This window comes from Bacteroides sp. AF25-5LB (genome assembly GCF_003602965.1).
GTDB lineage: Bacteria > Bacteroidota > Bacteroidia > Bacteroidales > Bacteroidaceae > Bacteroides > Bacteroides uniformis.
Genome location: NZ_QTMC01000008.1, coordinates 115,343 through 196,877 on the forward strand (window position 1 = coordinate 115,343; position 81,535 = coordinate 196,877).

The window sequence follows — 81,535 nt, forward strand, 5'->3', positions numbered from 1 at the left end:
TTTCCACGTGACATCAAGGTCTATCAGCAGGCTTTGCTGCATAAATCCATCTCCATGCGCTCCGAAAAAGGACGTCCCATCAACAACGAACGGCTGGAATTCTTGGGCGATGCTATCCTCGACGCCATCGTAGGAGACATTGTCTACCGCCATTTCGAAGGACGCCGCGAAGGTTTCCTCACCAACACCCGTTCCAAAATTGTACAGCGGGAAACACTCAACAAACTGGCCGTGGAAATCGGACTGGACAAACTGGTGAAATACTCCACCCGCTCCTCGTCCCACAACAGCTATATGTACGGCAATGCATTCGAAGCCTTCATTGGAGCCATTTATCTGGACCAGGGCTACGACCGCTGCAAGCAGTTCATGGAAGAGAAGATTTTCAAAAACTATATCGACCTCGACAAGATGTCTCGCAAAGAGGTCAACTTCAAGTCAAAACTCATCGAATGGAGCCAGAAGAACAAAATGGAAGTGTCATTCGAGCTTATCGAACAGTTTCTCGACGAAGAATACAATCCGATGTTCCACACCGAAGTCCGCATCGAAGGGATATCGGCAGGCACCGGCACCGGTTATTCCAAGAAGGAGTCGCAACAAAATGCGGCACAAATGGCATTGAAAAAAATTAAGGATGCCGCTTTCAAGGAGGAAGTCCAGGCAGCCAAAGAGCGAAACCATTCAACAGAAACCGCCACAGAAGATAATCCCATGGCAGAAGCTGTTGAAAAATCCTCACAAGAAAGATTAGCCGAAACAGATTCCCATCCGACGTCCTTGGACAACTAAGTCATTGTCTTCCGTCACCAGCTTTAACTTACCCGCAATCTCCTCCAGCGGTGCAGAAGCTATTTCATTTCCCTTTAAGGTAATCATCCGCCCGAACTGCCCGTTGGCAATCAATTCCGTGGCATGTCCGCCCATACGTGTGGAAAGATTACGGTCGAAAGGTGTGGGTGAGCCGCCACGCTGGATATATCCCAACACAGTCTCGCGGGTCTCAATACCCGTCTCATACTCTATCTCTTGAGCGATGTACTCGGCTGCACGTTTCCGCCCGTCCGTCTGTATGCCTTCGGCCACCACCACGATGGAGTAAGGCTTTCCTTTCTTCAGCCGATTCAGAATCGTCTCTCCGATACGGTGGATATTATAGGGAATCTCCGGAATCAGAATCACGTCACCACCGCCCGCCATACCGGAGTATAAGGCTATCCAACCTGCCTTGTGCCCCATCACCTCAATCACCATCACCCGTTTGTGCGAGCTGGCCGTGCTGTGCAGCCGGTCGATGGCATCCGTAGCAATACTGACGGCAGAATCGAATCCGAAGGAAAAATCGGTTCCCCAAATGTCATTGTCTATTGTTTTTGGCACGGATACGATGTTCAGCCCCATAGCGGAGAGTTTGGCGGCTGTCTTCTGCGTACCGTTTCCACCGATGCAGACCACACAATCAAGTCCCATCTCTTTGATATTCCGCACTATCAGTGCCGGTTTGTCCACGTCGGACATCACGCCGTTCTTCTTAAAGGGCTTCTCACGCGAAGTACCGAGCATCGTACCTCCCAAGTTCAGCAAACCGGATAAGGACTTTTCGGTAAACGACTCCACATCCTTGGTCAGCAGCCCCTGAAAACCGCTGTGAATGCCAATTACTTCCATTCCATAATGGTTGATAGCTGTTTTGCATACACCGCGAATGGTAGCGTTGATGCCAGGACAGTCGCCCCCTGAAGTCAAAATACCTATTCTCATGATATTTTTGTTTGAATTATTGTTCTATAGGTCCGTAAAGATAGAAAAAAAAGAGAAAAAAGATAGAGATGCCGATAAATAAGATTACTTTTGCGGTTTAAAATAAGATTTCACAAAGAACGATGAATATTACAAAGTTTCTGAATAAGGTATATTTTGCTCCCCGTCTGAAAGAAATCGAACAATACACCAGCCATGCAGGTGAATTGCAACAGCTTGTATTGCAGCGTCTCATCCGGACAGCGGCAAATACGGAATGGGGAAAGAAGTATGACTATACCTCTATCCGTACTTATGAAGATTTCAAGAAGCGCCTTCCCATACAAACTTACGAAGAAGTAAAGCCTTATGTAACCCGCCTGCGTGCCGGTGAGCAGAATCTGCTTTGGCCTTCGGAAATACGTTGGTTTGCCAAATCATCGGGTACCACCAACGACAAGAGCAAGTTCCTGCCCGTCAGCCGGGAGTCCTTGCACGACACGCATTACAAGGGAGGCCGGGATGCCGTTGCCATCTATCTGGGACAGAATCCCGAAAGTCGTTTCTTTTCCGGTAAAGGGCTTATCCTTGGAGGTAGCCACGCTCCCAACCTGAACACCAACCACAGTCTTGTAGGCGACCTCTCCGCCATCCTCATAGAAAATATCAACCCGCTGGTAAACTTTGTCCGCGTACCCAGCAAGCAGACGGCCCTAATGGAGCACTTCGAGCCCAAAATGGAGGCCATCGCCCGCGAAACCATCCATGCAAACGTCAGCAACCTTTCCGGTGTACCGTCCTGGATGCTTGTACTCATCAAACATATATTGGAAAAGACAGAAAAGCAGAGCCTTGAGGAGATATGGCCCAATCTGGAGGTGTTCTTCCACGGCGGCGTTGCCTTCACTCCTTACCGCGAGCAATACAAAGACGTGGTCCGCAGCAGCAAGATGCATTATGTAGAGACTTACAATGCATCCGAAGGCTACTTCGGAACTCAGAACGACCCTACCGATCCTGCCATGTTACTGATGATTGACTACGGTATATTTTACGAGTTCATCCCGCTGGAAGATGTAGGCAAGGAGAATCCGCGTACCTTCTGCCTCGAAGAGGTGGAACTGAACAAGAACTACGCCATGGTAATCTCCACTTCTGCCGGTTTATGGCGATATATGATTGGGGATACAGTGAAGTTTACATCGAAGAATCCCTATAAGTTCGTCATCACCGGACGTACCAAGCACTTTATCAACGCATTCGGCGAGGAGCTGATTGTGGACAATGCGGAAAGAGGACTTGCCAGAGCATGTGCCGAAACCGATGCACGGGTCATAGATTATTCTGCCGCCCCAGTCTTTATGGACCGGAATGCTAAATGCCGCCACCAGTGGCTGATAGAATTTGCACAAATGCCGGACAGCCTGGAGAAGTTCGCCAAAGTATTGGACGACACCCTGAAAGAGGTAAACTCCGACTATGAAGCTAAAAGACAGAATAACCTGGCACTGCAACCACTGGAAATCATCGTCGCCCGTCCCAACCTCTTCCACGATTGGCTGGATAGCAAGGGGAAACTCGGTGGACAACATAAAGTACCCCGACTCAGCAACACAAGGGAATACATAGAAGAAATGCTGAAGCTTAATAAATAACAAAATATAAAAGCAGATTTTATCACAAAATAATTCCACCGCCCAGCAGCAGACCGCTTTCATCATAAAAAGCCGCTGCCTGCCCTGGCGCAATAGATTCGAGCGGCTCTATCAAGCGGACATGCAGTAGTCCCTCCACTGTAAGACTTACCTTGCAGTGGTTTGCCTGCTTACGGTAGCGTATCTTCACGATAACCTCGTCTGCACCCAGCACGCGGCTGTTCTCCACCAGGTTCCACTCTCCCAGCCACATTTCCTGCTTGTAGAGGGAAGATAGTGGAGCAAGAACAACTTCATTGCTTTCCACTCTTGTCTCTTTCACAAAAACAGCCTTGTTCAGATGGATACCTAAGCCCCTACGTTGCCCTACGGTATAAAACGGATAGCCCTCATGCCATCCCAAGAAATCCCCCTTTTCATCGACGAATCTACCTTTACCGGGTAATAGTGTTTCAGGAACCTCACGCTTCAAAAAGGAACGGTAATCCAAAGGGCAAAAGCACACCCCCATACTGTCTTTCTTTGCAGCCACTTGCTCGAAACCACGCTCCGCCGCATACGAGCGCGCCTCATTTTTCGTAATATCTCCCATCGGAAGCAACATACGCTGCAGGATGTCCTGCTTCAACCCCCATAGAAAGAAAGTCTGGTCTTTGTCCTTATCCGCGGCAGGAGCTATATAATACTTTGCTCCGGACAAGACCTTGCGCACATAATGTCCGGTAGAAATCCAATAAATTCCCTTTTCATCGGCTATTTTAGCCAACAGCACCCACTTCAGCTCATTATTGCAGACCGTGCAAGGAACGGGAGTGCGCCCCATTAGATACTCTTCCACAAAATAGCGGATAATACGCGAACGGAAAAGCTCGCGTGCATCATAGGTAATGTGTTTCATCCCCAGCTTCAGGGCCAGAGCCCGTGCATCTTCCAGATACCCGGTCTCATCTCCTGCCTCATAGAAACGGAAAGTCACGCCAGTCACCTCATAACCGGCTTCCTGCAACCTCATGGCGGCCACGGAGCTATCCGTGCCGCCACTCATGCCAAGCAATACACGTTTATCTGACTTCATGGATACAAAAGTAATAAACGAAGGTGAAATCCGTTGCATTTACTCTTATAAAACAGAATATCATTATAGATTTTCACAGATTTATTATACCTTTGTACTCCTAAAAGAACTAATAATCAACTGTTATGGAACATCAACTGACCATTTACAACACTTTAAATAGAAAAAAAGAGCTGTTCGTACCGCTGCATGCACCGCATGTAGGCATGTATGTCTGCGGACCGACCGTGTACGGTGACCCGCACTTGGGACATGCACGCCCTGCCATCACTTTCGACCTGCTGTTCCGCTACCTGACGCACATCGGCTACAAGGTGCGCTATGTCCGCAACATTACCGACGTGGGCCATCTGGAGCACGATGCCGACGAAGGTGAAGACAAGATTGCGAAAAAAGCCCGTCTGGAACAACTGGAACCAATGGAAGTGGCACAGTACTACATCAACCGCTATCATAAGGCGATGGATGCATTGAATGTGCTGTCTCCCAGTATCGAGCCACATGCCAGCGGCCACATCATCGAACAGATAGAACTTGTAAAGGAGATATTGAAGAACGGATATGCCTATGAAAGTGAAGGTTCCGTTTATTTCGATGTAGAAAAATACAACAAGGACCATCACTACGGCAAGCTCTCCGGACGCAACCTGGATGATGTTCTCAACACCACCCGCGAACTGGATGGACAGAGCGAGAAGCACAATCCCGCAGACTTTGCTCTCTGGAAATGTGCGCAACCGGAACACATCATGCGTTGGCCTTCCCCGTGGAGCGACGGCTTCCCCGGCTGGCACGCCGAATGTACAGCCATGGGAAAGAAATACTTGGGCGAGCACTTCGACATTCATGGTGGCGGTATGGACCTTATCTTCCCGCATCACGAATGCGAGATTGCACAATCCGTAGCTTCCCAAGGAGAAGATATGGTACATTATTGGATGCACAACAACATGCTGACCGTGAACGGACAGAAAATGGGTAAGTCTTACGGTAACTTCATCACATTGGAAGAGCTCTTCAAAGGCACGCACCCCATGCTGGAGCAAGCCTACAGCCCAATGACCATCCGATTCTTCACCCTGCAAGCCCACTACCGCAGTACGGTAGACTTCAGCAACGAAGCGCTGCAAGCCGCCGAAAAGGGATTGGCAAGGCTGATGGATGCTGTACATGGACTGGACAAGATTACCCCTGCTGCAACCTCCACCATAGATGTGAAATCCCTGCGTGCCAAGTGTTACGAAGCCATGAATGATGACTTGAACTCACCGATTGTCATCGCCCACCTCTTCGACGGCGCCAAGATGGTAAACAATATCCTGGCTGGAAACGATTCCATCACAGCCGAAGACCTGAAAGAATTGAAGGAAACCTTCCACCTCTTCTGCTTCGACATCTTAGGATTACAAGAAGACAACGCCTCCAACGAAGAGCGTGAAGCCGCCTTCGGCAAAGTAGTGGACATGCTATTGGAAGAGCGTTCAAAGGCAAAAGCCAACAAAGATTGGGCCACATCCGACAAAATCCGTAATGAACTCACCGCACTCGGTTTCGAGATTAAAGACGGTAAGGACGGAAGCGAATGGAAGCTGAATAAATAATGAAAGTATCATAACTCACCGCAGAATCATACAGATTGGGCTAAGTTTTAGGCAGAAGAACAAAAGAATATATTTTTCTCTTGTTCTTCTGTTCTTTTGTCTGAAAATAAAATCCATGTAATATTTTGATATATCCTCGTTAGAATACGAATCCGAACCCAGCATACCACCCTAGTTTCTTCGTCTGATTAGACCAGTTCAACTGTATCTCCACTGGTCCCAGAAAACTCTTGTACATATAGCCGATGCCTACCCCTGCCATATCAGCCGATTCGGAAGAGTCAAGAATCTGATGAAACTTCCCGGAGTTTCGCCCATAACTGCCCATCACTGATATATACTGGTTTTTCAAGATACGCTGTCTGAGGTTCAGCCCTGCAACCAGCAGTGCGGCTTGTGACAGTTCCGCACGGTTGATGCCCGTAAACGGTATTTGCTGTGGCATATAGCGCCCCGGTATGGTTCCCCCCACCATATTAATGATGGCAAAAGGATAATTACCGCTTCCGGACAATACGCGTCCATAAAACGAAGGAGTGACAGTGAGCTTACTCGACGGAGAGAAACATCCCTGCCAACGGGCATCGAAAACAGAAATAGGATTGTTGTCCTTATACTGGAAGAGGTTATCCGTATAGAGATGGTAGGATACCGCCCACGACATCCCTTTTGTAGGGGCGCTCCTCTCATTCAAGTTGTTGAACACAAGTCCGGCAAAGTAACTGAATAAGGACGAATTCTCAAACAGTGCCGAAGCTAACGGGTCGAGCGACAGCAAATCATGATAGTGGTAGTAATCAAAGTCAATGCCCAGACTGACCTGGATATTGTTCCAGTCCTTCGCCGCCCCCATACGGACCAGTTGATGTGTAAAAGTCAAATCCAGCGCCCGTTTGCCTTCATTGTAAATATTCATATCTTTATAGTCGAACTGATAGGCAAGTCCCGCCTGCCATCCACCGTCCCACTGGTAACTATATCCGAGTCGTGCCAGTGTACGCTTGCCCAGACGGGCAGTAAGGCTGACCAGCGACTCGCGCTGCCGGCCGAAATAGAAGTCCGTATTTGCCTGCAACGCCGCCAGTTCTTCTGTATCAAAGCGAAAACCGACATTCAGCTTGTTCTCCCGCACAGCAGGGGCGGCTATTTGGGAATCAACGGGAATCTCCCTATCAACAGCCACGCCGGGTAAGCGGAAAGGTCCCGGACGGCGAGGCTGATAATCGCCTGCAAGCCCCAGCTTCTGTTTTAGGGCAAGCAGTCCGTCCCAACTGTCCATGGCAGCACGTTCTCCCCGCACCATCAGAGTGTCGATGGCCTCTTTGGTAAAACTTGCAGCCGAATAGCCGGAGACATCCACCTTTATCAGTACGTCGGTATTACGCAGATTCTCACGATATTTCTTCTCTCCTTGCAGATTGATGATTTGTCCGAAGATGTCTTTCACCGATTTCAGCTCGGAAGCCTTAAGCAGCGGACTCTGCACATCCACCCCGATAATGTAGTCGGCCCCCATGGCAAGCGCCACATCTACCGGATAGTTATTCACCATTCCACCGTCCACCAACACCATTCCATCCAGGTCTACCGGAGCAAACACACCGGGAATGGACATGCTGGAACGCATGGCAGTGGCCAGTATTCCCTCACGGAACACGACTTCACTACCATTCACCAGATTTTCCGACACGCAGGCAAACGGAATAGGAAGACGGCTAAAATCCACGGAATCCTGGTAACCTTCTGTCAACGTGGAGAACAAACGTGCCAGGTTCTTCCCTTTTATGATACCCGCATCCGAAACAGCGGCAGATTTCAAAGAAAATGGAATAGAGAGTACATAGCGCTCCGACTTCAACCGGTCGTCCAGCAACACATCCTTAGGATTGGGTGCATCCGAGAGTAGGAATTTCCAGTTCTGGGCATTCACCATACTGTCCAATTGCTGCGGGGTATATCCGATAGAATACAAACCTCCCACAATGGCCCCCATACTGGTACCTACCACATAATCTATAGGGATACCCGCTTCTTCAATTACTTTCAGAGCACCGATATGCGCCGTCCCTTTGGCGCCACCCCCACTGAGTACGACAGCCACTTTCGGACGCCCGGACGCCCAAAGAACCATCGGCAAAAACAACAGACAAGCCCATAGTCTATACTTCATCTCCATCATTTACTTAAATACGTATTGGTAAATTTATTCTATTCTGAATCAAACAACCCGCTCCGACAAATAGTTCACTATCAGTCGAAGCGGGTCGCAAAAAACGTTCAAACAATTTATGGAGGATTATCTATAACCCATTTCCAATCAATAAGGTATCATATCCTTCAAGATGCCTTCCTTATACCAAGGGTCATCAATCTCTTTCAATACTTTGCCCATCTCTGCGCAAAGGTCTTTTACGACTTCTTGGTTTTCTTCCAAAGAAAGGTTATTCATCTGATACGGATCCTTTTCATCGTCAAACAACAAGCTTTTGACCAGCGTATGGTTTTCGCGATCAATGTAGAGCGCCAGCGTATAGCGCGCCGATTTAAAGCCGCGCGATGAAGGGAAATAAGAACGGACCATACCTTCCGCATCCTTCTCACCATCCAAGTTCTGGATGTAAAGAGCACCGGTAGGACGTACAATATCTGCCTTTTCATCGAAGAAAAGCGGTGCATAGTTGCGTCCCTGCACCTCAGCCGGAATAGAGTCGGCAAGGCCGGCAAGGCCCAACAAGGTAGGCATGATGTCCGGCGAGGAAAGCATCAAGTCGTCCACGCGGGGTTTAATCTTATTGGGGAAACGCACCAGGAAAGGAACGTTCATGGACTCGGAGTACGGGGAATTCTTCGGGTCTTCCGTATGCTGGCTACACATGGTCTCTCCATGGTCGGAGGCAAACACGACAATGGTATTCTTGTCCAGCCCGAGTTCCTTCAAGGCATCAAGTATCTGACCGAAAGCACGGTCGACACCCGTCACAGAAGCAAAGTAGTAGCGTGCACTCTCTGCCTTGAGCATCTTGGAGTCGGCATTCGGACGGACGAGCAGGCTGTCCAGAGGCTGGTCTTTATAGAGACTGAAATCTTCCTCCATACAGTCGTCCAAAGAACGGTACGGACTATGGGGAGGATTCATGCCTACCATAATGAAGAAAGGTTTCTTCGGATCGCGTACATTCCCCTCGTTCTTCAGATAAGACACCACCTTGCCCGATTCGTGTAACGGTGACCACTCGCGCGGGTCGTGGCGACGGCCTTCCGTATCCCAGTAATGCGGATTCTTGTGTTCGTCGAAGGTACCGTAAGAATACCAGTAATTGAACCCATGACGACGTTCTTTCGGCGTATAGGCATCCCATGCAGGTACGCGGTCTTCCACATACTGTCCGGGACGTTCGGGGTCGTTGGGGGTAGGAAAGTCGGCATGCAGTTTGCCAAAGTAGGCGCAGTCATATCCGGCATTGCAGAAAACATCACTCACACACACAGCATCCTCACGCAGGGAGCTGATGGGACGGCTCGAATTGCAATTCAATGGAATACCACTCTTATTAGGATACATTCCCGTCAACAGAGAACCACGGTGGGGACTGCTCAACGGGCAGTTGCTCATGGCAGATGTCAATACCACCGACTCCCGGGCAAAATCATTCAAGCGTGGGGTATGCACCGGGTCATTCCGAAAGTTCACTTTCTCCCGAAAACCTTCCTGGCCCCAGAACTCCATCGCCTGGTTACGGTATTGGTCGGGAAAAACGTAAATGACATTCGGCCGGACGGATTGTTCTGCCTGCGGGGCTTTACAGCCCTGCAAGGCGAACAAACCTAAACCACCTAACAAAATATTTAATTGAGTTTTCATTTTTCCAAGTCTCTTTTACGCATCAATCCTTCCAGGAAGTAATAGTCGGCATAGTTCAACGGTACATCAATCTCCGCACCGTGAGGAATACTGCCCACAGAGTGCATCAGGATGAAGTTGCCGTTGGTACCCACCTTAGCACGATAAGAAGGAGAAGCGAGGCTTTCCATAATCCGGTCAGCGGTTTCCTTGTATCCCTTATCCGGCAGATAAGTGCTCAGCTCGTAAAGGGCGGACGCCGTGCAGGCAGCTGCCGAAGCATCGCGAGGTTCATTCGGGATATTGGGGGCATCGAAATCCCAGTAGGGAACCAAGTCTTCCGGAAGATTCTTGTTGTTGAAGATAAAGTTGTAGACCTTTTCAGCCTGTTCCAGGTATTTGGCATCGTGTGTATAGCGATAGCACATGGTATAGCCATACAAGGCCCACGCTTGTCCACGTGCCCAAGCAGACTCGTCGGCATAGCCTTGTGCAGTCTGTCTCTTACGGACTTCACCGGTTTCGGGGTCATAATCCACCACATGATAGCAGCTGTTGTCCTCACGGAAATGGTTAGCCATAGTCGTATCGGCGTGCTTCCGGGCTATGTTGTAGAAAGTGGAGTCGCCGGACAGCCTGGAAGCTTCGAACAGCAGTTCGAGGTTCATCATATTATCAATGATAACGGGACATTTCCAGCCACGTTCAGCCTGCCATCCCTTATCTGCATCCCATGATTGAAGTACGCCTGCTGCAGGGCGGAAACGGGTAGACAACGATTTGGCCGTCTGTATGATGACCGGCTTGTACTCTTCCTTACCCGCAAAACGGTATCCGTTCAGGTAACTGCAGCCAATCATAAATCCCACATCATGGTGCCAGGTAAGGTATTGTATCGAATCCAAATCCTCGGTATACTTCTCTGCCAGCGGCAGCCACTTCTGGTCACCGGTCAGCTCGTACATATGCCAGATATTACCGGGGAAGAAACCGGAACACCAATCGTCGATAGGTACATAGACAATGTTCCCATCCTTATCAATGGTGCGGGGATTAAGGATTTTACCAGATTTCTCGATAATGTCTGTCTGAATTGTCTCCTGAGCCACAGCATTATCAATGTTTTCTTGGATAAAGTTGCTTTCAGCCTGCTTTTGCCCTGCGCAACCTGCCAATACAAGGAGGGAGATTCCCAATGTAGTGAGGACTGTTTTCATAATAAGGGATTTATTTATTAAGAGTTTATGATTTTTCCTGCTGCAAAAGTAGGGCAAGCGTACAGATTTGACCCGCCTAAATAATTCAATTAATGGCTAAAATCGTTACTTTTGCGTCCGGAAGCACATATTTTCCACCCATTAATCACTAATCACTAAACATTAATCATTACCCCTCATGACCGCACAAGAGTTTTTCAAGAACGACCGCTTCGCCACGAATGCAGGCGTAGAACTGATAGAAATAAAGGAAGGATACAGCAAGGCACGCCTGGTTATCACGGCAGAGCATCTCAATGCGGGAGGCCGTACGCAAGGGGGTGCCATCTTCACCCTTGCCGACCTGGCACTGGCAGCAGCAGCCAACTCCCACGGAACATTGGCCTTCTCTCTTTCGTCCAATATCACCTTCCTGCGCAGCAGCGGACCGGGCGATGTGCTGTATGCCGAAGCGCGCGAACGCTACATCGGCCGCACCACCGGATATTACCAGATCGACGTCACCAACCAGGAGGGAAAACTGATTGCCACTTTCGAATCCAGTGTATTTAGAAAAGGGGATAACATCACTTTTTCCTTACCACAGACGTCATCGGATAGCGGTTGCCCCGGACACTCTTGAAGAATGCCTTGGCCGAACCGAAATTCAAATACATGTCCAGGCGAATGGGAAGGTGGTTCTTATCATCGGATACGAAGAAGGTGATGACCTCCTTCTCCTTACCTTTCTTGTACTCTACAAAAGAGAATACCAAGCAGCGGTAAATGGTGTCGTTATTCGCCTTGACCTCCTCCTTGCCGCGGTAAATCAACGTCTGCTCTTCTACCCTGCGCCCCGTGGCCATGGGAAAGAGTATCTTCTGCCCTACCTTGTAGTCTTTAGGGTCATAGGAGCGTGCCTGCGCCAAAATGCTCAACATATCGAAGATGCAGCGACTATCACTGTATTCCATCTCCTGAGCCTCACGCACGGGATTGTGCCAAGTGCGTCTCTGCTTTACATTCGCCAGTCCGTCCGAGTAGGAGAACCAGGCCTCGTCCACCGTATGGCGGCTTCCCTCCTCTGCCGCTTTGCGGAAATAGAGTGGCTCCAACTTGTCGCTGACATAACAAGTCAGCGTATCGCGCATCTTGAAAAAAAAATCGGTCTTTTTACTGCCTACACAAAGCAAGTTAAAGCGGAATGCAGGCTCGGAATGGTAAGTCGTGGCATTGGTAGTGAGGCTTGCCAGCCCCACCTTCTTCCAAATGAACTTCCAATTGAAATATAAATCGTACATGACGTGCTCGCCCGACTGAAAAGCTTCATTCTTTGCAGCACATTGGGCCTGAACAGACTGGGAGGCTCCCAAACAGACTGCTCCCACCATCAATAGAACGAACAATTGCTTCCGCCTAATAGCTATAGCCCCTACCACTATTGCGGCTGCTATTGCCACTGCGGTTATTTTTGTTCCTGTTTTGCTTTTTCTTGTCTTCATCTGGCTTTTGTTTTTTTAGTTCGTCCGGTTTCTGCCTATCCAGAGACTTGGCCTTAATATTCCATTCCTGCGTCAAATCAAAGTTTGCCTTAAGCTCCAAAACCATCGGATAATAGTAAACCATTTCAGGCTGGCGCTTCTCGGCATAATTCCCTGTGTCCCAGACGCCATTCCCATTCGTATCATTTATCAGCCGCGCTCCATATTTGCCCGGATTGAGAAAATAGAAATCGGCTTTCCCATCCACCACCGGCACCGTGCGCAGCACTTTGTCTTGACCGTCCAGCAGTTCCACAAAAGCCAGAGAGTCTGCTCCATGCACATTAAAGAATATCTGCCCGTACTCTTCCAGCTTCTTGGCCTTGAAGTCCTTCTTTATCTTATCGGAAAACAACCCGTACAACCCACGTATGGCAGCAGAATCCACTTCAAATGTATAGCTTCCACCGGGTACCCATTCGGCAAACAGATTATAACGCTTCAAGTCCAAAGAGTCGCGCATAAAGTCGAACGGGATATCCTGCCACAACGAGTCCACTTTCTGTTTCAGATGGAAAGCGGCGGTATCTATGCTTGCCACCGGTTCCGTAAACGACAGAGTAAGATAATCATATACATCAATTGCAGAAGGGGCATACACATCTACAGCCAGGAATTCCGTCGGCTCGGGCTCTTCCACCTCACCTTCTTTCAACTTCTTCTTTTTCTTCTCATGCTCTTTCTGTTCCTTTTCCTTCGCTTCCTGCTTCTGTTTCTGCTGCTTGTCGTATGTCAACTTCGCCAACACATTCAAAGTATCGGTACGGGGCACCAGTTGTTTCAGGCTATCCGTATACAAATAGGTGATACTCATTTTCAGGGAATCCTGCTTATAGAGCAGGGAATCCTTTATCCAATAATGAATCGTATCGTTCCGGCCGGTAGGCTGTTCTATAACAAACGCATCTTCCTCATTAAAGTTCAATCCTTTCAATAAAGGCAACGTGTCTGCCGGAGCAGTGAAATAGAGCGAAAACTTCTCCGGAGTCAACCGTTCGGCCTTCAAGAAACGCTGCGAGAAGGAAAGCTCCTTGAAAGCACGCAACAGGATATCGTCTGGCAGGTAGTGGGTATATTGACGTTCTACAACCGTATCTACTGTCAGCGAGTCTATCCAGGTCGTATCCTGGCGCATGCGTTCTTCCATGGAAGGAATGATGATGGAATCATTGAAAGCTATCACTTCCGTCGGCTGAGAATAGGTAAAATTCTGGTCGGCATCCTGCAAGGCATAGATGCGATACTTGCCGGGAGCCACTCCACGGATAGAAAAGCGTCCGCGACTGTCCGTGCGCCCCACCCGCTCAAAAGGAAGTTTGGTAAAAGCAGAGTCGGTCAGATTGGCATGCAGGCCGACCAGCATCCCTTTCACCGGTTCAAGATTAGCCGCATTCAGCACTGTGCCGGCCACAGCCATAGAGTCGAGGCGGTCGCCCGTAGAGAAAGAATAGAAAAAATTCTCTAAGGGATTCCCCTCATTATTGTCCTGGATGGCATCACCAAAATCGAATGTATAAGTGGTATTGGGTTTCAATGTATCCTGCAGGGTGATGACCACCTTCTTCCCATTAGACTTAACTTCGGGCTGCTGCACCTGCGGAGGGGATATTACAATCTTCTCATTCGGCTTGTCAAGCTTGATAAATTCATCGAACTCAATGGAAAGTTTATTTTTATTGTGATGGAGTGCACCGGGCGTGGGAGTACCGGAAATAAAACGCGGAGGAGTCTCATCATAAGGTCCTCCTTCAATACGGCCCACACTGGCACAAGAATACAGTGCGGCAGCTATGGCAACACCCCCCAACAACCTGCGGAAAAGCGGCCTCATTTTAGTATGGCGTTTACGTTCTAACATGCTGCAAAAATAAAGGTTATCTGCCAATTAGCGGTATGCTTTACAGTATTTTAATCAAAAAATGTCCTTTTGTTCTCATCTATGTATGAAACATAGTTAAAAAAGGAACTGTTTCACACCTTATATACTAAGAAAAGAATATTTTTGCAGACGAAAAACTGAATAGGAGTATTCAGTTTTCTTTTTCCTGCCTTATTTCTAAATTATGAATTGCACACCAAAACGCCTTTCAAGAATCGAAAAAAGAAGAATATAAAATTATACAGAGAACAAAAAGAGTATGAAGAGTAGATTAGTATTATTGGCATGTTGCCTGGCACTGCTCAGCAGTTGCGGACAAGGCGACAAAGGAACGGGTAAAGCTCCCGAATTTGCAGTGATTGAGGCAAAAACCACCACTGCCAACTTGACAAACAGCTACCCTGCTACTATCAAGGGTAAACAAGATGTAGAAATTCGCCCGATGGTGAGCGGTTTCATCACAAAATTGCACGTCGACGAAGGCGCAACAGTACGCAAAGGACAAGTGTTGTTCAGCATCGATCCCGTACAGTATCAGGCAGCCGTAAATTCGGCCAAAGCTGCTGTTGAAACAGCCAAAGCTGCCGTAAACACACAAGAACTGACTGTAAACAACAAACGTGAACTGAACAAGAAAAACATCATCAGTGACTACGATTTGCAAATGGCCGAAAACCAACTGGCACAGACAAAGGCGCAACTAGCACAAGCCAATGCCCAATTGGTCAATGCCAAGAACAACTTGTCATACACTAGTGTAACCAGCCCCAGTGACGGTGTAGTAGGTAGCATTCCCTACCGCGTAGGTAGCCTAGTTAGTCCTTCCGTAGCCAGCCCGCTGACTACCGTTGCCGACATCTCCGAAATGTACGCCTATTTCTCCATGACCGAACGCCAACTTTTGTCACAAATTCGTGAAGGCGGCAGCATCAAGGAAATTCTGGAAAAGATGCCGGATGTACAGTTGCAGCTCATCGACGGAACCATGTATGCCGACAGTGGCCGCGTGGAGACAATCAGCGGAGTCATTGACCAAACTACCGGTTCGGTAACCATGCGTGCCCTCTTCCCCAACAAGCACAACGTGTTGCGTAGCGGAAGCACCGGCAATGTGGTATTCCCCAACCCTTTGCATGATGTCATCATGATTCCACAGGCCGCCACTACCGAAATCCAGGACAAGCAGTTCGTTTTCGTTCTGCAACCGGACAATACGTTGAAAAATACCGAAGTCAAAGTGTTCAGCTTAGACGATGGCAAGTATTATTACGTGACGGAAGGTTTGAAAGCAGGCGATAAAATCGTTATCGAAGGGGTACAGAACCTGAAGGACGGACAATCCATCACACCTATTACGCCTGCTGAAAAGGAAGCCGAATACCAGAAGGCCTTGAAAGACCAGAAAGAAGGTAACATTCAAACGGCATTCAATTAATGTTTAACGGTTAGTGATTAATGATAAGCGGCTGCGCCATTATATCACACGAGCTTATCACTAATCACTAACCCCTAATCACTAAATAAAATGAAACTAGATAGATTTATTAACCGTCCGGTACTATCAACGGTAATTTCCATCCTGATAGTAATCTTAGGAGTTATTGGTCTGGCGACCTTGCCTATCACCCAATACCCGGACATTGCCCCCCCTACCGTATCGGTAAGTGCAACTTACCAAGGTGCCAATGCCCAAACGGTGCTGAACTCCGTTATCGCTCCGTTGGAGGACCAGATTAACGGTGTGGAAAATATGATGTACATGAGTTCGAGCGCCACCAACAGCGGTTCGGGCGACATCTCCATCTACTTCAAGCAAGGTACCGACCCCGATATGGCAGCGGTGAACGTGCAGAACCGCGTTTCCATGGCACAAGGCTTGCTGCCTGCCGAAGTTACCAAAATCGGTGTAACCACCCGTAAACGCCAGACTTCCATGTTGATGGTATTCTCCATCTATGATGAAAAAGACCAGTACAACATCGAGTTCCTGGAAAACTACGCCAACATCAACCTTATCCCTGAGGTGAAACGTGTCAACGGTGTGGGTGATGCCATGGTATTGGGACAGGACTACTCCATGCGTATCTGGCTGAAACCTGATGTAATGGCCCAATACAAACTTATCCCCAACGATGTGGTTGCCGCCTTGAGCGAACAGAACATCGAAGCGGCTCCCGGCCAGTTGGGTGAGCGCGGTAACCAAACTTACCAATATACCCTGCGCTATAAAGGACGTCTGCAACAGACTACAGAGTTCGAGAACATTGTCATCAAAGCTTTGGAAAACGGTGAAATACTCCGTCTGAAGGATGTAGCAAATGTGGAACTGGGTCGTCTGTCATATGGATTCAACAATATGGTTAACGGACATAAAGCCGTATGTTGCATCATTTTCCAGATGGCAGGCAGTAATGCCACACAAACCATCTCGGATATCGAGGCCCTGCTGGACGACTATTCCAGCAAACTGCCTGCCGGCTTGAAGATAAACATTGCACAGAGTGCCAACGACTTCCTCTTCGCCTCTATCCATGAGGTAATCAAGACATTGATCGAAGCCTTTATCCTGGTGTTCATCGTGGTGTATATCTTCCTGCAGGATATGCGTTCTACGTTGATTCCCGCCATCGCCATTCCCGTGGCATTGATTGCCACCTTCTTCGTATTGAAGCTGATCGGTTTCAGTATCAACTTGCTGACCCTTTCGGCCATGGTACTTGCCATTGCGATTGTGGTCGATGATGCCATCGTCGTCGTCGAGGGCGTCCATGCCAAGCTGGACCAGGGTTACAAATCAGCCCGTACAGCTTCCATTGACGCCATGAGTGAGTTGGGCGGCGCTATCGTCTCCATTACGCTGGTCATGATGTCCGTATTCGTCCCTGTGAGCTTCATGGGAGGTACAGCAGGTACTTTCTACCGTCAGTTCGGTTTGACCATGGCTATTGCTATCGGTTTCTCGGCTTTGAACGCCTTGACCCTGAGTCCTGCTCTGTGTGCTATCTTCTTGAAACCTCATAATGGAGGACACGAAAGTCTGAAAGAGCGTGTAGGCGTTGCCGCCAAGGAAGCGCGCAAGATTATGCTTGCTCGTTATGTCGACTCTCTCGGTCGGTTGATGCGCCCAGGTATCACGTTGCTCTTCGTGACGGTAGCTATTCTGGGCATGATTTTCGGTCTGTTCAGCTTCAGCGAACACCCCATTCTGTGCAGCTTGATGATTATCATCAGTGTGCTGGCGTTGGCAGGCATGACTACCGACAAGTTCAAACACTCCTTCAATGACTCATACAACGGTATCTTGGGCAAGTATAAGAAACAAGTGCTGTTCTTCATCCAAAAACGATGGCTATCGGCAGGATTGGTTATCGGTTCCATCGTATTGCTGGGTGTTTTCATGCAGATTACTCCTACCGGTATGGTGCCCAACGAAGATACCGGTACCATTATGGGTGCCGTTACTTTGCCTCCCGGCACTTCACAAGAACGTGCTCAAGAGGTTCTGAATCGCGTAGACAGTCTGGTTGCTGCCGACCCTGCAGTAGAATCGCGTACCGTCATTTCCGGTTATAGTTTTCTGGGTGGACAAGGTCCTTCCTATGGTTCTATCATCATCAAGCTGAAGAACTGGGAAGAACGCTCCACCATGCAGAACTCTACCATTGTCTATGCCACATTATACATGCGTGCCCAGAAGATTATCAAGGAAGCGCAGGTATTGTTCTTCGCTCCACCTATGATTCCGGGTTACTCGGCTTCAAGTGACATCGAGTTGAACATGCAGGACAAGACGGGTGGTGATTTGAACCACTTCTTCGACGTGGTGAACAACTATACCGCAGCCCTGGAAGCACGCCCTGAAATCAACTCTGCCAAGACATCCTTCAACCCCCACTTCCCGCAATACCAGCTGGACATTGATGCTGCCGCTTGTAAGAAAGCAGGCATCAGCCCCAATGACATCTTGACTACCTTGCAGGGATATTACGGTGGTTTGTATGCTTCCAACTTCAATAGCTTCGGTAAGATGTACCGCGTAATGGTACAAGCCGAACCTGACGCTACCAAGAATATGGAAACACTACAGAGCATCAAGGTGCGCAACGGCAACGAAATGGCACCTATCACGCAATTCATCTCCATCAAGAAAGTATATGGTCCTGACGTCATCAGCCGTTTCAACCTTTACACCTCCATGAAAGTGATGGTGGCTCCCGCATCAGGCTACACTTCCGGTCAAGCTCTGCAAGCCATTGCCGAAGTGGCGCAGGAAAACCTGCCTGCCGGTTTCGGTTACGAGCTGGGAGGTATGGCGCGTGAAGAGGCCGAAACGAGTGGAAGCACTACGGGACTCATCTTCATATTGTGCTTCGTATTCGTTTATCTGTTGCTGAGTGCCCAGTACGAAAGTTACATCCTACCTTTATCCGTATTGCTGTCCGTGCCGTTCGGTCTGCTGGGTAGCTTCCTTTTTGTAAGCGGTATAGGTACATTGGGCAGTATCCCGGCACTGAAGATGATTCTGGGCACGATGTCCAATGACATCTATATGCAGATTGCCCTCATCATGTTGATGGGTCTGTTGGCCAAGAATGCCATCTTGATTGTAGAGTTTGCCCTCGAACGCCGCAGAATGGGTATGAGTATCACCTGGGCAGCCGTATTGGGTGCTGCAGCCCGTCTGCGTCCTATCTTGATGACGTCATTGGCAATGATTGTCGGCCTGCTTCCGCTGATGTTTGCTTCCGGTGCGGGTGCCAACGGTAACCGTACGCTGGGTACGTCTGCCATCGGCGGTATGTTAATCGGTATGATTCTGCAAATCTTCATAGTGCCCGCACTGTTCGTGGCATTCCAGTACTTGCAGGAGAAATTCAAACCGATGGAATGGGAAGATGTGGACAACTCGGATGCAGAACCTGAGATTGAACAATATACAAAATAGTGATTAACGATTAGCGATTATGAAGAAAATAATATGCCTGATGTGCGCAACTGCTTTATTGAGCAGTTGCCACATCTACAAATCATACGACAGACCCGAAGACATAACAACTGCCGGACTGTATCGCGACACGGCGTCCGTGAACGATACATTAGCCGCAGATACAGCCAACTTCGGTAATCTGCCTTGGAGAGAAGTGTTCACAGACCCGCAGCTGCAGACACTTATCGAGCAAGCACTCACCAACAACGGTGACCTGCGCAGTGCCGCCTTGAACGTGAAACAAGCACAAGCCGCACTGATGTCTGCCCGTCTTGCCTATGCTCCAACGCTTGCCTTGTCTCCGCAAGGAACCGTCAGCAGCTGGGACAAGGGAAAGGCTACACAAATCTACTCCCTGCCCGTTACCGCAAGCTGGCAAATCGACCTCTTCGGTCAATTGCTGAACCCGAAGCGACAAGCAAAGGTTAGCTTGAAGCAGACGCAATTCTACGAACAAGCCGTTCAGACGCAAGTCATCGCCGGTGTAGCCAACATGTACTACACCCTGCTGATGCTGGACCGCCAACTGCAAATCACCGAAGGCACCGTCGAGATTCTGAAAAAGAACTTGGAGACCGTGCAAGCCATGAAAGATGCAGGCATCTACGGAACCACTTCTGCTGCCGTAGAGCAGAGCCGCACCGCCTACGCTCAAGTCATGGCATCACTGCCCGACATACGCCAGAGCATACGCGAAACCGAAAACGCTCTCTGCCTGATGTTGCACCAACCGGCACAGAGCATCGCACGCGGTGTACTGGAAGATCAACAGCTTCCTACGGAATTTTCAGTAGGTATCCCCTTGCAGTTGCTATCCAACCGTCCGGACGTGAAAGCTGCCGAGATGTCACTGGCTGCCAACTACTATAACACCAATAGCGCCCGTGCCGCCTTCTACCCGCAGATTACATTGAGCGGTTCGGGAGGCTGGACCAATAACTCCGGTGCAGGTATCGTCAACCCGGGCAAACTGCTGGCTTCTGCCATCGGTTCGCTGACGCAACCCTTGTTCTATCGCGGTGCCAACATTGCCCGTCTGAAACAAGCCAAGGCACAAGAGGAGCAGGCTAAGATTCAGTTCCAAACCGCCCTACTGAATGCCGGAAATGAAGTGAGCAACGCCCTGCACCTGTATCAAATGGAGAAGAACAAAGCCGTTTCACGCACTATTCAAGTAAATTCTGCTCGCCAAGCTGCCTCAGATACAAAAGAATTGTTTAACTTAGGCACGTCGACCTATCTGGAAGTCTTGTCTGCCGAGCAGTCTTACCTCAGCGCACAGCTTGCAGAAGTATCCGACACCTTCAGCAGCATGCAGGCAGTCATCAGCCTGTATCAAGCGCTTGGAGGAGGAAGAGAATAAAATGAGCGATAAGTGATTAGTGATTAGCGATTAATGAAATAGTAAATCCTAATCACTGACCATTTATCACTAATCATTAATCATTAATCGCTAATTACTATGATAAGTCCGTTAGCTTATGTAGATTCTGCCGCAAAAATCGGCAAGAATGTAACCATCCAGCCCTTTGCATTTATCGAAGGGAACGTGGAAATCGGTGATGACTGTATTATTATGTCGGGTGCAAAAATTCTGCACGGTACCCGCATGGGAAAAGGGAACAAGGTACATCACAATGCCGTTCTGGGTGCCGAACCGCAAGACTTCCATTATACGGGAGAGAACAGCATGCTGATTATCGGTGATAATAACGACATCCGCGAGAACGTGGTTGTCAGCCGTGCCACCCATGCAGAAAGCGCTACCCGCATCGGCAATGAAAACTACCTGATGGATGGTGTACACCTCTGCCACGACGTGCAGATAGGCAACCATTGTGTACTGGGTATCAAGACTACCGTAGCCGGAGAATGTCAGATAGACGACTGCACCATTCTGAGCAGCAACGTCATTCTGCACCAATACTGCCACATTGGAAGTTGGGTACTGATTCAAGCTGGCTGCCGCATATCAAAGGATGTGCCGCCCTATATCATCATGAACGGTAATCCAGCAGAATACCACGGTATCAACGCTGCTGTGCTTCAACACAAACACCAGGTGAGTGAACGTGTATTGCGCCATATCGTAAATGCCTACCGTCTGGTATACCAGGGAAACTTCAGCGTGCAGGATGCCTTGCAGAAGATTGAAGACCAAGTACCGATGAGTGACGAGATACACAATATCATCAACTTCATCAAGAATTCCAAAGGAATCGTGAAGTAAACACCCTTCTTCGGGCACGAATCACGCAGACAATCATGGATGGACAGATTCTTTTCTGCAAGTCTGCGTAGTTCGTGCCATTTTCTATATACCTCTACAATAGTTCCTGCATAGTCTTTATCCTTTTTTAATGCACACTCATTCCAAGCAGTATGCTAAGTAAAACAAACTGTTTCCTTTAACTAAACATTTTGTTTCCTTATAGAGAACACTTTGTTTCCCTTAACAAAACAGTTCGTTCCATTATATGAAAACAAAGTGTTTTTCTATACTGAAACAAAGTGTTCTCTATGCTGGAACAAAGTGTTCAGTGTTGTGAACTAACGGATTAAGTATATAAAGGGTATTTATTATACTGTTTCTGTAGACAATGGTTTGTCTTGTCCTATAAAAGACGGGGAAAGAAGCAGGAAGCAACCGGGTACGCCCGGAAGGGTGAGGGTAAAATTTGCCCTCACCCTTTTTATTTGCCCTCACTCACCCCTGGAAGGGCGACGAATAGGGAGTTTCAGGAAAACAGTGATAGTGGTGAGGGCAGGTTGAGTAACTTTTTGTTCTACTACTACTCGAAATGCAGGGTGCCGAAAAACTCCGGACAATGGAAGTTCGGCTTCTCCAGACCTATCGGATTCCATGAAAGGAAATGGGGAGTCTGGAGCTTATCGCCGCATTTATAAAAATTGGCACGGAGCGTCTTTCCATCCAACGAAGTGATGTCATGCAGGAAGAAAGCGGAATAAGGGATGACCAGAGCCACTTCCCAGGCACACTCACCTACTCTTTCGTCGAAAGCCTCACGTCCCAAAGAAGCCCAACGCTGTACTTTATCGAGCACCTCTTGCGGGGCATGCTGGCGGTTTCCACGTCCGGCACCTGCCCCGATAAGCAGCGTTCCGGCACAATTACACTCCATATTGTAGTACACTCCGTCACCGGCAGGCACAGAGAAGAACTCTACACACGCATCTTCCCAGACCGGACCGTTATCGTGTCCTGCCACTGCGCGTACACTCGCTTCCCTTACCTTGAAATGCAGCAGAATGGCATCTTCCGTATGCGCTATGCGGAACTCCACACTGGGAGCATAAGGAAAAGCAGCCCAATTCACTGTATTTACGGGCTGAAACGCCACTTTCTCTTCATCCAGAAGAGCCGGAACCGACTCTACCGGTATATTGGCCACACTTACTTTCTTTACATTCAATTCTTTCATTTTACTATTTTGGGGATTAATTGCAGACAACGGCAGCATGCAAAGAGCTGCTGCTATCGTCATCAGATACTTTTTCAGATACATGAGTCAATGAACTTTTTCATCTCCGGTGTATGTTCCTCCACGCTCTGCAACAGTTTGAACTGAGCCTTGGTACGAACAAGATTGTGCTCCGGATACTGGATTTTATAATAAGTATCACCGTTGATATAATCTGCCAGGAAGCGTACGCACTGCATGTATGGGAACAAGGCAGCCGCATAAGGCAGATTCTCAATCTCTATCGGCAACAAGAAGGATTTGCCCGATTCCAGATAACCCTTGGTAAATGCCTGGAATATTTCCATATTGAAGTTCACATTATCCAGATTCTTGTCATCTTCCAACCCCGTGTTGGCACCTGAGCGAAGGAAATCGCCATAATCGGAGAAGATGAAGCTGGGCATCACCGTATCCAGGTCGATGACACAAAGCACCGTACCGTCTTCGTCGAACATCATGTTGTTTACTTTCGTATCACAGTGGCATACCCGTTTGGGCAGTTTGCCTTCACGGTACAAGCGTTCTGCCTTACACATTTCATCAGCACGTTTTTCTATCTCATCCAGAAAATACTGCACCTCCTGCACACGTCCCGCCGCATCGGCAGCCACAGCGTCACGGAGTTGCTTCAAGCGGAACTCCATGTTGTGGAAATCGGGAATTGTCTCGCCCAATGTATCTGGAATGTCGGCAAGCATAGCCTGGAAATTACCGAAGGCAGCTCCCGCATAATAGGAATATTCCGGATTTACCGTCTCGTAAGTCTTGGCACGAGGAATAAAAGTCATGATACGCCAGTAGTTCTCACCGTCATACCAATAGGTTTTCCCTTCGGCCGTGGGGATGAAATGAAGTACTTTACGCTCGACATCGGCCTCTCTTTTCTCTTCCAGTTTCTTACGGATATGCCTGGTCACAGCCTCGATATTGGACTGTAACATCTCTACATTCTGAAAAATGGCATGATTGATACGTTGCAGAACATAGTCCGGCGCACCGGCCTCAGCAGTGGTCACTTTGTACGTATCGTTAATCAGGCCTAAGCCTAAAGGCTTGATTTCACGAACTGTACCCTGCATTTGAAAATGAGATACAATAGATAAAAGGTCTTTCATGATAATAAATGAATTAATTTGTTTACAAAGATACGCTGATTGCCTTATACCAAAAGGCAAGTATCGTTCGGCGCGCTTCCAAAATTATACATTTATCCAAACATAACCGCAAAAACCGCCTAATAAATAAGAAGTCTTGTACAAAATATACCTATATTTGTAACTGAAACCTTAAAAACTACCCGAAAAGTGCGAACGTTTATCATCCGGCTGCTTCTTGTTTCAGTAAGCATGATTGCTGCAACCCTGCAGGCGCAGAACATCACCTTCAACCATCTGACGACCGACGACGGTCTGTCACAATTCTCCGTGAACAGTCTTTACATCGATGAAAACGGTGTTTTATGGATTGGAACCCGAGAAGGCTTGAACCGTTATGACGGAGAAGACATACAAACTTACAAGCTGCAGAAGAACAACCCTTACAGCCTTTTCTGCAACACCGTGCTACGCATGGTCGGCAACCGTAACGGAAAAATCTACCTGCTCTGTACGGAAGGAGTAGCCGAGTTCAATTTCGCCACCCAAAGATTCACCACCCTGCTGCAAGGAAATGTGCACAGCATATATTACAAAGAGGCCCTTTTCATCGGAAAACAGAATGAAATCTACCGCTATAACGAGCAGACCGGAAACTTTGACCTTTATTACCAGCTTCCCGGAAAAAGTCTGGAAATCTGCTGTATGCATCTGGACAAAGGACAAATGTGGATTGGAACGACCACCAACGGAGCATACCGCCTGCAACTGGACAAGAACGAGCTGACCCACCCCATCCTGAAAGGCAACATCACCAGCATATACCAAGACAGCGAAGGCGAGTTATGGATTGGCAGCTGGAAAGAAGGGCTGCACCATGTAAAGACCGACGGAACCATCGAAATCTTTGAATACGACGCAAAGAACCCTTACAGCATCTCTTCCAACTTCGTGCGAGCCTGCTGTGAAGACAATCTGGGAAACATCTGGATTGGAACCTTCAACGGTCTGAACCGGTATGACAAAAGTACGGGACTCTTCCAGAACCACACTGCCAGTGATGCCCAGAGCGACGGACTGACACACTCTTCCATCTGGTGCATCGTAAAGGACAACCAAGGAACGCTGTGGCTGGGAACCTACTTTGGCGGCGTCAACTATTTCAACCCCGAGTACGAGATATACAGCCGCTATATGTATTCGCCCATCGAAAAGAAAGGACTGAGCAATCCGGTTGTAGGCCGCACCATCGAAGACAAGAACGGCAATCTGTGGATTGGCACCGAAGGGGGCGGACTGAACTATTACAACCGCCGTACCCGTGAATTCAAATGGTTCCGCCCGGGAAGCGGTCCCAACAGCATTTCCCATAACAACATCAAGGCTCTCTATTATGATGCCTCCAAAGACATCATCTGGATAGGAACCCATCTGGGCGGACTGAACAGACTGGACATACACTCAGGCCGATTCACACACTACCGCATGGAAGCAGACAATCCGGAAACCCTGCCTTCCGACATCATCCGCGACATCGTGCCTTATCAGCACCAGCTGGTAGTGGCCACCCAAAACGGAATCTGCCTCTTCGACCCTGCCAACGGGAAATGCCAACAACTGTTCCAGGACAGCAAAGAAGGCAAAAGAATCAAGATGGTGGCAGACATCACTTTCGACAGCAACGGTACGCTCTGGATTGCAGCCACGGGCGAAGGTGTGTTCAGCTACCGTTTCGATACCGGCAAACTGACCAACTACCGCCATGATACTGCCAACCCACACAGCATCAGCAACAACAATGTAAACAACATTACCCAAGACAGCAAAGGCAATCTGTGGTTCGCCACTTCGGGCAGCGGACTGGACTTATACCGCCCTGCCAGCAACGACTTCGAGAACTTTGACCAAGCGAAGAACGGTCTTTCCAGCAACTGCATCTACGAGACGCAAGAATCCCCCACCAGCGGCAAACTGCTGCTCATCACCAACGAAGGCTTCTCCATCTTCGACTACCGACAGAAGGCATTCCTGAACTACAGTGCCGAAAACGGTTTCCCAATGACTGCCGTCAATGAGAATGCCCTTTGCGTGACCCGTGACGGAGAAATATTCCTGGGAGGCACGCAGGGAATGATTTCCTTCCATGAAATGGAGTTGAACTTCACGCCGAAACCCTACAAAATCATCCTCTCCCGCCTCATTGTGAACGGAACGGAAATACAAGTGGGAGATGAGACCGGTATCCTGCAGCAAGCCTTGTACTGCACCCCCGAGATTACGCTCAACGCTGACCAGTCCATGTTCAGCATAGAGTTCGCCACTTCAAACTATGTAGCCGCCAACAAAGACGACATCATCTATAAACTGGAAGGCTTCTCCAACGATTGGAACAGCACTCGTGGACTACACAACATCACTTATACCAACCTAAACGCCGGAACCTATAACTTGATTATAAAGCCCAACGGAAAAGACGAGAGCCTTTGTCCGCAAGTCCACCTGACCATACACGTGTTGCCTCCCTACTACAAGACTCCCCTTGCCTATCTTATCTACTTGATAGTGACGGGAATCCTGCTCTGGTATCTGGTGCGTACCTACAAGTCAAGAATCAAGTTGCGTGAATCACTGAAGTACGAACAGAAGCACATCCGTGACGTAGAGGCCCTAAACCAGTCAAAGCTACGTTTCTTCACCAACATTTCCCATGAATTCCGCACCCCGCTGACGCTCATCGTGGCACAAGTGGAAACGCTGATGCAACTCCAGAACTTCACGCCTGCCATATATAACAAGGTGTTGGGCATCTACAAGAACAGCATACAGCTACGGGAACTCATCACCGAGCTGCTCGACTTCCGCAAGCAGGAACAAGGGCACATGAAGATAAAGGTAAGCCCACACAACATCGTGAACTTCCTATACGAAAACTATCTGCTTTTCCTGGAATATGCCAGCGCCAAACAAATCAGCCTCTACTTCGAAAAGGAAACAGACAGCCTCGAAGTGTGGTATGACCAAAAACAGATGCAGAAAGTGATAAACAACCTGCTGTCCAACGCCGTCAAGCATACCAAGGCGGAAGACAGCATCACCCTCAGCATCAAGACCGAAGGCAGCAATGCCGTCATCCGTGTGACCGATACCGGCAGCGGCATAGATGCCCGGGAAGTGGACAAGATATTCGACCGCTTCTACCAGATAGACCCAATGGACTCTACGGATGCAAGCAAGACGGGTACGGGTATCGGCCTGGCATTGACAAAGGGTATCGTGGAGCTCCATCACGGCACCATCCGTGTGGAAAGCGAACTGGGCAAAGGCAGCAGCTTCATCGTAAACCTGCAATTGGGGAACGCACAGTTTGACGAAGAGCAAATAAATAAGAATGCAGACAGTGTGCAACAAATAGAAATTCCCAAACCGGAAAACGATGCCTTGCTCAAGGCAGAGCTGGAAGAGAATGCTCCCATCAAACGGCTCCCGGATGCAAAAATCCTGATAGTGGAAGACAACGACTCCATCCGCGACATGCTGGCAGGTATCTTCAAGCCGTTCTACGAAGTACTGACTGCGGCCGACGGAGCGGAAGGACTTACACTGGTGCGTAGCGAAATGCCCAATATCGTAGTCAGTGATGTAGTGATGCCCAACATGTCGGGAACGGAACTGTGCAAACAGATAAAGAGTGACTTCAACACCTGCCACATTCCCGTGGTACTGCTCACGGCACGTACTGCCATCGAACAGAATATCGAGGGACTGCGCATCGGTGCGGACGACTATATCACCAAGCCATTCAACACCAATCTATTGATTTCTCGTTGCAACAACCTCGTAAACTCGCGCATCCTTCTGCAGGAGAAATTCAGCAAGCAACCGCAAGCCTTTGTACAGATGCTTGCCACCAACCCCATAGACAAAGAGATTCTGGACCGCGCCATGACAGTCATCGAGCAACATCTGGACGATACGGAGTTCAACGTCAACGTCTTTGCCCGTGAAATGGCAATGGCACGCACCAATCTGTTCACCAAGCTGAAGGCTATCACCGGACAGACTCCGAATGACTTTATCCTGACCATCCGCCTGAAGAAAGGCGCTCTGATGCTGCGCAACAATCCGGAACTGAATATCACTGAAATTGCGGACCGGATAGGTTTCAGTTCTTCACGCTATTTCTCCAAATGCTTCAAGGACATTTACCATGTCAGCCCGCTGGCCTACCGCAAAGGAGGGAATGGAGGAGAGGAAAGTACGGAAGACAGTGAAGAGACATCTTAATATTGTACATCAAGCCATCGCATGATACGGTTTGTACTTTTTCTCCCTTCCCTTGTACTTCCTCATACACCCGATTCCACAAAACCTCTTACCTTTGACCTCAGAATTACAATCTAAAGTCAAAGAACTATGAAGCATTTTTCCCCCTTGTGGTCTCTGATTCCCGGTGCAGCCCTGATAGCGGGATGCGGAAGCCAACCTAAAGACAAGACTTCGGAGCACTCGCCGCAGAAGCCCAATGTAGTATATCTGATCGCTGATGACCTGGGTATCGGCGACCTGAGCTGTTACGGTGCCACCAAAGTAAGCACTCCCAACATTGACCGCCTTGCCGGACAAGGCATGCAGTTTACCAACGCTTATGCCACTTCTTCCACCAGCACCCCTTCCCGCTTCGGCCTGCTGACAGGCATGTATCCCTGGCGACAGAAGAATACCGGCATTGCTCCGGGCAATTCCGAACTCATCATCGATACCGCCTGCGTCACTATGGCCGATATGTTCAAGGAAGAAGGCTACGCCACTGCAGCAGTGGGCAAGTGGCACCTCGGCCTGGGTCCTAAAGGCGGTACAGACTTCAACCACTCCATCAAACCGAACACCCAAGACATCGGCTTTGACTATGAATACATCATCCCCGCTACCGTCGACCGCGTTCCCTGCGTCTTTGTAGAGAACGGACATGTAGTGGGCCTCGACCCCAACGACCCTATCACGGTGAGCTACGACCACAAGGTCGGTGACTGGCCCACCGGTCTCGAAAACCCCGAACTCGTCAAGATGAAACCCAGCCAGGGGCACAATAACACCATCATCAACGGCATCCCCCGCATCGGCTGGATGACCGGTGGTAAATCCGCCCTTTGGACAGACGAAGACATTGCCGACGTGATTACAGACAAGGCCAAGAACTTCATCACAGCCCATAAAGACGAACCTTTCTTCCTTTATATGGGTACGCAAGATGTACATGTTCCCCGCGTGCCACATCCGCGTTTCGCCGGCAAGAGTGGTTTGGGCGTACGTGGTGACGTCATCCTCCAGCTGGACTGGACCGTGGGTGAAATCATGCACACCCTGGACAGCCTCGGCATTGCCGACAACACTATTTTTGTATTCTGCAGTGACAACGGTCCCGTCATAGACGACGGCTATCAGGACCAGGCACACGAACTGCTGAATGGCCATACTCCCATGAAGCACTACCGCGGTGGGAAGTACAGCGCTTTCGATGCCGGTACCCGCATTCCCTTCATTGTACGCTGGCCCAATGGCATCAAGCCCGGCAAACAACAAGCCCTCTTCTCCATGATTGATGTATACGCTTCACTCGCCGCCCTGCTGGACCATCCGCTGGAAGCAGGCATCGCTCCCGACAGCCGCGACCAGCTCAACAACTTCCTGGGAACCGATACTGCCGGATGTGACTATATTGTACAACAGAATCTGGACAATACACTCTCCATTATCCAGGGAGACTGGAAATACATAGAGCCCAGCGACAAGCCGGCACTGGAGTACTGGACGAAAACAGAAATGGGAAACGCCCCACAGCCCCAACTGTACAATCTTTCCATCGATCCGTCCGAAAAAGACAATGTGGCAGAAGCTCATCCGGACAAGGTAAAAGCCCTCTCCATCCTACTGAAAGAGGTGAAGGAAGCAAAGAATCAAAGCGAAAGGAGATAAAAGTACAAGAGTGTGGTTGCTCGCAAGTTTTGTACGAATTCGTACTTTTTGCGAACTATTAACTAAGGCATTTGTATATTCCATCTCCTACATTTGCGATGTGATTCAACTCTAAAGTGAGTACAAAACGAAGAAACAGCCTTTATTAATAACTAATTAAATTAATATTTATGAAACAGAAAGTAACCTTTATGCTACTTGCAATGCTCTTTTGCTGTGTACTCGGTATACACGCACAGACTGGAGGCCAAGTAAGCGGTAAAGTTGTTGACGCCATGGGAGAATTACCCGGTGTCAGCGTTGTTGTGAAAGGAACCACCAACGGAACTACTACTGACCTGGAAGGAAAGTTCACATTGGGTAACGTAAAATCCTCCGATATCCTTCAATTTTCTTTTATTGGATACAAGACCCAAGACATCAAAGTAGGTGAGCAGCGGACATTCAATATCACATTGGAAGAAGATGCCCAGGCATTGGATGAGGTGGTTGTTGTGGGATACCAGGAAGTTCGTAAGAAAGACTTGACCGGTTCTGTATCCAAAGTCAACATGAGCGACTTGCTCAAGACTCCTTCTGCGTCTTTCGACCAGACATTGGGCGGCCGTATCGCTGGTGTAAACGTAAGCTCAGGTGAAGGTATGCCTGGCGGTACGATGACCATCACCATCCGCGGTAACAACTCGCTAACACAAGACAATACCCCACTTTATATCATCGATGGTTTCCCAGTGGAAGATGCACGCGTAGCAGCTGCTATCAACCCAAACGACATCGAATCGACTGATGTATTGAAAGATGCATCGGCCACAGCCATCTATGGTGCGCGTGGTGCCAACGGTGTCATTATCATCACCACCAAGCAAGGAAAAGTAGGTAAACCACAACTCAGCTATGACGGCAGCTTCGGTATCTCCACCGTTACTAAAAAGCTGGACATGATGGATGCTTATGATTACGTGAAACTACAACTCGAAGTAGATCCTACCCGTGCCACTGAAAAATACCTTCCGCTATACGAGGGACATCAATGGACGCTGGATGACTACCAAGGCATTGCCCAAAACAACTATCAAGACGAAATTTTCCGCACTGCATGGCAGCAAAACCATAATGTTCGTCTGTCCGGCGGTTCGGAAGGTATACGCTACAATGCATCCCTTTCTTATTACGACCAAGATGGTATCCTGCTCAACTCCAATTACGAGCGTCTGCAAAGCCGTCTGAATACTTTGGTAAAACGCGGTAAGCTGACCATAAACTTCAATTCCAACTTCTCTCGTTCCATCCAGAGTGGCTCATCTCCTTCTTCAAGTTCTTACTCCGGCATGAATAACCTCTTCTATAGTGTATGGGGGTATCGTCCGGTTAACTACCCCGGTAAGTCTCTTGACTCTCTGCTGAATGATCTTGTGGACGATGACATAGATGCATCGAACGACTACCGTTTCAACCCCATCGCCGACCTGAAGAACGCTTACCGCAAGTACTACGTCAACAATCTTCAGCTAAATGGCTACGTAGAATATGAGTTTATCAAGGGGCTGAAACTGAAAGTGTCCGGTGGATGGACTTATGACAACCGCCATTCAGATACCTTCAACAATTCCAAGACCCGTTACGGTGGTCCTACATCTACCGACAAAGTGAATGCAGAAGTAGTGCGCCAGCAACGTTTGACGTGGTTGAATGAAAACATCCTGACCTATCAGACTAACTTCAAAAGCAAGCACTTCCTGAATGCATTGCTCGGTGTGACATTACAGAACTCTGACTATGAATATTACTCATTACGCATGAAGCAGATTCCCAACGAATCACTAGGTATGGCAGGCATGAGCCAAGGTACTTTTGACAAGAGTACTTCCACGTTGTCTTCCTGGTCTATGCTGTCTTATCTGGGACGTGTGAACTACAACTATAAATCCAAATATTATGCCACTGCTTCATTCCGTGCCGACGGTTCCTCTAAATTCAGTAAGAAAAACCGTTACGGCTACTTCCCCTCAGGCTCACTGGCATGGAGCTTCTCCGAAGAAGAATTCATGAAGGACTACAAGAAATGGCTTTCAAGTGGTAAGCTTCGCCTGAGCTGGGGGCTTACGGGTAACAACCGTATCGGTGAATACGACTACCTTGCCTTGCTGGACATGATTAAAAGCCATGCCACTACCAGCATGAATAACACAGTATATCCTTTTGACGGCAATAACGCCAACGTCGGTGTAGCCCCCATCTCTCTACCCAATGAGGACTTAAAATGGGAAACCACCGAACAGTGGAACTTGGGTCTTGACCTGGGATTCTTTGACGAACGTATCAGCTTTACTGCCGACCTCTATCGCAAAACTACGCGCGACTTGTTGCTGGATGCCACTCTTCCTTACTCTTCGGGTTATCTGACAGCCATGAAAAACATCGGTAAGGTGCGCAATGACGGTATTGAATTGACTTTGAACACAGTGAATATAGACAATAAAGACTTCAAATGGAGCAGCAACTTCAATATCTCCTTTAACAAGAACAAAGTGTTGGAACTCGCTGAAAACCAAACCAGTTTATTGAGCACTGCCACTTTTGACCAGAACTTTAACAGCCAGCCCAACTACATTGCCAAGATAGGCCAACCGATGGGTATGATTTACGGCTATATCTACGAAGGCACTTACAAGTACGATGACTTTGACAAAAGCGGTAGCAGTTATACGCTGAAAGGTAACATTCCCCACTACGTGAGCGAAAGCAATACACAGCCCGGTATGCCAAAGTACAAAGACTTGAACGGTGACGGCATCATCGACACTAACGACCGTACCATGATAGGACGCGGTCTGCCCATCCATACCGGAGGTTTCACCAACAACTTCGAATATAAAGGCTTTGACTTAAGCGTATTTTTCCAATGGAGCTATGGCAATGACGTTCTGAATGCCAACCGTCTGTTCTTCGATAGCGGTTTCCAAAAGAAACGTGAGCTGAACCAATATGCCAGCTATACCAACCGCTGGACACCGGAAAACCCGAACAGTGATATTCCGGCAGCCACCAACTCAAGTTCTAACCTCGTGATTTCTTCACGTGTAGTAGAAGATGCCTCATTCCTGCGACTGAAAACTGTAACATTGGGCTATACCGTACCAAAAACTTTCCTGAAGAAGTATAAGATTGATAATGCACGCCTTTATGTAGCTGCACAAAATCTTTGGACCATCACCGGATACTCCGGGTACGACCCTGAAGTATCTATCCGTAGCGGAGGTCTGACTCCGGGACTCGACTTCTCGTCTTACCCACGTGCACTCTCCGTAAGTTTCGGTATCAATTTAGGTTTCTAATCCCATTAAAGCACTGAAATATAATATGAAAACAATAAAAACAATAATACTATCTTTGACTTGTCTGGCTATGGTCTCCTGCGATTTTCTGGACAAAGAACCTACTAAGCTGACTCCCGACAATTACTTTAATAATGCGGATGAAGCTCTCTCATTCCTGACCTCTGTATACGCCCCACTGACCTCACAGAACTTCTACGGAAACGAATACATGTTCATGACGGGTGCTGATGACTTGTCCCATTATGGTGGTGGTCGCAATCCGCAAACCAGCGGTGCGATTGCCTGTAACAATGCCAATTCAAGTTCACCGCAATTCAGCAATCTTTGGCAAACACTCTATACGGGTATCGACCGTGCCAATACGTTTCTTGAGAATATTGACAAAAGCAAAGACATATCCGACAAATTGCTCCTACAGTACACAGCAGAAGCACGTTTCATGCGCGCTTACTACTACTTCACACTGGTACAAGGCTGGGGAGACGTTCCCTTCAAGACAACTTCCACCAGTAGTGTAACGGGACTTGACATTCCCCGTACAGACAAGCAGACTATCTATGATTTCATCACCACCGAAATGTCTGAATGCGCTGAAGGTCTTGCTACAGCCGCAGAACTAGGCTACAAGCCGGGACATGTTTCACGCTCTGCAGCATGGGGTATTCTGGCACGTGTCTATTTATTCCGTGCCGGCGAGCATTTCCGAGACAATGCCAACGGAGACGCTACAGCCATTCAAAATTATTTCAAGCAAGCAAGCACCTATGCCCAAAAAGTAATGGGCGAAGGACATGGCTTAGCAGCCAACTACTGGGATGTATTCATCGACCTTTGTTCTAACCAATACAATACTACAGCCAATGAAAGTATCTGGGAGGCAGAGTTTGCCGGAGACTATACTTCCGAAGTCAGAGCAGAAGGACGTATCGGAAACCTGATAGGCATCAAATGTCCTGACGAATCCAACGATCAATCTTTAATAGACGCTAAAGATCCCGGATTTTGCTACGCATACTTCTGGTCAACTCCGAAACTATATGAACTCTACAAGGATAATGGAGACATCAACCGTATGAACTGGAATATTGCGCCATTCGAATACGTGGAGGCCGTAAGCAAGAAAGGTGTTACAGGACGCCAATTCGAGTACGGTAAGCTGGAAGAAGTGAAAAACCAATATTGGGATGTGTCTTACAGCTATGGCGAAGGTGATTCTTCCAAGAAAACGGGAGATTACGAGAAAACCGAAGCCGACTCAGAAAAGAACTACTCACGTGCTTGCGGAAAATACCGCAGAGAATATGAGGCATACGGCACCAAAAAGAACAAGAACTACACTTCACTCAACTTCCCATTGTTACGCTATTCGGACGTATTACTGATGGTGGCCGAAGCAGAGAATGAAATTAGCTCCTCTCCCACTACACTGGCTTACAAATGTTTGAACGACGTGCGTAATCGTGCCGGCATCGCTCCCTATGAAGAAGGAAGCCTCAGCAAAGAAGCCTTCCGTCAGGCAGTGAAAGATGAGCGTGCCATGGAACTCTGCTTTGAACATACCCGCCGCTACGACCTTATCCGCTGGGGTGAATATGTGAAAAACATGAATGAATTAGCTCCCCGTGCCCTTCAAGGTGCCAATGCCAACTGGGCTACGGGACCTAACTACAGCGTCTATACCTTCTTCCAGATAACAGACGCTTACAATTACTTCCCCATACCGGACAGTGAAATGTCAGTAAACAAAGCCATCACCCAGAATAATCCTGGTTGGTAATCGAATGAGTAAAACAAAGATAATCGTTCCAAATAAATAAATCATATCATGAAACTAAATAAACTATTGATAGCTATCAGCATTGCAAGTTTCACTTTTGCCTCCTGCGAGAGCGAATTCACTAAAGATGCAGAACTGGATGTAAATGTGGCAACCGGAAACGGTGTCAGTTTCGACGGTCAGACCATCACCGTAAAAAGCGGAACTCCGGTGGAGTTTCATTTCAAGGGTGACCCAGACTTCCTCACTTTTTACAGCGGTGAAGCCGGAAAAGAATATAAATACAGAGAACGTACTACAGTAGACGAAAGTGAGGTGGAAACTTCAACTTTGAAATTCAAGCTGACCCCACAATATGGAAATCCAGCAAACATACTCACCATGTATGTATCCTCCGACTTTCCCGGCATAGAAAAAGGGAACTTTGAAGCCGACTCCGTACTGGTGGAGCAACACGCTTGGGAAACATTGATCCCGGCTTCCGATTTCCCTACTGCAACCAAAGCACAAGACTTTGCCATAGACATGAAGCCCTATTTGGGCAAACGTATTGCCATAGCCATCTGCTATCGCGGTCAAACCAACAGTGTGGCACAAACGAGATTTACTTTTAGCAACATGCAGATATTGAACCAAATGTCCAAGGGACAAGAGACGACTTTCACCGCCGGATCTTTCGGCTTCACCCCCATCAACATGTTACACCGTCATAACTTGAGCGACCAGAAGAGTATGACTTCCAACCGTGCCTATGGCACAGTCACCAACAACACTTCCGGTATCTGGAACTTCAAGGACATGAACGCTTTCTTCATTCATAGTTCCAACGCCAATACTGAATTAAAATATAGCTGGCTGGTTTCCAATCTGTTTGTTGTCAACGCATGTTCCCCCGACGCAGGCACCGGATTGAAGAACGTTACCCAGAGTCTTGACTCTTATCAATATACCTACAAGACTCCCGGTACCTACACAGCCACCTTTGTAGCCACCAATGGAAACTACAAACAAGAATCTTCCGTGGTACGTGAATATAAAGTGATGGTAACCGAATAATGAAATAAAAACGTTCTATCAACACAAAACTTCTAACCTTAAGTATTTTTATAGACCTTAATCAATTAACTTTGTCAGGGAGGAACCGCGAGGCTCTTCCCTGATTCATAAATCCCCTAATATAACAAAGAATATCAACATGAAAACCCATAACATCAAACTCATTGCAGCAATTGCCTTGTGCATTACATTGACAGGTATTCGTGCCCATGCCTCCGACTTCAAGACCATCTACAACCGGATGTACGAAAAGTACCTCGACCGGAACCCATCGAAAGAAACTATTGGCGGACTGATGAAATCCCTCTCACCAGAAGGAGCATTCGTCACCCTCAACTATCGCGCTACCGACGGTTCCCCACGCAAGCATGTACAAAACCTCATCACCCTGGCCTGCGCCTACCAACATCCAGAGAACACATTCTACCATGACAAAACGCTGAAAGAGTCTTATCTTAAAGCGCTCCGCTTCTGGATAGACACCAACCATCAAGCCAAAAACTGGTGGTATCGTTACATCCCCTATCCCAAAGAACTATCTACCAGCGTAGTGCTGATGAGCCGCGAAATCAATGAAAATCCAGAACTTTTTGACAAGACCATCAAATACCTACGCTGGAGCTACGAGAATGCCGCCCCCTCACACATGACAGGAGCCAACGGCGCCGACATCATCATGGGGTCATTTGCCGCCAGCATCCTGACCGAGAACGAAAGCCAGATGGAAGACTTCAAAGAACGGATGACGCAACTGCTCACCATACAACCCTCCGAAGGCATACAACCCGACTATCTCTTCGGGCAACATTGCGGTCATGGACGGCAACTTTACTTCACCAGCTACGGCAAAGAATTCGTGAACTCCACCCTCGCTTATCTGGAACTCTGCAAGGATACCCGTTTCCAAAGCCCCGGACTGGAATTATTGCAACGCCTCTTCACCGACGGCGTACAATGGATATTCTACAACAAGCAGCATGACCCCAACAATGCAGGACGCTTTATCAGCAGCAACCAATACTCCTCTGCCATAAAAGTTCTGGCCGAAAGAATCTGCAAGTTGAGCAACTCCGATGCACGCAACAACATGAAGCAAGCACTGCAACACATCGGTGGAGACAACAGCCTGACGGGTAACCGCATGTTCTGGCGTTTCGACTACATGGTACACCGCCGCAACAATTATATGACCAGTTCACGCATGACCTCCACCCGTACCGTAGGCAACGAGGCCGGCAACGGTGATGGTGAGTTCAACTATTATGCCTCCAACGGAGTAAACTATCTTTTTGTCACCGGACACGAGTATGACGGCAATTTCTTTAAGATATTCAACAACCGCCAATATCCCGGCATTACTGCCGAACAAGACAATGCCCCCCTTCCCATTCCCGATTGGGGTGAAGGCGGCAATAACGGAAACTGTTTTGCCGGAGGTGTCAGCGACAGTCTTTATGGAACCTGCGGCATGATTTTAGACCGCCGCGGATTACAAGCCCACAAAGCCTGGTTCTATTTCGATGAAGAATTTGTATGCCTTGGGGCAGGCATCTGCAACGCCAAAGGAAAAGCCGAAGTATTCACCACTCTCAACCAATGTAACCGCGACGGGAAGGTACAGTACATGACAAATGGGAAAAAACAGACTCTGAAGAACGGCTCCATACAGACCGTTGCAGACTGGATACTCCACGGACAGACCGCCTACTTCAATCTGCTGCCCCAAACCGAGTACAAAATAACTTGTGATACGGCACTGTTCAGTTTGAACGCCAATCACGGCATCCGTCCGCAGCAAGGGAAATACGCCTACGTGGTACACCCAAGCATCCCTACCACGTCCGCTGCCGCAAAATATGCTGCAAAGCTGCCGATAAAAGTACTTGCCAATACGGAAAAAATACAAGCTGTACGTCATGAAAAATTAAGAATAACAGAAATCATCTTCTATCAACCAGGGGAACTGAAACTTGAAAATGGTGACATCCTTGCGACAGATACCCCTTGTGCCCTTTTGTGGAAGGAAAAAGAAAAAAGAATACATATCGCAAATCCACGTTGTGAATCGGAAAATCCTGAAAAAGCAACAATAACACTGATTCAAAACGGACAAACCAAACAAATATTGCTTGAAATGCCGCAAAAAGAAGAAGCCGGAAAAAGTTACACAGCTTCCTACTAGAAAGAAAAATATGTATCTTTGCAGCCATGAACGAGAACATATTACCCATCCACTTCGCTCCGCTGCAAGGCTACACCGATGCCGTCTACCGGCGAGCGCATGCACGCATCTTCGGCGGCATAGAGACCTATTACTCTCCTTTCGTACGCATGGAGCACGGAGAAATCCGGCGGAAAGATGCCCGTGACATTGAACCGGACCATAACCCGGACCTGCACCTCATCCCCCAGCTCATTGCTCCGGATGCGGACAAACTGGAGCACATAATGTCCCTTTTCATCGAAAAAGGATACCGGGAAGCGGACATCAATTTGGGTTGTCCTTTTCCGATGCTGGCCCGGCGCCACAATGGCTCCGGCATGCTGCCCTATCCCGAAGAAGTGAAAGCGCTGCTCTCCGAAGCCATCGACCGGCATCCCGACATCCGTTTCTCCGTGAAGCTGCGTCTGGGTTGGGAGCAGGCGGAGGAGTGTCTTGCCCTGCTACCGCTATTCAACGAACTCCCCCTCGCACACATCATCCTGCACCCGCGTCTGGGCAAGCAGCAATACAAAGGAGAGGTAGACCTGAAGGGATTTGAAGCTTTCTACAAAGAGTGCACCCGCCCTCTGTTCTACAACGGCGACCTGCATACCGTGGAAGATATCCGTTCTATCACCACACGGTTCCCCCGATTGGCAGGTATCGTCATCGGCCGCGGGCTGCTAGCCAATCCTGCTCTGGCGCTGGAATACAAGCAAGGAACCCCGATTTCTTCCGATGAAATGGCGAAAAAGGTGGGGCAACTGCACACCGAGGTCTTCAACGCCTATCAAGAGCTACTACAAGGCGGTGAGGCACAGTTATTAATGAAAATGAAAAGTTTCTGGGAGTATCTGTTACCGGACGGAGACCGCAAAGCGAGAAAGACCATTCATAAGACCAGTAAACTGGCAAACTATCAGTCAGCAGTAAGCAATCTGCTCGGAACATATTAAACAACCGTTTCCAGTATCTTTCTCTATAGGAGAGAAAGGCTAAGACTCCTATACCGAATACCCACAACACCCGGATGTATTCACCCAAAACATGGGGATGTATTACCCCAAAACATCCCCATGTTTTCAATAGAAAAACATCCGGGTGTTGTGGGTATTCAGTATCAATGTCTAACCTATACTCTCCCTACCTCTTTAACTCTACCTCTAAGCTTGCAGCATCCCGGCAAGTAAAGCGCAACACTGTCTGCTTCTTGTCTGCCGACACCACCTTGCAATAGGGCGTCTCGGCAACCTTCCACTGTCCCTTCAAAGTAACGGTTACGGGAATCTCCTGACTCTCATTGTCAGTCCACGGGCGTGAATAGATACTGCGCTCAATACGTTTTCCGTCTTTGTCGAAAGCCTCGTCACTCGGACCGCGATACAAGGCCAGGTCGGGCTGGGAGACAGTCAGAAGAAGCTTGTCCTTATATTCGCGTATCATGACAAGGCACGATGTATCGGCTTTCTGCAACAATCCACCGTCGGGCAGAGTCTGCGGCGTCTCGAACAAGACGTAAGAAGTAAGACCGTCTGCCGGAGAGCGTACAATATGGGCGTTGCAGTCTTGCCGGAGAATCTTGTAAGTGGGTTTCTTGGCGAATGCCTTCAAAGCGGCAGCATCCGTGTGGGGCAGCACTGCATATTCGTAGGAAGCGCCTTTCGGGGCTTTGCCATGTTGCAATGTCAAGGACACCCAATCACCGGAAGTAGGCTTGGTGCTACGCTCGCCCACGGTCACTTGCGGAAAGTTCTTCTCGTACCGGGCAGCAGGGCGGGAGGCTTTGGAAATGTAATAACCTACGCCGTTAGGGTCTATATAAGTCTGTCCGTCACTCTGATAGGACTCCCAGTATTGACGGGTTTCGGGAGTGGTGGCGGCAAGCTGGAACACGGTAGTTTCCGTAGGATATTCGGTATTCAGGTTTTCGATGTCCGTACCGAGGCATACAATGGTGCCATCGAAGAAGTGGAACGACTTGCGGGCACGGTGAGAACCGTTATACTTATCATGTTCATGCAGCACCATACCGAAGTTACCGTTCAGATGTGCCTGGGACAAACCGCCGGCAAAAGCCTCATCGGAATAGAGCATCTCCTCCATACCGGAGAAGGTATCGACATTCAATACCCGGGCACGCAACTGGTCGAAAGGCAGATGAATGCTCGTGACACCCGGAATACGATTCCAGTCGAAACCGGCTTCCTGCCAGCCACTGGTGGCAAAAGTAACCATTTCATCGGGTTTTCCGGTAAGAATCTGCATGCTGCCATGTGCCAGATAACGGCCATAGAAGTTGGCGGGGAGATAGTGCTCGGCAGCCCAGAGATAACGGGAATGTCCGCGAACTACGGCAGCCCAGTTGTCACGACGCTGTACGGATACACAACCGTAACCCAAAGCCAGATTGCCTTGCGGGTCGGGTTCCGGACGGAAGCCCTGGGCTTCGAGCAACTTCTTCATCTCCAATTCGTGGCGAGTAGAAGCCTTCGGCAGATAGTCGGGCGCATTCTTGTCCGGAGCTTCTGTATAGGCAACCAGGCGCAGATAGGCAGCAGCCATTTCGGGGTCATATTTCTGCTTGCCATCCGGCGTACCGGCAATGGCCATCGTGGCATATTGGATAGGTATCAGGCTTCCTCCCCCGTTGGGATGGCGCCCGGACATGGAGAGAGGCCATTGCTTCAGGTTGCAATAGAAACGCATGGTGAGAAGCACTTTCTTCACCGTCTCGTGTGCCTGCTCGGACAGGCGGAACTCGGTACCACTCAGCAAGTAAATCATATTAGTGGCACCGTCCAGACCGCCCACTGCATAGGCAGGATAATTGTTGCAATGATGGAAGCAGGCACCGTCCTGCTTGAAAGAACCGGCCAGTCCCGGCGCAGGAAGGCAGCCTTTGTCCAGCCAACGAGAGAAGGAACGCAGGTATTGCAGTTTCTCCGGTGTATCTTCCATAATCAAGATGCTGGCTATGCGGCCTTGCAACTTGGTGTTGAACGTATCTATATCAATACCGTTGACGGCAGGTTCGGGATATACCTCATTGGTGATGGCATACCAGTTGAGCGTACGTACCGCCTCTTCCAGCTTACCTGCCTCACGCAACACGTCCTTCATCAAGAAATAAGCCACAAACAGACCGCGCATACTATATCCGTAATGGTGGATATTTCCCCAGCAACTGCCGTAGGCAATACCCTGGTCGGTGGCGTTATCGTACATGGCGATGAATTTCTGCTTCAACTCGTGTTTCAGCGCCGCATCCTCCACATTGTTGTAGGCGATGGCGACGCGTTTCATCAGGTTGAAATAGTCGCTTATCTCTATCCCCAGTCTGGAGAACATATCTTTGTCCCAATCGGGTACCATACGTTCGTATGCCTCGGAGTGACGTACGAAATAGATAGGACGTCCTGCTACCTTGCCGTTCTTGTAGGTAATCCGATAAAAATCATACTTCTTACGGATGGACTGCATCTCCTTCTCCGAAAGTGCGGAAGGCGTGTAGAGCATGTCGCGGAAACGTTTCTCCATAATCCGTATATCCTGCTTCTGCGCCTCGGTCACGTCTGTCAGAGGGATGTCCGGTTTCCACAAGGAGTGTTCGTAGATAACCAGCCAGTGGTTGGTGGTTCCCTTATTTACAAACGGTACCTGTAAGTCGGCAGTCTGCTGGCGGGCATCCACCTTGCTGGCAGTAATCAGATGGTCGAAAAAGAGTTTCCCCTTCACGTCGGGGGCTACAATTCGGATTTCGTCCATCCCTTCTTCCGGGGTACCTTGCATATCGCGTTCATAACATACCCATGCTCCGCGCCAACCGGTGAAGTTGATGCCAAAAGGAAAAGAGGTGCATACCTTACCATCCTTCAAGAACTCAAACTGAATCTGCTTGTCCTGGGCCTGCTCATTGTACACCCATACGATGAAAGCCGAAAGATAGGTGTCTTTCCCCGTCGGGTCTTTCTTCTCAAACTTCAAGTCTTTCTTGATGGACAGTGCGGCACCCGGCTCGAAAGTCCAGCTCAAACTGTGGTCGCCGTCCCTATAATGTTCGTCGCTAATGCCCAACTGCGAACCGGCTGCCGTAGTGACAAACGCCGGAACCTGTCTCTCCTCAAAAGAAAGCAAACGCTCATTCTTCACGATTTGCGCATGTACACTGCCCGGCAGCAACATGCAAACGAGCGCTGCCGCTCCTATTTTCCATTTACTGAATTGCATCATGGCTGTTTATTTAAGGTTATCGATATTTGCTACTTGGAAATCTGCAAAAGAAGTTGTAACCGCATATTCCAATGCATTAGTACGGCACAAAGAAACCCCTCTTTTTGGAAAAGGGGGGGCATAAATCGTACAGAAGAAGGATAAAATAATGATTGAGGCGGATTTCTGCCCCAGCTTCATCAGGGATGAAGTTCTTCGAAAGCCTTGTTTTCCTCTTGTACCGCCTGAATGGTTTCTTCCAGTTCACTGATAGGGAGGTCGAAGTTGTACCAGTCGTTATAGCAGTCGGTGACATACCACTTGCCATCCGTCAGTTCAAAGACCACACGAAGGGAAGGTTCTGATTCATCATAGCCTGCTTCGAACTCCTTATGGGCAGGCTCATTGACAGTAAAGTGAGAAATATAGGTACCTCCCTCCTCTTCGGTAGTACGTCCTTCCTTCAGCGTTTCCTCGTCCAGCAATGCCCACTTCTCGCGCGTGAAGGGAAAAGTCTGTTCCGTCTCGCCGTCATCCTTCAAAAGGACGATGGGAGACTTCAAAGGAAACTTGATTCGGGAATACTGGAATGAGGCACTGGACGTAAATTTCTGGAGGAATGTCTTGAAATCCTCCTCTTCGGCAGCCAGACCATTGAAAGTCGTCAGCATGAGTGCCGCAAACAGACAAAAAACAAAGCGGATAGCCTTCATATACTCGGATTATTTTTCAACGCACAAAGATAATATAAAAGTGATAAAATGCTAAGGCCATGAGGCGATAATTATTATCATCTACGCCGCAAATACTCGTAACCAAACCGACAACGCAAGCAGTCTTTCCTGTCACAATATTCCTTTTGAAGTTGGAGCAATGCCTGCGAGTCGGCAGCGGTAGATACCGGCAAACCGGCACCATCCCAAAGACGGGTCACGTGATTGTTTTCGGCCTTCAAGGATTCAAGGAAACGGGTGGCACGGTCACACAAAACGTCATCGGCCTTGTGCAGGCCGTATGCATAAAGAAACGGGATGACCGTATTGATAGCAATCAGATTCAAGGCACCGTCCCCTACCCACTTTTCCCTCCGGGGTGAAACTTTTCTGAAATTGAAGTGCTCTTCCCAATACACGGAAGTATTGGCAGCCAGTATCTTCTTCACCGCTTCCAGCGTTTCCGCCTCCATGATACGTGAGAAGAGTGCCTGCTCCTTATGATATAGACTGGCAAGCTGCGCCAGACGTACATGCGGAAAGTTATCGGGACGAAGACGCAGAAATCGCCACTGCTCAACGGACATGGGAGCTGGCAGCTCGAACTTGCGTTGCAGGTAGCGGAATTCTTTCTGAAGTTTCAAATAATAATCATCCGCCTCCGCTGGGACCTCCTCCAGCAGGCCTGCCTGCCCCAGGAAGAAAGCCTCCACTTGAAACAGACTGTCCCGATGCTTGTCTACGGCGCGGAATGGAAGGCGGTTTGCCCATGCCTCGAAAGCATCCCCATTCAGCCCGAAGCCGAAGTTACGAGCAAGAGTAATGAAGAAAACATCCTCCCAATGATGATTGCAGCGTTCGAGCCGCTGGGATATGACATGTGCTTTCTGCTCAAAACGCTCTACCTGCAAAGCGGACAGCCAGGAGTGGACGGTCAGCTTCGGAAGGGAGGCAAGGATGGAATAACAGGGAGGATAAATCTCTGTCTGCCGAAGCTCTTCATAGCGCAAACGGACAGTGTCGGGGCAGGTGAGCACCATCTGGGGAACCAGCTCACCGTTCGTGCGGTACACATCACAATTCGATTCGCCCACTACATGCAGAATGACAGTATCATACGCCTTGTCACAGTCGTGCCTATGGAGCAGCCACTCTGATGCCTGCGTATGCACTTCGACGTTGCCCACCCAAAGCGTACCGTCTATTTTCAGTTTGGCATTAAAGAAATCGGGGCCTGCATTCATGTTCGGCAAACCGGGATCTATCACTTCTACCGGCCGGCCGGAGGTTGTTTGGAGTGCTGACAAAGGAAATATTTTGTGCTTCCAAACATAATGCAGTAGTTGTTCCATGTTAACAAGACGTTAATGTTGAGTACAAATGTAAGAAAAAGATTATCTTTGCGACCTATAGTTTGTTGATAAACTAAATAAAAACAGATAGAAACAATGAAAATCGCATTAATCGGCTACGGAAAAATGGGCAAGGAAATCGAGAAAATAGCCCTTGGCCGCGGACACGAAATTGTAAGCATCATCGATGTCGACAATCAGGAAGACTTTGAATCGGCAGCCTTCAAGAGCGCCGACGTTGCCATAGAGTTCACCAATCCCATGGTTGCATACAATAACTATATGAAGGCATTCCAGGCCGGAGTCAAATTGGTATCCGGCAGTACGGGATGGATGGCGGAACATGGAGACGAAGTGAAGAAGCTTTGCACCGAAGGTGGCAAAACACTGTTCTGGTCGTCCAACTTCAGCTTGGGAGTAAGCATATTCTCTGCTGTCAACAAGTACCTCGCAAAGATAATGAACCAGTTCCCTGCCTATGATGTGACAATGAGCGAAACGCACCACATCCACAAGATGGACGCTCCGAGCGGTACGGCCATCACGCTTGCCGAAGGTATTCTGGAGAATCTCGACCGTAAGGACAAATGGGTAGAAGGAACTTTCCAGGCTCCCGACGGGACTGTCTCGGGCTCTACGGAATGTGCAGCCAATGAGCTGCCCATAAGTTCTATCCGCGAAGGAGAAGTACCGGGCATCCACAGCATCCGCTACGACTCCGAAGCCGACAGCATCACCATCACCCACGATGCCAAGAATCGCAGGGGATTTGCCTTGGGAGCTGTCCTTGCTGCCGAATATACCGCCAAGCACGAAGGTGCTTTGGGAATGAGTGACTTGTTTCCATTTTTAAAAGACTAAGACATCATGAGAAAAGCAACACGCACCCAATGGATTAAATTCAGTATAGTCACCCTGCTCTACCTTGCCTTTCTGGTTTGGGTAAAAAGCTGGCTGGGGCTGATTGTACTACCTTTCATTTTTGACATCTACATCAGTAAGAAGATACCCTGGGGGTTCTGGAAGAAATCGGAGAATCCTGCCGTACGCAGCATCATGAGTTGGGTGGATGCCATCGTATTTGCGCTGGTAGCCGTCTACTTCGTAAATATCTATGTGTTCCAGAATTATCAGATACCGTCTTCCTCATTGGAGAAATCCTTGTTGGTAGGCGATTTCCTTTACGTCAGCAAGATGAGTTATGGCCCGCGCGTACCGAATACGCCGCTTTCCATGCCGCTGGCACAACATACACTGCCGGTATTCAACACCAAATCGTACATCGAATGGCCCCAATGGAAATATAAACGTGTACCGGGCTTCGGCAAAGTGAAACTGAACGACATTGTGGTGTTCAACTTCCCGGCAGGCGACACGGTAGCCACCAACTTCCAGCAGACAGATTTCTATACCCTTGCTTACGAAGAAGGAAAACGCGTGTATCCCAACAAAGTGAATATGGACAGTCTGACACGCAAACAGCAACGTACCGTCTATGATTTGTACTACAATGCCGGACGTAACCTCATCCGTTCCAATCCGAGAATGTACGGTGACATTGTCATACGTCCCGTCGACCGTCGTGAAAACTATGTAAAACGTTGCGTAGGCCTACCCGGCGATACATTGCAAATCAAGAAGGGACAAGTATACATCGACGGCAAAGCTATCGAGAACCCTACAGAAATGCAGTTCAACTACTTTGTACAAACAACGGGGCCCTATATCACCGATGATATGTTCCGTGAACTGGGCATCAGCAAAGAGGACCAGACACTGATGACTGACGGTCTGGGCTGGGAAGAGAATCTGATTGAAATGGGATTGGACCGCCGGGATGCCCAAGGCAGGCTGGCACCGGTCTATCATCTTCCGCTCACTAAAAAGATGTACGAGACCCTTTCGGGCAACAAGAAACTCATCAGTAGTATTATCATCGAACCGGGAGAATTCTCGGGACAGATGTATCCGCTGAACCTTTACACCCAATGGGACCGCAACAACTACGGCCCAATCTGGATTCCTGCCAAAGGCGCCACCATCAAGCTGACCGAGGATAACCTGCCCATCTACGAACGCTGCATCGTTGCCTATGAAGGCAACAAACTGGAAGTCAAGGAAGACGGTATCTACATCAACGGTGAAAAGACCGACTCCTATACTTTCAATATGGACTACTACTGGATGATGGGCGACAACCGCGACAAGTCCGCCGACTCCCGATACTGGGGTTTTGTGCCGGAAGACCATGTCGTAGGAAAGCCTATCGTAGTATGGTTGTCACTGGACAAAGACCGCAGCTGGTTTGATGGCAAGATACGCTGGAACCGGATATTCAAGTGGGTGGACAACATTAAATGAAAAAAGGGTGGAAGATAGCAATTACAATCGTTGGAGTGGCACTCGTCGTAGTGCTGCTTCGGGGTTGTGTGGCAACTTCCTATCTTATCCCTTCTTCCGGTATGGAGAACTCACTGTATCAGGGTGAACGTATTCTTGTAAACAAGTGGAGCTACGGTCTACGACTTCCTTTTATGAAGTTATGGGGATATCATCGCTGGGCGGACAGTCCGGTGCAGAAAGAGGATATTCTTGTATTCAACAATCCTGCCAATCTTTCAGAACCCGTGATCGACCGACGGGAAGTCTTTATCAGCCGTTGCATCGGTACTCCCGGAGATACCTTACTGATAGATTCACTTTTTTCAGTGATTCCTTCCGAAAAGAATGCACCCGACCAGAAGTTTCTTTATTCTTACCCCAGGCAACGGGAACGACAGTTGGATTCATTGCTTTCCATCCTTTCCATCGCTCCCAACCAACTATTGGGACAGGACTCAATAAAGAATATACGTAGTTTCAGCCGCTATGAACACTACTTGCTGGAACAAGCCATGAACGGGAATTGCTGGATAGAACCGATTGTCAAGGAAGACTCCATGGAGATGTTGAAACCTCTGATAATCCCCGGCAAAGGCAAAACCGTACGCGTATATCCGTGGAACAAGACTTTGCTGCGGAATACCCTGGTACTTCACGAAAAGAAACAGGCCGAAATCAAGAACGACACCCTTTATGTGGAAGGCAAGCCCGTGCAGCACTGCCATTTTACCAAAGACTACTACTGGGTAGGTGCCAACAATGCCATCAATCTTTCGGACTCCCGCCTTTTCGGTTTCGTCCCCGAAGACCACATCATAGGCAAGGCGTCTGTCATCTGGTTCTCCAAAGAAAAGGGAACAGGACCTTTCAGCGGTTACCGATGGGGTAGGATATGGAAAAAAGTGGAATGACAAACAAATGAAAGAATAAAAATGAAAATACAAACAATGAACAGTAACTTCAATCGTAAATCGCAAATCATCTAATCGTAAATATACTGATGAAAACAGTTTTTCTTTCTTCCGCCTATTTGGCTCCCATAGAATATTATACCAAACTACTGGCATACGATAAAGTATTCATCGAACAGCATGACCACTATATGAAGCAGACTTACCGGAACCGTTGTACCATTGCTGCACCGGACGGTGAACTGGCCCTTTCCATCCCCACCGTCAAACCGAGCACCTTGAAATGCCCGATGCGCGATATACGTATTTCAGACCACGGTAACTGGAGGCATCTGCACTGGAATGCCATAGAATCTGCCTATAACCACACTCCCTTCTTCGAATACTACAAGGATGACTTCCGTCCCTTCTATGAACAGAAATATGAATTTTTAGCCGATTTCAACGAAGAACTTTGCCACCTCGTCTGTTCCTTGATAGACTTGCAACCGGATATGACACGTACTACCGGATACCGGACTGAGTTTGCTCCGCATGAGACAGATTTCCGCGAACGCATTCATCCGAAAAAGGATTTTGCCCTGGAAGATACAGAATTCTCACCACAACCTTATTATCAGGTGTTTCAAGAGAGACTCGGGTTTCTGCCCAACTTGAGCATCATAGACCTGCTGTTCAATATGGGACCGGAGAGTTTATTGATATTACAGAAGTCCATCACCTAAACAATAAGCACATATTTTCTGTACGATTGTAAATGCAGTGCAACAGATTATTCCGTATTTTTGCAATGTTAATCAAATAAAACACAACGTAATTTTAAATGAATGAATCATGAAAAACTTATTTGACATCAAAGACAAAGTAGTGGTTATAACCGGTGGAACGGGAGTATTGGGGAAAGCCATCGCCTTTCATCTGGCAGAAGAAGGTGCAAAGGTTGTTGTTTTAGGACGCAAGGCAGAAACAGGGGACGCCATTGCCAGAGAAATCAAGGCAAACGGTGGAGAAGCCATGTTCCTGACAACCGACGTGACGAACCGTGAACTGCTGGAACAGAACCTGGCTGATATTCTGAAAACCTATGGACGCATAGATGCCCTGCTGAATGCAGCCGGTGGAAATATGCCGGGTGCCACCATCGCGCCTACGGGTACATTCTTCGATTTGAAGATAGAAGAATTCCAACGGGTGCTGGAATTAAACCTGACCGGTACCGTACTGCCTACACAAGTCTTCCTCAAACCAATGGTGGAGCAGAAGGCAGGCGCTATTGTCAACTTCTCCAGCATGGCTGCTTTCCGCCCCATGACGCGCGTAGCCGGATATGCTGCCGCAAAAGCCGGTATCTCCAATTTCACAGCTTTCATGGCTACAGAAGTTGCCAAAAAGTTTGGCGAAGGTATTCGTGTAAATGCCATCGCACCCGGATTTTTCCTCACAGAGCAGAACCGTGCCCTGCTGACGAACCCGGATGGAAGCTACACGGAACGTGGGCAAGATGTGATCCGCCAAACTCCCTTCGGACGTATGGGCCGTGCAGAAGAGCTTTGCGGAACCATCCAATACCTCATCAGCGATGCTTCCAGCTTTGTCACCGGTACGGTGGCTGTAGTGGACGGAGGGTTCAACGCATTCGCGATGTAAATAGTAAATTGCAAATCATCAAACAATAAATAACATGATTCTTTGTGAACAAACCTGGCGCTGGTACGGTCCCAACGACCCGGTAAGCCTTTGGGACATCAAACAAGCCGGGGCTACCGGCATTGTAAACGCCTTGCATCATATTCCAAACGGGGAAATATGGACAGTAGAGGAAATCAAGAAACGGAAAGAAATGATTGAAGCCGTCGGTCTGCGCTGGTCTGTAGTAGAAAGTGTACCCGTACACGAACATATCAAGACCCAAACCGGAGACTTCCAGAAGTATATCGACAACTATAAAGAGAGCTTGCGTAACCTGGGCAAATGCGGCATTCACATTGTCACCTACAACTTTATGCCCGTACTGGACTGGACACGTACCGACCTCGCCTACGAACTACCTGACGGCAGTCGTGCCCTCCGCTTTGAACGTGCCGCCTTCATCGCCTTCGACCTCTTCCTGCTACATCGCCCCGGTGCAGAAGCCGAATACACTGACGAGGAAAAGACCAAGGCCCGTACCCGCTTCGAACAGATGACGGAGGCAGACAAACAACTGCTTGTACGCAACATGATTGCCGGACTTCCCGGTTCAGAAGAAAGCTTCACCCTGGAACAGTTCCAGCAGGAACTGGACCGCTACAAAGGCATCACTCCGGAACGCCTGCGTGCCAACCTGATCTATTTCCTGCAAGAAATCACTCCGGTAGCCGACGAAGCAGGTGTCATGCTCGTTATCCATCCAGACGACCCACCGTGCTCCATCCTCGGCCTGCCACGCATCATGAGCTGTGCTGCCGATTTCCAGGCACTGATTGACGCTGTTCCCAACAAGAGCAACGGCCTTTGCCTCTGCACCGGCTCACTCGGTGTAAGCAGTGCCAACGACTGTGCAGCCATCATGCAGCAGTTTGCCGACCGCATCAACTTCGTCCACCTGCGCAGTACGCAACGCGACGCCGAAGGCAACTTCTACGAAGCCAACCACCTGGAAGGAGACGTGGACATGTATCACGTGATGAAAGCCTTCCTTGAACTGCAGCAACATCGTGGCGTCTCCATCCCAATGCGCCCTGACCATGGGCACCAGATGGTGGACGACTTGAAGAAGAAAACCAATCCCGGCTATTCCTGTATCGGCCGCCTGCGTGGACTGGCAGAACTTCGTGGACTGGAAATGGGTATAGCCAAATCGCTGTACGAATAAGGCACAAGAAATAGCAAGCATAAGGAAAGAACAGGAAGCCCTCCGTCCGAAACTTTGAAGTTTCGGACGGAGGGCTTCCCTTTATAAGTTTTTTGCCATCAGCCGCCTCTTCTTAAGGCACTGTCTGCCGGCATTTATTTACCTTCTTTTGCAGCAAGCACTTTCCATACAACGGCACTCAGCGCAGCACCCACAAACGGAGCTACAATGAACAGCCACAACTGAGAGAGAGCCTCGCCACCCTGGAACAGTGCCGGACCGATGCTACGGGCAGGATTGACAGAAGTTCCCGTAACAGGAATACAAACAATGTGCACTAATACCAACGTAAGACCAATGGCCAATCCTGCAAGATTACCCGCCCCCTTCTCGGAATCCGTAGAACCTAAGACAACCAGCACAAAGATAAACGTGAACACAGCCTCTGCAATGAATGCCTGCAACATCATTCCGTCAGCAAACCCATTGGAACCGGTAGCCGTAGGACCGCCATGAGCGCCCGTAGACACCAATGCATAAAGAATGGCAGAACCGATAACCGCCCCGATAACCTGAAACACCATATACATGGCTGCATCTTTCCCGCTCATCCTGCCGGACAACAGAACGCCCAGGGTAACGGCAGGATTAATATGACATCCCGAGATTCCTCCGATAGCGTATGCCATCGCCACAACGGACAAGCCGAAAGCAAAAGCCACTCCCAGCGTTCCGACACCTGCACTAACCGCCCCCGCCGCACTTCCGGCAAAGACAGCACTACCACATCCCATCAGGACAAGAACCATTGTCCCGATCATTTCTGCTAAATACTTCTTCATGATAGTTTTATTAAACATTGATTTCTGCAAAAATAAATATAAAAGATGAAAATCTACCTAAACACGGCGGTAAAAACTCACCCATTACTACAAAACATCACTGCTTTGACTCTAACATCCAGCATATCTGCATCTTCTTTAGCCAACCCGAAGAAACTCAGAAATATAAGAAAACATATTGGCTTGTAAAGAGTACAAAGAAAGGGTGCAACCTCACGGCCACACCCTCCATCTACACTATCTTTGATAATAACCTAAAAGGAAACTTTATTTCCCTACATCATTTCAATTCAAAAGGAACCGTTCCCTTCACATCGGCTGCCGAAGCTGCTATGACAGCCTCGAACTTACCCGGCTCGGCCACCCAAGCGTGCTGGGTGTCATCGAAGAAGCTAAGAGCCTCCTTATCAATGGTAAATGTGACTTCCTTTGTTTCGCCCGGAGCCAGTTTCACCTTTTGGAAACCTTTCAGTTCCTTGACGGGACGAGGCAGAGAGGACTTCTTGTCACTGATGTACAGTTGGACAACTTCCTGCCCTTCGCGCGCTCCGGTATTCTTTACAGAAACCTTCACGGTCAGCGTACCGTCGGCCTGCATGGTCTTGCTGTCGGCTGTGGGCTTGCCATACTCGAAAGTGGTATAGCTCAAACCGTGGCCGAAGGGGAACAACGGTTTCACCTTCTTCTGCTTATCGGCCCAACGGTAACCTACAAAAATACTTTCATTGTATTTGATGTCGATGATGTCCTTGCTCCGCTTGCCGGTATATTCACCCAGGCTGTGGGCCGGGCAATCCTCCAACTTCACGGGGAAGGTAAACGGAAGCTTGCCACTGGGATTCACATCCCCCATAAGGATAGCGGCGAGAGCACTACCGGCTTCGGAACCCAGATACCAGTCCTGAACGATAGCAGGCACTTCGTTCACCCACGGCATGGCAATGGCATTGCCGGAAATGTTGACAACAATCAGATTCTTGTTTGCCTTTGCCAGTGCAGAGATAACAGCATCTTGTCCGTAAGACAAACCCAGACCTTCACGGTCTGAATCCTCACAGTCCTGGCCGTTGCTTTTGTTCAAACCGCCGATGAAGATTACATAATCGGCATCCTGGGCTTCTTTCACGGCTTCGGCTATCAGTTCTTCGGGAGTGCGGTCATCCTTCAGGTTCTGTCCAGTCACCACACCATTATACTCACCGCTTGCATCGCCCACGTAGCCACGAGCATACACCACTTCAGCCTTGCCAGCCACACGCTGCTTGATACCGTCCAACGGAGAAAGCTCACGCTGCACCTTCAGCGAAGAACTGCCACCACCTACAGTCATCATCTTGATAGCATTTTCGCCCACTACCAGAATCTTTTTAGTCTGGTCCAAATCTATCGGGAGCACATTGCCTTTGTTCTGCAACAGTACGATGCCCTCCTCGCCGATGCGGCGGGCAGCCTCGTAATGCTCCGGAGAAAGCATACTTCCCCACGGACGGTCGGGATTCATCACCGTACGGAAGATAAGGCGCAGAATGCGGCGTACCTTGTCGTCCAGCTCCTTAGTACCGACCTTGCCTTCGCGTATGAGGTTCAGGTAGGGATTCGCCAGATAATAATTGTCGTATGCATTGCTGGCACCATTTGAAAGTCCGTTAGTCCAACTGCCGAATTCCATATCCAGCCCATTGGTAATGGCTTGCCGAGTATCGTGCGTGCCGCCCCAGTCGGAAATGACTACGCCGTCGAATCCCCATTCGCCCTTCAATATATCGTTTAATGTGTATTGGTTGTGGCAAAGATGTTGGCCTTTGTAAAGGTTGTAGGCACCCATGATGCTCCACGCTCCACCTTCCTGCACAGCCATCTTGAAGGCAGGCAGATAGATTTCATAAAGGGCGCGGTCGTCCACGATGACATTGGTGGTGTGACGGTTCACTTCGTGGTTGTTCAAGGCAAAGTGTTTCACGCAGGCAGCCACACCATTCTGCTGCACGCCCCGGATATAGGGCACTACCATCTTTCCGGCCAGATAAGGGTCCTCACCCATATACTCAAAGTTGCGTCCGTTGAGCGGTGTACGGTAGATATTGATACCAGGGCCCAGCAAGACCGATTTGTTGCGGTAGCGCGCCTCTTCACCGATACTCTGTCCGTAAAGGAGAGACATTTCGGGGTTCCAGGTTGCTGCCAGACAAGTCAAGGCAGGGAAAGCCACACAGGAGTCATTGGTGCATCCGGCTTGTTCCCACTCGTCCCACAACACATCGGGACGTATACCGTGAGGGCCGTCATCCGTCCATACATCGGGAATGCCCAGACGGGGTACACCCGCACTGCTGAACTTGCTTTGCGCATGAGTCAACTTCACTTTCTCTTCCAGGGTCAGACGGCTCAAAGCGTCTTCCACTCTTTCTTCAATAGGTTTGCTTGCGTCCAGATAGACGGGCTTCTGCTGGGCTGAAAGAGGCAGCGCGACAGCAGCCAGAACCAAACCGAATAATACTTTTTTCATTGTTGTACAATTTAAGTTGTTATATAATTTAAGTAAGTACTCATAATCAGTCCGTACTATTGACAATCCCCAGCAGACAAGGGAATATGACTTATCCCCCCACACATAGGAACTGAAATCCTTACAGCCGTATAGTGAGTATCCATAACATCCGGATGTTGTTGTCCAAAACATCCCCATGTTTTACCCCAAAACACCCGGATGTTTTATCCCAATACATCCCCATGTTTTGCCTTAAAACATCCGGATGTTTTGGGTTCTCAGTCCTATGGTGTGTACAGCTCAGTCCCTACCTCTTTCATGCTAAGTCCCGGCATCTCATCCTCTAGGACTTGATACGTACTGTTTGCAGCGAGGCAGTACCCGCTACTTCATTCCCAATGACCGGATATAACCCTCCTGAACCACACAATTCTTCAGTTTGCATGCCTCGATAAAGTCCATCATCGCCTTGCGGGACATGGCCTGCGCGGGACGTGCCTCACGGATTTCCTTGTACGTGGCACGCGGTGCTTCGGAGAAATACACGATGTTTGCCCAGTTCTCCGGCGGAGTGATGCCGACGAAAGAAGAACCGTCCATCTTCTTGTAGGGCCAGAAGGTATAGCCGATGTTGTTCTCGCGCATCGTCTGGCAGAAAGCGGCCTGCCATTCGTCCGTATTGTGGCCTATCTCACCCATGTACATGGGCAGGTTCACACTGTCGCGGAAGTTGATAATCGTCTGGATGGCAGCTTGGGTAGGTTCGCCTCCGTAACGGTGGCAGGTGTACATTATCTTGTCGTCGAACTTGGAGTCCTTGAAAGGCTTGAAATTACCGTTCCATTGCGAACCGCCCAGCAGGATGATGTGGTTGCTGTCCACCTCGCGGATGGCGGCTACACCTTTCTTATATACATCTTCCAGCTTGCCGTTGAGCTCCTCCATGTTCTCGAAGTAAGGGGCAATGGGCTCGTTGAAGAGTTCGTAACCGAGGATGACCGGTTCGTTCTTGTAGTGGTCGGCTATCCGGCGCCAGATGTCACAGTAAAGTTGCTGGCTGACTTCGCTGTCGAACAGCCAGGGATAGCCGTAGCTGTCGTCGATGTTGTCGCCCGTCTGTCCGCCGGGGGCGTCGTGCATGTCGAGGATGAGGTACAAGTCCGATTCGCGGCACCACTCTACCAGGCTGTCCACGCGGGCAAAGCCGTCTTGGTCGGCAGTCAGCCCCATATAGTCCTCGTCCGTAAACAGTTTGTAATGGAAAGGCAGGCGGATGGTGTTGGCACCCTGCTCCTTGATGAAGCGGATGTCCTCGCGCGTTACATAATTGTCCTTGAATGCTTTCCAGAAGTCGGCCGTAAAGTCCGGTCCCACCAGCTGGCAGAACATCTCATTGATGAAACGAGCGGAATTGGTCTTGTTGAACTTGAACATGTATCCTTCCGGATTCAGCCAGTTACCCAGGTTGGTACCCATGATGAAGAGTTTGGTACCGTCGGGCTTTATCAAGTCCTGACCCTGAATGGTTACGAATGCATCCGAAGTTACTTCTTTTGTCGCTTGTTTCTCACCGCATCCCGCAAGGCCCAAAGACAGCAAGGCGATGGAAATGCTTGTCGCTAATAAATGTTTCATGGCAATAATTTTGGTTATGGTATCAGTTGCGATATTCGCTTTTACTTCCCCAAAGTTAGGAAAGATAAGAACACCTCGTACCGGCGAATCGGGAATAGGTGGAAGAAGTAAAGAAGCACAAACAAACAAACAACTAATAATCAGAAATATAAGTAGAAGAAGAGAAAGGCAGAAAGTGGATTCAAAAAAACGGTTTGACGTATTGTCAGCGTATCTGCATCAGCCGTATTTCAAAGTCCTCGCGCGAAATGCGGGCCTTGTTCTTCACTTTGGCACGGTAATTATAGATGGTGTTTACAGAATAACGGAGGAATTCTGCAATCTGCGAACTGTCGTCGATGCCCAGACGAATCAAGGCGAAAATGCGGAGTTCCGTATTCAGCAACTCGCCTTTACGGAGCACGATGCGTTCTTCGGGCTGCAGCAAGTCATTGAATTTATCGACAAAATCGGGGAAAAGGTGCAAGAAGGCAGTATCAAAGTTATCATAGAGTTCCTTCAGTCCGGTGTCCAGCACCTCACGGGAACGCACCATCTTCAGCAGCTCTTCCATCTGCCCGGCAGAGATTTTCTTGTTGACCATCCGCCGGTAGGTATCCAGCCGGTTGATATAAACGGAGCAGAGATTCATGAAACGGCCCACATACTCCTCCTTGATGTTGTTTGAGAGTTGCAGTTGCTCGTTGGCATGCTCCAGTTTGTTCCGTGCGGCAGAGAGTCGCTGCATCTGCCGGTAGATAAAGCCCACTGCCACCACCAACAGCACAATCAAAGTGCTGATGAGCCAGAGGTACAGCCGGAGCCGGTCATTCTGCTTCTCGCGCATGGCCTGATAAGTGAGGTCTATCAGTGAAAGGATGCCGGCAGTCTGGAGGCTGCGGCTACGGGCGTTGTATCGGTTGGTTTCGTCCCACGAGAAACGGATGTAACGGTAGGCATGCTCCATATCCCCTTCCTCATAAAGAAGTTCCGCCAGGTTCCAGAGTGAGGCATGGTCTGTGATGCTCAGGCGAATATCGGTCAGTGCCGACAAAGCCAGATAGCGCTTCTCCTCCTCCCGGTTCCCGAGCCGTCGGTAGAGCAATGAGCGCTGATAGGTCACCAGCGCATATTCGGGAGTATTGGGCTTGGCATGTGCCAGACGCGTATCATTGATGCTCAAGGCTTCGTCCGGATGGCCTGCAGCGGCCTCCCGCGCCTCTCTTCGTTCCAGGTAGAGGGAGGATGAAGGCAGAAGTACCTGCATCAAAGAATCGTCATAATGGGTAGCCAAAGCCTGATAATGCTTCTTGAAAGAATCGTCCAGCGTATAGAAACTCAGTTCTGTGTAAAGTTTATGACAGGCATTGTAATAGTCCGGCAGCAGATGGGAGGGAAGGGAAGCTTTGTCCGTCTGCCTCAAGAGTTCGGCAGCCTCCTCGTACATACCTGCCGAAGCCATCAGGTGGGCAAGCTCCAGCCTTGTTTCGAGTACCGCATCCTGCCGGCCATAACGCTCTGCCCAATCCAGATTGACACGAAGATAATGGATGGCCGAATCGCAGATATATGTCTTATACTCTTTATAGATTTCCCCATTCCATCGAAAAAAAGAGATATTGGCGGTATCGGTATCCAGCACTTGGCGCTTCAGCCGGGCAATGCGTCCTTCACGCACGGCGACATAGTGCCGGTGCGCCTCGATAGCCTCATCCAAAGAGGACGTCAGCGCAGTAAAAGAGGGCGTGCCGGCAGCAAAAACCACACTTTGCCATACCACGACGGCAAGAAAACAAAAAGTGAACAATCTCCTTTCCATGACCATAAAGTTCATGCAAATATAGCAAGAAATCCTGCAAAGCAGTAGCATCGGAAAAAATAGTTTCCTATATTTGCGTTCTAAACCCCCAAACAAATTATCTATCATGAAAAGCTTAACACCCCAACGGATTGCCGCGGTAGACGTATTCCGCGCACTCACCATGTTCTTCATGCTCTTTGTCAACGACATTCCCGGACTGAAAAACGTCCCCCACTGGCTGATGCATGCCAGGATGGACGAAGACATGATGGGATTCTCCGACACCATCTTCCCCGCTTTCCTTTTCTGTATGGGCATGTCCGTATCCTTTGCCATACAAAACCGGTACAAAAAGGGAGACAACACCCTGCAAGTCGTGGCCCATATCTTCTGGCGGACAGTGGCGCTGATTGCCATGGGACTGTTTTCACTGAACAGCGGAGGCATCGAAGGCGGTCTATCGCACCAATGGTTTTCCATCCTGATGGTCATCGGTTTCTTCCTCACCTGGGGGGTATATCCCAAAGCGGAAGGAACGAAAAAGACCCTTTTCACTGCAATGAAAACAGCAGGCGTGCTGCTGCTCGCCTTCCTCGTCATCTACAAGGACATGAACGGGAAACCGTTCCAGATAAGCTGGTGGGGCATCCTCGGACTTATCGGCTGGACGTATGCGGTATGTGCAGGCATCTATCTGTTCACCCGGGAAAGCCTGCGGAAGAATGCCATTGCCTGGTTCGTGGTCGTATTGCTTGCCGTAGTCAGCCATTCAGACTTGATACCTGGAGAGTACGGCAGCCGGATTATCCTGCTTCCCTTTATCCCGAGTGACTGGACGCTGCATGCCTTCGGTATGTCCGGCGTATTGACCTCCCTGCTCATGCAGCGTTATGCCGACCGGGAACGGCCGGGACGATTCATCGGCATGCTTTGTGCCCTCGGCGTAGGAATGCTTGTCCTTGCCCTCGTCTCACACCCGTTCTGGATTATATCCAAAATACAAGCCACGCCGACATGGTTGTTCTACTGCCTAGCCATGTTCTTCCCGCTGTTCGGTTTCTTCTACTGGCTGACGGACGTGAAAGGCAAGACCAACTGGTTCGATATCATCAAACCTGCAGGTACGGCAACGCTGACCTGCTATATTATCCCTTACATCTGGTATGCTGTCCAGCAACTGCTGCATCTGCACTATCCCGAGGCATTGGGAAGCGGTGTACCGGGACTGCTCAAGTCCCTCGTGTTCTCGCTTGTCATTGTGGGGCTGACCGGCCTGCTGGTGAAAGGCAAGATTAAACTGAAAGTATAATGTTGAAAGTTCAGACACCCAACGGTGACAACAAGGTGCTGCTGCATTCGTGCTGCGCACCTTGTTCTTCCGCCATCATCGAGTGCATGCTGGCCAACGGCATACGCCCGACCGTATTCTACTGCAATCCCAACATCTATCCGCAGGCAGAATATGAGACAAGGAAAAACGAGGCTATCCGTTTCGTAACCTCCAAAAACATCGATTTCATCGATGCAGACTATGATTATGCACACTGGTTACATACCATGCAGGGCCTGGAGCATGAACCGGAACGCGGCAGCCGCTGCCTGAAGTGCTTCACTCTGCGCCTGACAGAAACAGCCCGCTACGCTTCCGAGCATGGTTTCTCCGTATTCACTACCACCCTTGCCTCTTCGCGCTGGAAAAGCCTGGAACAAATCAATGAAGCAGGACGCCGTGCCGCCGCACTCTATCCGGGCACCCTCTTCTGGGAACAGAATTGGCGGAAGGGCGGGCTCCAGGAGCGACGCAACCAACTGCTGAAAGAGTATGATTTCTATAACCAGCAGTATTGCGGCTGTGAATTCAGCATGCAACGACTGGAAAAGAATAAATAAAAACTAAAGAAAACATGAAGAAACTGACTTTTACATTACTCATCACTCCGACAGCGGTATACCTCTTTTCTGTTCCCTGCAATGCTAAGTGAAGAGCCAAACACGTAGTTTTCATCGGTCTTGATGGCTGGGGTGCCTACAATGAGGCCCTAAGACTCCCGAACTTCAGTCACGTGTATTGAACCATCATAGCATATTTCCTACCATCTTCATCGTTACTGCCAACCACGGAGGCATTGAAAACGGCCATGGCAACAAGACCATGCAGGAAATGCAGGCTCCGGAAAGAACATTAAGAAAGGAGGCGAATTCCACGAAAGCATGATGCAGTATGACGTTGCCTCCACCATTGTCCACATCCTCGGACTGAAACAGCCACAAGTATGGATAAGACGTCCTATGTTGCAGGTTTTCAAATAAAAAAAGCGATCAGCGATAAATGAGCGTCGAAAGATAGTCCTCGGCAAACATCTCGTTTGCCACCTCCAACAGAGCTTCCGAAGTGAGCTGTTCAATGCGATGGAACACGGCTTCGGAAGTTTCGCATTTATTATAATGCAGGAAAGTCTTGCCCATGCCCAACGCATTGTTCTCATTATTATCCGAAGCTACACCGATTTGTCCGATAAGTTGCTTCTTGGCAGCCGCAAGCTGCGAGGAAGTCATCCGGACATCACGCAAGCGTTTCAATTCCTTATATACCAGGCAGGTGCAGTAGTCCAAATCTGCAGGGTCGCAACCGAAGTAGATGCAGAAAGTTCCCGTATCGGTATAGGAAGTCAAGTTGGATTCTACGTTATAGACCAGCCCACGACGTTCACGGAGAGAAACGTTCAATCGGCTGTTCATGCCCGGGCCACCCAAAACATTGTTCAGCAGGTAAAGTGCGGTGCGCTTGTCATCGTATGCATTATATCCCCGGCTGCCAATCATGACATGTGCCTGGTGAGTATCCTTATGCACTACAAGATGCTCGGGTACATAGAGGGGCGGTGGCGTACGGCGGTTGTCCACTGCCATGGCAGGTATATCCGCGAGGAGTTTTTCCGCCCAGCGCACCACCTGCCTAAAGTCCAGATTGCCCAGAACAAAAAAGACCATATTGCCGGGATGGTAGAAGCGAGAAGTGAATGCAGCGGCATCCTCACTGCGAAACAGCTTCAGTTGCCCGGGATTGCCCAGAATGTTGCGTCCCAGGGGATGCCCTCTGAATATCAAGTCTTCGAAATCATCGAAGATGAGCTCGGAAGGGTTGTCTTCGTAGGATTGTATCTCGTCGATAATCACCTCCGTCTCCTTCTCGATTTCGCGTTGCGGGAAAGTGGAGTGGAATACAATATCCGTTAACAATTCGAAGGCACGGCCGAAATGCTCGGTCAGGAAAGCAGAGTAAATCACCGTCTCTTCCTTGTTGGTGTAGGCGTTAAGGTCTCCGCCCACATTCTCCATACGGTTCAGGATATGCCATGCCTTACGCTTGGCGGTACCTTTAAATATAAGGTGCTCCACAAAATGCGCCATACCTTGCTCGTTTTCAAGCTCATCGCGCGTACCCGCATCTACAGCAAAACCACAATAAGCCACCTTGGAGACTGAAGGTTCATGAATGATGCGCAAGCCGTTGGACAAAATATGTTGGTTGAAAGCCGACGGTAAATTCTCTTTTAACTTCTTCATTCTGACGTTTCAAACTATTTGAGGCGACAAAAATACAATAAAACTTATTGCCGTTTATAGAAAATTGCAGATATTTGCATATTGCTATAATGTGCTAATGTGATTAATGTGCTAATATGCCAATGACCATGCGGCATCACAGCGCAGCCAATTAGCACATTAGCATATTAGCACATTAAATACATTAAGAGTATGATTGCATCCATTCAAGAGCTTTTGCAGAAAGAGGCACAAGCCGTACTGAACATTCCAGTGACGGACGCTTATGAAAGAGCTGTAGAACTCATCGTAGAACAAGTGCACCGCAAAAAAGGGAAACTGGTAACTTCGGGTATGGGCAAGGCCGGACAAATAGCCATGAACATCGCTACTACCTTCTGCTCCACCGGTATTCCGTCCGTTTTCCTGCACCCCAGCGAAGCACAGCACGGTGACCTCGGCATCCTTCAGGGGAATGATCTGTTGCTACTCATCTCCAATTCGGGCAAAACTCGTGAAATCGTGGAGCTGACACAGTTGGCACATAACCTAAGTCCGGAACTGAAGTTTATCGTCATCACCGGAAACCCTGATAGCCCCCTGGCACACGAATCCGATGTATGCCTCAGCACCGGGAACCCCCAAGAAGTATGCGTATTGGGCATGACGCCCACGACTTCAACCACTGCCATGACCGTCATCGGTGACATTTTGGTTGTACAGACCATGAAAGAAACTGGATTCACCATTGAAGACTACTCCAAGCGCCATCACGGTGGTTACCTCGGAGAAAAATCAAGATCGCTATGCGTAAAGTAATAGGTATCGGAGAAACCATACTAGACATCATATTCCGTGGCGAACAGCCCACAGTAGCTGTCCCAGGCGGTTCAGTATTCAACGGCATCGTCTCGCTGGGACGTATCGGCGTTCCCATTTGCTTTATCAGTGAAACAGGCAATGATCACGTGGGCAATATCATACTCAACTTCATGCGCGAGAACAATATCCCCACAGACCATGTTAATGTCTTCCCTGACGGGAAATCCCCCGTATCACTCGCTTTCCTTAACGACCGGAGTGATGCGGAATACATCTTCTATAAAGATTACCCCAAACAACGATTAGATATAGAGTATCCACAAATTCAAGAGGACGACATCGTTATAATAGGGTCTTATTATGCCTTAAACCCCGTATTGCGCGACAAAGTATTAGAACTGCTGGAACGCGCACACGACATGCATGCCATTATCTATTACGACCCCAATTTCCGTTCGTCCCATAAAGAGGAGGCCATCAAGCTGGCTCCCACCATCATCGAAAATCTAGAATACGCCAACATTGTACGCGGCTCGCAAGAGGATTTCTTCTATATGTGGGGCCTGCAGGAGGCTGACAAGATATACAAAGACAAAGTAAAGTTCTACTGCCGTAACTTCCTCTGTACTGCCGGCGCAGAGCAGGTATCATTGCGCACCGACACGATTTCCAAGGAATATTCCATTCCTCCGTTAGAAGCGGTCAGTACCATCGGTGCAGGAGATAATTTCAACGCAGGCATCATCTTCGGGCTGCTGAAACATAATGTACGCTACAAGGACCTCGATACCATGGACGAAGCTACTTGGGACCAAGTTATCCAATGCGGCATTGAGTTTGCCGCTGAGGTATGCAAAAGTTTCAACAACTCCGTTTCAAAGGAATTTGCAGAGAAGCACAGATAATTTTAAAGTTCAAAAAAGAAATATAAAAGCCTGACATTGACGTTACCCTCTGTGGATAAATTACATATATTTGTGATTAACGACATCAGAGAGGTTACGAATTATGTATAGGAATTTATTGAACTTGCTTGTTTTGGCAGTGCTGCTCCCTTCTTGTAGCGGCACTGCCCCTCACATTTCCGTTGTATGCGAAGAAAACAATGTGGGCAACTGCATTGTGAAATGGGAAATGGCCCCTCTTATCAAAGGGAATGTTAAAGTATATGCCTCGACTAACCCGGAGGACATCCCCGAAGACGTTCCTATTGCCATTGCCAACATCTCCGATCTGAAGATGACCGTCATCACTACCGACCCTACACAGCGATACTACTACATGCTTGTATTCGGTGACAAATACCGGGTAAAGATTGCCACCCGCAACATCAATATCCCCGGCATACAGAACTTCCGCGACTTGGGAGGCTATACGTCCTATCCTACCCAAAAGAAAGTACATTGGGGCATGCTATATCGCTCTGCCGAAATAGACAAATTGGAACCGTGCTCGCGCAAGGAGCTCAAGAATATAGGAATAAGGACTATCATCGACCTGCGCTCATTCGATGAAGCACACAGACAAAGCCCCTTGCAGCAAGAATTCAAAGTGGTGCACATCCCTATTCCTACTGGTGATATGGAGCATATCCTGAAAGGTGTGCAGGAGCGGACAATCAAGAGTGATACCGTCCACCGGATAGTGGAGCGAATGAACCGCGAGCTCATCAGCAACTATACTAAAGAATACCGTCAGATTTTCGATATCCTACTGGATAAGAACAATTATCCCCTCATAATCCATTGCTCTTCAGGCAAAGGGCGCACAGGCATTGTATCGGCGCTTGTGCTTGCCTCCCTTGGAGTGGGCGAAGACATCATCATGGAAGACTACCGCCTCAGCAACGACTACTTCAACATCCCGGCTGCCTCTCGGTACGCTTACCAGCTTCCGGCACGTTCGCAAGAGGCTATCACCACCATATTCTCAGCACGCGCAGATTTCCTAAATGCCGCCATCGAAGAAATGGAACGAAGGTATGGAGATACCGACACCTACCTGCAAAGAGGCATCGGCCTGACGAAAGAAGAAAGAAAGAGACTACAAGACATTCTTTTAGTAGATAATTGACAATGCATAATGGATAATCAGTAGTCAATAAAAAACGATTTTATCATGTAATTACATAATTATCAACCATCAATTATCAAATATCCATTGAAAAGCACTATCTTTGCGTCCGAAATATAAAGATATACAAAAGATTTAATGAAGACATTTGAAGAGCTCGGTGTGTCGCCGGAGATACGCCGCGCCATCGAAGAAATGGGTTACGAGCAGCCCATGCCGGTACAAGAGGAAGTAATTCCATACCTTTTAGGAGAAAACAATGATGTAGTAGCACTGGCACAAACTGGAACAGGAAAAACCGCAGCGTTCGGTCTGCCGCTCATACAGAAGATTAACGTCAACAACCGAATTCCCCAATCACTTATTCTCTGCCCTACCCGTGAACTTTGTTTGCAGATAGCCGGCGATTTGAACGATTACTCCAAATACATTGATGGCTTACGGGTATTGCCCGTATATGGCGGTTCGTCCATTGAAAGCCAGATACGTGCCCTGAAACGGGGTGTACACATCATCGTAGCCACACCAGGACGACTGCTGGATCTGATGGAACGCAAAACCGTGTCCCTCGCCACCATACAGAACGTGGTTATGGACGAAGCGGACGAAATGCTGAACATGGGATTCACGGACAGCATCAACGCTATTCTTGCCGACGTTCCGCAAGAGCGCAATACCTTGCTGTTCTCCGCTACCATGAGCCCGGAAATCGCACGCATTTCCAAGAAGTACCTGCGCGATGCCAAAGAAATCACCATCGGGCGCAAAAATGAAAGCACCAGCAACGTGAAACACGTAGCCTTCTGTGTACATGCCAAAGACAAGTATGCTGCCCTGAAGCGTATTGTGGACTACTATCCGCAGATATACGGCATCATCTTCTGCCGTACCCGCAAAGAAACGCAGGAAATAGCTGACAAGTTGATGCAGGAAGGCTATAATGCCGACTCGCTGCACGGCGAACTGAGTCAAGCGCAGCGTGACGCCGTGATGCAGAAGTTCCGCATCCGCAACCTACAACTGCTGGTTGCCACGGACGTTGCCGCACGCGGCCTCGATGTGGACGACCTAACCCACGTCATCAACTACGGATTGCCCGATGACACCGAAAGTTATACCCACCGCAGCGGCCGTACGGGACGTGCTGGAAAAACCGGGACTTCCATCGCCATTATCAACCTGCGCGAGAAAGGCAAGATGCGCGAGATTGAGCGCATCATCGGCAAGAAATTCATTGCAGGCGAAATGCCTACCGGCAAACAGATATGCGAAAAACAACTGCTCAAAGTGATAGACGACCTTGAAAAAGTGAAAGTAAACGAGGAGGAAATCGCTGACTTTATGACTGATATCTACCGCAAGCTGGACTGGCTAAGTAAGGAAGATTTGATTAAGCGGATGGTTTCGCATGAATTCAACCGTTTTCTAGACTACTACCGCGACCGTGAAGAGATAGAGACAGCAACCGGCAGTGAACGCGGAACAAGAAACGGTGAGCGGAGTGAACACCGAAGCAGTGGCAATCATCAAGCCGAACCGGGCTACAAACGCCTATTCATAAATCTGGGCAAAATGGACAACTTTTTTCCCAGTGAGCTTATCAGCCTGCTGAACAAAAACACCCGTGGACGCATTGAGCTAGGACGCATCGACTTGATGCAGAAATTCTCTTTCTTCGAAGTAGAGGAAAAAGAAGCCAACAATGTAATGAAAGCCTTGAACCGTACCAACTGGAACGGTCGCAAAGTATCTGTAGAGATTGCCGGAGACGAAGGTAAGAATGTCCCGAAAGGCAGACGCACGGGTACAGCCGGAAGCTATGGAAAAAAAGATTCCGACGGCAAGAAGCGCAGCAACAAGGAAGACGGCAAACGGAACGATGCTGCCAGCAGACGTAGAGACAGAGCCGAAAACCCTGCAAACGACAAGAAGAAAGGCAAGCCCAGCCGCGAGGAACGCGGTTATACCAAAGCCCGTGGCAAAAAAGACGATTGGAAACAGTTCTTTCAAGGCAGCAATGACTTCAAGAACCCAGAACCTGACTTCAGTGAAGAAGGCTGGGCAAAACGGACACCGAAAAAGACAATGAGATAGAGGTTGTTATACTTAATTTGCATAAAAGATGAGGAGCGCAGTACATAGCCAATAAAAATTTCATCAATGATAGTATTGCGCGTGTTGTATAAACATTAGGCTGGAACTGCGGAGTAATACGTTACGTGTAGATGGTGGCCGTTACTCCCGGTTACCGTTTACTCAATATGAACCTTATCAATGTAGTTGTCAATGCGAACAAAAAACTCTTTAACAAACTTGATCAAACCCGTGGCGAATGTGTAAGAATCGAAAATCTGGACGTTGAAGAAGATACCCTTCAACCAACAGCAACGAGGTACACACAAAGGAATCATTCTTCTTTGAATAATTAGCTACCGTCTGTTCCAATTCTGATAAACGGTGATTGATAGAATATCCATTCTTTTCAAGCATGAATATCTTATTTCCCATATATCCTACACAAAAAGATAGGGAAATAGAGTGCAAGTCTCCTTATCTTCCAAAATACCTTTCTCTTTTAAAATTTTATACAACTGTCCTACGGATTTGGTTCCCATACCAGGAAGTCTGCACAGCGCATCAAACCCATTATATTTTATAAACCGTAAAAGATCCTCAAGTTGGCAGATATTGTATTTTCTAAGTGCACGTAAAGTCCTGAAATTTATATCCAGATTTCCTAAAGGTGTAGCCAGCAGGTGCACATATTCCGATGGAACATCCTGTTCCCTTACAACTATCACTACATTCTTTAAATTCTGTCCAGCATCCTCTTGGGAATGTGCCAGCAAAGCCTCATAATTCCGGCATCTGATATATAAACGGTCCAATTCCTTTTTCCATTCAGAATAGGGCTTCCATTCCAAGCGAACCTGCCTACCCGCTTTCTTATACATATATGCCAGATTTCTGGGAGAAATATTTGTTCTCCTGGAGACAGCCGATACGTCTCCCCCGATAGAAAGGGAGTAAAAAATATCTCGAATCCGAGCATCCTTTATCACTTCTGCCATTTCCTTAACAATCTCCTTGTAGACAGATATACAGATCTTCGGTAATTCCACATAAGAAAGATCTGTTTGCCCAACGGACAGATCTGCATTCGAATATTCCATAATTCCTCCGTTATAATGCAATTATAAAAATCTGTTTATTCTTTATTTTTTTCTCTCAACTTGGAAGGGGATATCCCGTATATTCTCCGGCAGTATGCCGTAAACTGGGAGGGCGAGCTAAAACCTAACTTATCGGATATTTCCTGAAAGGAAAGTTCCGGATCACTAATCATGTCCAACATCTGTTCTGCCTTTTTCCTCTGCATCCATTTATAGGGACTTTCCCCGAAGCTGGAGTGAAATTTTCTGCTGAAGGAACGCTCGGAAACATAATATAAATCAGCGAATTCCTTGACAGAGTTCACCCTCTTATAGTTCTCCATAACAAATTTCTCAAAATGCCGCCGAATACCAGTCGATGCGGAAAAAAACGCCGATAGTTCTTTCTTTGTATAGAAGCCCTTCAGCACCAAGAGCAGCTCCTGCTGTTTCAGCAAATGCATATGTTTGCAAAGCAGCCTTGCCTCCAGATACGTTCCAACAGAATTCAGTACTTTAACAAGAGGTTTCCTGATGGGAAGAATAAAATTATCAGCCGTTTGCTCCTTACCTCTGACAGACAACGAGCCCAAAAACAATTTGTCGCACACACTCACATTCTTGTCCCAAAATAAAAGCATGCATCTCGAACCGATTATAGACTTCATCCGGGTTCCTATGCCTTGCGGAATAAACACCATCTGGTTTTGTAAAATCCGCAAACCTTTATATTTACCCAAATCAAAAATCACCTCCCCTTCAATCATAAAAAGAGTACATGATGACCTGCTGTTATCAATCCGATATACCTCATTCTCCTCCAGCTGCTGACAAGAAAATCCCACGTCCGAATTCATCTGGTAATTCAGGCAAGATAAATGTTCATTCAGATATAGCAATTTCATGTTTTTTGTTTTTTATTACAACAAAAATTAAAGCACGTCTGTTTTTAACAAAATGGACAATTTATTAATTGAAACAGACAAATTTAACATACAAGATGTATGCTGATTAATCAATCAACCTCTGATTTTGACAATCCCTTAGATATAAAGGTTTACATACAGGTCACTAAAATAGGATTCATCATGATATATATTTGAGTCCCTCCCAATACTATATAAAAGTAATACGAAACAAGACTCTCGCAACTTCCACATCATGAATATGTGGCTTATACAAAAAACACCGGAATGTCTCAAAACAAAAGTATATGAGAAACTTTCTTGTCATTTTTTATGTCCCGTGCAAGTTTTCGTCTGCACGGGATATAACTTATTGGGGTAAATATTTCTCATAATCATCCTTTACATCTGGATCGACGACTGGACGTACGGAATAAGTCATGCAACGCCTGTAAACAGCGCTTGTATTAGAAGTAGGCGCCCAACCGGCAGGACCTCCAGTGGAATTAAGCAGATAACGCCCTGCATGAGTATCGCTTCTGGCTTGTGCCACGGCGAAAATGACTTCATTACCCCCAGACTTGCCATCTGTAAAACTGCCGTCATAAATACTTCCAGGCAGCGGTGTGTTAAGGCCGGAACGACTTGCATAATAATATGCAAACCTCAAAGTTACAGCCTCTTTCTGCGACATAATCCGGAATCCGTAAGGAGAAGGGTCAAATACGGTTTTCCCGCCTACATCCTCCGGATTCCCTGTCTGGGAAGGCTGGTTCCATGGATATAGAAACACCCAGCGACCATTGAAATAATTAACCAGCCCATGCGGGAAACATTCATACTGCCAGAAACTTTGATGGGAGACGATAGCGTTTGGATGTTCGATGCTCTGTTTCATCGTAAGAGCAGCCCCTCTCGCTTGCTGAGCATCTGTTTTTCCATAATCCACATCATTTCCTCTCTGTTCCCAAAGGAAATCAAATAGCTTGCCACTGCCGTCATAAAAGTTTTTATTGACACGAATATCATGTGCCGGGAACGGGTCTTTCCTGCCCCATTGATATTGCATACCAAATTCCCTATATGCATCTGCACTATACTGTGATTGGACCCTTTCGTATGCTCCCAACAGATGCGACATCAATTGAACCGTTTTCGGACCATCACCTCCCTGACTCGCAACATCCAAGACTGTCGGATACTTGTCAACAATCCAGATATGCCAGGACCAGAGTGTCGGATTCCCCTTGATCTTTCCAGATTTAATTTCTATCAACACATTTCCCGGAGTCTGCCCTGGCTTGACATAAATATATGATCCCGGACCGGAACCTCCCTGTTCGGACAATTCACTGAGTCCCGCTTTTTCTATATCATTATGTCCGCCAGCCTCTTTAATGTCCGTCCACACGATATTGACTCTCCAATCATCATCTGCATCCAACTTATTCAACATGAAATCCTCTTTGCTACCGGGAAGTCCCTGCTTATCACTTAAAACAGCGTCATGATCCAGAAGCTTTTTGTAATACTCATAGGCAGTATTTACCCGGGAAACAGGAATAAAGATCCCTTGCTTTGCTCCCGCTTTAAGCATATATGTATTCGCTTCAGGCTGCACAATTCCGGAAACCAGCTCCAACTCAAATTCTCTTTCCGGAAAAAGACCATCAGGGGAATAAATCTTGAATTTCGCCTTACCGGAGTAAAGACGCGGAGACGCCATATCGTCAACAGCTATGAAAGGCACAGGTTTTCCCGAAAGGGAAGGATCCTTCTCATAGAAAAGCATAAAGTCTTCTATCACATTACCAGCATTGTTGTCAGACAAAGCCGAAACCAACTCAATTTTGTATTCGCTGTTGGCTTTGACATAATATTGTTTCTGTTTGCCATCCATCAGATAGATACTGTTACTAGATACCAGCAATGACTGATGCAGGAATTTGTCAAAGAAGGGGATGGCATTATATTCCTTCTGCAGGAGGCTGAGTTTCCCCGACGCACTTTTGCCGGTTCCCACATGTGTGACGGTCAAAGTATAAGTGGTATTGAAATTATCGAAATACTCCGTATTTCCTGTAATGTCGGGAGCCGTCACCGTGTACTTCCATATTCCCCCGGCAAGTTGACCCGCTTTCTCTATCTTGAACGGATTGGCAGCTTCAGCATGGGAAACGGGTTCCAAATCATGCGGTTCTGTCTTTACATAGAAAGTAACCCTGGCACCTGCCTCTTCTGCCGTAAGCGTCTGCCCGTCTTTCGTTATCACCTTATCTGCCTGCCCATAGCTCTCGCCATACTGATTGACCTCAATAAACTCCAGCGGCCGGCTGCAGGCCTCGTCCGCAAAAATCTGTAAGGTGACATTGATATCCTTAGACTGTTCAAAGCCAAGAAACCATTTCATACGCCCCGCCTTCACATAAGCGGCTTTCAGCGCATCCTGGGCATCTTCCGGCTTTTCCGGCCACATTCGGGATGCATCCACATGTTCTGTGACCGTAAAGGTCACGGTTTTCTCATCGGTCGGTGCGGTCTTATCTGGATCCGAAGGTTTTATAGAATAACCGATCCATGCAGGCAGTCCCTCTATCGTGAACCCCTCCGGCCAAGAAGTCTGCACTTTTGCCGTTAGGCTGCCTCCCTCCCTATAAAAAGTGAAATGGTCAGCGCTGACTCCCAGCATATATTGCCCGTCATACAATACATCAGACATCATGGACTCATTCCATACCACAACATTATACATGATGTTGGCGGCCGGTCCTTTCCTAGCATCCTCTTCCGTATCGAATCCCGGACCACCTACAGCCTTGATATTCACCAGATAACGGTGATTACGCAACAAGGGAAGGTACTCGTATGTCGCATCAGCCTCGGCTCCAGTACGTTTCAGGTAGTCTATCCGGAAGAAAGTTTCCTTGTCAGGACGGCTCTTATCTGCACCGGTCAGTCCGACAACGATATAAGGACGTTTCAAGTAATTTTCCGTATTATTCTCAGGAAGAGTTTCTCCGTTGGCTCCTTGCGTGGCAGCCGTCGGCGCATTGACCGCCTCCGGAACATATACCTCACGTAACAAGATTTTCTCATCCACTATGGAAGATGTTCTATCAATCTTTCCTGTCACAGCCGGAGCCGGATCAGGAATAGAAGGCTGTTTCGCCTTTCTATTGGCCTCATCCCAGTAAATCCCGTTCTCGAACGGGGAGACCCGTCCCGTCGTATTGGTATTATAAAAAAACACTTTAGTCAGCGTTATCCCTTCAATCCCCCCGGCTTTCTCGTCGAATGTAGAGGCCCCTTCCGACATGTTGCTCAAGTTAAGCCCCACGTCCACACGTGCTACGGCACGGACCAGATAGACAGTTCCAAGTTTGGGAACAGCACCGGCACTGTGATCCACCCTGACCGGGTCCGAGACACCCCACATCGGCAACTCCCCGTCTTTCCATACCCCCTTGTCCGGCATGGAGAAAGTGAAAAGTTGCATGACTTCCTCCCGTGTCTTTCCAGCCAGTCCGTCTGCGTCTGTATTAGCTGACCGGGTGACATTGGCCAGCATCACGAATGTACTGGTATCGCCTGAAGGAGTATTTTTCGCCAACAAGGTCATGGTACCCTTGCCTTTCTTGTCAGCCGGATTACCGGAAGGAATATAGGAGGTCACTTTGGCCTCATATGAAAACTTGTTGTCCTTGTCAAACACAAGTACCCTAATCCTCTCCGCTGCCGTGGAATTCTCCCCCTCCGGTGTAAGGGACCGTGTCAGGGGATTTCGAAGACCAAGTCCTTCGACAGACATGCTGACAGACGTCCAGCCGTCCCTGACAGGCATTTCTGTCCCGCCGTTTCCATACTCATCGAAGGGATCACTGCACCCTTGCACGAGAGGGATTCCCATAGATATCGCCAGAAAAGCGACTATCAAAGTGTAATGTTTGATTCTCATATGTATCTATTCTTTAAACTGTTTTTCTTCGTGATGGCATGACTGGTCATACCTTGTTACCAAGGAATAGCCACCTCCGTATCCTTCCATTCGTCCACAACTATGTCATATTCCATGTTTCCGGGTCCTTTCAGTGTGGCGAAGACACGGTAAATCGTATTACGCCGGATATTGTAATAACCCTTGTCATTCTCGGAAAGATCCGGATTATAGAGCTCGATCCTATACTGCTTATCGAGGTTTTCCATCAGATAATCGATAGATAAGACCAAGGCCAGCGCCCCCTCTTTTCCTTTACCATAGACCCCCGGAGCCACATAAATATAATTAGGTGCCTCTCCCGTATATGGAAGCAGTCTCTCTTTACATTTGGCCACAAAAGCGGATTCTCCGGGGCCCTCGTTGGCGCCTTCATGGAAACTGGGCCTTTCCGGTAGCAATAGGGGATCTTCCATATAGTTGACTCCTCTGATATCTGGGTCACCATTCCCAGTGGCGGTGTATTCCCCGACGGAAGGAAGGACGGAATAACCGCTGGTCTCATTGTTCAGAGAGAGTTTCGTCACTCTGGAAAACGGCAATAAAGGAGACAAGTAGTTTCCCCCGTTATCAACCGTAGTAAGAATAAACTCGACACGGGCATGCATACGTTCCAGAAGTATGCAGGGTGAAAGGGTTACTCTATTATTACCGCTCGTATTGTACGGAACGCGGAAGTTGCATTGGCCTACCATGGGAAGGTACTTCCGGTTTTCTCCTTTTAGATCGTCAGATGTGAAAATTTCGGTTTTCTCTGTCAGCCGTTTAGGATCAGGAATTGTATGTTCCTCCCGGATCTTTTTCAATCCAGACTCGCAATTGACCAGTAAAACAAAAGTATAATTACCACCAGTCAGCTCCAGATCCAGGACAATATCGAAATCCCCTGCATTCACCCCACCCATCTCTCTCATCTCAAAACGGTCAATTCCAGTTACATCTGCCAGCGGATTGGCCGTTCCTTGGGGATAATAGAAAAGGACTTTTTCCAAGGAGTTCCCGATGTTCTTGTAAGCAAAAAGGAGGATATGCTTGACAGTTTTCTCGTATTCTTCTGCACCAATATAGTCCTCCTTCCATTCTCCAAATAAATGTGCAGAAGCTTCTGCCGCCCGGGAAGTAACGGCCCCCCTATTCATTTCCGCTACAATCCGGATGGGAACATCTGGAATGGCTTTTTCCATCTCTTCCGCATCAGACGAACATCCGGTCAATTGTACAATCGCTACGCAGACCACCGTCAACAGCCTCATCACAATTCCGTATTTCATTATCTATCGTTTTTTGTTAATAATCTCAAATCCTTTCTGATATCACACGGAGCATTTGTCTTAAACCTATCCTGACATGATATCAGTTTTCCAATTCTATAGGACGGGAAATGACATTCCAATCCAGAACAGTAGCTTGTACCAGCATCCATGTATCCTTCTCATATTTGAGTTTCAGGGTTATGGGAAAATCATGGTCACATTCTAGACTATACGGCGGCTCACCCGCATCTCCCTGGAACATAATGATGTCATCCACCAGATTTGCTGTATAAAGAATCTCCCCGGTTGTCTTATCAATCAGGGATACGAGTGCGTTCCTGCCCTCTTCCAGTTTCATCAGCGTGAAATCCGCTTTCAATGCCCCTCCAGTGTCACGTACGGCTTGGGTTACATACTCAAAGCGTTCGCAAAGAGCGATCTGACCGTTGAAATCATACACACCGTTGTCATCTTCTATCCTGATAACAAATTCCTCGTCCATGAGGAAAGAAGAACCTATAAAGCTGATTGTGAAGTGTATCCGGTATGTCAATTCCCGCATATTGAAAGTCACCCGCTCGTACACACTCCCCATATCCTCTCGGTTCTCCAGCGATACAGAGGCGAGACCGACATACAGCGATCCGGGGACTGAAGTAGTCCGTCTGTCTTTCAGCCGCAGTGCGACCCGCATTTCCCCCTTGGTAGTAACGCCTTCTTGAAAATCTGAAAAATCATAAGACTCTAGGTCACTGCCACCCCATGCGACAAATGTAAGTTTTCCAGTATGCTGTAATGTGGCAGACAAGGAATAATCCGCTGAAAGGAGTACTTTCTTGTCGGAAAATTCGCCTACCAGCACGCCATTGGCATCAAAGGCAAATACCCGGACCTGCCTGATATCTGACGGATAATTGGGAAATTGTTCGCAAGGGGTTTGCCTATAAAAATGAAAACTGACACCTTGCGGACAACTGACCAAGTCATCAAATACGGCAAAATCACATCCTATAAGACAGTAAGCCGATAACAAGATAAATGCGACAGCATGTACGCTTCTAAATCTCATTTGATATAGTTTATGTTGGGATTATTTAATAGTTTGAAGTCAAACTTTTAGGTTATTGGAGAGGGAAGGGAAAAAATCCACATCCCTCTCTAAAATTGTGTAAGAAATTGTTTGCTGAATTTATCAACTGTTTAATAGTAATATTACTCAAGAATAACATCACGTGAGACAAGGTTCCACTGGAGCACTTTAGCCTCGACACGCATGTAGGTCTCTTCTTTCTCGATATCCGGATTTTCCGGATTTGTCGGTTCATCCTTATCATCAGGTTTTGGCAAATACGGATCTTTAGGATCAGAAGGATCCCATGGCATACCCAATCCCTGGAAAGACTTGATTGTCAACAGATAGGTATTATTACGGCGTGTGTCAGCGTTCACAATCGACTTTCCATCAGCGGTAATAGTCTGACGGTTCCATAACGCACGATATGCACATTTTCCACTTGTATAGGTATAAGCTTTTTGGTCCGGGCTCCACTTACTTTTCTTTGCGGCTTCTTTGCTGGCATAGATAAGACCGTCATCTTCTCCCCGATAGAACGTTGTTCCTTTTGCATAATTATCCATTTTAACCAATGTTTTTCCATCATCATCAAGCTTCCATACTTCATTAGGGATATAAGTTACATAAACCTTGGCATAAGGTAGACGATAGTAACCGTAATTTTTATTTTCAGCTGTAAGCGCTTCCTTTTTTACAGAATTTTCCAAAAAATAAATACCTGCTACATTTTTAGCAGTATTAACATTTTCTGCAACGCCTTTAGCTGCATACATACCAAGATCATTCCGCTGTGGATTGTCCTTCGACAGAAGATTCCCCAAACGGATCAAATTTTCTTTAGCTGAACCTTCCGGTTCTTTGGCCGCCTTAAAATCGGTATATCCATCAATGGCTGATGCAAAGCCATCGTAAAGGCCATCGGCATCTCCAATTGTACGCTTTCCCGCATGGTTACGGAAAAGGTATGTCTTTGCGGCACCGTTGATGGCAGTATACTTGATGTCGGCAAGATCAACCGTTCCTTTTTTATCTGCGGTTGCTTCTTCCAAAGCAGCATCCTTCGCGACCAATCCTTGTGCCACGATACGCTCCACATCAAAGGAGAATACATTTTGAGCCTCACTTGTACCCGTTTTGGCAGCATCCTCGGTAATGCCGGGAACAATAGTTTTCTGCTCAGCTCTCGAAGTCATGACAAACTTGTTGTCTGTGGCGAGAGCGGCAATATTGTCTACTGCGGCAGCTGTACTACCATATGTCTGATCCGCGGCTGTTGCAATATCAGCGGAAAGGGCACCCTTGTTAAACAACAACGCCATGGCTTGAGGGCCGGAATTCGTTTTCCATGGAGCGACCTTAAATGTACCGGCTGTTTGCGTTTCCCAAAACTTGCCTGTCTCATCAGCTGTCTCTCCTAACGTCCATGCTTGTGGGCGGACATTTGAGAGAAGCTGTAAATCTGTAAGCTTACTCTCTTCCGTTCTTCCTCCGTAATCTTCCTGATTGTCATTCACTGCTCTGGTTGAGACATCCTTCATGGTGGAAATGTACATTCCCACAAATGTTGTTCCCTCACCCAGATTGTTTACCGGAGGGACATCCTCATTATTACAAGCTGTCATGCCCAGACTTAGGGCTACAACCCCTGCTAAAAATAAATTGTTTACTTTCATAACTTAAACTGTTTAGTAAATAAATAATTTAATTATTAATACATTAAATGCTTTTTTCATTCGTTAACCCCATCATACAAGTAAGGAATTTTCATTCCAAAGGTTCCATATCTTTTTTCAGCAATTCCTCCGCCTTCCGCCAGTCACCTTTCATATTGTGGGCAATTGCCATAGGATAAACAGAACGGCTGTCACTCTTTATTGTGTCCAATATCATCAGAGCCTTGTCCGCATCCTTTTCATACTTTAAAAGCGCATTGGCATAGTTAAGTGTCACCAACGGATCAGGTGCAAACTGCTCATAAGCCTTCCTATATATATTTACCGGATTTTTTCCTTGTTCAGTATACAGTTGTGCCAGTCTACACATCTCGTACAAGCTCAGGCACCCGGGAACGGTAATAAACATTTCCTCCAGTTCGTCATCCATATAGGGACGTACATCGAAGCTCATGCGGAAGACAGTGCGGCGCAGGACAGGATAAACCGTGGATAGCAAATCAGTATAGACTTTTCCCCCATTCAGAGAACGGATAGCTGTTTCACGGGCCACATCCGTATCATGTCTCCCGATGGCAGACAAAACCTCATTCTTATAGTCCAAAGTAGATGCTTTTATGATATTTCTCAAACCTTCCCAGTCTTCGCCAGCTCCTTCTATTCTATATACGGAAGCACTCTTGAGCTGCGGATACTTGCTCAACACATGAGAGGAAAGCGCATGAGTACGGCATTCCGACAAATGTCTATTATAGTTGGATTCGCCTTCGGGAGAGGCGTACCCGGTGATGTGCACCTCACGGAGGCGAGCCCCTTTTATCCGGAGTTCCCTGGACACAAAGCTGTCCAGACGGGCCAGTTCTTCCCGGTTTTTACCGAAGCCTAGAAGAAGTTCGTGCCGTGCAGATTTAAAAGTGACCTTACAGTCAAACTCTTCCTCGTAACATTTTGTCTCCACCTTTTCAGGAATATAAAAATTATATTCGTAGTCTTCCGGTTCGAAAAGATCTATCCCGGTCACCGACATGTTCGTTTGACTCACGCCTCTGCCGCACTCAGCGCATCCGTACATCTCCTCACGGAGAGAGAGATATCCGGATGCCATCCAGCGCTCAAAAGACAATGCTTCCCGAACAGAAATTCCAGTCCCCTTCAAATCTCCGGCCTTGCGGATATCCTTCACTGGAACTGATGTATCCGGATTACCACCCAGAGTCTCTCTACGGATAACGGCCTTATATCTTTTCCTTCCAGATATACACAAGGGAAGGAAATCAGTTTTGATTTTGCCGTCAGAGGAGACCAAGGAAGGATAGATATAGACAATCTCCTGGGCACCCAACCGCTTGACAGATCCTGCTATATTGAAAGAGGCAGTAAACACTTTCCCGTCCGTACTACGTCCGACTTTCAGATCTGTATATTCCAGACGGGGATTCCCTCCCCTGACAACTTTATTCCCTGCTTGTCCTGCCAGTGGCAAGCAGTATACATATCCCATAACAGAGAGTATTCCTATATAATAATCTATCGGTCTCATTAATTACGTTTTTTATGTTTATATACGCGACTCGTCATTCATTTGATCATATAGACTATCGAAACTGCAAGCTTTGTAGGTCCCAGATAATCGGCTTTCCCCTTGCCTATCTTTTTCCCGCAAGAAGTACATCTGAATTTGTCATATTTAACACGTGCATAGCCCACTCCCAAAGATGCCTCCACACTGAATCTGCTGGACAGTATCCAATGATAGCCTGCACTGACACCACCACCGTAAAAATATCCCTCGTAACGGTGCCCTTTCATTTCTCTGGAATGGTTCTGAATGATAAAAGGAATATTTATACCCGCCACATTCATTTGGCCTCCGTGGGTATGAATGCCCCAAAATAAGCCGTTGAATGTTTCACAAGTCCAATATCTTACCTCCGGTTGTACAAGCCAATGACTCCATTTCCTTGTCTTATAACGATTTGCCGTGGCATCATTCTCATAAAAGAAAAAATTCATACCCACCTGAGCGTCCAGAGTCCATTTCTTTCCTAGGGAGAACTCTACTGAAAGATTGGGTGTTAGCAAGGCGTCATAGGCAAGGTTGTTTTTCAACGCAACCTTTTGTGAGAAGGTCTGCAGGCTGGACAGCAGGAAGAAAAAAAAACATACTTGTTTCATATTGTCACTGATAGTTTTACTAGGAAAAACATACTTGTTTTATGATGTTAACTTTGATAATGCAAAATTATGAATATACAACCATGTTTTTGTTATGAATATTAGACATAGAATTACGCAAAACAGTCTTTTAATCCATACAATGTATGCCATTAAGACAATAATAGGGTATATACTCTTTTTCAAAATATTACCAGAAATATGGCGGGACAGTTAGCACCCACCTTACGAAGAAAAAAGGATTGAAAGTCATCCATTCCAGCGTAATGTTCATCGGTTGTATTTCTCCTTGTCCGGAATCCAGCTGTCTATCAAATCCCTATGCTTATCCATCCACTGGCGTACAGCTCTTGTCTCGGTCTCACGGGTTTCCTCTATGGTCCGCATCAAAGAGCTGATCTCGGTATCGGACAGATGGATGTTTCCCAAAAGGGCGGCAACGAACGGATGCTCCTTACTGAATCCTTTCCTGGCAATGGAATGGATTTGCTCGGCCTCCCCATAAACGTTTTTCGAATCTTCCAGCACTCTCAGACAGAAGCGATCAAACATCCAGTGCGGGGTCCATCCGGTCACAACGATCCATTCCTTCTTGTCGATAGCCTTCTTCAGCAATGCCGTCATGGCGGGACCGCTGGAGATCATGAGCTTGTAGTCCAGACCGTATTCAGGGATGGCTTTCTCCGTGCATTTCATGATACCGGTACCCGCATCAATTCCCACGATCTCTCCGGAAAACCGTCCGGTATGACCGCCCAGCTCCTCTATCATATGGACTGGGACATATTCGGGCACCACAAGACCGATACGGGCACTGTCGTATATCTGCCCGAGGATTTCCAGTTTACCATTGTATTTCCGGAAATAATCGGCATGGGTCACCGGCAGCCAGCTGTCCATGAACACGTCTGTCTTACCTCTTGCCAACGAAGTGAATATGGGAGCTATGTCCGCATTCAAAAGTTCTATTCTGTATCCTTGCTCCGAGAGAATCTCCTTGGCCAGATAGGTGACCGCTATCCCTTCGGCCCAGTTCGCATAGGCTATACGGATTTTCTTGTCAGAAATGTTACCGCATGAGAAGAATATCGTAACAGCCAACAAGACTGTGAAAAATTTCGTTTTGTTTCTCATAATCATTCTGTCTTTCATTATATGTTCTACTCCTTCTATTTTTTTCGTGCTATTCCCTGTGTGATCCGATCAAGCACGATAGCCAGTATTACAACGGCAATCCCTCCTTCGAATCCCATGCCAATCTTCATCTGCGTGATACCTTTCAATACTATTTCCCCCAAACCTCCAGCTGATATCATAGCAGCTACCACTACCATAGAGAGAGACATCATGATGGTCTGGTTGACACCGGCAAGAATAGTCGGCAACGCCAGCGGTAATTGTACCTTGTAGAGCAGCTGCCAAGAAGTGGCTCCAAAAGACCGGGCGGCCTCCACCACATTTTTCGGCACCTGGCAGATACCCAATGCGGTGAGCCTTGCTACCGGAGGCATGGCGAAAATGATCGTGGCAAAGGCTCCCGGCACCGTTCCCAGCCCGAAAAAGAGCACTGCCGGTATCAGATAGACAAAGGCCGGCATAGTCTGCATACAATCAAGTACCGGCTGCAGGACTTTGTTGCAGCGTCCGCTGCTCGCCATCCAGATCCCCAGAGGGATTCCCAGCAGCAATGCCATACCGGTGGAGGAAAGTACCAGAGCCAGGGTCTGCATGGTCTCCTCCCAGAGTCCCATCCCGTAGACGAGTGACAGCCCTAGGAGGGTGAATCCCCCCGTCTCCCTGCCACTCTTGTATAACGCCAGGAAAGTGAGTGTTACGATGGTTATGTAAAAAGGTATCTCGAGCAGGATACACAGTATCCCGTCAATAACGCCTTCCACTCCCAGACTCAGCAGGTCAAAAAATGATGCGCCGTGCTCGGTCAACCATTCCACGGCCATTTCTATATATTCTCCTATCTTTATCATAATTTTATTGCGTTTTGAATGATTTCATTGATTTCTTTCTTGTCTTTTCCCGTCACCTCAATAATGAGTGACGAGAGCGGTACCATCCCTTCAAACTCACGTCGCTCATTAACTACCCAGATGGGCGAGTTGGTCTTCGTCATCAAGGGAAGTATATCCTCCACCACAGTGTCACTTAATACGGAATGTACCTCTTTCTTTATCACAGAGTCTATATTCAGGATATGCTCCTTACGCAACCAGAGAAGATCTTCCAGGCGAACCTCACCTACCAGTATACCATCCGGGTCCACTACAGGCAACACGGTTGTCTTCCGTTCTCTCATCTTTCGAGTCAGAACCTCCGGCCCTTCTTTTCCCAACCTTGCCACCATAGGCTTGTCCACCATAATGGAGGCGGCAGTGACAATCCTACTGCGGTCCACATTCTCTACAAAACACCTCACATACTCATTGGCGGGGGTGGTCAGAATCTCCTCGGAAGTGCCGGTTTGCTGTATCTCCCCATCACGCATGATGGCGATACGGTCACCCAACTTGACAGCCTCCTCCAAGTCGTGTGTGATAAATACGATGGTCTTTTTCATCTTTGACTGCAAGGCCAGCAGCTCGTCCTGCATCTGTACCCGTATCAGCGGGTCCAGCGCTGAGAAGGCCTCGTCCATCAGCAGAACTTCCGGATCGTTGGCCAGAGCACGTGCCAGTCCCACTCGTTGCTGCATGCCTCCAGACAGCTCACTGACCATCAGGTCGGCATATCCGTCTAGCCCGACCAAACGCATGCTTTCTGCTGCCTTTAATTCACGTTCCCTCTTCTCCACCCCTTGCAACTCAAGTCCGAAAGCGATATTTTGCAATACAGTATAATGGGGCAGCAGTCCGAAATGCTGGAATACCATCGCCAATTCCTTCCGGCGCAGGGAACGCAACCGCTCCATCGGTATTCCAGCGATGTCCTCACCGTTGATCAGAATCTCGCCGGAGGTAGGCCTATTCAACCGGTTGATACATCTGAGCAGACTTGACTTTCCGCTTCCCGAAAGTCCCATGATCACAAATATCTCACCCTCCCGGACAGAGAGGCTGGCATTGTTCACGGCAATCGTACATCCAGTCTCCTTCAATATCTCATTTTTACTCTTTCCTTTTTTCAGCATTCTGAAAGCCTTGTTTTTTTCAGAACCGAAAATCAAATACAAATTCCTGATCTCAACTTTGTTCTTATCCATAATTCTTTAAAACCTCAAATCCGCAACTAAGCTCTTCAGCGTCCTTCTTGCGTCTAAACGTCCTCTC

55 protein-coding genes and 1 pseudogene (1 of these 56 only partly in view) are annotated in these 81,535 nt (G+C 48.2%); 28 read left to right on the top strand and 28 right to left on the bottom strand.

Features of this window, described 5'->3' with window-relative positions:
• Nucleotides 1-792, top strand: partial view of a ribonuclease III gene (gene rnc / locus DWY57_RS10895; protein WP_226791290.1) — the 3' portion only. 87 nt of this gene lie to the left of the window's left edge; only the last 792 of its 879 coding nucleotides appear in the window; the start codon falls outside the window, past its left edge; it ends in the stop codon at nucleotides 790-792.
• Here rnc and DWY57_RS10900 read toward each other — a convergent pair.
• The gene (locus DWY57_RS10900) at nucleotides 751-1,761 is read right to left on the bottom strand and encodes an ATP-dependent 6-phosphofructokinase (RefSeq protein ID WP_035447667.1); all 1,011 of its coding nucleotides are present in this window, start codon (nucleotides 1,759-1,761) and stop codon (nucleotides 751-753) included. The genes rnc and DWY57_RS10900 overlap by 42 nt on opposite strands.
• Before the next feature lie 122 nt (nucleotides 1,762-1,883).
• Between DWY57_RS10900 and DWY57_RS10905 the strand changes: the two genes are divergently transcribed.
• Nucleotides 1,884-3,395: a GH3 auxin-responsive promoter family protein gene (locus DWY57_RS10905; protein ID WP_119961743.1), complete on the top strand. Its 1,512-nt coding sequence runs from the start codon at nucleotides 1,884-1,886 to the stop codon at nucleotides 3,393-3,395.
• Between the two features lie 22 nt (nucleotides 3,396-3,417).
• Here the strand turns inward: DWY57_RS10905 and mnmA are convergent, their stop codons facing one another.
• Nucleotides 3,418-4,470, bottom strand: a complete 1,053-nt coding sequence (gene mnmA, locus DWY57_RS10910; RefSeq protein WP_119961762.1) for a tRNA 2-thiouridine(34) synthase MnmA — start codon at nucleotides 4,468-4,470, stop codon at nucleotides 3,418-3,420.
• A gap of 125 nt (nucleotides 4,471-4,595) precedes the next feature.
• On the opposite strand from mnmA, the gene cysS reads away from it, so the two are divergent.
• A complete protein-coding gene (gene cysS / locus DWY57_RS10915) occupies nucleotides 4,596-6,071 on the top strand; it encodes a cysteine--tRNA ligase (RefSeq protein ID WP_008662079.1) in 1,476 nt (491 codons plus the stop codon).
• A gap of 139 nt (nucleotides 6,072-6,210) precedes the next feature.
• On the opposite strand, the gene DWY57_RS10920 is transcribed toward cysS, so the two are convergent.
• The 3 genes from DWY57_RS10920 to DWY57_RS10930 all read right to left on the bottom strand — a co-directional run bounded on the left by DWY57_RS10920 (nucleotide 6,211) and on the right by DWY57_RS10930 (nucleotide 11,129).
• A complete protein-coding gene (locus DWY57_RS10920; RefSeq protein WP_207805161.1) occupies nucleotides 6,211-8,241 on the bottom strand; it encodes a patatin-like phospholipase family protein in 2,031 nt (676 codons plus the stop codon).
• A 147-nt stretch (nucleotides 8,242-8,388) separates the two neighbouring features.
• Nucleotides 8,389-9,933: a sulfatase gene (locus DWY57_RS10925; RefSeq protein WP_119961745.1), complete on the bottom strand. Its 1,545-nt coding sequence runs from the start codon at nucleotides 9,931-9,933 to the stop codon at nucleotides 8,389-8,391.
• Nucleotides 9,930-11,129, bottom strand: a complete 1,200-nt coding sequence (locus DWY57_RS10930; protein WP_119961746.1) for a glycoside hydrolase family 88 protein — start codon at nucleotides 11,127-11,129, stop codon at nucleotides 9,930-9,932. Before DWY57_RS10930 ends, DWY57_RS10925 begins: the two co-directional genes overlap by 4 nt.
• A 178-nt stretch (nucleotides 11,130-11,307) precedes the next feature.
• On the opposite strand from DWY57_RS10930, the gene DWY57_RS10935 reads away from it, so the two are divergent.
• Nucleotides 11,308-11,751, top strand: coding sequence for a hotdog fold thioesterase (locus tag DWY57_RS10935; protein WP_005826009.1), 444 nt, complete (start codon nucleotides 11,308-11,310; stop codon nucleotides 11,749-11,751).
• Here the strand turns inward: DWY57_RS10935 and DWY57_RS10940 are convergent.
• Both DWY57_RS10940 and DWY57_RS10945 read right to left on the bottom strand, forming a co-directional pair.
• Nucleotides 11,696-12,610, bottom strand: coding sequence for a DUF3108 domain-containing protein (locus tag DWY57_RS10940; RefSeq protein ID WP_174646490.1), 915 nt, complete (start codon nucleotides 12,608-12,610; stop codon nucleotides 11,696-11,698). The two genes, DWY57_RS10935 and DWY57_RS10940, sit on opposite strands and share 56 nt — an antisense overlap.
• Nucleotides 12,525-14,480, bottom strand: a complete 1,956-nt coding sequence (locus DWY57_RS10945) for an Ig-like domain-containing protein (protein WP_119961747.1) — start codon at nucleotides 14,478-14,480, stop codon at nucleotides 12,525-12,527. The genes DWY57_RS10940 and DWY57_RS10945 overlap by 86 nt, the downstream gene beginning before the upstream one ends.
• 307 nt (nucleotides 14,481-14,787) lie before the next feature.
• On the opposite strand from DWY57_RS10945, the gene DWY57_RS10950 reads away from it, so the two are divergent.
• From DWY57_RS10950 to lpxA, 4 genes are all read left to right on the top strand, one after another.
• On the top strand, nucleotides 14,788-15,963 hold the full coding sequence (locus DWY57_RS10950; RefSeq protein WP_117599831.1) for an efflux RND transporter periplasmic adaptor subunit: 1,176 nt from the start codon (nucleotides 14,788-14,790) through the stop codon (nucleotides 15,961-15,963).
• Between the two features lie 90 nt (nucleotides 15,964-16,053).
• A complete protein-coding gene (locus DWY57_RS10955; RefSeq protein WP_117599832.1) occupies nucleotides 16,054-19,473 on the top strand; it encodes an efflux RND transporter permease subunit in 3,420 nt (1,139 codons plus the stop codon).
• A gap of 19 nt (nucleotides 19,474-19,492) precedes the next feature.
• A complete protein-coding gene (locus tag DWY57_RS10960; RefSeq protein WP_117599833.1) occupies nucleotides 19,493-20,878 on the top strand; it encodes a TolC family protein in 1,386 nt (461 codons plus the stop codon).
• Nucleotides 20,879-20,977: 99 nt separating this feature from the next.
• Nucleotides 20,978-21,745 (top strand): acyl-ACP--UDP-N-acetylglucosamine O-acyltransferase, encoded by a 768-nt coding sequence (gene lpxA, locus DWY57_RS10965; RefSeq protein ID WP_117599834.1) that lies wholly within the window; start codon nucleotides 20,978-20,980, stop codon nucleotides 21,743-21,745.
• A 562-nt stretch (nucleotides 21,746-22,307) separates the two neighbouring features.
• Here the strand turns inward: lpxA and DWY57_RS10975 are convergent.
• The gene (locus DWY57_RS10975; RefSeq protein WP_117599835.1) at nucleotides 22,308-23,042 is read right to left on the bottom strand and encodes a carbohydrate-binding family 9-like protein; all 735 of its coding nucleotides are present in this window, start codon (nucleotides 23,040-23,042) and stop codon (nucleotides 22,308-22,310) included.
• A complete protein-coding gene (locus DWY57_RS10980; protein ID WP_119961748.1) occupies nucleotides 23,033-24,115 on the bottom strand; it encodes an aminoglycoside phosphotransferase family protein in 1,083 nt (360 codons plus the stop codon). The genes DWY57_RS10975 and DWY57_RS10980 overlap by 10 nt, the downstream gene beginning before the upstream one ends.
• A 189-nt stretch (nucleotides 24,116-24,304) precedes the next feature.
• On the opposite strand from DWY57_RS10980, the gene DWY57_RS10985 reads away from it, so the two are divergent.
• The 7 genes from DWY57_RS10985 (at nucleotide 24,305) to DWY57_RS11015 (ending at nucleotide 39,397) form a co-directional block, all read left to right on the top strand.
• On the top strand, nucleotides 24,305-28,378 hold the full coding sequence (locus tag DWY57_RS10985) for a hybrid sensor histidine kinase/response regulator transcription factor (RefSeq protein ID WP_119961749.1): 4,074 nt from the start codon (nucleotides 24,305-24,307) through the stop codon (nucleotides 28,376-28,378).
• Nucleotides 28,379-28,507: 129 nt separating this feature from the next.
• Nucleotides 28,508-30,067: an arylsulfatase gene (locus DWY57_RS10990; RefSeq protein ID WP_119961750.1), complete on the top strand. Its 1,560-nt coding sequence runs from the start codon at nucleotides 28,508-28,510 to the stop codon at nucleotides 30,065-30,067.
• 191 nt (nucleotides 30,068-30,258) lie between these two features.
• Complete coding sequence (locus tag DWY57_RS10995) at nucleotides 30,259-33,402, top strand: TonB-dependent receptor (protein ID WP_227186469.1); 3,144 nt, start codon at nucleotides 30,259-30,261, stop codon at nucleotides 33,400-33,402.
• A 25-nt stretch (nucleotides 33,403-33,427) separates the two neighbouring features.
• Nucleotides 33,428-35,182, top strand: coding sequence for a RagB/SusD family nutrient uptake outer membrane protein (locus DWY57_RS11000; protein WP_119961751.1), 1,755 nt, complete (start codon nucleotides 33,428-33,430; stop codon nucleotides 35,180-35,182).
• A gap of 48 nt (nucleotides 35,183-35,230) precedes the next feature.
• On the top strand, nucleotides 35,231-36,238 hold the full coding sequence (locus DWY57_RS11005; protein ID WP_118696388.1) for a DUF5017 domain-containing protein: 1,008 nt from the start codon (nucleotides 35,231-35,233) through the stop codon (nucleotides 36,236-36,238).
• A 139-nt stretch (nucleotides 36,239-36,377) separates the two neighbouring features.
• Nucleotides 36,378-38,420, top strand: coding sequence for a polysaccharide lyase family 8 super-sandwich domain-containing protein (locus DWY57_RS11010; protein ID WP_118696389.1), 2,043 nt, complete (start codon nucleotides 36,378-36,380; stop codon nucleotides 38,418-38,420).
• Nucleotides 38,421-38,446: 26 nt separating this feature from the next.
• Nucleotides 38,447-39,397: a tRNA-dihydrouridine synthase family protein gene (locus DWY57_RS11015; protein ID WP_165853599.1), complete on the top strand. Its 951-nt coding sequence runs from the start codon at nucleotides 38,447-38,449 to the stop codon at nucleotides 39,395-39,397.
• Nucleotides 39,398-39,584: 187 nt separating this feature from the next.
• Here DWY57_RS11015 and DWY57_RS11020 read toward each other — a convergent pair whose 3' ends face one another.
• From DWY57_RS11020 to DWY57_RS11030, 3 genes are all read right to left on the bottom strand, one after another.
• Nucleotides 39,585-42,671: a chondroitinase family polysaccharide lyase gene (locus DWY57_RS11020; protein ID WP_119961753.1), complete on the bottom strand. Its 3,087-nt coding sequence runs from the start codon at nucleotides 42,669-42,671 to the stop codon at nucleotides 39,585-39,587.
• Between the two features lie 179 nt (nucleotides 42,672-42,850).
• A complete protein-coding gene (locus DWY57_RS11025) occupies nucleotides 42,851-43,363 on the bottom strand; it encodes a DUF4348 domain-containing protein (protein ID WP_117599845.1) in 513 nt (170 codons plus the stop codon).
• Between the two features lie 77 nt (nucleotides 43,364-43,440).
• Entirely contained in the window at nucleotides 43,441-44,715 is a 1,275-nt protein-coding gene (locus tag DWY57_RS11030; protein WP_119961754.1) for a DUF2851 family protein, read from the bottom strand.
• Between the two features lie 96 nt (nucleotides 44,716-44,811).
• Between DWY57_RS11030 and dapB the strand changes: the two genes are divergently transcribed.
• The 6 genes from dapB to uxuA all read left to right on the top strand — a co-directional run bounded on the left by dapB (nucleotide 44,812) and on the right by uxuA (nucleotide 50,862).
• Nucleotides 44,812-45,576, top strand: coding sequence for a 4-hydroxy-tetrahydrodipicolinate reductase (gene dapB / locus DWY57_RS11035; protein ID WP_117599847.1), 765 nt, complete (start codon nucleotides 44,812-44,814; stop codon nucleotides 45,574-45,576).
• Nucleotides 45,577-45,582: 6 nt separating this feature from the next.
• Nucleotides 45,583-47,076 carry a signal peptidase I gene (gene lepB, locus DWY57_RS11040; RefSeq protein WP_117599848.1) on the top strand — a complete coding sequence of 498 codons (1,494 nt, stop codon included), beginning with the start codon at nucleotides 45,583-45,585 and terminating at the stop codon, nucleotides 47,074-47,076.
• Nucleotides 47,073-48,008, top strand: a complete 936-nt coding sequence (gene lepB / locus DWY57_RS11045) for a signal peptidase I (protein ID WP_117599849.1) — start codon at nucleotides 47,073-47,075, stop codon at nucleotides 48,006-48,008. Before lepB (DWY57_RS11040) ends, lepB (DWY57_RS11045) begins: the two co-directional genes overlap by 4 nt.
• Nucleotides 48,009-48,097: 89 nt before the next feature.
• Complete coding sequence (locus DWY57_RS11050) at nucleotides 48,098-48,733, top strand: WbqC family protein (protein ID WP_117599850.1); 636 nt, start codon at nucleotides 48,098-48,100, stop codon at nucleotides 48,731-48,733.
• A gap of 109 nt (nucleotides 48,734-48,842) precedes the next feature.
• Nucleotides 48,843-49,655, top strand: a complete 813-nt coding sequence (locus tag DWY57_RS11055; protein ID WP_117599851.1) for an SDR family oxidoreductase — start codon at nucleotides 48,843-48,845, stop codon at nucleotides 49,653-49,655.
• A 34-nt stretch (nucleotides 49,656-49,689) separates the two neighbouring features.
• Nucleotides 49,690-50,862, top strand: coding sequence for a mannonate dehydratase (gene uxuA, locus DWY57_RS11060; RefSeq protein WP_117599852.1), 1,173 nt, complete (start codon nucleotides 49,690-49,692; stop codon nucleotides 50,860-50,862).
• 134 nt (nucleotides 50,863-50,996) lie between these two features.
• Here the strand turns inward: uxuA and DWY57_RS11065 are convergent, their stop codons facing one another.
• The 4 genes from DWY57_RS11065 to DWY57_RS11080 all read right to left on the bottom strand — a co-directional run bounded on the left by DWY57_RS11065 (nucleotide 50,997) and on the right by DWY57_RS11080 (nucleotide 57,655).
• Nucleotides 50,997-51,683, bottom strand: a complete 687-nt coding sequence (locus tag DWY57_RS11065) for an MIP family channel protein (RefSeq protein ID WP_117599853.1) — start codon at nucleotides 51,681-51,683, stop codon at nucleotides 50,997-50,999.
• A gap of 280 nt (nucleotides 51,684-51,963) precedes the next feature.
• Nucleotides 51,964-54,189: a glycoside hydrolase family 3 C-terminal domain-containing protein gene (locus DWY57_RS11070; RefSeq protein ID WP_117964303.1), complete on the bottom strand. Its 2,226-nt coding sequence runs from the start codon at nucleotides 54,187-54,189 to the stop codon at nucleotides 51,964-51,966.
• A 366-nt stretch (nucleotides 54,190-54,555) separates the two neighbouring features.
• Nucleotides 54,556-55,806: a glycoside hydrolase family 5 protein gene (locus DWY57_RS11075; protein WP_117964304.1), complete on the bottom strand. Its 1,251-nt coding sequence runs from the start codon at nucleotides 55,804-55,806 to the stop codon at nucleotides 54,556-54,558.
• Nucleotides 55,807-56,011: 205 nt separating this feature from the next.
• Nucleotides 56,012-57,655: a DUF6377 domain-containing protein gene (locus DWY57_RS11080; protein WP_117599856.1), complete on the bottom strand. Its 1,644-nt coding sequence runs from the start codon at nucleotides 57,653-57,655 to the stop codon at nucleotides 56,012-56,014.
• A 55-nt stretch (nucleotides 57,656-57,710) separates the two neighbouring features.
• Between DWY57_RS11080 and DWY57_RS11085 the strand changes: the two genes are divergently transcribed.
• The 3 genes and pseudogenes from DWY57_RS11085 to DWY57_RS21610 all read left to right on the top strand — a co-directional run bounded on the left by DWY57_RS11085 (nucleotide 57,711) and on the right by DWY57_RS21610 (nucleotide 59,896).
• Entirely contained in the window at nucleotides 57,711-58,895 is a 1,185-nt protein-coding gene (locus DWY57_RS11085) for a DUF5009 domain-containing protein (RefSeq protein ID WP_117964305.1), read from the top strand.
• The gene (locus DWY57_RS11090) at nucleotides 58,895-59,476 is read left to right on the top strand and encodes an epoxyqueuosine reductase QueH (RefSeq protein ID WP_117599858.1); all 582 of its coding nucleotides are present in this window, start codon (nucleotides 58,895-58,897) and stop codon (nucleotides 59,474-59,476) included. Before DWY57_RS11085 ends, DWY57_RS11090 begins: the two co-directional genes overlap by 1 nt.
• 14 nt (nucleotides 59,477-59,490) lie before the next feature.
• Nucleotides 59,491-59,896: pseudogene (locus tag DWY57_RS21610) on the top strand (hypothetical protein).
• A 9-nt stretch (nucleotides 59,897-59,905) separates the two neighbouring features.
• Here the strand turns inward: DWY57_RS21610 and DWY57_RS11100 are convergent.
• A complete protein-coding gene (locus tag DWY57_RS11100) occupies nucleotides 59,906-61,153 on the bottom strand; it encodes a pitrilysin family protein (RefSeq protein WP_119961755.1) in 1,248 nt (415 codons plus the stop codon).
• Between the two features lie 192 nt (nucleotides 61,154-61,345).
• On the opposite strand from DWY57_RS11100, the gene DWY57_RS11105 reads away from it, so the two are divergent.
• The 4 genes from DWY57_RS11105 (at nucleotide 61,346) to DWY57_RS11120 (ending at nucleotide 66,121) form a co-directional block, all read left to right on the top strand.
• The gene (locus DWY57_RS11105; RefSeq protein WP_117599860.1) at nucleotides 61,346-61,951 is read left to right on the top strand and encodes an SIS domain-containing protein; all 606 of its coding nucleotides are present in this window, start codon (nucleotides 61,346-61,348) and stop codon (nucleotides 61,949-61,951) included.
• Entirely contained in the window at nucleotides 61,939-62,859 is a 921-nt protein-coding gene (locus tag DWY57_RS11110; protein WP_119961756.1) for a carbohydrate kinase, read from the top strand. The genes DWY57_RS11105 and DWY57_RS11110 overlap by 13 nt, the downstream gene beginning before the upstream one ends.
• Nucleotides 62,860-62,962: 103 nt before the next feature.
• Nucleotides 62,963-64,027, top strand: coding sequence for a tyrosine-protein phosphatase (locus DWY57_RS11115; RefSeq protein WP_117599862.1), 1,065 nt, complete (start codon nucleotides 62,963-62,965; stop codon nucleotides 64,025-64,027).
• A gap of 138 nt (nucleotides 64,028-64,165) precedes the next feature.
• A complete protein-coding gene (locus tag DWY57_RS11120; RefSeq protein WP_119961757.1) occupies nucleotides 64,166-66,121 on the top strand; it encodes a DEAD/DEAH box helicase in 1,956 nt (651 codons plus the stop codon).
• Nucleotides 66,122-66,540: 419 nt separating this feature from the next.
• On the opposite strand, the gene DWY57_RS11125 is transcribed toward DWY57_RS11120, so the two are convergent.
• From DWY57_RS11125 to DWY57_RS11175, 11 genes are all read right to left on the bottom strand, one after another.
• Nucleotides 66,541-67,200 carry a hypothetical protein gene (locus tag DWY57_RS11125; protein ID WP_117599864.1) on the bottom strand — a complete coding sequence of 220 codons (660 nt, stop codon included), beginning with the start codon at nucleotides 67,198-67,200 and terminating at the stop codon, nucleotides 66,541-66,543.
• Between the two features lie 35 nt (nucleotides 67,201-67,235).
• Complete coding sequence (locus tag DWY57_RS11130) at nucleotides 67,236-68,084, bottom strand: helix-turn-helix transcriptional regulator (protein ID WP_119961758.1); 849 nt, start codon at nucleotides 68,082-68,084, stop codon at nucleotides 67,236-67,238.
• 370 nt (nucleotides 68,085-68,454) lie between these two features.
• Nucleotides 68,455-72,039: a hypothetical protein gene (locus DWY57_RS11135; RefSeq protein WP_119961759.1), complete on the bottom strand. Its 3,585-nt coding sequence runs from the start codon at nucleotides 72,037-72,039 to the stop codon at nucleotides 68,455-68,457.
• 56 nt (nucleotides 72,040-72,095) lie between these two features.
• Nucleotides 72,096-73,349, bottom strand: coding sequence for a hypothetical protein (locus DWY57_RS11140; protein WP_117964311.1), 1,254 nt, complete (start codon nucleotides 73,347-73,349; stop codon nucleotides 72,096-72,098).
• Nucleotides 73,350-73,431: 82 nt separating this feature from the next.
• A complete protein-coding gene (locus tag DWY57_RS11145) occupies nucleotides 73,432-74,400 on the bottom strand; it encodes a FimB/Mfa2 family fimbrial subunit (RefSeq protein WP_117599868.1) in 969 nt (322 codons plus the stop codon).
• A gap of 143 nt (nucleotides 74,401-74,543) precedes the next feature.
• Nucleotides 74,544-76,079 (bottom strand): Mfa1 family fimbria major subunit, encoded by a 1,536-nt coding sequence (locus DWY57_RS11150; protein WP_117599869.1) that lies wholly within the window; start codon nucleotides 76,077-76,079, stop codon nucleotides 74,544-74,546.
• A 91-nt stretch (nucleotides 76,080-76,170) separates the two neighbouring features.
• Nucleotides 76,171-77,619, bottom strand: coding sequence for a hypothetical protein (locus tag DWY57_RS11155; protein ID WP_119961760.1), 1,449 nt, complete (start codon nucleotides 77,617-77,619; stop codon nucleotides 76,171-76,173).
• Nucleotides 77,620-77,657: 38 nt separating this feature from the next.
• On the bottom strand, nucleotides 77,658-78,254 hold the full coding sequence (locus DWY57_RS11160; RefSeq protein WP_117599871.1) for a DUF3575 domain-containing protein: 597 nt from the start codon (nucleotides 78,252-78,254) through the stop codon (nucleotides 77,658-77,660).
• 270 nt (nucleotides 78,255-78,524) lie between these two features.
• Complete coding sequence (locus DWY57_RS11165) at nucleotides 78,525-79,388, bottom strand: glycine betaine ABC transporter substrate-binding protein (protein ID WP_117599967.1); 864 nt, start codon at nucleotides 79,386-79,388, stop codon at nucleotides 78,525-78,527.
• 35 nt (nucleotides 79,389-79,423) lie between these two features.
• Complete coding sequence (locus DWY57_RS11170; protein ID WP_117599872.1) at nucleotides 79,424-80,239, bottom strand: proline/glycine betaine ABC transporter permease; 816 nt, start codon at nucleotides 80,237-80,239, stop codon at nucleotides 79,424-79,426.
• Nucleotides 80,236-81,468 (bottom strand): glycine betaine/L-proline ABC transporter ATP-binding protein, encoded by a 1,233-nt coding sequence (locus tag DWY57_RS11175; protein WP_117599873.1) that lies wholly within the window; start codon nucleotides 81,466-81,468, stop codon nucleotides 80,236-80,238. Before DWY57_RS11175 ends, DWY57_RS11170 begins: the two co-directional genes overlap by 4 nt.
• Nucleotides 81,469-81,535: the final 67 nt, after the last annotated feature.

Bases quoted from the DNA above. Each gene is read 5' to 3' on its own strand.
- DWY57_RS10900 (WP_035447667.1), bottom strand. From the start codon at position 1,761: ATGAGAATAGGTATTTTGACTTCAGGGGGCGACTGTCCTGGCATCAAC.
- DWY57_RS10905 (WP_119961743.1), top strand. From the start codon at position 1,884: ATGAATATTACAAAGTTTCTGAATAAGGTATATTTTGCTCCCCGTCTG.
- mnmA (WP_119961762.1), bottom strand. From the start codon at position 4,470: ATGAAGTCAGATAAACGTGTATTGCTTGGCATGAGTGGCGGCACGGAT.
- cysS (WP_008662079.1), top strand. From the start codon at position 4,596: ATGGAACATCAACTGACCATTTACAACACTTTAAATAGAAAAAAAGAG.
- DWY57_RS10920 (WP_207805161.1), bottom strand. From the start codon at position 8,241: ATGAAGTATAGACTATGGGCTTGTCTGTTGTTTTTGCCGATGGTTCTT.
- DWY57_RS10925 (WP_119961745.1), bottom strand. From the start codon at position 9,933: ATGAAAACTCAATTAAATATTTTGTTAGGTGGTTTAGGTTTGTTCGCC.
- DWY57_RS10930 (WP_119961746.1), bottom strand. From the start codon at position 11,129: ATGAAAACAGTCCTCACTACATTGGGAATCTCCCTCCTTGTATTGGCA.
- DWY57_RS10935 (WP_005826009.1), top strand. From the start codon at position 11,308: ATGACCGCACAAGAGTTTTTCAAGAACGACCGCTTCGCCACGAATGCA.
- DWY57_RS10940 (WP_174646490.1), bottom strand. From the start codon at position 12,610: ATGAAGACAAGAAAAAGCAAAACAGGAACAAAAATAACCGCAGTGGCA.
- DWY57_RS10945 (WP_119961747.1), bottom strand. From the start codon at position 14,480: ATGAGGCCGCTTTTCCGCAGGTTGTTGGGGGGTGTTGCCATAGCTGCC.
- DWY57_RS10950 (WP_117599831.1), top strand. From the start codon at position 14,788: ATGAAGAGTAGATTAGTATTATTGGCATGTTGCCTGGCACTGCTCAGC.
- DWY57_RS10955 (WP_117599832.1), top strand. From the start codon at position 16,054: ATGAAACTAGATAGATTTATTAACCGTCCGGTACTATCAACGGTAATT.
- DWY57_RS10960 (WP_117599833.1), top strand. From the start codon at position 19,493: ATGAAGAAAATAATATGCCTGATGTGCGCAACTGCTTTATTGAGCAGT.
- lpxA (WP_117599834.1), top strand. From the start codon at position 20,978: ATGATAAGTCCGTTAGCTTATGTAGATTCTGCCGCAAAAATCGGCAAG.
- DWY57_RS10975 (WP_117599835.1), bottom strand. From the start codon at position 23,042: ATGTATCTGAAAAAGTATCTGATGACGATAGCAGCAGCTCTTTGCATG.
- DWY57_RS10980 (WP_119961748.1), bottom strand. From the start codon at position 24,115: ATGAAAGACCTTTTATCTATTGTATCTCATTTTCAAATGCAGGGTACA.
- DWY57_RS10990 (WP_119961750.1), top strand. From the start codon at position 28,508: ATGAAGCATTTTTCCCCCTTGTGGTCTCTGATTCCCGGTGCAGCCCTG.
- DWY57_RS10995 (WP_227186469.1), top strand. From the start codon at position 30,259: ATGCTACTTGCAATGCTCTTTTGCTGTGTACTCGGTATACACGCACAG.
- DWY57_RS11000 (WP_119961751.1), top strand. From the start codon at position 33,428: ATGAAAACAATAAAAACAATAATACTATCTTTGACTTGTCTGGCTATG.
- DWY57_RS11005 (WP_118696388.1), top strand. From the start codon at position 35,231: ATGAAACTAAATAAACTATTGATAGCTATCAGCATTGCAAGTTTCACT.
- DWY57_RS11010 (WP_118696389.1), top strand. From the start codon at position 36,378: ATGAAAACCCATAACATCAAACTCATTGCAGCAATTGCCTTGTGCATT.
- DWY57_RS11015 (WP_165853599.1), top strand. From the start codon at position 38,447: ATGAACGAGAACATATTACCCATCCACTTCGCTCCGCTGCAAGGCTAC.
- DWY57_RS11020 (WP_119961753.1), bottom strand. From the start codon at position 42,671: ATGATGCAATTCAGTAAATGGAAAATAGGAGCGGCAGCGCTCGTTTGC.
- DWY57_RS11025 (WP_117599845.1), bottom strand. From the start codon at position 43,363: ATGAAGGCTATCCGCTTTGTTTTTTGTCTGTTTGCGGCACTCATGCTG.
- DWY57_RS11030 (WP_119961754.1), bottom strand. From the start codon at position 44,715: ATGGAACAACTACTGCATTATGTTTGGAAGCACAAAATATTTCCTTTG.
- dapB (WP_117599847.1), top strand. From the start codon at position 44,812: ATGAAAATCGCATTAATCGGCTACGGAAAAATGGGCAAGGAAATCGAG.
- lepB (WP_117599848.1), top strand. From the start codon at position 45,583: ATGAGAAAAGCAACACGCACCCAATGGATTAAATTCAGTATAGTCACC.
- lepB (WP_117599849.1), top strand. From the start codon at position 47,073: ATGAAAAAAGGGTGGAAGATAGCAATTACAATCGTTGGAGTGGCACTC.
- DWY57_RS11050 (WP_117599850.1), top strand. From the start codon at position 48,098: ATGAAAACAGTTTTTCTTTCTTCCGCCTATTTGGCTCCCATAGAATAT.
- DWY57_RS11055 (WP_117599851.1), top strand. From the start codon at position 48,843: ATGAAAAACTTATTTGACATCAAAGACAAAGTAGTGGTTATAACCGGT.
- uxuA (WP_117599852.1), top strand. From the start codon at position 49,690: ATGATTCTTTGTGAACAAACCTGGCGCTGGTACGGTCCCAACGACCCG.
- DWY57_RS11065 (WP_117599853.1), bottom strand. From the start codon at position 51,683: ATGAAGAAGTATTTAGCAGAAATGATCGGGACAATGGTTCTTGTCCTG.
- DWY57_RS11070 (WP_117964303.1), bottom strand. From the start codon at position 54,189: ATGAAAAAAGTATTATTCGGTTTGGTTCTGGCTGCTGTCGCGCTGCCT.
- DWY57_RS11075 (WP_117964304.1), bottom strand. From the start codon at position 55,806: ATGAAACATTTATTAGCGACAAGCATTTCCATCGCCTTGCTGTCTTTG.
- DWY57_RS11080 (WP_117599856.1), bottom strand. From the start codon at position 57,655: ATGCTACTGCTTTGCAGGATTTCTTGCTATATTTGCATGAACTTTATG.
- DWY57_RS11085 (WP_117964305.1), top strand. From the start codon at position 57,711: ATGAAAAGCTTAACACCCCAACGGATTGCCGCGGTAGACGTATTCCGC.
- DWY57_RS11090 (WP_117599858.1), top strand. From the start codon at position 58,895: ATGTTGAAAGTTCAGACACCCAACGGTGACAACAAGGTGCTGCTGCAT.
- DWY57_RS11100 (WP_119961755.1), bottom strand. From the start codon at position 61,153: ATGAAGAAGTTAAAAGAGAATTTACCGTCGGCTTTCAACCAACATATT.
- DWY57_RS11105 (WP_117599860.1), top strand. From the start codon at position 61,346: ATGATTGCATCCATTCAAGAGCTTTTGCAGAAAGAGGCACAAGCCGTA.
- DWY57_RS11110 (WP_119961756.1), top strand. From the start codon at position 61,939: ATGCGTAAAGTAATAGGTATCGGAGAAACCATACTAGACATCATATTC.
- DWY57_RS11115 (WP_117599862.1), top strand. From the start codon at position 62,963: ATGTATAGGAATTTATTGAACTTGCTTGTTTTGGCAGTGCTGCTCCCT.
- DWY57_RS11120 (WP_119961757.1), top strand. From the start codon at position 64,166: ATGAAGACATTTGAAGAGCTCGGTGTGTCGCCGGAGATACGCCGCGCC.
- DWY57_RS11125 (WP_117599864.1), bottom strand. From the start codon at position 67,200: ATGGAATATTCGAATGCAGATCTGTCCGTTGGGCAAACAGATCTTTCT.
- DWY57_RS11130 (WP_119961758.1), bottom strand. From the start codon at position 68,084: ATGAAATTGCTATATCTGAATGAACATTTATCTTGCCTGAATTACCAG.
- DWY57_RS11135 (WP_119961759.1), bottom strand. From the start codon at position 72,039: ATGAGAATCAAACATTACACTTTGATAGTCGCTTTTCTGGCGATATCT.
- DWY57_RS11140 (WP_117964311.1), bottom strand. From the start codon at position 73,349: ATGAAATACGGAATTGTGATGAGGCTGTTGACGGTGGTCTGCGTAGCG.
- DWY57_RS11145 (WP_117599868.1), bottom strand. From the start codon at position 74,400: ATGAGATTTAGAAGCGTACATGCTGTCGCATTTATCTTGTTATCGGCT.
- DWY57_RS11150 (WP_117599869.1), bottom strand. From the start codon at position 76,079: ATGAAAGTAAACAATTTATTTTTAGCAGGGGTTGTAGCCCTAAGTCTG.
- DWY57_RS11155 (WP_119961760.1), bottom strand. From the start codon at position 77,619: ATGAGACCGATAGATTATTATATAGGAATACTCTCTGTTATGGGATAT.
- DWY57_RS11160 (WP_117599871.1), bottom strand. From the start codon at position 78,254: ATGAAACAAGTATGTTTTTTTTTCTTCCTGCTGTCCAGCCTGCAGACC.
- DWY57_RS11165 (WP_117599967.1), bottom strand. From the start codon at position 79,388: ATGAGAAACAAAACGAAATTTTTCACAGTCTTGTTGGCTGTTACGATA.
- DWY57_RS11170 (WP_117599872.1), bottom strand. From the start codon at position 80,239: ATGATAAAGATAGGAGAATATATAGAAATGGCCGTGGAATGGTTGACC.
- DWY57_RS11175 (WP_117599873.1), bottom strand. From the start codon at position 81,468: ATGGATAAGAACAAAGTTGAGATCAGGAATTTGTATTTGATTTTCGGT.